The sequence below is a fragment of the Mycolicibacterium bacteremicum genome, assembly GCF_002086115.1.
GTDB lineage: Bacteria > Actinomycetota > Actinomycetes > Mycobacteriales > Mycobacteriaceae > Mycobacterium > Mycobacterium bacteremicum.
The window spans coordinates 56,064-171,406 of the sequence record NZ_MVHJ01000006.1; the positions used below are offsets into that span (position 1 = coordinate 56,064).

The following is a 115,343-nucleotide window of genomic DNA, read 5'->3' on the forward strand; positions in this document are numbered from 1 at the left end:
GGCCGAATTACCCGAACCCACTACCAGGACATCGTGTCCGACGAACGGGCCGGTTCGGTGATAGTCCACCGAGTGCAGCAGTTCACCGGTGTAGTCCTGCGTCCCGGGCCATGACGGCGTGCGCGGCGTGTGGTAGTTCCCGGTTGCCACCACAACCGTTGCCGCAGTGATACTTTCGCCATCGACGGTCAGGCGCCAGCCCGCCGCGTCGCGGTCGATGCGCTCGACCGCCGCGCCCAATCGAAGGCGCAGCCCCTGCCGTCGCGCGTAATCATCGAAGTAGTCGACCATGGCGTCGCGCGATGGCCACCGCCCGTGGCGGCTGGGGATGTGTTGACCGGGTAGGTGCGACCAGTAGGCGCAGGTGTTCAGCCGGAAGTCATCATGAAAGCGCCGCCACGATGACACCGGTTCGGGTGCGCGGTCGAACACCAGTGCGTCGATCCCGTGTAGGTGGCGCAGCTGTCGGGCCACGGCCATGCCGCACGGGCCCGCGCCGATCACGACGGTTTGCTCCTCGGCCCCTTTCGTCGCCCGCGCTCGGTCCATTCCTTGCGTCTCTCCCGGCACGGGACATCCATTCCCGTCGACTCCCGATCTCCAAACCATCCTTGGCGGCTCGGCCGACAAGAGGCCATCTCGGTGCCGGCCGGCGATCAACCTGTAGCGATGGAATAAGTTCTGCCCCTTTGGTTTCACCAGTCACATGGCAGCCGAAATTGTCGGTAGTAGCACGTATGTTCGAATTATGACATCGGATCTGGCAGCTGCGGTCGCCGCCTACACCAAGAGTGTGGACGCGCTGCTGGCTGCCGATGTCGACGCCTGTTCGCACCGCGACCTGATTGCCGCGTTCGCCGATGTCGAGGCGACGACCCACCGAGTACCGATGGTCGAGTACGCGATCCTGGCTCGCCTGCAACGCGAGGCCGGTCCGGTCGAGTTGGGTGCGACCTCCTGGACGAAACTGCTGAGCCTGCGCACCCGAATGAGCAAGGGCCGCGCCCTGAAACTCCTCACCCGCGCCACACAACTGGCGCCGCGGCGAACACTACAGGGGCAGGACATGGCACCCGAATGGGAGCACGTCGCCGCAGCACTGACCCGCGGCACCTTCGGCGACGAGCACGTCGAGGTGATCCGCAAGTTCTTCAACGCCTTGCCGGCCACGGTGGATCCGATCACCCGCTCCCAGGCCGAACACTCCCTTGTCGAAGCCGCCGCCGACCTCGACCCACACTCGTTGACCGTCCTGGCGATCCGCCTACTGGCACTGCTGCATCCAGACGGAGACGAACCCGCCGACGCCGCCGCCCGCAAAGCCGGCTTACACCTGGGCGCCCAACAACCCGACGGCCTGAGTTACCTCTCCGGCTGGATCACCCCAAAACTGCGAGCCATGATCGAACCCATCCTCGCCAAATTCGCCGAACGGGGCCGCCACCCCGCACGCGAGCCCGAATCCGAGCCCGTGGAACTCCCGCTGCACGACGAACCCGAACCTGGGACCGTGCCGGCGACCGAGTCCGAGCCTGATGACGCTACCGGTCAGGGTGATTCACGCACTCCACTTGCCGAGAGCACGCCTGCACCAGCGCCCACCCCGCTGCTGGATCCGCAGTGGCGCACCAAGTCTCAGTACCTCCACGACGCCGTCGAAGCCGCCTTCGACCTGCTGCTGCGATCCCAGACCCTGGGCCGGCTCAACGGATTACCGACCACCGTGGTGGTCACCACGACCTTGCAGGAACTGCAAGCCGGCGCCGGCTACGCGGTCACCGGCGGCGGCTCTCTGCTCCCGATGCGCGATCTGATCGCGATGGCCGCCGCCGGGGCGTACCACTACCTGGCCGTGTTCGACGGCCACACGTCCATGGCCCTGCACCTCGGGCGGGCTCAGCGTTGTGCCACCGGGGCGCAGAAATTGATGTTGTTCGGCCGCGAGCGCGGCTGCACCTGTCCCGGCTGCGACGCGGCCTTCTACGACACCCAGGCCCACCACGGCGTGGCGGACTGGAAGCACGACGGTAAGACCAACGTCGACGACCTGACCCTGGCCTGCAGCCCCGCCAACCAGATGATCGAGGACACCGGCTGGACCACCCGGCGCCGCGCAGACGGCCGATTCGAATGGATCGACCCCACCACCGGCCGAGCGCACCTCAATGACCTGCACCACCCCGAACGTCTCCTCGGACCCCCGGAAGACGATCTTCCTCCATAGCGACGGCGCGTCGCGACGAAATCTTGTCCCCGGGGCCTGTCAGCATGTCGGTCGGGACATGCCGCTGCGCCGAAGTGGCACACTGAACACGTGCGATCCGAGGCTCAGTGTTGGCTCACCGACATGGACGGCGTTCTGGTGCACGAAGAGCGTGCGCTGCCAGGGGCGGCCGAGTTCCTGCAGCGACTCACCGCCAAGGAACGGCCGTTTCTCGTCCTGACGAACAACTCGATCTACACCCCGCGTGATCTCGCCGCGCGCCTCGCCAGAACAGGTCTCGACGTCCCCGAACACGTAATCTGGACCTCCGCCATGGCCACCGCTGCCTTCCTGACCGATCAGTTGGCCAACGGTTCGGCCTACGTGATCGGCGAAGCCGGCTTGACCACCGCGCTGCACGAGGCCGGCTACACCATGACCGACGTGGAGCCGGACTTTGTCGTGTTGGGCGAGACGCGCACATACTCCTTCGAGGCCATCACGAAAGCGATCCGCCTCATCCTCGGGGGCGCTCGGTTCATCGCCACCAACCCGGACGTCACCGGCCCGTCAGCCGAGGGCCCGCTGCCCGCCACCGGTTCGGTCGCGGCGATGATCACCAAGGCGACAAACCGGCAGCCCTACTTCGTCGGCAAACCCAACCCGATGATGTTCCGTAGTGCGCTCAACCGGATCGAAGCACATTCAGAGAGCACCGTGATGGTCGGTGATCGGATGGACACCGATGTGGTCGCAGGCATCGAAGCAGGCTTGGAAACAATCCTCGTGCTCACCGGGTCGACCTCGGTGGAGGACATCGACAAATACCCATTCCGGCCCAGCCGGGTTCTCCCGTCGATCGCCGACGCGATAGACCTCGTCTGAGTCGCGGCACATCGCCCGCCGGCACGCGGCGCGGACAGGTCGACGCGGCCGGATCCTCTAACGGGTTGCCCGCCAACGCTTCCGGGTTGCGGCGATGGCCCGCCCGGCGATCCGATGGGGCTGACCGTTCGCCAGGTCGATGATCGAGTCCGCGACCGACCAGGACATCTTGCCGTCGCTCATCACGACCATCTGCGCAACGCTCTGATAGGCGGCCATGCCGACGAACATCGCCACCTCACGGTCATTGGTGGCCGTCTTCCTGGCCTGCCTGGCCACGACGCGGTTGAGCAACCGCCCCACCCGTGAGGCGGCGAGATCCTGCAGCGTGGACTCGCGCGTGAAGTGCGCGCGCGAGGGCGGGGGCACCTCGGCAGCCGGCACGGGCGGCGGAGCCGGCACCAGCCGGGTCGCGACCGCGGGAAGGTCGGAATAGCCGATGATGCCCGGCCGCGCGGCGACGACCGCCGGGATCGCGTTGACGACCGGCATGGCCGTGATCACCGAACCGATGCCGACCATCTCGTCCATGGTCATCGAACCGAACTCCGGAAGCACCCCGGCCTTCAGGGTGACGTTGGGGTGGCCGCGAACCTCGATTTCGTAAGCCATCGCAATATCCCATGCGGGCGTCAGGTCAGGGGTGATCGTCCACTTCACCGCGGTCTCGAGCACGTCCAACCCGCCGACCGATCCGATCCAGCGGGCGTAGATACCAGCGACGGTGCCGGCGCGAACATCACGCCCCGGAATGTCGAGATCCTTAGCCGCATAGGCGAAATCGACATCGCAGCGAATACCGTCCAGCGACAGACCCAGCAGCTCGGCCAGCGCCTCGCAGGTGTCCCCGAACGGGATGGTGGCATGCGCGATATCCGCTGCGTGGTTCGCATCCCCGGCCGGACGCCCCCACCCGAGCTCGTCCTGGTTCGCATCCCCGGCCCACGGCCCGATATCAAAAGACTCGAGAATGCTCACGTAGTTGGCAGTACGGCACACGTTGGTCGCGATCGACGCCAGATACTGCACGTATCCGGGGTTCACGCCGCTGCCGAACATGCTGGCGCCACCCTCGATGGCCGCGGCCTCGATCCGCGCGCGACTCTCCTCGCCATATGCGCGCCCGGTCATGAAGTGTGCCGTCGTCGCCACATTGATGCCGGCGCGAAGCAGCGTCACCAGATGGTCGATGTCGGGGTGCAACGGCATGTAGACAACGCAGTCCGGCTTCAGCGCGAGGATCTCCTCGATGCTATCGGTGGCCGAGACACCGAGTCTGCGGTCGAGTCCGCACAACTCTCCGAGGTCCCTGCCCACCTTGTCGGCGCTGTAGGCGTATACGCCGACGAGCTCCAGGCCGGGGCGCTCCAGAATGCCCTTCACCGCCTCACGCGAGATGTTGCCGGTGGTCCATTGCACCAGGCGGATCGGGGTATCGGTCACTGAGCACTCCAGGGGTCGAGGTGTCCGGGGTGGCAACCACGCCGCTGGTTGCACACAACGCGGAGCCTACCCCTAGACCTTTACAAGACTGGCATACTCTGTAAACATGACACTCCATACGTTCACTGGACACACCGTCCAGCGAGTTGGGAGCGCCAGCGATGTCACCGGGCCCGCAGCCACCGGAGTACGACGCCGCCTGGGTACGCGCCAAGTACGACGCCGAGCGCGTGAAACGGCTCAGAGCCGCCGGCGTCGATCAATACATCGAGGTCACCGCCGACTTCTCGCACTACGCCGATGACCCCTACACCGAACGCGTCGAGCGGGAGCCACAAACAGACCACACCACGGTCCTCATCATCGGCGGCGGCCTCGGCAGCCTGATCGCCGCGGCCCGCCTTCGCGAGAGCGGGATCGACGACATCCGCATGGTCGACACCGCCGGTGACTTCGGCGGCACCTGGTACTGGAACCGCTACCCCGGCGCCCAGTGCGATATCGAGTCATACATCTACCTGCCACTGCTCGAAGAAATGAACTACATCCCCAGCGAGCGCTACGCCCACGCCCCGGAGATCCGACATCACCTGCAGGCCATCGCCCGCCATTACGACCTGTACCGCAACGCACTGCTGCAGACCACCGTCACCGGCATGACGTGGAACGACGACGCCAAACACTGGCACGTCACGACCGATCGGCACGACCAGCTGACCGCCAACCTGGTCGCCGTCTCCCCCGGCTCGCTGACCCGCCCGAAGCTACCCGGCATTCCCGGCATCGACGAGTTCGCCGGCCACACCTTCCACACCAGCCGCTGGGACTACACCTACACCGGCGGTGATGAATCCGGCGGCCTGACCAGACTGCGCGACAAACGGGTCGGCATCATCGGCACCGGCGCCACCGGACTGCAGTGCATCCCGCACCTGGGGCGAAACGCACAGCATCTCTACGTCTTTCAACGCACCCCCAGCACCGTCGCCGAACGCGACAACCGCCCCACCGATCCCGATTGGGCGCAGAACCTGTCCCCGGGCTGGCAGCGCGAGCGGATGGAGAACTTCACCCGCGTCACCTGCGGTGTCGAGATGGACCTCGACCTCACCGACGACGGCTGGACCCGCAACGCGCTCGAACTCACCGACCCCGCGGTGGCCCGGGAAACCCGACGCCTCGGCCAGGATATGACACCCGGGGAGATCGCCGAGTTCCTCTACCGCGCCGACTTCGAGGTGATGGAACGCCTGCGCCACCGCATCAGCACCATCGTCACCGATCCGGCCACCGCCGAGGCGCTCAAGCCCTGGTTCAAACTGATGTGCAAACGACCCGGCTATCACGACGACTACCTGCCGACATTCAACCGGGCCAACGTCACTCTGGTCGACACCGACGGCCGCGGCGTCGAACGCTTCACCACCACCGGCGCGGTCGTCGACGACACCGAGTACGAACTCGACGCGCTGATCTTCGCGACCGGATTCGAGGTCGGCACCGAATTCACCCGTCGCATCGGCTTCGAGATCACCGGCCGTGACAACCTGAGACTGAGCGACAAGTGGGCCAAAGGCATGCGCACCCTGCACGGACTGCAGACCCACGGCTTCCCCAACTGTTTCTTCCTCGGCTACACCCAGTCCGGGGTCTCGCCCAACTACACCCACACCGCCGAGGAACGGGCCCACCACTTCGCCTACCTGGCCCGCCAATGGGCACAACGAGGCGCCGCGACCATCGAGGCCACCGCCGAGGCCGAGTCGCAGTGGTTGGCCGCCATGGACGAATCGACGGTCATCCCGAAGGCGTTCTTCCAGGACTGCACCCCCAGCTATCTCAGCTCTGAAGGCGCGCAGGACAATCCGCACGGCATGCTGTCCTCGAACTTCGGCGGCAAACCGACGGAGTTCTTCGACATGTTGGCCGAATGGCGCGCCGCGGGACGGCTCGACGGGGTCGAACTGGCATGACCGCCAAGCTCACCATGCGCGACCGGCACCGCCTGCTGACCCGCGAGCACATCCAGGCCGCCGCACTGGAGGCCTTCGCCGAGCGCGGCTACGTCGCGGTCACCATCGACGACATCGTCAGCCGCGCCGGCATCGGCCGAGCCACCTTCTATCTGCACTACGACAGCAAGGCCGCCGTGTTGCGCGAGCTGCGCGACACCCGGATGGCGTTCTGGCAGTGGCAGGACGCACCGAAAGGCGGGCCGCGCGGCCGCCCGTCGATCCGCGCGTTCTTCGAGAAGGTCGTCGACTTCTACACCTCCGCGCCCGAGCTCTACACCGCCCTGCACCAGGCCCGCGCGGCCGACCCGGAGTTCGCGGCGGCCCACCGGGCCACGATGGAGGACACCATCGGCGAGTGGATTCGCACCGGTGCGATGCCCGGCGCCACCGAGGATCAGCTGCGCCTGGCCATCGCGATGATGTACACGATGGTCGACTCCTTCATGCACCTGTGGTTGGTCGACGGCTGGTCTTTGGACCGCGACGCCGCCATCACCGCCATGACCGACGCCCTGCACGCCACCATGCGCTGAGGCGCACCTAGCTACGGAGACGCCATGCCGGACAAGCGATATCTGCACCTGAACCTGGTTGCCAACGACATCAACCTGCACCAGGGCGCGTACAAATACGAGCAGGCACAAGCCATCCCGGAGCGCAGCACCTTCGAACGCCTCATCGAGTACGGCACGTTCGGCGACGAAGGGTTGTTCACCGCGCTGTTCGTCGGCGACATCCCCGGCCTCAACGGCTCCCCCGCCTTCGACGGCGGTCCCGCCGAACCGATCACCGCGCTGACCGCGATCGCCCAACACACCCGACACGTCGGCCTGATCGCCACCGCGTCGACCACGTTCTACGACCCGTACAACCTGGCCCGCCTGCTGGCCTCACTGGATCAGGCGAGCGACGGCAGGGCCGGTTACAACGCCGTCACCTCGGTGATCGACCAGTTCGCGCTGAACTACAGCCTGACCGGGCATCTGGACCGGGAGGCCCGCTACGATCGCGCCGACGAGTTCCTCCAGGTGCTGCGCGCCCTGTGGAACAACCGATCGCTGCGCCGCGACGCCGACGGCCTCACCCGGTTCTATGCCGATCCGATCAACCACCGGGGCAACCTCTTTCAGGTCGAAGGCGCGCTGAACATCGCGCCCAGCCGGCAGGGCAGGCCGCTGATCGCCCAGGCCGGCGGATCCGGAGCAGGTGTGCGGGTGGCGGCCAAGCACGCCGAAATGGTGTTCACCAACTCATCCACCCGTGACAGTGCGGCCGAGTACCGGGCCAACCTGGACAAGGCCCTCATGGAGCAAGGCCGCACCCCCGGTTCGGTGCCGGCCATCCCGGGCCTCATCCCGTACGTCGCCCGCACCGCCACCGAAGCCGACGAGCGGCTGCGCGAACTCGACAGCTACGTGAACTGGGAGCCGATCGCCCCGTTCGCGTTGGGGCAGTTCGGGATCGAGGTGGCCTTCGATGACATCAACGAAGCATTCCCGACCGCACAGCTTCCGGTCCCGGCCGATGTCGAGAAAACCATCAAGAGCACCTTCGGCAATTACGTCGGGCTGTACAACTGGATCCACGAGCGCCCCGGCGTCACGGTGCGCGAGGTCGTCGCCCAGGCGGTCGGTCGCGGCGGTGCCACCCACCGCAAGTTCGTCGGCAGCTATGACGACCTTGTCGATGACTTCGCCGCCTGGCACGGCGACGGCAACGTCGGCGGATTCAACCTGATGTTCGCGGCCGGGGCGCAGTCCATCCGAGAATTCATCGACGAAGTGGTGCCACGCCTGATCGACCGCGGCATCTACCGCAGCACGCCGCACGAGAAACCGCTGCGCGAACGGTTCGGACGCTAGGGCGCCGCGACAAGTTTGCGGGCAACGTCGACGAGCTTGACGTTGGAATCCTGGGACAACTTGACCAGGAGACCGAAGGCGGCGTCCGCGTCGACTCCGAGGCGTTCCATGAGGATCCCCTTCGCCTGTCCGATGCCATCCCTACTGGCCAGCGCCGCCTCGAATTGTTCCTCTGCCTGCGCGTTGTGCAACGCCACCGCAGCGTGCTGGGCCAGGAGGCCGCCGACGAACATCGAGTCCTCGGCGAACAGCCCGGGCTCGCCGCCACACAGGTTGAGCGCGCCGAGATTCTGTCGTTGTATCGACAGCTGAAGGCTCACCATGCTCTGAGCTCCGTGCGCGGCGGCCGCCGGGCAGTACCGCGGCCACCGACGGTCGGAAGCCATATCGTCGACCCGCACTGTGCGGTGCCCGCGCAGCGCCGTCAGACACGGCCCCTCGTCCAGTTCGGCCTGCAGAGAGTCGAGTTTTTCCACGATGGGGTCGCTGGGGACGCGCGCCTGCACAGTTCGTCCGTCCACCAGCGACACACCTGCCCAACGAACACCCGGCACCAGATTGACGGCACCTTCCACGACAGCGTGCAGAGTTGTCTCCGTATCGGCCTGGTCCTGCATCTTGACAGCCAGATCCGCCAATTGCTGGGCCAGATCACGCAATTGATCGGCCATAGCCAGACGGTAGCCCCGCCGGGCACCGACTCGCTACCCCACTCATGCGCCACCCGCACCTTTTCCCTGTTCAAGCACTGAGTGCAACGGCGTTCAGCGAACTGTCTTGTTGCCCTACACAGTCCGATGAAAGGGGCTTTCAGCGCCGTCACTGCGGACCGGCAATGGCAAGATCCGGCCCGCAGACCCGCCGCACGATATTGACCGTGGCGTAAGACTTTCGACCCGATCGGGTTATTTGTTTCGGGATGAGTGATACCGAGGACCGGCGTTCGACCGTGCAGAGGGGCAGCCCGCACCTCCTCACACCCGCAAGCAGGAGAAACACATGAGCGTGGACGACATGACCCATCTGGGTGGCACCGGCATCGACGAACTGGTGCCGTCCCGGTATGCACTACGGGTCGGGGATATCGACGTCCTGGTGATCAGCGACGGCGTCCTGCCGATCACCGCCTCCACCATGGCGACCAACGCCGAACCCGCCGAATACTCGGCGTGGCTCAAGGACATGTTCCTGCCGCCGGAGGTCCTGGACTGGCCTTTGAACGTCGCCGTGGTGCGCAGCGGCGGCAAGACCATCCTGATCGACTCCGGCCTGGGCACCGAGTTTCCCGACTTTCCGCGTGCCGGTCAGCTCGGAATGCGGCTCACCGCAGCCGGTATCGATCCGTCCTCGGTGACCGACGTGGTGCTGACCCACCTGCACATGGACCACATCGGCGGACTGCTGGTCGCGGGTCTGCGCGACAAACTGCGCTCCGACCTGCGGGTACATGTCGCCAGCGCCGAGGCCGAGTTCTGGCAGGCACCCGACTTCACCCGCACCGTCATGCCCGAATCCATTCCCCCGGTGCTGCGCCGCACCGCCGCCCAGTTCCTCGACCTGTACCGCGGCCAACTGCGGACCTTCGAGAACGAATACGAGGTGGCACCCGGCGTCCTGCTGCGCCGCACCGGCGGGCACACCCCGGGCCACAGCATCGTGCGTATCGAATCACGCGGCCAGGCACTGACATTCGCCGGCGACGCGGTATTCCAACCCGGTTTCGAGCAGCCGGGGTGGCAGAACGGATTCGAGCACGATCCCGAGGAATCCACCCGGGTACGCATCAGGCTGCTCACCGAGCTGGCCGCCAGCGGCGAACAGCTGGTGGCCACCCATCTGCCGTTCCCGTCGGTCTGCCACGTTGCGGCCGTCGGCGGCGCTTTTCGATTCGTCCCTACCGTGTGGGACTACTGAGCCGGCGCGCCCGTCCGGTTTCGGCTGCGAGGCCGGCGCCGGGCGGGTCCGCATCCGTTTTACGAACACTGGTTTCAGCGCATCCACCGGCGGGGTACAGGCGTGACAACGGGCGCGATGGCAGCGCCACCATCCTTGACCTGGAGGTGCCCAACGTGATCCCCTTTATCTGCACCACGTGCGGACAGTTCGACATCGACTCGGCCGAATGCTCGTCATGCGCACAAACGACGCGTGAGCACTCCCCGAGCGACGCAGCCGTCGCATAATTGCACTGACCCTTCGGCCGTCGCGCCGCGGTAGCCGAAGGGACAAGGCGAGAAACTCGAGGTTCGTCTTTCTGCCCCGCGGGGTACTCACACTTTGGTTCAGCTCCGAGCCATCCCTCAGCACTAGCTCTGAACAGGGGAAACTCGGATGCCTAGAACTGACCACCAGTATGCCGAAATCGCGGAGATGATCCGTGTGCTGCGCGCCCACGAGCCCGACTCCAAGGTGCACCGGCGACTCTATGACGACATCATCTCCCAAATCATGCCGCTGGCCGAGCACGTGGCTCAGCGCTACAGCGGCCGAGGACAGCCGTACGACGACCTACACCAAGTCGCCTGTATCGGACTGATCAAGGCGGTCAACCGGTTCGATCCCGAACGCGGTGCCGACTTCCTGTCCTTCGCCGTCCCGACCGTGATGGGCGAGGTCCGCCGGCACTTTCGGGATACGGGATGGGCGGTCAACGTGCCGCGCCGGCTCAAGGACCTCAGCCTGCAGCTGACGAAGGCCCGCGAGGAACTGACCCGCACGCTGGGTCACGCGCCGACGGCCAGCGAGATCGCCACGCACCTGGGTATCGAGCGCGAAGAGGTCGTGCAGGCCACCGTCGCCGCCAGCCACTACTCGACGGTGTCCACCGATCGACCCACCGGAGACGACGGCGACGATTTCTCGCTGAGCGACACCCTCGGCGGCGTGGACACCCGATTGGACAAGATCGTCGACGTCGAGACCGTGCGGCCGCTGATCGCGAAGCTGACCGCGCGCGAACGCACCGTGCTGAATCTGCGTTTCTTCGACGATATGACCCAGACCCAGATCGCCGCGCAGATGGGTTGCTCGCAGATGCAGGTGTCCCGGATCCTGGCCAAGGCGCTGGATTCGCTGCGCAAGCAGGCCGAGGCGCAGATGGTCGAGCGGCCGCGGTCCAGCGCCGCGGCCTAGATCAGATTTCGTCGGGGTCGGCACGCTCGGCGATCACCGCGAGCCGCCACGTGCACTCGCGGTTACGCGGGGCCACCCCCAGCAATTGCACCGGGTCGGGCACCCAGCGCAATGGCGCGCTGACGGCCACCTCGGTCATCGCAATACGGCATCCGCCGGACTCGGTATCACTCAACTGCATGGTGATCCGCGCTTGCGCCGCGGGCCGCACCTTGGCCAACAACACCAATTCGCGGCCCGGGTCGCATTTCTCGACCACCGTCTCGTCGTCGATGACCGCGGGCCAGGTGCCGATGGAGTGCAGGATGCGCGATCCCGGCGCGGGCCAGTGGGAGCTGACGGCCCGGATGCGGCTGTTGCCGACTACCCATCCGGAGTAGGTCCACCCGTCGGCCAGGACATCCCACACCTGCTGTCGGGTGGCGGTGGTGTCGCGGGTGACGGTCATGCGCGCACCTGCCCGGCCCGATCCCAGACCCGATGCAGGCCGACCGCGGCGACCAACTGCGCGGTGAACGCCTTGTCGGCGTCGTCGGCGATCAGCAGACCGGCACCCTTGACCGGAATCAGCGCTGCCTTCAGCAGTGCCGCACCGTCGCCCCAGGCCCCGATCGCCTTGCAGTGCCGGTAGGCCTCCTGCAGCAGCACGGTCAGTTTGACGTCGGTGGCCGTCGTCCCGGCGGCGACGAGCACGGCATCGAATTCGATGGACCGGGCAGTCAGGAAGGTGCGTTCGACGATGACGCTGCGCCGTCCGGACCTGAGGACGCCACCGACCGGCGCGGTTACCAGCGGTACCGCCCCCTTGGCCAGAATTGCCTTGACCAGCTTGGCAACCGATGCCAGGTCGGAGCCGGCATCGGCGATGATGCCGATCTTGCGGCCGGCAATCGGACCAGGTTCGGCGTAGACCTGCGAGAGCGCCGGGGACGGCGTGACGTCGGTGGGCGGGTTGCCTTTCGGCGCCGGAAGTCCCAGCCCCGCCGCCACCTTCTCGCACAGCGCGGTGTCCACGTTGGCGAGCACCTGCAGTTCTCGCTCCTTGATGGCCTGCTCGTAGCATTTGCCGAGCTCGAAGGTGAAGGCTTCGGCGAGGTGGTCCTGCTCCACCGGGCTGAGGCTGCGGTAGAACATCGCGGGCTGGGTGAAGTGGTCGTCGAACGACAGCGGCTGGGCCCGTACCACCTGGCCTTCCTCCCGGCGCGGCGTCTGCACATAGCCGCCCTCGCCGGCCGTCGCGGGACGGGGTTCATCATTGTCGATGCTGTTGGGCCGGTACGGCGCAACCCCGGTGTGAATGGCCGTCTGGTGCATGCCGTCGCGGAGCATGTCGTTGACCGGGCAGTGCGGCCGGTTGATAGGCAACTGGGTGAAGTTCGGCCCGCCGAGTCTGGTCAACTGGGTGTCGAGGTAGGAGAACAGACGCGCCTGCATCAGCGGGTCGTTCGTCGGTTCGATACCGGGCACCAGATTCCCGGTGTGGAATGCCACCTGTTCGGTCTCGGCAAAATAGTTGGTCGGGTTGCGATCGAGGGTCAACTTGCCGATCAGGGTGACCGGGACCAGTTCCTCCGGCACGATCTTGGTCGGGTCGAGCAGGTCGATGCCTTCGAAGGTGTGTGTGCCGTCATCCGGCATCACCTGAATGCCGAGTTCGTACTCCAGGTAGGCGCCGGCCTCGATGCCGTCGGCCATGTCGCGGCGGTGGTAGTCGGGATCGCATCCGGCGGCGATCTGGGCTTCCTCCCACACCAACGAGTGCACGCCGGCGGCGGGCTTCCAGTGGAACTTGACCAGAGAGGTCTCACCCTTGGCATTGGCCAGCCGGAACGTGTGCACCCCGAACCCCTCCATGGTCCGATAGGAGCGCGGGATGCCGCGGTCGCTCATGTTCCAGAAGACGTGATGGGTGGCCTGGGGATGCAGGGACACGAAATCCCAGAAGGTGTCGTGTGCCGACTGTGCCTGCGGGATTTCACGATCCGGGTGTGGCTTGGCCGCGTGCACGATGTCGGGGAACTTGATGCCGTCCTGGATGAAGAACACCGGCATGTTGTTGCCGACCAGGTCGAAATTGCCTTCCTCGGTGTAGAACTTGACGGCAAAGCCGCGGGTGTCGCGCACGGTGTCGGCCGAACCACGGGAGCCGAGAACCGTCGAAAAGCGGGTGAAGACCTCGGTTCTGCGCCCCTTCGACGCCAGGAAGCCGGCTCGTGTGTACCTGGCGGCGTTGCCATAGGCCTCGAAGTGGCCGTGTGCCGCAGCTCCACGGGCGTGCACCACCCGCTCCGGAATTCGCTCGTGGTCGAAGTGGGTGATCTTCTCCCGCAGGTGAAAATCCTCAAGCAGGGTCGGCCCGCGGTCGCCCACCTTGAGCGAGTGATCGGTGTCGGGTAGCCGGAGCCCCTGCGCGGTGGTCAGCATCGCGCCCGACTGCGCCCGCGCATCGGCGACACCGTCGTGATCCTCCGTCACCCCGGTGGGGCCGGCCGGCTTGGGCGCGGCCTGATCGGGCTTGCGTGCGGGCATCGGAACTCCTGTCCTCGGCTGTAACCAAGTACGCGCACGTCGAATCTCGCCGTGCCGCAGCGGAGGTACCCCGGTGGCGGCGATCGAATCGGGCGAGTGCTGTCCAGATCCCGCACGGTTGTCTGGCCAGATTGCGCGGCAAGCCGCCGACGGGAGGGGCCACCGCTAGGGAACGACAATGCAGGATTTGAATTTCGAGAGCAACGACCACGGGGAGACCGAAGAATCCTTCGTGAAGGTCGCCGCCAGGCACGGACCCTCACCGGTGTCGCGCTGGGCGGTGTCCAGCAGCGCCGCGTAGCGGTGCGTCTTGCCGAGCAAGACGACCTCGCCGTCCTGCTCCGGCAAAATGGTCCCGGAGTACTGGGCACCGGGCACCATGGCGACCGCGCCGGTGTTGATGGCCAGCATGGTCGTCCCGAAATCGGCGGTCGCGTCCCGTTGCAACGAATCCGCCAACTCGACCAACCGCAGGATCATGGCCGCATCGGCCAACAGGGGTCGCGCCGCGGGCAGCTCCCCGTCGGTACCGGACAGCTGGTCGGGCAAGCGCCGCCTCTTTCCAGAAGCAGTGACAGCTACTTGTGCCGAATATCCTTACCGTACAACATTATTCGTGGCCATCGATGGTGAGAGCTTCGCTTCATCGGACGTCGCGGTGCCCGGAGATTTCGTTTCCCAACCCCGGTTTGATGGCCTTCGAGCCGGGTAGACCCTCGATTATCGCGACGTGGCGGCCGTCGGCGCTGCGCGCGTGGGTCTCACTAACAAGGGAGATCGCGATGCCACCTGTGATCCACCGGGGCACTTGATGGCCCGCAGAGCTTTTCGCCTCACACTACTGCCGCTGAGGGTGGTGGCGATGCTGTTGTTCGTCCTCACCAGCTGTCCGTCGAACCGGCGCATGCCGGGCCCGGCTGGCCCCGGCCAAGGAAGAGACCCGGTCGGCCGCCCTGGCCATCGATCTCTGGCAACGCGGCCGGTCCTCACGCCAGCTCGTCGATGTTCAGCTTTCGAATGCGCGTGACGAGGTGGCGAAGAGTTACGACAGCATTTCTGTGCTGCGGGCCGAAGACCCGACGGACCTGTACCGCCAGACACTGCTGGTCCAGGTGATGACCGACATCGTCGCCGCGCTCAACCGATCCCACGCCGCCGTACGCGGCCTGCCCGGCAGCGGTGCGCCAACCGATCTGCGCTCGCAACTGCTCGCCGCGGCCGACCGACTGGAACGCGACTACTGCTGATGAAGAAGCTGTTCGCGTCGCGCTCGGGGTGCTCAACGCCATCGGCGGGTTCCTGGACATCGGCGACCTGGTCACCAATGCCGTTGTCGGATCGCGGTTCGGCCTCGCGCTGGCCTGGGTGGTCCCGGTCGGCGTCATCGGAATCTGCCTATACGCGCAGATGGCCGGTCGGGTCGCCGCCGTCAGCGGGCACACCACCTTCGAGATCATCCGGAACGGCTCGGTCCACGGGCCCCGTGCTGCGCACCGAATGAGTCGGGCTAGCGGACGACGAACGACAGCTCACCGATCCCGTCGATGCCGCCGCGCACCTGCTGGCCGCGCGTGATCGGGCCGACGCCGGCCGGGGTGCCGGTCATGATGAGGTCACCGGGCGCCAGCGTGACCGACCGCGACAGGTGGGCGATGACATCGGCGACCGGCCAGATCTGGTCGCCCAGATCGCCGACCTGGCGCAACTCGTCGTCGACGGTGATCCAGATGCGTCCGCTGAGCGGGTCCACCGACGCGGCGGGCACCAGGGCCGACACCGGGCCGGAGGCGTCGAAACCCTTGGACAGGTCCCACGGCCGCCGGTTCTGCTTCGCGGCGTCCTGCAGGTCGCGTCGAGTCAGATCGACTCCGACGCCGTAGCCCCACACGTGGTCCAGAGCGGATCCGGCGTCGATATCGGATCCGCCCGAGGACAGCGCCACCACGAGTTCGATTTCGTGGTGCAGATTCTCGGTCTGCGGCGGATACGGCACCTCATGCGCCGGTCCGCCGGCATACCCGTCGGCGACGGTGAATACGGCGTCGGCCGGCTTGGTGAAATAGAACGGCGGCTCGCGATCGGGGTCGGTGCCCATCTCGCGCGCATGGTCGGCGTAATTACGGCCGACGCAGTAGACCCGACGAACCGGGAAGCGCTCGGCGCTACCCGCGACGTCCAGTGTGGTGCTGTCGATGGCAAACATCACCGGCCAGCCTATCGCCGCCTCGGTTACCGGGCCGCTTCTCCGGGTAGCCAGCCATCATGAGTCGCGGGTCCTCGTTCGAGGTGGTCATCATCGGCGGCGGGAACGCGGGCATCAGTGCTGCGGCTCGCCTGATCCGGCAGGGCGTGACCAGCGTCGCGGTCATCGAACCCCAATCCGTGCACACCTACCGTCCGCTGCTGTCCTACGTCGGAGGCGGGCAGGCCACCCGGCGTGCGGCCGAACGCATGCAGCGCTCGGTCACACCGAAGGGATGCACCTGGGTGCAGGATGCCGCCATCGCCGTCGACCCGGCCGGCCACACCGTCACCTGCGCCGAGCACGAGACCCTGCGCTATGAGCACCTGATCCTGGCCCCGGGCCTGGAGGTCGACGACGAGGAGCTGCCGGGTGTGTTCGCCGCGCTCGACACCGATTCGGTGGCAAGCAATTACGTGAACCGCGCCGAGCAGACCTGGCGGCTCGTCGAGTCGATGCCGGCCGATGGCCGGGCGGTGTTCACGGTGCCCCGGCCGCCGGTCAGCTGCACCGGGACCACACTCAAACCACTGTTCCTGGCCGCCGCACACTGGCAGCGCGTCGGGCGGCCCGTGCACATCACGCTGGTGATCGACCGCCCCGGCCTGCTGGGTATCGCCGGGCTGGACTACCGGTTGGGGCGGCGACTGGCCCAGCTCGGCGTCGATACGTTGCTGTCCACCACGGTGACCGAGCTGGATCCCGCGCAGTGCGAGATCGGCGTCGACAGCGGTGACGGTGTCGTGCGCCGGCTCGGCTACGACATGCTGCACCTCGTTCCGCCCTTCCGCGGACCGCGGTGGCTGGTCGATTCGGGACTGGCGGACAGCACATCTCACGGTCTGATCGATGTGGACCCACTCACGCTGCGCCACCGCATCCACGACAACGTGTGGGCTGCCGGGGATGCCGCCACCGTGGACACCGACCCCTCCGGCGGGGCGTTGCGCCGCCAGATCGCGGTACTGGTCGACAATCTGGTCGCCGTGCGCAACGGCACACCGACGACCTCGGTGTACGACGGGTACACCGTGGCACCGATCACCACCGATGCCCACAAGCTGATCGCCGGTGAGTTCGACCGCACCGGTGCCGCGGCGTCCTCGCTACCGTCGATACTCGATCCCTTCAAGCCACGGCGCAGCGCATGGGCGTTCGACCGGTACGGCCTACCGCAGATCTACTGGAATTTCATCCTGAAGGGCCGGCTGTGATCCGGCATCGTCAGGACGACCTCACACACACCCACTGACGCTGATCCGGCGACCGAAGTTGGCGCACACGTTCACATTCGGCGCGGGCGGCGGTGGCACGTAGGCCGGCGGCGGCAGTGCACTGTCGAGATAACCCAGCGGGTCGGTACAGCCGGACACATTCACATGGAATCCGCCGACCGATCCACACACGGTCGCGCCGGCAGTCGGCATCGGTGCGACGCCGAGCGCACCGGCGACGACGGCCACGCCCACCAGCAGTCGGGTAAGTGCCATGACGGGTCAGCCCAACACGTCGTGCTGCAGGGGTGCCGTCACGTTGCAGCGTGCCCGCAGGTCGGTCAGGGGTTGGCGGATGCCGCGAATTTCATTGGCCGTCTGGGGATTGGCAGCCAGATAGCCGCGCGCCTGCTCCTTGATCTGCTCGGGCGGCAGGCCCTCCAGTCCGGTGAGAAACGCGTTCACGTCGGGGTGGGTGAACAGGTATCCCGACATCGCAATGTTCACCCCGCCCGCCACGCCGGCCACGTCGGCTGCGGTGCAGTTGGGTGGCGGTTCGGCGGCGGCCGGCGCCGTCACCGCGAACCCGGCCGCCACGGTCATGGCGGCGATGGTGAAGCCTGTGCGCAACGTCGACATCGGGCACCTCTTTCGTCGATCGGGCAGATGACGCGATCATTGTGACCGACGTGGACGCCGTTGTCTGCGGGTCCAGCGGAGTCGGTGGTCCGGTCAGCCCCGCGGCGACAGCCGCACCGGCAGCCGGTCGATCCCGATCCCCACGTTGTGCACCGGGCCACCACCCGCCCACACCGGCTCGCCGGCCAGTTCGATGTCGTAACCCGCTGCCAGCGCTGCGAACACGACCTGTACCTCCTTGCGCGCCAGGTTGGCGCCGAGGCAGAAATGCACGCCACCCCCGCCGAAGGACAGGTGCGGGTTGGGTGATCGCCGGATGTCGAACCGGAACGGCTCGGCGAAGACCGTCTCGTCGCGATTGCCCGACGGATACCAGAACAACACCCGGTCACCGGCCGCGATATCCTGGCCACCGATCGTCACATCACTGTTGGCGGTGCGGCCGAAGAACAGCACCGGGCTGGCCCAGCGGATCGCCTCGTCGGCCGCGGTGACGGCGAGCTCCGGCTGCGCCCGCAGATCGGCCAACTGCCCGGGGCAGTCCAACAGCGCGATCAGCCCCTGGGTCAACGCATTTCGGGTCGTCTCGCTGCCGGCGATGGCGAGGATGAGAAAGAACATGTCCAGCTCGAACCCGTCGAGCCGGCCCGCGAGTTTGGTCCACACGTCGTCGGTGGGATGCTCGCGTTTGTGGGTGCTGAGCCGCTGCGCATAGTCGAACAGCTCGACCTGATAACCGAGCCGGTCCTGCTCGCTGTACCCGTTGTACGGGTTACCGGTCCGCAGCAGCAGATCGGTGCGCTCGAACACCCAGGGCCGGTCGGATTCCGGGATACCGACGATGTCGGCGATCAGGTGCATCGGCACCTGATATGCGATGTCGCCGACGAAGTCGCATGTTTCGCCGGTGGCCGCGTTCGCCAGGATGTCCCCGGTGCGCTCGGCGATGAGCTGCTCGAGGCGGCCGATCATCCGTGGGGTGAACTCCGAGGTGATGATGCGGCGCATCTCGGCTTGGTCGGGCGGGTCCATCGAGACCAGGGTGCGCCCCGCCGACAGCAGCGGGTCCGGCGCCATCATCGGCCCGCCGGCGGCGCCGAACGTCTTCCAGTCGCGGTTGGCCTGCTGGATCTCGGGGTGGGTGACGATGGACCAGAACGGGATGGGCGGGATGGCGGGGCGGTCCTGGACCGCGTGGTGCCGGTGCACCGGCCCGCGACCACGCAGTTCGGTGAACAGGTCGTGCGGAAAACCGTTGGCGTACAGCGCCGGATCGGTCAGGTCGATGTCCAGGACATAGTTCATGTCGGCTCCCCTACGGCTTGGCGGATAAGTGCGCGGACGGTGTCGGCATCCGGTGCCGCACCCAGCAGCAGGCGTCGGTAGACCAATCCGCCGGCCAGCATGTCGACCAGCGCGTCGGCGTCGGTGTCGCGCGCGACATCGCCGCGGTCCCGGGCCCGTTCCACCGCGTCGATGGCCTGTTGCCGGCAGCGCCCGGCGAAGGTGTGCAGAGTGTCGCGGATGGTGGCGTCGTTGGTGGCCTCGGCCAGCAGTGCCGGCAGGATGGCGGCGAGTTCGGGCTCGGCAAGCATGTCGGCGATCGGCAGCAGCGCGGCGAACAGGTCGTCGACGAAGCAGCCCGTGTCCACCCCGTCGGGCGGTTGGGTGATCGATACCGCAATGTGCTGGAACAGTACGTATTTGCTGCCCCACCGCCGATAGATGCTGGCCCGGCCGACCCCGGCGCGGGCCGCGATGCCTTCGATGGTCGCCCCGCCCCACCCCTTTGCCGCCACCTCGGCGATGGTCGCATCCACGATGGCGGCGTCCAGCCGGCTGTCGCGGGGGCGACCCCGCCGCGTCATCGATGTGGTGACGGTCACACTCGAATACTGAACCCATTAGTTCCGGAATTCAAGCGTCTCGTAAAACTGGCATGCGGATCACCGGGCGGCGGGTAGGGTTCCGGCGTTCACGCGCAACTGGTCCGACCGGCGGGGTGATCTCGCTGGCCGCCTATTCGTGCGGCTGTGGGCGCAGACCGGTGGCGCACTGGCACCGATCGCCGCGCTGCGCGAGACCAGCATCATCTTCGGCGCACTGATCGGCTCGGTGTTCCTGGGTGAGCGGCTCGGCGCCCGACGGGCCATCGCCGCGGCCGCGGTGCTGGCCGGTGTGGTGTTGATCAGTATCGGCTGACCTGCCCGGTTCCCGGCTTGGCTAGGCTCGCCAGATGACTGTGGCCCGGGCCCGAGGCTGATCGCCTGCATGTTCATCATCATCTTGAGCTCGGTTCTCGGGCTGGCACATCTGTACGTGTGGAAGCGATTGATCAAGGACACCACCGGACCGGGCCGCACCCGCAGGCTGCTGACGGCCGCGTTCCTGGTGTTGGCGGCGCTGTTGGTGATGACCCTGATGGTCCCGCGGTTCACCGGACTGGAGGAGTCGGCATGGTTCGCCTGGCCCGGCTACATCTGGTTCGCCCTCGTCGGGTACCTGCTGCTGGCACTGCTGGTGCTGGAGCCGGTGCGGCTGGTGCTGCGCGGCTGGGCCAAACGCGGGAACGACTCCGGCTCCGCCGCTCCCGCCGCACCGATCGATGCCGGGCCGCCGACACCCGGGCCGCCCACCACCTCGGCCGTCAACCGGCGAGTGTTCCTGGCGCGTACGTCCGCGGTCGCCGCCGGCGTCGCGGCGTCGGGCCTGGTCGGCTACGGCGCCGCCACGGCGCTGGGACCGCCGAACATCCTGCAGGTGCCGATCCGGTTGCCGCGACTCGACCCGGCGTTCAACGGGTTTCGCATCGCGGTGGTCTCCGACATCCACCTCGGCCCACTCCTGGGCCGTAAACACACCGAACGAATTGTCCGGATGATCAACGAGACCGACGCCGATCTGGTGGCCATCGTCGGCGATCTGGTGGACGGGACCGTCGAGACGCTGGGGCATGCCGCGGAGCCGCTGCAGGATCTGGTGTCGCGCGAGGGATCGTTCTTCGTCACCGGCAACCACGAGTACTTCGTCGAGGACACCGTGCCGTGGCTGCGGGAGTTGGACCGGCTGGGGGTGTCCCCGTTGCGCAACGAGAGCACGCCCATCCGGCGCGGGGCTGCGTCGTTCACGCTGGCCGGGGTGAACGACCTGGCCGGCGAAGAACGCGGCGACCCACCGGATTACGACCGCGCGCTGGGCGGTATCGACCCCTCGAAGGCCACGGTGCTGCTGGCGCACCAGCCGGTGATGGTCGAGGAGGCGGCGGCGCGCGGAGTCGACCTGCAGTTGTCCGGGCACACGCACGGCGGGCAGACCTGGCCGTTCCAGTACATCGTCGAGGCGGTGCAGCCGTCGCTGGCAGGGCTGTCGACCCACCAGGACACCCAGCTCTACGTCTCGCGTGGCGCCGGCTTCTGGGGGCCGCCGGTGCGGGTCGGGGCGCCGCCGGACATCTCGGTGCTGACGCTGAACTCCGAGCAGTGAGTCAGGAAGGATTGGTAGCGGACACCCCGCTGACCGCCGCATGCTTGGCCGCCAAGAGATGGGTGCGCATCACCGATTCCGCCCACGGCGCGTCACGAGCGCGAGCGGCGTCCACCAGCTCGAGGTGATGGGCCATGCTGCGCTGCAACTGTTCCGCCGAGTAGCGGTGAAAAGTGCGGTAGACGACGGCGGGGCGCACCACCGCCGACACCGCGGATGCCAACGCCCTGTTCCCGCTGCCGTCCAGGAAGCGGTCGTGGAAATCGCGGTTGAGCTCGCCGATCAGGCGCATGTCCGGCGTCCCGGCGACCAACGCCGCCATCCGTTCGGCGAGCTCTTCGAGCTCGTCGATGTCCCCGTCGCTGAATCGTGGCACCGCCAGCGCTGTGGCCTGAGGCTCCAGCATCACCCGCACGGAGAAGAACGCATCGATCTCGTCGGCGGTGTAGGACACCACCTGCGCCCCACGGTTGGGCGAGACGACCACCAGTCCCTCGGCGCCGAGTCGGCGCAACGCCTCGCGCACCGGGGTGCGGCTGAAACCCAGTGACTCGGCGAGGGCGGACTCTTTCAACCGCATGCCGGGCGTGATCTCGCCGGCGGCAATCCGTTCGGACAGCAGTTGATAGGCCTGCCCCGCAGCATCGAGTCGTTTGGTCGGCAACGTCACTCCGGCCACGCGGCGGCCGCCAGCTCGTCCCGGCTGCCGCCGCGCGATACGAACGACACCGGGCGTCGTCCGGTCTGCTCGGCGACGAAGTGCACGATGTCGCGGTAGCAATCCAGATCGATACCGGTGTCCACACCCAGCATGTCGCAGACGTGCAGGAGATCCTCGGTGGGCGCATTGCCGAGTACCTCGGGGTCGCCCGGGAACCACATGTCACCGCCGAGACCTCCGAACGCAGTCTCCAGCCAGTCCGCCCCGGCACCCATCGCAGCGATCGCATTGGTCATTGCCAGACCGTTGCGGTTGTGCAGGTGAACTCCTATATCGAGGTGCGGGTGGCGTTCTCGCACGCGCTGGATGCCGGCAACCATCTCATAAGGATGCTCCATGCCAGAGGTCGCCGCGAGGTACACCCCGTGCGCACCCGCATCCACGGCGGCATCGACGACGGCCATGGTGCGGTCCCAGACGACCGGACCCGAGGCCGGCGCGAAGAACGCGCAGGCGACACCGACCGCGAGGTCGGCGCCCGATTCACGCACCAGCGGCCCGATCTCGGCGAGCTCGGTCAACAGCTGGTCGGTGGTGCGGTTCTGGTTGCGCCGGCTGACCTCTTCGTCCGCGGAGATGACGACGGTGATCTCGTCCAGTCCGGTCTGCACCGCCCGTTGCGCACCCCGCAGGTTCGGCACCAGACCTCGGTACCGCACACTTTGTGGCCGTGGCACTTTGGCCATGATCTCGGCCGCGTCGGCGAGCTGCGGCAGCACCGACGGATGCGCGAATGACACCGCCTCGATCTCCCGGACACCGGCATCGATCAACCGCTGCACCACCTCGACCTTGACCTCGGTGGGGAGCACCGGGTCGAAGACCGCTTGCAGCCCGTCGCGCAACCCGACCTCAACAACGCGGATCTGCCCGGGCAACGCCGGTAGGACGCTCATGCCACGCCCGCCTCCCGCAGGCGCGCGACCTCGTCTGCGGTCAGGCCCAATTCACCGGTCAGCACCTCATCGGTGTGTGAGCCCAGACTGGGTCCCACCCAGCGGACCTTGCCCGGTGAGCGCGTCAACCGGGGAAAGACGTTCTGCATCGCCACCGGTCCAAGCCGGTCGTGGGACACCTCGATGATCGACTGACGGGCACGATAATGTTCGTCGGCCAACATCTCGGGGGCACGGTAGATCTGACCACACGGGACCCCGTGCTCTTCGAGGAGCTTCTCGACCTCGGACACCGCCAATCCACGGGTCCACTGCGCGATGAGATCGTCGAGTTCGGCCTGCCGTTCGCCGCGCGCACCGTGGGTGGCAAACCGCGGATCCTGGGCCAACCCGGGCTGGCCCATGGCCTGCGCCAACCGGCCGAACACGGTGTTCTGATTCGCCGCGATCAGCACCCAGGAGTCGTCAGAGGTCGGATACACGTTGCTGGGGGCCACATTCGGCAGGACGGCACCGGTACGCTCGCGCACGTAGCCGGTCTGCTGATATTCGGGCACCAGCGACTCCATCATCGCGAGCACTGCTTCGTAGATCGCCGAGTCGACCACCTGACCGAGGCCGGTCCGGCTGCGGTCATGCAGGGCGGCAAGCGCGCCCAGGGTGCCGTAGGTGGCGGCCAGCGAATCGCCGATCGAGATGCCGTTGCGACTCGGCGGGTTGCTCGGATCGCCGACGACATAGCGCAATCCGCCCATGGCTTCGCCGATGGCACCGAAACCCGCCCTGCCCGAGTAGGGTCCGGACTGGCCGAATCCCGAGACCCGGACCATGATCAGACCCGGGTTCTCCGCGGCCAGCTCGTCATATCCCAGCCCCCACTTCTCCATGGTGCCGGGTCGGAAGTTCTCGACGACGATGTCGGCGCGGCGGATCAGCCGCCGGGCCAGGTCCTGTCCCTCGGGAGACCGCAAATTGCAGGTGACCGAGCGCTTGTTCCGCGCCACCACCGACCACCACAGCGACTCCCCCGACGGACGCTGATGTCCCCATTCCCGCATGGGATCACCGCGGCTGGGATCTTCGAGTTTGATGACGTCGGCGCCAAGATCGCCGAGGAGTTGCCCGCAGAAGGGACCCGCGATGAGCTGCCCCATCTCGACGACCCGGATACCGACCAACGGGCCTGACGCCGTGACATTTTCGTTCTGGTTTTCCACCAGATTCTCCTCTTCGTTCATCGAATGCCCACCCTTGCCTTGACTCGCCGCTCGATGGCCAGCATCGCCAGCACCGGCCCGAGTGCGAGCAGCCCGATGAACAACACCTGGCCGGCGATCTGCTCGACCCGGACATTGGCGACATTGTTGACCAGTTCACGACCCAGACCGATGTCGGCACTGAACATCTCGGCCAGCACCAGCCCCAGGAACGTCAGGCCGAAGCTGATCCGCAGCGCGACCATCACCGTGGGCAGCAGCGCCGGGACCACGATCTTGGTGACACGCTGCCACCAGGACAGCTCCAGTGCGTCGCCGAGGCGTACCAACTTCCGGTCCAACGTCGTGGTGGCACCCATGACCAGCAGCGCCACCGGAAAGACCCCGTGCAGGAACGCGAAGACGATCCGGCTGGGTTCGCCGAGGCCGAGCAGCAGCAGGAAGATCGGGTAGAGCGTGACCTTGGGAATGCTGTAGAGGGCGAACAGCGGGGTCTGGAAAACTTTGGACCAGAATTGGGACTGCCCCAGAACGAATCCGACGGCTGCACCGACCACCGCGGCGAGCACCCATGAGACGACCAACAACCGTACCGAGGTGAGCACACTTTCCTGGTACACGGGACGTTGCAGGTCGTCGAAGAGTCCGGATACGGCCTGCAACGGGCCGGGGAACACCAGGCTGTCCACGACGGCCGCGACTATCGCCCACAAGATCACCAGAATCACCGGTACCACCAGCAATCCGAGGAGCCCCCGGGCGGCGCCGATGGCGTGCATGCGTGGGGTCTTGACTGCGTCGAGCGTGGCGGTCATCGGGCCACCCCCGGCTGCCGTTTGGCCAGGAGGGCGAATATCGAGTTCACCACACCGGCCAGGATGAACACCAGCAGCACCCCGGCATACATGTCGGCGAAGGAGAAGTCGTTGTAGGCGCGCGAGATGAAGTGCCCGAGACCGGAGGTGGACAGCACGAACTCACTGGCCAGCACGCCGATCAGCGCGTAGGACAACGCTAATCGGGACCCGGTGACGATGTGCGGCAGCGCGGCCGGAACGAGGATCTTCGTCGCGCGGGAGAATCGGCTCATCTGCAGGGACTGCGCCAGTCTGATGGTCGTGGTGGGTGTTGCGTCCAGACCGGACAGCGTCGACGTGATCACCACGACGATGGCGAACATGGTGCCGAGCAGCACGATCGGCAGAACGCCGACCCCCAGCACCGCCACGATCAACGGGTACAGGGCGAAAGTGGGGATGGCGTAGTAGATGGTCAGCCACGGCTCCACGACCCGGCGTGCCGGCCTGATCTCCCAGAGCAGCACGCCGGCCATCACACCGAGCACGATCGCCAGGACGAAGGCCAGACCGATCGCCGACAGTGACGGCACCAGGGCTTCCGACCAGAACTCGCCGGAACCCAGCAGCTTGGTAAGCCGGACCACCATCTCGCTCAGCGGGAGTACAGAAAACCGGTCCACCAGACCTGTTCTGGGCGCCAGTTCCAGAAACGCAGCGGTGCCCGCGGTGATCACCAGTACCCAGCCGCGTACTGACAGGCCGAGTCGACGCTCCACCGCCGCCTTCCCGGTGGCCTTCTCGATGCCGATGGGCGCCACCGTCGTCGTCATGTTCTGACCGCCTGTTCGGCCATGGCCCGCTCGGCCTCGCCGCGAATTTTCTGCCACACCAGCTCGATCAGGCGTGCCGCCTCCGGCGACCCCAGCAGATCGGGGCTGCGTTCGGCTGGGAGGTCGACCTGGAAGTCATCGAGGATGGTGCCCGGCCGTGCGCTCATCACGAGCACCCGATCGGAGAGCAGCACGGCCTCGGAGATGCTGTGCGTGACGAACAGGACGGTGGTCTTGCTGTCGCGTGCCACCTTCAACAGTTCCAACCCGAGTACGGTCCGGGTCTGCTCGTCGAGGGCACCGAACGGTTCGTCGGCGAGGATCAGATCCGGCTGGGTGGACAGGACCCGCGCAATCGCGGTGCGTTGGCGCATACCACCGGAAAGTTGATGCGGATACGCATCGGCGAAGTGCGACAACCCAACCCGGCGCAGCGTGTCCTCGGCGATGCGCTGGCGCTCACGTTTGGGTACACCCTGGGTCTCCAGCGCGAACGCTGCGTTGTCGAGCACGGTGCGCCAGGGCAGGACCGCGGCCTCCTGGAAGACGATGCCGGTCTGGCGTCGCGGACCGGACTGTTTGGCCCCGTTGAACGTGACATGCCCCGAGGACGGTGTCTGCAGCCCGCCGATGATGTCGAGCAGCGTGGACTTTCCGCAACCCGACGGCCCGACCAGCGCAGTGAACGAGCTTGCGGTCAGCGTGAGATTGGTTGTCGCCAGGGCCCGCACCTCCCCGAAATGGCGGTCGACGCCGTGGACCTCGACTTCGGTGCCGGTGTTGGTGTCTGTCATGGCAGTTCACCCTTGTTGTTTTCGGGCAGGTAGTCGGTGGTGGCCAGCGATTTCCAGTCGACGGATTCGATGCCGTCGGTGAGCGCGAGGCCCTGGGCGGCGGCATTGAGGGCGTCGGCGCTGAAGCTGACGCTCCAGTGGCCGGCATTCACGGCGTTGGTCACCAGTTCGGCGGCTACCTGCGGGTCGATATTGGTCGACTCGACCCAGACGGTCGCTGCTTCGGCCGGGTTGGCCGTGATCCACTCGACGGACTTGCTGTATCCCTCGAGCAACGCCTTGGCCTGCTCAGGGTTCTGCCGGGCGTAGTCGCGACCGCTTACGATGACGGTCTGCTGGTAAACCGGAACAAACTCGGAACTGTCCACCACGACCTTGAGGGCACCCTTCTGTTCGGCGACCAGTCGCGGCGACGCGTAGGCCACGTCCACCTCGTCTGCCTCCAACAACGCGACGCCTGCGCCGGTGCCGCCGGTCGACTTGCGTTCGACGCCCTGCAGGCCGGCGGCCTCGGGAACCAGGAACGACATCGCCTCGGTGACCGAACCCGGGTTGGTGAATCCCCAACGCTTTCCGGCTGTTTGGTCGACTGCTGTCAACGGGGAGTTCTCCAGCGCCACCCACAGCACGTCGGACACCGACTGCACACCGCCGCCGATGGCCTGTACGGGTGCTCCCTCCTGGAAGCCCTTGACGACTGCGCCGGTGGCTACCTCGCCGAAGGGCAAGCGTCCGGCCACGACGTTCTGCAGCGTGGTGCCGCCGCCCTCGGCCGGCACGATCTTGTCGATGACCACGCCGGCTTCCTCGAAGAAGCCCTGGGCCTGTCCGACCTTCCACGGCAGTCCGTACAGGTCATCGGGGTGGGTCACGGAAATTTCGATGCCGGTCGCACCATCGGCGGACTGCGAGCCGGATCCCGATCCAGAACCGCAACCGCTGAGTACAAGCGCTGTTGCGCCCGCTGTCGCGACCAGGCCGATCCATCGACGCATGACTTCCTCCAACTGTGATGTGGACCATAAGCTGCTCCCATAGTGCATACAATCACGGCCAGAGTCAACCGTCCGCGCAGGTAATTAGCTGCGCAAACCTAGCTTTTGTACACAACTTATCGTCATCCGGACAGCGCGCCGCCGACGAACAGTTCGGCGACCGCCGTCGCGGTCAGCTCGACGAATCCGAATGAACGACGAGTCCGGCGATCACGGTGGTCAGCGCCGCGTGGGCCTGCTCTGCGCCGATGTCACCGGCGATGACGGCGCGCGCCACCGCGTCGGCGGCACCCAGGATCGCATGGATGGCCGCGTCCGGAATCTCACCGCTGCCGGCAAAAGGTTGCAGTGCGGCCCGGCACTTGCTGCCGAAGGTCTGGTCGGCGTCGCGCCGGATGCGGTCCAACTCGGGTGAACCGGCAAGGGCGGCAACGAGTCCGGGGAGCTCGGTGCCCTCGCTGACGGCGCACCCGATATAGGCGTCGGCGATGGTCTGCGCGATCATGCCCAGATCGCCGGGCGCGGCCGACAAGGCGGCGTCCAGCGCCGCATGCTGACGTTCGTCGAAGGCGCGGTACAGCTCGGCGAGGACTCCCGCGCGTGTGCCGAAGTGGTTGTACACCAAGGGTTTGGCGACGCCGGCGCGCTCGGCGATACGGGCCAGGGTCAGCGCGTCACTGCCCTCGACGCGGATGAGTTCGCCGGCGACGTCGAGCAGCTGGGCGTGGCGTTGCGCCTTCGACATGCGTTTTTTGATCAGCTCGGTCACTGGTGGCCACACCCCTTCCGCCCATGCAAAGTTACGAATAGTAAGTTACCAATCGTAAGTTAATCAGACTCTACCGGGAGACATGATGCACTCGCTCGTTCTCTTCGCCCATCCACAGCCCGACTCGCTGACCGCCGCCACCGCACACCTGGTGGCGACCGAACTTGCCGCCCGGGCCGGTGACACCAGCGAGGTCGCCGACCTGGCCGCCGAGGGCTTCGACCCGCGCTTCACCGCCGCCGATCTCGCGGTGATGCGCGGACAGCGGCCGGTACCCGACGATGTACGCCGCGAACAGGAACGGGTCGAGCGTGCCGATGCGGTGGTGTTGGTCTATCCCGTGTACTGGTGGGGTATGCCCGGTCTGCTCAAGGGGTGGATCGACCGGGTCGTCACCTACGGCTGGGCCTACGGGGACGGTGCGGCGCCGGCAGATGCGCTCGGCCGCCGGGACATCCACCTGGTCGCACTCGCGGGCACCAACGTCGGTACCTACCAGCGGCATGGGTACACCGAGTCGATGCGAACCGGCATCGAGCACGGCATCTTCGAATACTGCGGCACCACGGTGGCGTCATCACACTTCCTCTACGACACCGAGCAGGGACCGATCCCGGTGGCGGACACGGTCGCGGCCGTGGTCGCCGATGTGCGGATGTCCTATGCCGAACGGGTGTCGGGGACAACCGTCGCGTCCTGCTGACGCCGGGCGTTTCGGGCGAACGCCGCTAATTGCGCCGCGGATCATCCGGGGTGGTCGTGGAGATGAAATCGTCGATCAGGTCGATCACCTCGGCGGGGGCCTCCACCTGAGCGAAATGCCCTATGCCGGGCAAGATTTCGAGTCGGCAGTCGGGCCGGGCCTCCAGCGCCGAGTACGCATGGTCGACCGGGATGATGTTGTCGTCCTCGCCCCAGATCGCCAGTACCGGTAGGCCTTCGCGCAGATTGAGCCTGTTCAGCGCACTGACCGACTGGCCGCGGTAGTCGACCACCGACCGCAGCGTCCGCAGGAACGCCTCCCGCGTCTCCCCGTCGGCGAAGGACGAATAGGCATTCCAGATCTCCGCGCCGCGCGGGGAACGCAGGCCCGCCGCCGTCAACCAGGACCGCACCGCGTTACCGGCCCGCAGCACCGGCGGCGGCGCGATCACCGGCATCACGAATTCGGCACCGGGCGCGGCGAGCAGTCGCAGGATCCACCCCACGTCCGGGCCCAGTCCCCCGCTGCCGATCAACACCAACCGGCGGCAGTAGTCGGGATGCTGGTACAGGAACTGCATCGCCACCCCACCGCCCAGCGAGTGCCCCACGACGGTGGCCGACTGCACGCCGAGTTCATCGAGCAGATCCCGCAGGCCGACGGCGAACGCGCCCAGCGAATAGTCGGTGCGCGGCTTGGAGGACTGCCCGTGGCCGAGCAGGTCGGGGGCGATCACCCGGTACCTCTTGGCCAGCTGGGGCAATACCGCCCGCCAGGTCTCCGCGCTGCCCGCCATCCCGTGGATGAGCAGCAGGACCTCGTCCCCACTGCCCTCGTCCACGACGGCCTGGCGCACCCCGTGAATCTCGACGAATTTCGTTTCGGCCACGTCAGCTCCCGTCCCCTCCGGCCCGAGCCTACTGGCCGGTAACCGACTTCGACAGGGATCGTCCCGCGCGGGCGGCGAACACCCCGTGCAGGACCACCGTCACGCGGAATCCGCAGAGCACGAGAATGTGCACCAGGTAGAGCCAGAGCGCCAACGCCGACACCGCACCGATCACGGGCATACCGCCGAACGGGGCCGACCATTCGATCGGGATGGCCAGGAACAGCAGAAAGCCCTGTAGGAAGCCGGCCAGGATGGCGCCGGTGCCGAACGCGCCCGCCACCAACGATTTGATGCCGAACCGACCGGGCGCGATGAGCCCGTACACCCCCACCAGTGCCGTCGAGACCGCGATCCAGACGACGTGGAATCCGACGAACACGCCCCACGCCAGCGACCACCCGGTGCCGGTGTACAGCGGGGCCACATACGGCGCGGAGGCCAGCACCGCGAGGACCAGGAACGGGGCCACCGCGGCCACCCCGAGTAGACCGGCCCGCCCGCGCCAGCCGGTGAGTTTGTCTGTCTCAGGGGTCAACTGGACGAATGCCCGGCGCAGACCCTCGCCGTACAGGCTGGCCGGGAACAGCACCACCAACGCCTGCCACCACGGCATCGCCAACGCGACCGCGGTCAGGGTGCGCAACGCCTCCGGGGTGCCGTGCCCGGACGGCAACCCGGTGATCGCGGCCTCCATCGACGAGCGCACCGCGTCATGCCCCACCAACGCGCCGGCCGCCCACAACGCCACCATCGCCAGCGGCACCAGCCCGATCACCCCGAAGTAGGTGGCCCCGGCCGCCCACAGCGCGAGATCCGCACCGGGAAACGTTCTGCTGACCTGTGCCGCCAGCCTGCGGGCCCGGTTCACCGCGATGCCCACCGGTGCGACGCAGCGGGCTGGCAAGCTGGCACCATGACCGCGCAGCCACCCGCCGACGACGGCGACACGGGCTGGTCGGCGCTGCACGGTGGCGTGCAGCCCTCCCGCGTCGTGCGGGGCTGGCTGTCGCTCGTGCGAATGTTGGCCTCCGGTCCGGTCGTTCGCATTCCGCCCGACGTGCTGTCGGTACTGGGTGTGCTGGCGCTGGTGGGTGCCTGGGCGGCCGTAACGGGACCCGGCTGGCCGGCATTGAGCGTGGCGCTGGTGATCGCGGCCGGTGTGCTCGACGGTCTGGACGGCGCGGTGGCGCTGCGCACCGGCAAGGCCCGTCCGCTGGGCGCGGTGGTCGATTCGGTGGCCGACCGTCTCGGTGATCTGTTGCTGGGTGCGATCCTGCTGGCACTGGGCGCCGCCCCGGGCTGGGTGATCGCGGCGCTGACGCTGGTGTGGCTGCTGGAGTATGTGCGCGCCCGCGCCCAGGCAGTCGGGATGCCGGGCGTGGGGACGGTCACCGTCGCCGAACGCCCGACCCGGCTGATCGTGGTCGGCTTGGCGGCGGCCGGGGCCGCGGTGTCGTGGTCCGGGGTACCGCTCACCGGGTGGACCTGGGGCACCATGCTCGCCATCACCTGGACCGCCGTCGGACTGGTCGGTCTGGCGCAGCTGCTACCCGCGATCCGTCGCTCGATGCCTTCGTCGTTCCCGCCGGACCGATGAGGCCGGTGACGATCTCGGCGGACATCAGCACCAGCGGGATGCCGCCGCCCGGATGCGCCGAACCGCCCACCAGGTAGAGCCCGGGTAGCGGACTGCGGTTGGCGGGCCGGCGCAGCGCCGCACGCGGTCCGTGCGAGGCCGTGCCGTAGATGGCTCCGCCCGGCGCGCCGGCACGGCGCTCCAGGTCCGCGGGCGTGATGGTCTCGACGAAGCGGATCCGGTCGCGCACATCGGCGCCCCGGGCGGCCAGCACATCCAGGACGTGCCCGGTGTAGCGCTCGCGCAGACCCGGTTCGTCCCAGTCGACACCGCGCGCCGGGTCGTGGGCCGGGGCGTTGACCAGGACGAACCAGCCCTCCGAATCGTCATCGGGCCGCAGCGCCGGGTCATCGGGCGCATGCACGTAGATGGTGGGATCGGCGACGGGCACCGGGCGTCGCCCGAAGATGGCGTCGAACTCGGCGTCGTAGTCGGCAGGGAAATAGACCCGGTGCGCGGCGCCCGGCCGGCGCCCGGTCAATCCGAGTAACAGGGCGAACCCCGCCATGGAACGCGGGGCGCGGCGCGCCCGGCGCCGGGCGCTGCGGATCGCGCCCGACGGCAGCAGCCGCTCGTAGAGCACCGCGGCATCGGCATTGCTGACGACGATGTCGGCGGCCACCTCGCGGCCGTCGACCCGCACCCCGGTCGCGCGGCCCTCGCGCACGCACACCGCCTCGACCGGCATCGCGGTGTGCACCTCGACGCCGAGCGCACGGCACCGCTGCGCGAGTGCCTCCGCGATGCGTCGCAGACCGCCCGGCACGTACCAGGCGCCGAACTCCTGCTCGACGAATGCGGTCACCGACAGCACCGCAGGGGTGCGGCGCGGGTCGGATCCGGAGTAGGTCGCATAGCGGTTCAGCCAGGTGCGCAACCGGGGGTCGGGCAGCAGCCGCCGGCCCAGCCCGTCGATGGTCAGCCACGGCGCCACCAGGCGCAGATCCGCTGGCCGGGTGCTCATGCGCGCCATGGCCGGAAGGGAGATCGGGCGGCGCAGCACCGGTTCGCCGACGAGCTCCCACAGCCGCCGCGACCGGTCATGCAGATGCCGCCAGGCCGTGCCGGCGCCGGGACCGAGTGCGGCGTCCAGTGCCGCGGGCACCGCGGCGGCATCGTGCGGCAAGGTCAGCGACGTGCCGTCACCGAAGATGTACGAGCACGCCGGATCGACCGGGCTGAGCGCTAAGTCGAGCGGCGCCCCGGTGTCGGTGAACACCTGCTGCAGCACGGCGGGCAACGTGAGCAACGACGGACCGGTGTCGAAGGTGAAACCGTCACGCTGAAGCAGGCCGAGCTTTCCGCCCACCGTGTCGGCGGCCTCGAACAGCGTCACCGCGTGCCCGGCCGCAGCCAGCCGCGCCGCGGCCGCCAGCCCACCCAGGCCGGCACCGATCACCACCACCCGGCTCACAGCGCCCGACCCTTCCACCGCAGCGAACCCCGGACCCGGCCGACCCAGGAGGAGGCCAGCAACTCCAACAGCATCAGCACCGAAAAAGGGTGTGCCACAGCATCGATGAGGGCGCCGCGGGCAGACGGAGCGCACCACCGCGCGGACGGGAGGCGCCCGGCCACTGCGGCGAGATAACCGACGGCCCCGATGCGGGAGCCGGTCGTCGCGGCGACCGGGGGCAGCACGTATACGACGGCGAAGGCGACCGCGACCGCGACCGCGCCCAGCGGGGAGCCGAACGCCGCCCACAGCGATTTGCGGTAGCCCTCGCGCAGTTCGCGACCGTTGTCGTACATCCGGCAGGTCGCGATGGCGGACCCGTCGGCGACGCCCGTCCGGCCACCGGCCGCGCGGATCGCGCGGGCCAGCGCGATGTCGTCGAGCACCGCCCCCGACACCGACTGCCAGCCACCGGCGCGGGCCAGGGCGTCGGCCTCGACCACGAGGAACTGGCCGTTGGCCACCGCCATCGAGGCGCGGCGTGACCGCTCCGCCAGGCGCAGCGGCAGCGTCGTCAACCACGACCAGGCAAGTAGCGGCTGGATGAGCCGTCCGGACAGACCCGTGCTCAGTTGGCGGGGCCAGGGGCTCAGCAGATCCAGCGGCTCGGCGCCCCGCAGCACCGCGACCGCGGCGGCCACCGCGTCCGGGGACAGCACCACGTCGGCGTCGACGAACACCAGGATGGCGCCGCGCGCTGCGGCGGCCAGCTGCGCGCACGCATGGGGTTTGCCCAGTGTTCCGGGCGGAGGTGCGGTACCGGCCAGCACGCGCAGGCGGGTGTCGGAGCCCGCCACGGCGTGGACGACATCGGCCGTGCCGTCGGTGGAGTCGTCGTCCAGGATCAGGATCTCGACATCGGCGAGGCCGCGTTGGCCCAGCAGTGAGCGAATGGTCGGCGCGATGCGGTGGGCCTCGTCGCGCGCCGGCACGAGGATGGACACCGGCACGGTCACCGGCTGTGGCGTCGACGGCGGACGTCGCAGGTACCGTAGGTTGAGTAGCTGGTGCGCCGTACCGAGACACGCCAACGACGAACCCGTGACGATGAGCGTCCGGAACAGTCGGTCACGTCGCGCTTCGGGCACCTGCAAACTCTACGGAGGCCTCACCCCGTCCGCCACCACGCGGTGGCGGACACGCGACAGGTGACCGGTCCTGTCGAACGGAGGTAGCACGTGGCGTTGGCCGTACCGTCCCCCTCGCTGCGCGGGGTCCACCCGGCGTGGTTGTTCGTGGCGGCGGCGATCGCCAGCCAGATCGTCTACCCGCTGCTGCCCGCCGGCCCGCGCACGCAGATCACCGTCGCCAGCGTGGTGTTGTTCTTCCTGGCCGCCGTGGCCGACGTGACCCGGGTGCACGGCGCCCGGGGCGCGGCCCTGCTCATCACGATCGCCGGTGGCGGCGGTCTGCTCGCCGAGTCCGTCGGTGTGCAGACCGGATTCCCGTTCGGCGACTACGCCTACACCGGAACGCTGGGCCCGCAATTGCTCGGTGTGCCGGTGGTGATCCCGCTGGCGTGGGTGATGATGGCGTGGCCGGCGTTGGTGGTCGCCCGGACCCTGGCCGCGCGCCCGGCCGCGGTGATCGCACTCGGCGCGCTCGCGCTGACCGCCTGGGACGTGTTCCTCGATCCGCAGATGGTCGACGCCGGCCACTGGACATGGACGCACCCCGACCCCGGGCTGCCGCTGATCCCGGGGATCCCGCTGACCAACTACCTGGGCTGGCTGCTGGTGACCACCCTGATCATGGCGGCGCTGCACGCCGCGCTGCGCCCGCAGGACACCACGTCCGGACCCGCGGCCGCGCTGTATCTCTGGGTCTACTTCTCCTCGGTGATGGCGCATTTCGTGTTCTTCGGCCTGCCCGGCTCCGCGGTGATGGGTGGAATCCTGATGGGCGCCATCGCGATTCCGTTCACGTTCGCGCTGCTGCGCCGGCGCCGCGAGCAGCGCCCGAGGGTCCTGTGACCGACGCCCTGACCAGTCGCGCGGCGCCGTTTCGCATGCGGCCCCGGCGCCTGGTGACACCGGATCCGCTGCTGCCGTCCCAGGTCGGGCCCGGCGCTGCCGCCGTCGTGGTCGGCGGCGGTATCGCGGGAATGTCGGCGGCGATCGTGCTGGCCGAACGCGGCGTCGCGGTCACGGTGCTGGAGGCGAAGGATCATCTCGGCGGACGACTGGACGCCTGGCCCGAACGGTTGCCCGACGGCACCGAGCAGATGATCGAGCACGGCTTCCATGCGTTCTTCCGGCACTACTACACGTGGCGATCCATCCTGCGCCGCGCCGACCCGCAGTTGTCGTTCCTCGCGCCGGTGCGCAGTTACCCGGTGATCTCGGCGACCTGGCCGGCCGAGGACCTGTCCGGCCTGCCCGCCGCGCCGCCGCTGAACCTGCTCGCGCTGGCCCTGCGTTCGAAGAGCCTCACCCGCCGCGAGTTGACCCGGGCCGATCCGGACACGGGTCGTGCCCTGCTGGCCTACGACCGGGCGACCACCACCGCCGAACTCGATTCCGTGGACGCCGCAACATTTCTCGACGGGCTCGGCATGACCGAGCGCACCCGAAGCATGCTGTTCGAGGCGTTCGCCCGGTCCTTTTTCTGCAACCAGGGCCAGCTGTCGGCGGCCGAACTGGTGGCGATGTTCCACTACTACTTCCTGGGCAACCCCGAAGGCATCGGCTTCGACGTGCCGAACACCGACCATGCCACCGCAATCTGGCAACCGCTGCAGCGCCATCTCGAGCAACGCGGGGGCCGGGTGCTCACCGGTTCCGCCGCCACGCAGATCACACCGGATGGCCCGGACTGGCACGTGAACACCGCGGCCGGGCCGATCTCGGCCCGGCACGTGATCCTCGCCCTGGATCCCGGTGCGTTACGGTCACTGATCGGTAGCTCACCGGTGGCCGCAGCGACGGCTCCCCTGCTCGCCGACAAGTGCCGAAACCTGAGCGTGGCACCGCCGTTCGCGGTCAGCCGGATCTGGCTGGACCGCGATGTGGCGTCCGAGCGGGCACCGTTCAGCGCCGTCAGCGGCCAGCCCAACCTGGACTCGATCGCCGTGTACTCGCGGTTGGAGGAGCCCAGCATCCGGTGGGCCGCTGCGACCGGCGGATCGGTGGTCGAACTGCATTCCTACTCGTGCCGCCTGGCCGACGCCGACGAGGCCGCCGCGGCCATGCGCACCGAGCTGGCGGCGATGTGGCCGGAAACCGCCGACGCGGTCGTGCTGCACGCGCACGATCGGCTGGAGGCGACGGCGCCGGCGTTCCCACCGGGTTCGGCCGGCAGCCGTCCCGGTGTGCGCACCGATGCCCGCGGACTACGCCTGGCCGGCGATTACATCGAACTTCCCTACCTGGCCGGCCTGATGGAACGCTCGGCCATGTCGGGGGTGTTGGCGGCCAACGACATCCTGGCCGAACTCGGCGCGGCCGCCGAACCGATCACCGGCGTACCCCAGCGTGGGCTGCTGGCCGGGGTACCGCAGCTGCCGCGACGCGGCCGACGCGCTTAGATCCGGCCGCAACCGGGCACCCGGACCCATGACATCAGCACCGCTCACCGACGACGCCCGCCGGATGCTGGCAAAGCCCAACCCCGCCGTCATCGCCACCACCCGCCGCGACGGCCAGCCGGTCTCGGCCGCCACCTGGTATCTGCTGCGCGACGACCAGCTGCTGGTCAACATGGACGTCGCGCGGAAACGGTTGGCACACATGCGCAGAGACCCGCGAGTCGCACTGACCGTGATCGACGGCGACGACTGGTACACCCATGTCACCGCGATCGGCCGGGTGGTGCGGGTGTATGACGACGAGGGCCTGGCCGATATCGACGCCCTCTCGCAGCACTATCAGGGCAAGCCCTACCCGGACCGGGACCGACCCCGGGTCAGCGCGATCATCGAGATCGACCGGATCCACGGCTGGGGTGCACAGAAGAACAACGATCAGCCCGATGGCCGCGGGTGATCAGCACAGCGATCTCCACCGACATCCTGCGCGGCGCGGTCGAACTGGAGCGCACGTCGCTCGGCATCCTGCCGCACCGCCTACCCGGCTGGGCCCGGATGCAGAGCCCCGACCCGCAGCTGGCGATGGCAGAGTCCCAGCCCGCGGGTTGCCGACTGGTGTTCACGACCCGGTCCACGGCCATCGAACTCGAGGCGTTACGGACCAGACCGGCCTATCGCGGCATGCCGATGCGTCCCGATGGCATCTACGACCTGGTGATCGACGGGCGGCTGGCCGCGCAGGCCAGCCTCACCGGCGGCAATGTGCTGATGAAGGACGCCGCGGCCGGCACCGAGGAACTGATCGCGGGTGCTCCCGGCGTCGTTCGCTTCACCGGACTGCCCGACCGGCCCAAGACGGTCGAGATCTGGCTGCCGCACAACGAGATCACCGAACTGATCGCGCTGCGCAGTGACCATCCGGTGGAACCGGCACCGACGACGCGACCGGTCTGGTTGCATCACGGCAGCTCGATCAGTCACGGCTCCAACGCGCTACACCCGACCGGCACCTGGCCTGCCGTGGCGGCCGCAGGCGCCGGTGTCGACTTGGTCAACCTCGGGATGGGCGGATCGGCGCTGCTGGACCCCTTCACCGCCCGCACCATGCGCGGCATCCCCGCCGACGTGATCAGCGTCAAGATCGGCATCAACATCGTCAACACCGACCTGATGCGGTTGCGCGCATTCGGTCCTGCCGTGCACGGCTTCCTCGACACCGTGCGCGACGGGCACCCCACCACGCCACTCATCGTGATCTCCGCGGTGCACTGCCCCATCCACGAAGACACCCCGGGACCGCTCGCCCCGGACTTCAGCGACGGCACAATGGCTTTCGTCGCGACGGGAGACCCTGCCGAGGTCCGCGCCGGAAAACTCACCCTGACCGTCATCCGAGACGAACTCGCCCGCATCGTCGACCAGCGCGCCGCCGCGGATCCGAATCTGCGGTATGTGCACGGCCCGGACCTCTACGGTCCCGACGACTTCACCGAGTTCCCGCTGCCCGACCGGCTGCACCCCGGCCCGGAGGCCCACCTGCGCATGGGCCAGCGGTTTGCCGACGTGCTGACCAATCTCCATGCGCGCCGCTAGGTCCGGTGCTCAGGTGACGATCGAGCGGCTCGGCGCCTGGGTGATCAAGTGCAACCCGCGTATGACGCCGATCGCGCCGATGCTGGCGGCCGGTGAGGCGAGGCCGCACTGGTGCGTCGCGGACAACTACCGGACGCGGCTCATGCGCCCCGGACAGCGGGCACTGTTCTGGGTGTCCGGACAGCCCGACCGCGGCATCTGGGGTGCCGGCCATATCGATGGCGAGGTGTGGTCCGACGGCGGGCGACTGCACGTCCCGGTACGCATCCCGATACTCGCCCAGCCGATCACCGCCGCCGACCTGGCGGCCGTTCCCGGCCTGGCCGCCATGGAGGCGTTCCGCGCACCACAGCAGTCGAATCCGTCCTGGGTCAGCGATACCGAACTCGCGCTGATCGACCGGTTGCTCCGCTCGCACCCGACATAGCCCGGAACAGGCGCTGACACCGCAGCCGTTCGGATCGCCTGCCGCCGGAGGTTTGGCCGCCCGGGATACGGGTAGGCCCGGCCATCGGTGTTCCAGCGGCCCGAGACCGGTCCGCTGGGAGTTGGGGAACAACGGGCAGGAGCGGCAGCGGCATGGAGTACAACCGGGAGTCTGGCGGGACCGCCGTCACCGCACCCTCGGTGAGCGGCTCGATTACCAGCGAACTGGCTGCCCTCTCCGGGTTGTCATTCGACGTGGCCGACGTCTCAGTGATTCTCCACGACGCTGCGGCCGCGGTGCCCCGCGTCGGGCCGTGTCAGGTCGAGGCCGCCTACGAGCTCGTGGACAGCTCATGGGATCGAGTGCCGCCCGGCCCGGCCGGCGGCACCGGCCTCGACCAACTGGTCGCCGATTGCCACGGTGACGGTGAGGTTCGGATCGCCGGCCGCATGTGGGGCCGGGCTCTTCCGCTCAAGCACCACAATGTCGTCGAGGGCGCGCTCGTGGTCAGCGCCGGCAGTCGTCCATCGAGCGAGCAGATCCAGATGTTGGCGGTGTTGGCCAACCAGGCAGGCGCCGCGCTCTCCAGCCTTGCGCTGCACCGCCGTGTCGAACAGCTGGACCAGGCAGCCGCGCGGCTGGCCGATGTCAACCGGCAGTTGCACAGACGTGCGCTTGTTCATCAGACCATCGAAACAGCGGCGCTGAGCAAGGGCAGCGGCGATGCCGAACAGTCCATCATCGATGCGCTCCATGAGCTGACAGCACTTCCGATTGCTCTGGAAGACCGATTCGGCAATCTGCGCTGCTGGTCCGGCCCGGGACGGCCGAGGACCTATCCGCCACCGGATCCGCAACGACATCAGCGCCAACTCGCCGTCCTGGCAGGCCAACACGGACCCGTGCGGTTGCGGGATCGCCTTGCGGAGCTGGTGTCACCGCGCGGTGAACAACTCGGCGTTCTGGCCATGATCGATCCGCGGAATCTGGTGACCGACGACGACATGTATGCGATGCACTTCGCCTGCGCCCTGCTCGGATACCAACTCTCACACGAACGTAGCCTCGTCGAACTGGAAGCGAGTGTGCGCCGGGGGCTCGTGGACGACCTGCTCTCCGGCACCGACGACGCCGGCGCCGTGGCGAGGGCAGACGCCCTGGGATACGACCTACGGCATCCCCACCAGGTGATCGTCGTACACAGCGAGGCGGGCGTCGACATACTCACGCCCGCCGTCACACGCGCCGCAGCCACATTACAGCTGCGCATGCTCAGCGGCCGTAAGGGCGATGTCGTGGTCCTCGTGACCGCCGGTGGATGCGACCCCGCAGAACTGCACCGTGTGCTGAGTCAGATGCTGAGCCCGGCGACATGTGCCATCGGAGTCGGATCACAGTGCGATGTACCTGCTCATGGCCCCCGATCATTCACCGAGGCCCAACGGGCCTTGAACGTGCGGATGCACTCCGCGGCGCCGGACGGCGCATCCGCCTACGCCGAACTCGGTTTCTACCGACTCATCGACGCGTTCCATGTCAGTTGGGTCTGCGTGGCCGACGTCTGCACAGCCAGATCGCCGAGCGCCGCGTTGAGCGCGACCATCGACGCCATGACCAGCAGGACGTTGGTGCTGGCGACGGTCAGCAGCCACTGTCTGCGGCGGACCGAAAGGCGGCCTGCCGCAGCGTCGACCGGTTCGTCCGACAGCGAAGGCCTCGTCGCAGCGTCGGCCATGGGAGTACCTCTCGATGGGAGGACTTCAGAGACCCTGGGTCTCGAAACTTCGGTGCCGCCGACCCTACCAGCCGCTTCCGCCACTGACGAGTCATACTTTTCAGATCTGTCTCGTCAGAACGCAGCCGTGTCCCGATCGGCATCGACGGCGCTCTTCCGAATCCAGCCTTAAATGTGCGATAGAAATCTACTTTTCGGCTCCCAGCGGCTGTATACCTTGATGTCACCACTCCTGATAGGTTCAGGGAGAGACAATACGTTCATGCCATACATGTCCACAGGGGTGGACGATGATCGGAGGGATGGGACATGCGCAGGCATGGGTGGGCGGGGAACACTCCGACATCCGATGAAGAGGCGATGAACCGGATCCTCGATGCCGTCGATTCGCTTGCGACACAACATGAGCCGGCGGTCAGCGTCACCGACGTGGCACGTCGCCTCGGGGTGAGCCGCCAGACGGTGTACCGGTACTTCCCCGGCTCGGAGGCCATGATGGCCGCCAGCCGCATGCGATCGGCCGACGGGTTCCTGGAACGACTGCGCCAGCACATGCGTGGACTGCACGACCCGGTCGCCGCGCTGGTGGAGGGCATGGCGTTCACGCTCGAGGCGCTCGTCGGCGATCCACAGCTCGAGCAGGTCTTCCAGGTGCGTGACGACGGCGCTCAGACCCAGCCCTTCACCTCCGCGGTGGCAACGTCTTTCGGGCGGGTCCTGCTGGGCCGGTACGACGTCGATTGGGCGGGGCACGGATTCGATGACGCGGGCTTCGACGATACCGTCGAGCTGTGCGCCCGCACCTTCCACTCGCTGTTCATCGACCCCGGGCGGCTGCTCGATGACGGCGTCGCGTTGCGCCGCTTCATCGCCGAATGGTTGGGCCCGGCGATCCACTATCGCCTGATGACCAGAACGGTCGCGGGATTGGGGCGCGGCGTCGCGACCGGCGGAGCGCGCGGGAGTCGCACGACGTCTTGACGTCCCGACCGAAAGCCTGGGCGAGCCGGACATCACGGGGTGGGTGTCACTGCGTCCCGCCGGCCGCTACCGGTGGCGTTGCGGCGCGCATAGCGGCGACGACATCGTCAGTCCAGACAACTCCGTGGGCCAGGAAGGCGTAGTTCACAAGCGCTGCCTGATAGCCGTCGCCCCATTCGGGGTGGCGCGGACCCGCGATGGCGTCACGGACGACGTATACCTCGAAGCCCTGCTCGAGAAGATCGCGCAGGTGCGACTCGACGCACATGTTGGCCAGCATCCCGCCCAGCAGAATCCTGTTGATGCGACGTTTCCGGAGTTGCAGGACGAGATCGTTGGTCTGCGGTCCGAAAACCTTGTGCGGGCTGACGACGACGGTGCGCGGGTCCTCGATGTACGGCTTGAAGTCATCGAGCCAGTCGGCTCCGGAGCCGAGGAACCCGTCCAGGTCCAGTGGGCCGCGCCGGCCGAAGGTGCCGGTGCGCAGCTCGTCGGCTTCCAGTGCGCCGTTGAAAAGCCAGCGGTGGTCGGTGGGATAGAAGTAGTGCGGCGAGATGAACATTCCGAACGATGAGGCTTGCGCGGCTTCGAAGATGGCGAGCATGTGGGCCACGGTGTTGTTCTCGGTGACGCTCGCTCCGGTTACCGCCCAGTTGATTCCTGTCGGACTCAAGACATCGTTCTGCGGGTCGATGAATACGACGGCGGTGTCGCTCCGGTTCCAGTTCATCGGAATGCCCTTCTTCGTGCGTCGGGACGAATGACCCAGCGCTGTGATCGATGATTCCGCCGCGGGCGGCGGATGTCGTCATGGCCACCTGCCATCAAATAGTCCGGATGACCTGCGGGCTCGATACCTGCTAGCCGGTACGCAACGTACGCGTGTAGTGCTCTTCAGAGGTTCGGCAACACGATGACCTTCCCGGTCGAGGTTCCGGTCTCGACGAGCGTGTAGGCGTCGTTGACCTCGCCGAGGGGGAAGGCGGCTGAATGCAGCCTCGGCATCAGCTGTCCACTGTCGGCCAGAGCGCTGGCCTGCGCGAGGATATGGCCGTGGTGGTCGCGGCCACCGCCCGTCAGCAACGGCAGCAGCGTGAACACGCCAGAGTAGGTGGCACCCCGGAAAGACAAGGGAGCCAGGCTGTGTGCGCCCCAGCCCAGAGCGCTGACGACGTGACCGGTGTAGCGCTTGACGGCGGTGAACGAGGCGTCCAGGGTGGCGCCCCCGACGTTGTCGACAACGATGTCGAAGCCTTCACCACCGGTGTATTCCCCGACATACTGATCAACGGTGTGATCGGTGTAGTCGATGGCCGTTGCTCCGGCCTTTCGGATTGCTTCCAGGCTGGCGGGGTTGCCGCCAGTGGCGAAGACACGCGCGCCGCGGGCGAGGGCCAGTTGTACGGCGAGGAAACCGACCCCGCCGGCGCCACCGTGGATGAGCACTTGCTGGCCGGGGTTGACGCCGGCGCGGTCGATGAGCCCTTCCCAGGAGGTGATGAAGCCCAGCGGCAGGGCCGCGGCCTCCTCCATGCTCAATGCCGCGGGCTTGTGTGCGATCAACTGTGGGTCGACGGCGACCAGCTCGGCCAGTGACCCCGGCACGCCTCCGATTCCGCCGGTCATGCCGAACACCTCATCGCCGGCGCGGAACTGGTGGACGTCGGCCCCGACGGCCTCCACGACACCGGCCATGTCGATACCGAGCACTGCCGGTGGTGCCATCTTGGCGTGAGCGCCCTCGCCGCGGCGGATCTTGGTGTCAAGCGGGTTGACCGCGCTTGCTTCGACCCGGATCAAAACTTCGCCGGAACCGTATGAGGGGTCACGAAGTTCGTGAATTCGTAAGGGACTGTTGTATGCAGTCAGAACTGCAGCGCGCATGGTGTCTCCTCGAAGTCAGTTGTCATCTTCACTCAGCGGTGGATACGCCGCGGGCTATCCGCTCGACCAGCCGGTGCAGTCGGACCGCGTCCGCGAACGACGGCGCGATGTTGGTGCCGTCCGCACGATCGCCGTGCGAAGGCGATGTAGTGCGCGCGCCGATGATGCCGACTCCTATGGGATTCATCGGGGCATCGCTTCGTCCTCGTGGAAAGCCAGGACGATGCGGCCACGGACGCCGCCCCGTTCGAAGATGCGGTGCGCCTCGGCGGCCTCGGCAGCGGGAAGGATTCGGGCGACCCGCAGGGTTAGCCTGTTCTGCTCGGCCAATGCCCGCAGGCCGTCGAGCTTGTCGGTCGCATGGGTGTAGTCGGGCACCCACACATCTCTGATGGTGATACCCCGCTCGGGATGCACAGCAGACGTGCCACGCTCACCGGGACGACGGACGATGGCGATCTGGCCATCATCGCGCAGGGCGGGGAGAACTTCGTCGCCCTGCAGCGCGGCATCCACCACCGCGGCCACACCTTCGGGATGCCGCTGTCGGATTCGTTGTCCGACAGCGGGGCCGCGAGGCACGATCTCGTCGGCCCCGAGGGTGGTGATGAGTTGCTCGTCGGCCGGCGCGGCATCGGCGATCACGTGTAGCCCGTCGGCCTTGGCCAGCTGGATGACGTAGCCGCCGACGGCGCCCGCGGCGCCGGTGACAGCCAGGCTCTGACCGGGTTCCAGGCCCAGCACATCGAGCGCACGCCGGGCGGTCAACCCATTCATCGGTAGCGTCGCGGCCTCGGCATGGCTCGATCCGGCGGGCGCCAGGGCAGCCTGATCCGCGTCGACGACGACGAACCCGTCGTACGCCCCGCCGGACGGGTCGATCGGCATCATGATCGCCATGACCCGGTCACCGATGCCGAGTCGCGTCAGGGTCTCCGGCCCGATCTCGTCCACGACGCCGGCCACCTCCATGCCCGGCCGGTACGGTGGAGCCAACGTGCTCTCCCGCAGCGCACCGTCGATGTCGCCGAGCCTGAGCAGCACGTCGGCAGGATTCACCGTCGCCGCATGCACGCGGATGCGGATCTGCCCGCGGCCGGCGTGCGGCGCATCCATATCAATCTCTCGAAGCACCTCTGGGCCGCCGTACTCGGAGACCACCACTGCCTTCATCGCGCCTTCCCTCTATCTGGGGACACATCCCCACTTATTCGTCGTATCATCAAACGGGGATGCATCCCCGCTTATTCCCGCTGGTGTTCAGGAGGCTCTCGTGCGTGCCGATGCCGAACGCAACCGCGCTGCTGTCTTGGCAGCCGCCGAACTCGCGTATGCCGAGCAGGGGCTCGACGTCTCCCTGAACGAGGTGGCCCGGCGAGCAAACATCGGGAATGCCACGCTCTACCGGCATTTCGCGACGCGAGAAGCACTACTGGCAGAGGTGTACAGCGTCCACCTCGAGCGCTACTGCGCACTCGCCGAGGAAGCTGCCGCGGCAAAGGATCCCGTGATCGCCCTCCGGGACTGCGTCCTCGCCACGTGTGCGCTGCAGGCCGGCAACCGGGGTCTGGCCGATCTGCTCGCCTCGCTCAGGCCCCTGACCCCCCACGTGGAGGAGCTTCGAACCCGGCACCACCGGGCGATCGCCGCGCTGTTCGAACGCGCGGTCGGGGGCGGGAGGATCCGCGCCGATGCGGGGCCACCCGATCTGGCGGTACTGCTGATCGCCAACGCCGGCCTGGTCCACCGCACTGCCGAGCACGCTCCGCGATCCAGCGCCCGCCTGGTGGCGCTCTGGCTGGCCGGAATCCTCGGTGACGGAGTTGCCGTGCCGACGCCGGAGCCCCCGTCGGACCCCGAGATTCGTCTGGCGCTACATGACTGAGCGAGGCTACGTCTCTGCGGCACCCGGCGCGGAGGCCAACGCCCCAATGGCGATCGGGGCATCCCATTCTTGAAAGCGGACGTTCCACAGTGCGATTCGTCGACCACTGCGTGGTGGGTTGGGATGCAGTCGGCACATTGAATGGTGTCTTGGAGGCAATCCGCAACCCTTGCCACGTAATGCGATTGATTGCCGCCGTCCGTCGACCCGGTCACGTCTCGGGAAACTGAATCCCACGCTGAGATCGCCGGCTCGGCAACCTGTGCGCCACCGGAAACATAGCCAAACGAAAACGGTCCCCGGAGTTTCCTCCGGGGACCATTTCCCACTAGTAGCGGGGACAGGATTCGAACCTGCGACCTCTGGGTTATGAGCCCAGCGAGCTACCGAGCTGCTCCACCCCGCGTCGGTAAACACAAGATTACCCAAGGGGGTTCGGCACACCAAATCGTCTGGTCAGCCCCGGTTTTTAGGCACCGAAGCGGACCACCTGGCCGGTGTTGAGGACCCCGTCCGGGTCATACCGATCGGCCAGGGCAGCCAGCCAGTGCCGGGTGTCCTCGTCATAGACCCGCGCCATCCGCGCCGCGTCCGCGGCGGGCGCGAAGTTCGGCAGCAGGCCACCGGTCGACCACGGCTGCAGCGCCCTGGTCAGGGCGCCGGCCTGCGCGGGCACCAGCTCCGCGTTGGGCCCCATCGGCACCCCGATGACCGTCACCGCGTACCTGGCGTTGCGGTGGCAGAAGGCGCTGCGGTGCGGGGCCTGCCGGGCCATCGCCCCGCCCAGCAGCCGCACCTCGACAATGGTCTGCACCGAACCCGACCCGGGGCCGGCCGCGGCCAGCAGGATGTCGGTGGCCTCAGAACCGAAGTCACCCAACAACGCCTGATCCTCATGGATCGGCATCGGGTCGACCGGGTCGGCGTGCACGGCACCGATCGCCGCGTACGGCAGCACTGCGACGGTGTCCAGGATGGGGGTGGCCGCCTCCCGCATCGGCGCGAGAAGCGCTGCGGCCTCGGCGAAATCGTCCAGGGCGGTGTAGCGCACCGCGACCGTCAACCGGCCGGCCAGCGGCTCGGGCACCCCGGGTAGCGGCGGCAACTGCTGCAATGCGATGGAGGTGTTGATGTTCTCCGGCAGCGCGGCGCTCCACTGCACCCATTCCCGCAACACGGTCGGCGTGTCGTCACCGTCGAAATAGAGTGCACCGCCGTAGAACTCGGTGATGGGCAGCAGGTCGATCTCGACGGCGGCCACGATCCCCAGGGTGGCCTTGCCGCCGCGCAGACCCCAGAACAGGTCGGCGTGCTCCTCCGGGGTCACCCGCAGGTACTCCCCCGACCCGGTCACCAGGTCGAAGGACCGCACGTGATCCGACGACACCCCGACGCTGCGCACCAGCGGCCCCACTCCGCACCCGGTGAGGAAGCCCACGACGCCGACATTCGGTGAGGAACCACACAACGGGGCCAGCCCGTGCGGCGCAGCGGCGTCGAGGACCTGCTGCCAGCGCGCCCCGGCCGACACCCGGGCGGTGCGGTGGACCGGGTCGATCTCGCAGTCGGTCATGGCGCCGGTGTGGATCAGCAGGGTGTCGGCACCGATCGGGATGGCACCGTGGCCGGTCGCCTGCACGGTCACGCGCAGCCCGTGGGCGGCGGCGAATCGGACGGCCTCGGCGATGTGATGCGGCGAGGTGGCGAACACCACGGCGGCCGGTTGTACCGGCACGGCGACATTCCAGGGTGTGCAGCGCTCATAGCCGGGCTCGCCGGGCAGCGCCACCAGCGCGCTGACGTGGCTGGGCAATGTCGACAGCCGATCGCTGTCGACCGAGTCGGCCAGGGTCATTCGGGGTCCTTTCAGGCAGTGCGTCGGGCAACTGCGAAAAGACTGGCGCGCCGCACTTGGCGTCTTCTTGGAGCCGACGCCAAGTTGGTGTCAGCCCAGCTCACGGGCGGTTGCGGCGACACCGGTCATGCCAAGCCGGGTCGCTTCGGCGACGACGCGAGCGATCAGTTCGGCGCGTCGGGGCGGGTCGGCGAGCTCGGCGTCCAGCAGATCGCAGCGCACCAGGGACGGCTTCCCGCCGGTGCGGCCGGCGATAACACGGGCCCGCGCCAGGTGCTCGCGGGCGCGGTCGCGATCCCCGGCCAGCGCGTGCAGCCGGGCGGTGCCGAGCGCGACCGGTCCGGCCAACCCGACCTGCCCGATCACCGCGATGCGATTTAGAAACGGCTCCAGCTCGGCGAGTAGCGGCGCGGCGAACTCCGGCAGCCGGTGCTCGGCGGCCAAGTGAGCCAGAAAGGTGTTGTGACCCAGCGTCGTCCAGATCTCTCCGCGATTGCCTGCGAATCTGTCGGTCAGCATCGCACGGGCGGACTCGCGCGCCGCCGGCCCGTGTTGCATGGCCAGAACCACCGCACGTGCCAGGGTGACCATGCTCTGCCCACCCGACGCCGCCGACTCCTCGGGCAGCTGCGGCGCCGGACCGCCGGTCTCCCACAACAGGCTGACCTCGGCGAGCATCCCACTGCCAGCGACGTAGAGCTCGGTCTGCTCGTGCACGTGTGCGGCAATGGTGTGGTGGCGGCGCGCCTCGTCGAAATCGCCGCGCCAGATCGCCTGCACCGCTTCCATCCAGCGCAACTGGGCGCGCAGCACCGGCAATTGCAGTTCCTCGCTGCCGGCGATACCCACGGTCAGCTGGTGCCCGGCACCGTCCACGTCTCCGAGGGACATCGCGGCCATGGTCGCCACCGACGCGGCGATCACGGTGTCCTCACGGGATCGCTTGTGACGCAACTCGTTCAGCTCCGTGATACAGCTCAACGTCCGGGCCGCCGCGCTGGCCACCCCGGAGTAGGTGATCAGCCGACCCATCAGCACGTCCGCGGTGACCTCGGTGTCCCCGGCGTCGGCAGCCAGTTCCCCAGCCCGGTCAAGAGTCCGGGCGGCCACCGCGATATCGGGGTCATAGCAGTGCCCGACGGCCAACGCCGCGCACACCCGCGCACCCGCGGCGGGGTGCGCGTCGCACAGCGCGGCCGCGCGGTCCAGCAGCGCCAGTACCGCGCCGGGGTCCTCCCCCGGCGCCAGCCACGGCCATCCGCCGCTGGCCCGCAGCAGGGCGCTGGCGACCCGGCCCGCTGTCACCGCACGGCCGGCCCGCAGCGCGTCGATCAGATTGCGTTCGACGGCGTCGAGCACCAGCCGGCCCCGGCCGGCCCGCGAGTGCGCCTCCAGCATGGCGACGGTCAGCGCGTCCCGGTCGGCATCGGTGCGCTGCGCCGCAGGCAACCGGTCATAGGCATCCAACGCCGCCTGCCACCACCGCGCCGCGATATCCGAACTCCAACTGGCCGTGGCCCGTTCGGCGGCGACCCGGCACGCGGCCACCACCTCGTGCGGTTCGACCAGCGGTAGCGCGGCCACCAGGTGACCGGCGCGGCGGGTCAGCGCGCCGTCGGAGGTCGCATCGGCCAGTACCTCGGCGACCTTGGCATGTACCCGCTGTCGCCGCAGCGCCGGCATCCCGGCGATCAACTGATCGCGCAACAATCCGTGGGCGAACACGTAGCCGTCACCGGTCGGCGCGGCCACCACGATGCGCTCGTCGGCGGCTTCGTCGAGATAATCGGCCAGGGTGTCCAGATCCAGCCGGGTGGCGCCGGCCAGCACCGGCAGCGCATCCCGGTCGATGGCGTCGCCGATGATCGCTGCCGTCCGAAGCATCTGCAGCACAGCGGGATCCAGCCCACCGAGGCGCAGGTCCAGGACCGACTTCACTGCGATCGGGATCTCCCCACCGAGCCGTTCGGCGCGCGGCAGCCGGGCGTACTCGGAGACGAAGAACGGATTGCCGCCGGTCCGGTCGGCCAACGCACTCGCCTCGGCCTCCTCGACCGTCTCATCGGCCACCTGATTGGCCAGGGTGGCGACGTCGGCCGCGCTGAGGGCGGGCACCTCGATGTGCCGGTTCGCGCCCCGCGTCGCAGTGCCCAACAGCCGCAACACCTCTGACGAGTGGTCCCCGTCACGCACGGTCAGGACGATCGCCAGCGGCCGGTCCCGCAGGGTGCCTGCGATATAGGCCAGACACGCCGCCGATGCCGAATCCGCCCACTGCACATCGTCGATCACCACGGCCAGCAGCCCGGAGCCGGATTCCAGCAGCCGCTGCACCCGTTCGTAGACGGCGAAGCGGGCGGTGTCCGGGTCGGCGTGCGCCGGCACGGCCAGCACCTCGTCGGCGTCGGCGCCGAGTGCGCGGACCAGCTGCCGCATCGGCCACCACGGCGGGATCCCCCGTTCGTCGGGACAGCTCACCCATACCGCGTCGCCGCCGGCGGCGCGGACCCGGGCCGCGGCCTCCTCGGCCAGCCGGGTCTTGCCGATCCCGGGTGGGCCCGAGAGCACCAGCCAGCGGGTGGCCCCGGCTCTCGCTTCGACGAGAAGCCGTGTGAGCGCCTCCATTTCGCGGGTGCGGCCGACGAGCCCGCCGGACGCGACGGCCGGTTCGACTTCGGCAACCGGCGCGGGCGCGGGTGTGGAGACCGATTCGGCTCCGGTCCAGCCGGGTGAACGCGGCCAGGCCGCCAGTTCGGGAGCTTGGCGCAGCACAGCGGTCTGCACCTGCTGCAGTTCGGCACCGGGCTGCAGACCGAGCTCGTCATCGAGACGCCGGGCGTGTGCGGCGTAGGCGTCGAGTGCCTCCGCGGTGCGTCCGGACCGGTACAACGCCACCATCTGCAGCCAGCAGCCGCGATCACGGAAGGGGTCCGCTCTGCGCAACTGCTCGATATCGGCCAGCGCCGACGACACCCGACCGACCGCCAGGAACGCGGTGATCCGGGCGTCCAGACATTCGGTGCGCAGCTCGTCGATGCGGGCGGATTCGGCTGCCAACCACGCCTCGTCGCGCAGATCCGCCAGCAGCGGGCCGCGCCAGAGCGCCAGTGCCGCATCGGCGGCCACGATGGCGTCGTCCCACCGGCCATCGGCGACGGCCGTGGCGGCCCGCCCGGTACCCGCGGCCAGTTCTGCGGTATCGACCGTCGCCGAGCCGAGTTCGAGGTGATAGCCGGGTGGTCGGCGGACGATCGGCGAGACCCCGGCATCGTCGCGCAGCACCCGCCGCAGGTTGGAGACGTAGGCCTGCAGGCTAGCGGTGGCGCTACCGGGCACGTCGTCACCCCAGACGGCGTCGATCAGCCGGTCGACGGAGACGACCCCGCCCTGGGCCAGCAACAGCACCGCCAGCACGGCGCGCTGCTTGGGCGGCCCGATATCGACCCGGGCGCCGTCACGCACCACCTCGAGTGGTCCGAGCAGCCGATAGTGCACGGCGGCAGTGTAGTGGCGGCCGCCCCCGCGAGCGTGCGTGAACTCCTGCTATTGCGCGGAGTGTCCGGTGCAGACACGCACGCTCGCCGGGAAGGTGATACAGGTCTGGACGGTCAGCGCGCCTCGCGGTAGCGGTTCATCGCGTCGTCGAGCCGCTGCAACGCGGCACCGAACTCGGCGAAGTCACCACTGGTCTGCGCCTCGGCCATGTTGTCCAGCGCCGCGTTGACCTCCTGCAGCGCAGCGGCCTTGGGCCCCGACAGCGTCACCGGACCACCCGGCGGCACCGCCGCGGCCGGCGGCTCGGCCGCCGGGGCGGGCGCGCGACCCTGCTGGGCGGCGGGCGGATTCGCGGCCGGCTGACCGTTGGTCGGTGCGGCCTGCGGGCGTCCCGCCGGACCGTCGGCCGGGGCCGGACCGGTAGCCGTCGCACCCGCACCGGCGCCGAAGATCTCGTCCAGCGCGTCACGAACCGTCGGGCCGTAGCCGACCTTGTCGTTGTACATCATCGCCACGCGGATCAGGCGCGGGTAGGACGATGCGGCATCGCTGGCGCCCGGCGAGGCATAGATCGGCGCGACGTAGAGCAGGCCACCGTTGCCGATGGGCAGCGTCAGCAGGTTGCCCCACCGGATGCGGTTCTGGCCGTCCCGGCCGATCTGCCCCAGCTCCGTGGAGACCGCGGTATCGGTGCTGATCGCGTTGAAGGCCAGCTTCGGACCGTTGACCTGGCCTGGCACGGTGAGCACCGTGAGCTTGCCGTAGGTGTCGGGATCGGAGCTCGCGCTGATATAGGCCGCCAGGAAGTCACGACGGATCCAGTTCATCGCACTGGTCAACTGGAACGACGGTGAGCCGTCCTGCTTGGCCTGGTCCTTGGCCACGATGTAGTACGGCGGCTGGAAGCTGCTGGCCGTCGGGTTGGGATCCAGTGGCACATCCCAGAAGTCGGCGTTGGTGAAGAACTTCACCGGGTCGTCGACGTGGTACTTGGCCAGCAGCGCGCGCTGCACCTTGAACAGGTCCTCGGGGTAGCGCAGGTGCTGCTTGAGCTCCTCGGAGATGTCGGCCTTGGGCTTGACGGTCCCGGGGAACACCGACATCCAGGCCTTGAGCACCGGGTCGGCCTCGTCCTGCGCGTACAGCGTCACGGTGCCGTCATAGGCATCGACGGTGGCCTTGACCGAGTTGCGGATGTAGGACACCTGCTTGTCGGGCAGCAACCGGTTGACCGCCACCTCGTTGGAGTCGATGGTGGCGTTCGACAGCGTCGTCAGCTCCGAGTACGGGTAGTTGTCCAACGTCGTGTACCCGTCGACGATCCACACCATCCGCTTGTTCACGATCGCCGGGTAGACACCGTTGTCGGTGGTCAGCCACGGCGCGACCGCCTCGACGCGCTGCGCCGGGTCACGGTTGAACAGGATCTTGCTGTCGTCACCGATCACGCTGGACAGCAGAAAGTTCCGCTCGGCGAACTTGGCGGCGAAGACGGCACGGGCCAGCCAGTTGCCGACCGGGACGCCACCGCTGCCCTGATAGGTGTAGTTCTTGGTCTCGGTGTTGGTCTCGTAGTCGTACTCGCGGTCGACATCACCAACCTTGCCGACGATGGCGTAGTCGTCGGGGGCGCTGGCGATCACGGGCCCGAAGTAGACGCGCGGCTGATCCAGCGGCGCGGGTCCGGGCGAGACCACGCTGCCGTTGGCGCCGACGACGCTGGCCAGGAACTCCGGGTAGCCGCCGTTCTGGTTGGGGTCGTTGGCGATACCGCGCACGGTGTTGGCCGGCGAGGCGACGAACCCGTTGCCGTGCGTGTAGACGGTGTGCCGGTTGATCCAGTCGCGCTGGTTGTCGATCAGCCGGTCCGGGTTGAGCTCACGCGCGGCCACCACGTAGTCGCGGATCTGCCCGTCCGGGCCGACGTAGCGGTCCATCGACAGCTGATCGGGGAAGTTGTAGAAGTTCTTGCCCTGCTGGAACTGGGTGAACGCGGGGCTGACGATCGTCGGGTCGAGCAGGCGGATGTTCGACGTCGTCGCGGTGTCCGAGGACACCTGCTGGGCGGTGGCGTTGGCGTCGCCGCCGTAATTGCGGTACTCCACCGTCTGATCGGTCAGCCCGTAGGCATCCCTGGTCGCGGTGATACTTCGATTGATGTACTCGCTTTCCTTCTGCGCCGCATTCGGTTTGACGCTGAACTGCTCGACGATCAGCGGCCAGCCCGCGCCCACCACCAGCGAGGACAGCAGCAGCAGCACCAGACCGATGGCCGGGATGCGCAGGTCGCGCAGCACCAGGGCGGAGAACACCGCGACCGCGCAGATGACGGCGATGGCCAGCAGGATCAGCTTGGCGGGCAGCACCGCGTTGATGTCGGTGTAGCCGGCGCCGGTGAAGGGCTTACCGGCCCGGGTGTTGCTGAGCAGCTCATAGCGGTCCAGCCAGTAGGCGGCGGCCTTGAGCAACACCAGGGTGCCGGCCAGCGCCACCAGCTGGATACGGGCGGCGCGGCTCAGCGCCCCGGAGCGCCCGGACAGCCGGATGCCACCGAACAGGTAGTGCCCCAGCAGGTTTGCCGCGAACGCCAGGAACACCGCCACGAACAGGTAGGTCAGCACCAGCCGGTAGAACGGCAGATCGAAGGCGTAGAACCCGAGATCGATGCCGAACTGCGGGTCGGTGATACCGAATTCGCTGCCGTTGAGGAACAGCTGCACCGGAGCCCAGTAGCTCTGCGCGACGATGCCGGCCAGCAACCCGATGAAGACCGGGATGCCGATACCGAACAGCCGCAGCCGGCTCATCACAGTGGTGCGGTAGCGGGCCACCGGATCGTTGGGTCCGGCGGTCGGCACGAACACCGGGCGGGTGCGGTAGGCCAGCGCCAGCCCCGCGAAGACGACGGCGCCGATGAAGAGCGCCACCACGAAGAACAGTGCGATGCGGGTCAGCAGCACGGTCGTGAAGACCGACCGGTAGCCGAGCTCGCCGAAGAACAACCAGTCGACGTAGCCGTCGATGAACCGCGGCCCCACCAACAACAACAGGACAACTGCTACCGCGACACCGATCAGAATCCGGCTCCGCCGAGTCAGCTGCGGCATTCGCGCCGCGGGCCGCATACCCAAGTCGTCAACTCCACTCTGGTTCCGTGGCGTGAGGGGGGACCCGCCACAACATCAACGCCTGCGGCCTGCCGGTCGCAGCTGACCCCCAATGCTACGCACCGACCGCCAAGGAGATTCTCAGCACGTCGGGGGTTCGCCACCGGCGGAAATCGTGTTCAGCGCGTCGACCGCCGTGGCGAGCGTGTCGACCTTCACCAGCTGCAGTCCGTCCTCGCGCGCGGTCAGCGCCTCGGCGCAGTTGTCGGCGGGCACCAGGAAGATCGTCGCGCCGGCGTCGTCGGCCGCCGCGATCTTGTGCGTGATACCGCCGATCGAGCCGACCTCGCCGTCGGCGTTGATGGTGCCGGTGCCCGCGACGAACTTGCCGTCGTTGAGGTTGCCGGTGGTCAGCTTGTCCACGACGGCCAGGCTGAACATCAGGCCGGCCGACGGGCCGCCGATGTTGGCCAGGTTGAACTCGATGTCGAACAACGCCCACGGCGCGTCGACCACACCGATGCCGAGGTAACCCTGCGGGCCCTCGGGGTGCTCGCCGAGGGTGATGGTGGTGGTACCGGCGGGCGCGTTCTTGCGGCGGAAGTCGATGACGACCTGATCGCCGGGCTTGGTGTTCTTCACCTCCGCCTGGAACGCCGCGAGATCGGCGACGGCCACATTGTTGACCATGTCGATGGCGTCACCGGGCTGCAGCTTGCCCGCCGAGGGCCCCTTGTCCTCCACCGTCGACACCGTCACGGCCTTCGGATACTTCAGGTAGGACAGCGCGGCGTACTCGGCATCGTCCTCGGACTGCCGGAACTCGGTCGTGTTGGCCTGGTCGATATCGTCCTTGGACTTGTCCGGCGGATACACCAGGTCGCGCGGCACCAGCTGGTCGCGGCCCGACATCCACAGGATCAGGGCCTCGCCCAGGTTCAGGCCGTCGCGCTGGGACACCGTGGTCATGTTCAGGTGCCCGCTGGTGGGATGCACGACGTCGCCGGCGACCCCGTCGGAACTCTTGATGTCGACGACCTGCTTGCCGTCCACCTCGCCGAGGGTGTTGAAGGTCGGTCCCGGACCCAGCGCCACGTAGGGCACCGTCACGACCGACAGCAGCAAACCGAAGGCCAGGATCGGCACCAACGCCACCACCAGGGTCAGAATCCGCCTGTTCACGCCGCCCACAGTAGAGCGCGTTCACCCACAGCGTGACCCGCGGCCCTACCGCCCGTGTCTGCGGTGGGTACCGTTGACGGTATGTCTGACCTGCCCTTCGGCTTCTCCTCCGGTGAAGACCCCGATCGCGACAAGCGCAAGAAAGATCCCGCCGGGGATCCCTTCGGGATGGGCGGTGCCGGTTTCGACATGTCCGATCTGGGCCAGATCTTCACCAAGCTCGGCGAGATGTTCAGCGGCACAGGCGCTATGGGCGCAGGCGCGCAGGGCGGCCCGGTCAACTACGACCTCGCCCGCCAGCTGGCATCGAACTCGATCGGGTTCGTGGCCCCGGTGCCCGAGGCGACCGCCACGGCGATCGCCGACGCGGTCCGCCTGGCCGAGACCTGGCTGGACGGCGCCACCCCACTGCCGGCGGGCACCACCCGCACCGTGGCCTGGTCGCCGTCGGAGTGGATCGACAACACGATGGACACCTGGAAGCGGTTGTGCGACCCGGTGGCTCAGCAGATCTCCTCGGTGTGGGCGCAGGCTCTGCCCGAGGAGGCCAAGGCGATGGCCGGCCCGCTGCTGGCGATGATGTCGCAGATGGGCGGGATGGCGTTCGGCAGCCAGCTCGGCCAGGCGCTGGGCAAGCTGTCGACCGAGGTGCTGACCTCCACCGATATCGGCCTGCCGTTGGGCCCGAAGGGTGTTGCCGCGCTGATGCCGGCCGCCGTCGACACCCTCTCGGAAGGTCTGGAGCAGCCGCGCAGCGAGGTGTTGACCTTCCTGGCCGCCCGGGAGGCGGCGCATCACCGGCTGTTCAGCCACGTGCCGTGGCTGTCGAGCCAGCTGCTCAACAATGTCGAGGCCTTCGCCAAGGGCATGAAGATCGACATGAGCGGCATCGAGGACATGGCCCAGGGCTTCAACCCGGCCTCACTGGCCGACCCGGCCGCCATGGAGCAGCTGCTCAGCCAGGGCATGTTCGAACCCAAGGCAACCCCCGAGCAGACCGCCGCCCTGGAACGGCTGGAGACGCTGCTGGCCCTGATCGAGGGTTGGGTGCAGACCGTGGTCACCGCCGCGCTGGGCGAGCGGTTGCCCGGTACCACCGCCCTCAGCGAGATGCTGCGTCGGCGCCGGGCCACCGGCGGCCCGGCCGAGCAGACCTTCGCGACGCTGGTCGGGCTGGAGCTGCGGCCGCGCAAGATGCGTGAGGCCGCCGCGCTGTGGGAGAAGTTGACCGAGGCGGTGGGCGCCGACGCCCGCGACGCGGTGTGGCAGCACCCCGACCTGCTGCCCGGCTCGGACGATCTGGACGAGCCGGCCGGATTCATCGATCGCGTCCTCGGCGGGGACACCAGCGGTATCGATGAGGCGCTGGCCGACCTGGAGCGCAACGAGGGCCCGGACGGGCCTGTGGATAACTGAGGCGGCCGACGCGTCGACCGTGACACAGTCATGGGATGCGGCGCTACGCACTCAACCCGACGATGCCCGTGCTGTGGCGTCCCGACGGCACCGTGCAGATCGGGTGGGATCCGCGGCGTGCGGTGCTGGTGCATCCGCCCGCCGGACTGACCACCTCGGCTCTGGCCCAGCTGCTGCGCGGCCTGCAGGATGCCGCCACCGCTGACGAATTGGTTTCGCGGGCAACGGATCTCGGGGCTCACTCGGCGGCCGTCGCGGTCGCCGATCTGCTCGCCGCCCTGGTGCGCGCCGGTGTGGTGATCAGCCCGCCCGCCGCGCACCGGCCGGTCGCGGTCCGCATCCACGGCAGGGGCCCACTCTCGGATCTGCTGGCGAGTTCGCTGCGCTGCTCGGGGGCCCGGGTGACCCGGACACATCTGCCGCACGCCATGGTCAGCAGCGATCGCACCGACCTGGTGGTGCTGTCCGACGCCCTGGTCGCCGATCCGCGGGTGCTGCGCGAGCTGCACGCCGCCCGCCTGCCGCATCTGCCGGTCCTGGTGCGCGACGGCACCGGAGTGGTGGGTCCGCTGGTGCTGCCCGGGGTCACCTCGTGTCTGGCGTGCGCCGATCTGCATCGGCGCGACCGCGACGACGCCTGGCCGGCGATCGCCGCCCAACTGCGCGATGCCGTGGGGACCGCGGACCGGGCCACGGTGCTGGGCACCGCGGCGCTGGCGCTGGCGCAGGTCGACCGGGTGGTACGCGCGGTACGGGCCGGCCCCGACGACAGCACGGCCGCGGTGCCGCCGATGACACTGGACCGCACCGTCGAATTCGACGTCGCACGCGGCGCCGTGGTCACCAAGCGCTGGTCACGGCACCCGGCCTGCGCGTGCTGACATCGGTTGTCGCCAGTTCGTTGCGGCGTATTCAGCCACGTCGTGGATGATGGACGGGTGTCAGAAATCAAACGACGCAGCGTCGCCCGAAACGCGAAGCTCGCCACCTTGCCCGTCGGCTTCGCCGGCCGGGCCGCGCTCGGGTTCGGCAAGCGGCTGACCGGCAAATCCCGGGATGAGGTCACCGCGGAACTGATGGACAAGGCAGCTCAGCAGCTGTTCACGGTGCTCGGTGAGCTCAAGGGCGGGGCCATGAAGGTGGGCCAGGCCCTGTCGGTGATGGAGGCCGCCATCCCCGAGCAGTACGGCAAGCCCTACCGCGAGGCGCTGACCAAGCTGCAGCGTGAGGCACCACCGCTGCCGGCGGCCAAGGTGCACCGAGTGCTCGACCAGCAGCTCGGCACCAAGTGGCGGGAGCGCTTCCAGAGCTTCGACGACACCCCGGTGGCCTCGGCCAGCATCGGCCAGGTGCACAAGGCGGTGTGGGCGGACGGCCGCACCGTCGCGGTCAAGATCCAGTACCCGGGTGCCGACGAGGCATTGCGCGCCGACCTCAAGACGATTCAGCGTCTCACCGGGGTGTTCAAGCAGCTCGCGCCGGGCGCGGACATCGAGAGTGTGGTCGCCGAGCTGATCGAGCGCACCGAGATGGAACTGGACTACCGGCTCGAGGCCGACAACCAGCGCGCGTTCGCCAAGGCCTACGACAACGACCCGCATTTCGCGGTCCCGCGCATCGTGGCCAGCGCGCCCAAGGTCGTCATCGCCGAATGGATGGACGGCATCCCGATGTCGGTCATCATCCGGGAGGGCACCCCCGAGCAGCGGGACACCATGGGCACCCGGCTCACCGAGTTGACCTTCGGCGCGCCGCACCGGTTGGAGATGATGCACGGCGACGCGCATCCCGGGAATTTCATGCTGTTGGCCGACGGCCGGATGGGTGTCATCGACTTCGGCGCGGTGGCACCGCTGCCCGGCGGTTTCCCGGCATCACTGGGCAATTGCATCCGGCTGGCCCGGGACAAGAACTACGACGAGTTGCTGCCCGCGATGGAGGCGGCCGGGTTCATCCAGAAGGGTGAGCAGGTATCGGTCGAGGAGATCGACGACATGCTGCGCCAGTACGTGGAGCCGGTTCAGACCGAGGTGTTCCACTACACGCGGCGCTGGATCCAGCGGATGGCCGCCGGCCAGATGGACAATTCGGTCGCGCAGATCAAGATGGCCCGGCAGCTGGATCTGCCTGCGAACCTGGCGATTCCGCTGCGGGTGATCGCATCGACCATTGCGATCTGCTGTCAGCTGGATGCGCATGTGCCGGTGCGCGCCATCGCCAACGAGTACGTGCCGGGATTCGCCTAGCCGGTGCGCCGAGACTGCGGGTGCCGGCGGGAATTCGGGAGGATTCCGCCGGCACCCGCAGTCTCGTGTGCGGGCATCAGGCCGCCCGGTCGGCGCCGGCGTCCTTGCGGGGACGTCCGCGTGGGCGTTTGCGGGCCACGATGGCGCCGCGTTCGATGATCTCGCCACCCCAGACGCCCCATGGCTCCTGACGCTCCAGCGCTTCGCTGAGGCACAGGCTGCGGATCGGGCAATCCGCACAGAGGGCCTTGGCCTGTTCCAGCTGTGACGGGCTCTCGGCGAACCACAGATCCGGATCGGCCTCGTGGCACGGCACCGCGGGCAGTGTGCGTTCTAGGCATGCCTGGACGGACATGTCTTTTCCCTACTCTTCCTGGTCGTGTATTCGGTGTCGGTCTTGTTCTCGGACCGGTGACCAGGTTTCGGGGGTTTCCCTGCGGGGTGTCCCAAGAACCAGAATGGCCACGGATCCGGTGAGCTCGGGTCCGTGGCCTTTTCGGCGGTGCTGGGGCTTACCTAGGTGGTACCCCGATTCACGGACGCGACGATCTCGTGGGCGGTGCGGCGCTTATGCTGCGGCGCGGCGGCGGCGGCAGCGGGCGCCCAACCAGCTCGCTCGGCAGCAGACATGCCGGCGACAGCAACAAAGGTCAGCGGCATACCGCTGACACTTACATTGCTGCACATGGTGATAATCGACATCGGGCCGCCTCCTTTCCGCGAGAACTGGTCGTACAACGTGGTGATCTTGAGGCTAGAGCCTAACAGCCCGGGACCACAAGCGATTTTCTGACCAGCGCTTTTGGCGGAATCTGTGCGGAACTTGGCAGGTTCTCACGACCGCGCCTGGACCAGGGCCAGCACATCGGGTCCGTACTGCTCGAGCTTGCGCGCCCCGACCCCCGGGATGGCCACCAATGCGGCGGCATCGGTGGGCAGGGTCTCGGCGATCGCGATCAGGGTGTTGTCGGTGAACACCACATAGGCCGGCACCTTGAGTTCCTGCGAGGTGCGCAGCCGCCATTCCTTGAGCTCGGCCAGCAGCTGCTCGTCGATGTCGGAGGGGCAGTTCTCGCAGCGCCGCAACATGATCGCCGTCGGGGTGGTCAACGGGCCGTTGCAGACCCGGCAGCGCGGGGTGGCGCCACGGGCGCGTTTGGGGCGGGCCGGCGCGGCGTCGGCCGGGGTCTGCGGGGCGACGCCGTTGAGGAAACGCGAGGCTCGCCTGCCCTGCCTGCCGCCGGGGGTGCGCGCCAGCGCCCAGCTGAGCGACAGGTGCACCCGGGCGCGGGTGACACCGACATAGAGCAGGCGGCGCTCCTCCTCGACGGCCTCGCTGTCGGGGCCGTGCGCCAGGGCGTGCGAGATCGGCAGGGTGCCGTCGGCCAGCCCGACCAGGAATACCGCATCCCATTCGAGGCCCTTGGCGGCGTGCAGCGAGGCCAGCGTCACCCCCTGGACCACCGGCGGGTGCCGCGAGTCGGCCCGCTGGCGCAGCTCGGCGACCAGCGCAGCCAGATCCAGCGAAGGGCGTTGAGCCACTTCGTCATCCACCAGTTCGGCCAGCGCGGTCAGCGCCTCCCAGCGTTCGCGCGCCTTGGTCCCCGACGGCGGTTCCTCGGTGAGCCCCAACGGTTCCAGGATGCCGCGCACGAACCCGGGCAGGTCGCCCGGAGTCTCCCTATCGACGTTGCGCTGCAACGCGATCAGCGCCTGGCGGATCTCCTGTCGGCTGAAGAAGCCCTCACCGCCGCGCACCTGGAAGGCGATACCAGCCTCGGTGAGCGCCTCCTCGTACACCTCGGACTGGGCGTTGATGCGGTACAGCACCGCGATTTCGGCGGGCGCAGTGCCGGATTCGATGAGTGCGGCGACCTTCTTGGCGACGGCAGCCGCCTCGGCGACCTCGTCGGGATGCTCGGCGAAAGTCGGTTTCGGGCCGGGGTCGCGCTGGCCGACCAGATGCAGCTTGCTGCCGGCCATCCGACCGCGCGCGGCGGCGATGACGCGGTTGGCCAGCGACACCACCTCCGGGGTGGACCGGTAGTCGCGTTCCAGGCGGACCACGGTGGCCTCCGGGAAGCGCCGGGAGAAGTCGAGCAGGAAGCGCGGGGTGGCGCCGGTGAACGAGTAGATGGTCTGGTTGGCGTCGCCGACGACGGTGAGGTCGTCCCGGTCGCCCAGCCAGGCATCGAGGACGCGCTGTTGCAGCGGGGTGACGTCCTGGTATTCGTCGACGACGAAGCAGCGGTAGCGGTCCCGGAACTCGCTCGCGACGGCGGCGTCGTTCTCGATGGCCGCCGCGGTGTGCAACAGCAGATCGTCGAAGTCGAGCAGGGCGGTGCCGTCGCGGTGGGTCTTGAGCTTCTCGTAGCCGGCGTAGACCTTGGCGACGGTGTTGGCATCCATCGGCACATCGCGCCGGGCCCTGGCCACTGCCGTCGCATACTGCTCGGGGGTGATCAACGAGGCCTTGGCCCACTCGATCTCGCCGGCCAGGTCGCGCACATCGTCGGTGCTGGCCTGTACCGCCGAGCGGTTGGCGGCCTGCGCGACGACGGCGAATTTGCTGTCGAGCAGCTGCCAGCCGGTGTCGCCGACCACCCGCGGCCAGAAGTACTGAAGCTGACGGCGCGCCGCGGCGTGGAAGGTGACGGCCTGCACCGCGCCGGTCGGCACCCCGGCCTCGTCACCGAGGGCGCGGAGCCGGCTGCGCATCTCCCCCGCCGCGCGGGCGGTGAAGGTGACGGCCAGCACCTGGCCGGGCGCCACGTGGCCGCCGACCACGAGGCTGGCGATGCGGCGGGTGATGGTCCGCGTCTTGCCGGTGCCCGCACCGGCGAGCACGCACACCGGGCCACGCGGGGCGAGGACGGCCTCGCGCTGTTCGTCGTCGAGGTCGCCGAGGAGACTGTCGACGGACGGCATGGCCTCCATCATGGCAGGGGTGTCCGACATGTTCGCGGGGCGCATAGGGTGGCGGGAAATACGCACCGACGTCGATGGGTTAGAGACACCATGTCCGCAAACACTGCCGCCGAGCTGACCATGTACACCACCTCGTGGTGCGGGTACTGCGCGCGACTGAAGACCGCACTCAAGGCCGAGGGCATCTCCTGGACCGAGGTCGACATCGAGGGCGACCCGGCGGCCGCGGAGTTCGTCGGCTCGGTCAACAACGGCAACCACGTGGTGCCGACGGTCAAGTTCGCCGACGGGTCGACGTTGACCAACCCGAGCGCCAAGCAGGTCAAGGCCAAGCTGGGCTGAGCGCGGCCACCTGTCGGTGCTTCGAACTATTGTTCGAAGCATGACTCAGAGCCTTACTCGGATCGACGCTCTCCACGCGGAATACTCGGCATTGGTCGCCGAGGCCGAAGCCCTGCTGGCGCTGTCGCGATCGCGCTCGGCCATGGAACAGGCCATCACGCTCTACGGCAGGGCCGCGGATCTCGCGCGTGAGTATCAACTGCGGCTGTTGGCCGCCCTGCAGGCACGGACCACACCGACCGCGCTCGGCGCCCGGTCCTGGGTGGACTATGTGTCCGACAAGCTGAACATCAGTCCCGATGAGGCGCGGCTGTGTCTACGCGATGTCGCCGCGCTGGGGCCGTGATGATTCAGACCGCGTAGGCCCAGGATTCGATGATCTCGCGGGCGATCGAGATCGATCCGGGCAGCAGCACGCGCGACGGCGACGTGCTGGTCCAGTCCCCGTTCTCCAGTGCGTCTCGGATCTCGGCCCGGGTGAACCACTCGGCCTCGGCGATCTCGCCGTCGTTGAAGGCGAACGGCTGCTCCGGATCGCCGAGGGCGTGGAACCCGACCATCAGGGAGCGCGGGAACGGCCACGGCTGGCTGCCCAGGTACTGCACGTCGGTGACGGTGAGGCCGATCTCCTCGGCGATCTCGCGCACCACGCAGGTTTCGAAGGATTCGCCGGCCTCGACGAACCCGGCGAGGATCGAGAACATCCGCTCGGGCCAGACGCCTTGGCGCGCCAGCACGGCACGGTCGTGACCGTCGTGCACCAGGCAGATCACCGCCGGGTCGATGCGGGGAAACTCCTCGCGCCCGTTGTCGGGGTTCAGCCGCGCCCAGCCGGCCTTGATGCTCTTGGTCGGGGCACCGTCGACCGGGCTGAACCGGGCGTGGTCATGCCAGTGCAGCAGTGCGGTGGCAGTCGACACCAGCTGCGCGCTGGCATCGTCGAAAACCGGTCCGGCGCGGCGCAGATCGAGCACTTCGGCCTGCAGCGACGGATCCTCGGGGGCTTCCAGCGCGGCACGGATCGCCCAGACGTGCCGGCCGTCGGCGAGCCTGCCGAGGAACACCGCCTGCTCGGGCGGGGCGTCCCCAAGCGTCGTCGCGCTGCCCAACACCACGCTGCCGCCGGCGATCAGCACCTGATTGCGATGGTCGACCCGAAGTATCCGGGCATCCGGCCAGCCCGCGATGGCGGCGTCGATGTCGGTGCGCAGCGCGTCGGCGCGGTCGGCACCGACACGGGACAGCAGGGGGACGTTGCGCAGGCGGAAATTCACTACCGTTCCTCGTTCGAGCGGACGTAGAGCAGTCGGTCGCTCAATTCCAGCGCGTCGACGCGCTCGTCGTCGACGCGAAGCAGGTCACCGCCGCGCACCACCCCGAGCACGATGTCGGTGAGGTGCCGCGGCGAGCCACCGGCCTCCTTGGGTTCGACCTGACGCTCGGCGATCGCGAAGCCGGCATCGGGGGTCAGCAGGTCCTCGATCATCTCCACCACGCTGGGGGTCTGAGTGGCCAGGCCCAGCAGCCGGCCCGCCGTCTCGGAGGTGACGACGGTGCTGTTTGCGCCGGATTGCTTGAGCAGGTGCTGGTTTTCGGCCTCGCGCACCGCGGCGATGATGGTGGCGGTCGGGTTCAGTTCGCGCGCGGTGAGCGTCACCAGTACGGCGGTGTCGTCACGGTTGGCGGCGACGATGATCGATTTGGCGTGCTGAACGCTGGCCAGCCGCAGCACCTCGGAGTCCTGGGCATTGCCGCGGACGGTGACCAGGCCGGCGTTCTTGGCCTTCTCCAAGGCGACCGGGTCGCTCTCGACCACCACGATGTCGGCGGGTGCGACGTCATCGCCGATCATGGCGGCCACCGCGGTGCGGCCCTTGGTGCCGTAGCCGACGACGACGGTGTGGTTACGCACGCTTTTCCTCCATCGCTGGATCTTCAACGCCTGGCGCGACTGATTGGTCAGGGTCTCGACCGTGGTTCCGATCAGCACGATCAGGAATGCCACCCGCAGCGGGGTGATCACCAGGACGTTGACCAGCCGGGCGGACGGGGTGACCGGCGTGATGTCGCCGTAGCCGGTGGTCGACAGGGACACCGTCGCGTAGTACAGGCAGTCCAGGAAGGACAGCGGGTCGTTCGCGTTGGGTGCGGAGTCGATGTCGCGGTAGCCGTGCCGGTCGATGTAGACGATCAGGACCGCGGCGAACAGCGCGCCGAGCGCCAGCAGCACGCGGGTGAAGATGCGTCGCCACGGGCTGACGAACCTCTCCGGGATGCTGAGGACATCGACGAGGTCGGCGTCGTGACGCGAGGTCAGGTCCTGGTTGACCGCCGCCAACCGCCGGCGCAATCTACCTTTGGCCACGATTTATCGATCGGCGCAGGGTGGGCACGCCACAATGTAACCATGACGACCCCCGCAACCGGAGTTGAGCAACAGGCAATCGCGTCACGCGCCACCAAGATGGGCGTGTGGCTCGTCGGGATGGGCGTGCTGCATTTCGCGGCGCCGAAGCCCTTCGACACCGTGGTGCCCGAGGAACTCCCGGGCTCTGCGCGCTTCTACACGCTGGCCTCCGGTGTCGCCGAGGCCGCGGTCGGCGGCATGTTGATCGCGCCGAAGACCCGCCGACTCGGGGCGTTGTCCGCGATCGCGTTGTTCCTCGGGGTGTTCCCGGCGAACGTGAACATGGTGCGGTTGTGGAGAGACAAATCGCTGCCGATGCGGATCGGTGCATGGGCACGGCTGCCGCTGCAGATTCCGATGATCACCCAGGCGTACAAGATCTATCGCCACTCCTGAGACGGCGCACCGCACCCGGGTTCGGGTGCGGTGCGGTCAGCTCTGCTGAGCCGCGTCGTCCAACAACGCCGCGAGATCGTCGGCGTCGGGCAGCTCATCGGGTATCACCGTGACACCGCTGCGCACATAGTGGAAGGCGGCCCGCACCGAGTCGAGCGGGCAGTCGTGCAGGCCGGCCCACGCCAGCCGGTACACCGCCAGCTGCACCGCGGCGTGGCGTTCGGCCTCCGGGCTCGACGGCGGGTCGCCGGTCTTCCAGTCCACCACGACCACACCGCCGTCGGGTTCGGCGAACACCGCGTCGATGCGCCCGCGCACCACGGTCGGCTCGGTGGTCCCGTCGCTGCCGCTGCCACCGAGCACCATGTCGAACGGGACCTCCACGTCGAGCGGGGTACGCGCCGCCCATGGTGACGAGGCGAAGGCTGTCTGCAGTTCGGCGAGGTTCTCGGCGTGTGCGCGCCCGGCGTCGCTGTCGACCGCTCCCGGCAGGTCGTCGAGGTCGAACAGCCGCTCCGCATGGAAGTAGCGCTGCACCCATTCGTGGAATGCGGTACCCAACAACGCATGTGGGTCCGGTCGCGACGGAAGTCGGCGCCGCAGCCGGCCCAGCGCGGCGGCGCGGTCCTTGCCGAGGTCGACCAGCGTGCTGACCGACACCTGGCCAGGCAGCGTCACCGGCGTCACCGCGGCGGCGCGTTCGCGCTCGGCGAGCAGGGCGTCCACATCGGCCGTCCAGTCCTCCCGATCGATCCCGCTCTGCGGTTGCTCGGCGGCGTGCTCGACCAGGGCGGCGCCCCGTTCGGTGGCCGCGCGCCGGTCACCGGATGCCTCGGCGGGCCAGACCGCCTCCACGGTGTTGCCGCGCAGCGGGTTCGGCTCACCGTCCGCCGGATCCGGGGCGCACTGCTCGATGACACCGCAGCCCGACTGCTCGATGATCGCCTTGAGCTCGAGCAGGAACTCCGACGGGCCGCGCGGTTTGGACTCGGTGGGGCCCCAGTGATGCCCGGACAGCAGCAGGGTGTCCTCGGACCGGGTCAGCGCCACGTAGAGCAGCCGGCGTTCCTCGTCGCCGCGGCGCAGGGCCAGTACGTCCTTGTGCGCAGCGATCTTGTCCGACAGCGCTTTCCGATCGTTGACGTCGCTGGTGTCCAGCACCGGCACGCCATGCTCGGACAGCGTGGCCCGGTCGCCGCGCAGCAGCGGCGGTAGCTCACCGGCATCGGAGAGCCAGGTCCGCGCCATCGCGGTGGACGGGAACACCCGGCCGCTCAGATGCGGAACCGCGACGATCTGCCATTCCAGCCCCTTGGCGGCGTGCACCGTGAGGATCTGCACCCGATCCGCGGCGACGATCACCTCGGCCGGGGCCAGTCCGTTCTCGATATCGGCGGCCACGTCCAGATAGGCCAGCAGACCGGCCGGCGATCCGTCGGAGCGCGCGGCGAACTCGGCCACCACGTCACCGAAGGCGTCCAGATGTTCGGTGCCGCCCCAGCCCGCGGGCACCGGCCGGGCGGCCCGGGCCTCGGCGTCGACACCGAGCACGCGCCGGATCTCGGCGACCAGATCCGGCAGCGGATAGCCCAGATGCGACCGCAGGCCGGTCAGTTCGCGTCCGAGCGCGATGATGCGCGCATGCCCGACCGGTGAATACCGTTCGGGCGGGCCGGGATCGCAGATGGCATCGGCCAGGCAGGCGGTGTCGGCGTCGGGCGCGGCCTGCGCGGCGATGCGGGCCGTCGTGCCGTGCTCGCCCGGTGCCGGATCGTCGAGTTCGGTTGCGCGCTGCCACAGTGCGGTGATGTCACGCGCCCCGAGCCGCCAGCGCGGGCCGGTGAGCACGCGCATCGCGGCCGGCCCGCCGGTGGGGTCGACCACCAGGCGCAGCATCGCCACCACGTCGGCGACCTCCGGGATGGACAGCAGGCCGGCCAGGCCGACTACTTCCACGGGCACGCCGCGGGCGGTCAGCGCCTCGGCCATCGGCGCGGCGTCGGCGTTGCGGCGCACCAGCACCGCCGCCGTCGGCGGGGTCTCGGCGGCCAGATATCGCCCGGCGATCTCATCGGCGACCCAGTTCCGTTCGGCCACCACGTCATCGAGCAGTGCGGCGCGGACCGTCCCAGGAGTGGCATCGGGGCGCGGCAGCAGTTCACGGACGCTGACCGACCGCCGGCGGGCCGGTTCGGAGACCGCGTTGGCCAGGTGCAGTGCCTCGGCGGGGTTACGCCAGCTGGTGCGCAGTTCCAGCGTCGGCGCCGGCGTGCCGTCGGCGTACGGGAAGTCGGTGGTGAACCGGGGCAGGTTTGTCGCTGAGGCACCGCGCCAGCCGTAGATCGACTGGATCGGGTCGCCGACCGCGGTGAGCGCGAGGTCGTCATCCACACCGCCACCGAACAACGCCGACAACGCGATGCGCTGGGCATGCCCAGTGTCCTGGTATTCATCGAGCAGCACCACCCGATAGCGTTGCCGCAGTTGCTCTCCCACCTGCGGGGCGCCGGCCGCCAGGCGGGCCGCGGCGGACATCTGGGCGCCGAAGTCCATCACCCGTTCGGCACGCATCCGCCGGTGCAGCTCGTCGATGAGATCCACCAGATCGGTGCGTTCGGTCTGGGTGGCCAGCAGCTTGAGCAGCCACTGAGCCGGGCCGCCGCGCTGGTTGGGCCCGGCAGGCAGGTGGTGGATCAACCGTTCGAGCTCGGTGTGGGTGTCACGCAACGCGGCGGTGTCCACCAGGTGCTCGGACAGCGCACCGGACAAGCGCAGCACCAGGCCGGTGATCGCGGCCGGCGTCTTCTCGGTGTCCAACACCGTCGGGTGCTCGCACACCACCCGAAAGGCCAACTGCCACAGCTCGGTTTCCCCGATCAGCCGGGTGTCGGGCTCGACCGGCAGCAGCAATCCGTGCTCGCGCAGCAGATTGCCCGCAAAGGCGTGGTAGGTGCTGATGGTGGGCGGCTCGTCGGTGCGCACCTCGCGGCCCGGCGCGGTGCCGGCCAACCGCGCCAGCCGGGTGCGGACCCGCCGCAGCAGCTGCCCGGCGGCCTTGCGCGTGAAGGTCAGGCCGAGCACCTGGTCCGGCCGGGCGTACCCGTTGGCGACCAACCAGACCACCCGCGCCGCCATCGTCTCGGTCTTGCCGGCGCCGGCCCCGGCGATGACGACCAGCGGGCCCGGCGGGGCAGCGATGACGGCGGCCTGTTCCGGGGTCGGGGTGAACAGTCCGAGCACCTCGGCCAGTTCGGCGGGGCTGTACCGGGCCGTCGGGGTGGGGGTCTTAGTCGTAGTAGTAGTCGTAGTCGAGGTCGGGGTCGGGGTCGGGGTCGGGGTCATGGTCGGTTCTCCTGTGCCGGGCACATGGACCGTACCGGGCAGTGCCCGCAGCCATCGTTGACCCGGGCCACGAAGTTGGGCCCCTGTGTGGCGTCGGCCGCTTCGGTGACGGTGTCGCGCCACTGCTGCGCCGCGGCCGGGGTGAGGGCGTCCTGGTGGCGTTCGGTGGCACCGCCTGCGCCGGCCTTGCCCGGGTAGACGAGCAGGCCGCCACCGGGTTCCTCCCCGTCACCGAGAACGCCCTCGGCGACGGCCAGCTGATACATCGCCAGCTGGGCATGCCGCTGCGCGTCATCCTTGGTGACCGGACTCTTACCGGTCTTGACGTCCACGATCACCAGCCGATCGGCGTTGTCACGTTCCAGCCGGTCGATCCGGCCGCGCACCCGCACCCCGGGCGCCACCATGCCCTCCACCTCGACCTCGGTGCCCACCTCGGTGTACTGGCGGCGGGTCAGCTCGCGCCACTGCACGAACGTCGACAGCATCGCGCCGTGCCGGGCCAGCTCGTTGTCGGCGTACCACTGCGACTCGTAGGGCAACGCCGACCAGATGCTCTCCAGTTCGGCCAACAGCTGGCTCTCGGTTTTGGCCGGATCGGCCACCAGGGCGTGCACCAGGCTGCCGACCGCGGAGCGGACATCGCGGCTGTCGGAGCCACCGTGCCGCTCCAGCAGCCAGCGCAACGGGCAGTCGACCAGGGTCTGCAGCGTCGACGGGGACAGCGTGCTCACATGATCCTCGTCCGACCACAGCGCCTCGGTCGTCGACGGTGCGGTGCGGCTGTGCCATTGCGCCGGGTCGGCCCCGGCCACCCCGGCTGCGGCCAGCCGCGCCAATTGCGTTGCCGCGCAGGCCCGGGTGTCCTCGTCGACCTCACCATCGGGTGCGCACACCACCGCCCGCAACCGACCGACCAGCGCCGCGGGCGTGAGCACCCGCGGAGCCGGGATCGGCACAGCGGCGGTGTCGACGTCCTGCTCCCCCGCCGCCAGCGCGGCCAGTTCGGTGCAGAACGGCGACGGCAGCATCGCGGCATCACCGGTCTCGCTGTCGACCGCGGTCACCAGCAACCGATCCCGGGTGCGGCCCATCGCCGCGATCAGCAGGCGGCGCTCCTCGGCCAGCAGCGGGGCACGAGCGGACAGGTGCGTGGCCGGCCCGCCATCGGTGTCGGCGACGCCGTCGAGCACATCGACCAGGCGGCCGGTGCCGAGGACGCCACCGCGCGGAACGGTGTTGGGCCACAAACCTTCCTGCACCCCGGCCAGTACCACCACATCCCATTCCCGGTCCAGGGCGGCATGCGGGGTGCACACCGTCACCGCCTCGGTCTGGGCGGTCGGTGCGGTCGCTATCGGCAGTGCCAGCGTGCCGACGTGGGAGACCAGGCCCGCCAGGGTGGCCCCGGTGGTGGTCGACACGTACTGATCGGCCACGTCGAACAGTGCTGTCACCGCGGACAGATCGCGTTCGGCCACGGCGGCGCCGGGCCCGCCACGGTCGGCGATGGTGACCCAGCGCCGCTGCAGACCACTGCGACTCCATGCCTGCCACAACGTGTTCCGTGGATCCATGCCAGCGTGGTGACTGCCGCGCGCGGCGCGCAGCACGGCCTGCACCCGCTGCAGGCTGCGGCTCAGCTCGGCGGGCAGACCAGGCGGAATCCGGTGCAGGGCGCTGACCAGCAGCTCGCCGAACTCGTCCTGGTGACCCAGGATGCGGCGCAACGCGCGGCGCAGCTGACGCAGTGACACCGGGTCGACCCGGCCGATGGGTCCGGTCACCAGCTCCTGTGCCGCGGCACCGGTCAGGCTGGTCGCGGTGGCCTCCAGCACGGTCAGCAGGGCCCGTACCGCGGGCTGCTGGGCCAGTCCGGTCTCGGCGGCCGGCAGGTCCACCGGGACACCGGCGGCGACGAGCGCCCGGCCGATGCCGGCACCCACCCGCGGGACCGATCGCACGATGACGGCCATCTGCGACCACGGCACGCCGTCGACCAGGTGGGCCCGACGCAGTGTGTCGGCGATGAGGGTGGATTCGGCATGCGCGGACGCGGCGATCCGGACGGCCACCGACCCGGTGCGCTCCGGGGTGCCGGTGAACGCGCGCGGGCGGTCGGCGCCGGGCAACCGGGATGCGACGGCGGTGATCGCATCGGCCACCGCGGACGGGCAGCGCTGTGACGCGGTGAGCTCGACGGCGGGGGTGTCCAGGCGCAGCAGCGCCGGGTCGGCACCGCGGTACCCGAACACGGCCTGGTTCGGATCGCCGGCGAGCACGGCGAGCTCGGCTCCGGCGGCCAGCACCCGCACCAGCAGGGCGGCCTGCGGATCGAGCTGTTGGGCGTCGTCGACCAGCAGCACCCGCACCCGGGCACGTTCGGCGGCCAGCAGGTCGGCATCGAGGGCGAAGGCGTCGAGTGCGGCACCGACGAGTTCGGCGGCGCCGAGGGCGGGCACGGTGGCCTGCGGGGCGGCCATGCCGACCGCCGAGCGCAGCAGCATCACCTGCTCGTAGGTGGCGGCGAAGCGGCCGGCCGCGACCCATTCGGGACGCCCGGAGAGCCGGCCCAGCCGTTGTAGTGCCACCGGGTCCACCCCGCGTTCGGCGCAGCGCGCCAACAGGTCCCGCAATTCGGTGGCGAACCCGGCGGTACCCAGCGCGGGGTGCAGTTCCAGCGGCCAGTTCGCCGCGCCGTCTTCGAGGTCACCGGCGAGCAGTTCGCGGATGATGCCGTCCTGCTCGGCGCTGGTGATCAGACGCGGCGGCGGGCCACCGGTGCGCTGGGCGGCCAGGCGCAGCACCGCGAAGGCGTAGGAGTGCACGGTGCGCACCAGCGGTTCGCGGACCACACCGCGCACCCCCGCGGTGAGCAGAGCCGTGGTGACCGCGGCCCGCGCCTGGGCCCCCAATTTGGCCGAACCCGTCAGCAGCAGAATCGATTCCGGATCGGTACCGGCGGCGATGTGGGCGGCCGCGGTGTCGACGAGCAGGCGGCTCTTGCCGGTGCCGGCGCCGCCGAGGACGCGTACCGTGCCGCGCAGACCCGGGCGGGCCAGTGCCTCCGGGGTGAGCTCGGTATGCGGTGCGGACATGGGAGCATCAGACCACGGGGGTCCGACAAGCGGCCGTGACGTGCGCCTACGATCGAACGGTGACTGCGACCCTGCACAGCTATCGCTTCGGTCCGGCCGGCCCGGCGCAGATCCTGGCCATCCACGGTCTGACCGGCCACGGCCGCCGGTACGAGGACATCGCCGACGAGCACCTCGCCGAGTTCACCGTGCTGGCACCGGATCTGATCGGGCACGGCCGCTCGGACTACGCGGCGCCGTGGACCATCGAGGCCAACGTCGCGGCGCTGGCGGCGCTGCTGGACGCCGAGCAGGGCGGGCCGGTGTCGGTGGTCGGGCATTCGTTCGGCGGGGCGGTGGCGCTGGCGCTGGCTGCGGCGCGCCCCGACCTGGTGAGCGGGCTGGTGCTGCTGGATCCGGCGGTCGCGCTCGACGGTGCCTGGATGGCCGAGATCGCCGATGCCATGCTGTCCTCGCCCGACTATCCGGACCGCGACGAGGCCCGCGCGGACAAGCTGTCGGGCTCCTGGGGTGAGGTCGCCGGCCGGGATCCCGCGGTGTTGGAACGCGAACTCGACGAGCACCTGATCACGCTGCCCGGCGGCCGGCTGGGCTGGCGGATCAGCGTGCCGGCGGCGATGTCGTACTGGAGTGAGCTGACCCGGCCGGTGCCGTTGCCCCGCAGCGGAACTCCGACGACGCTGGTGCGCGCCACGCGCACCAACCCGCCGTACGCGACCGACGAACTGATCGACACCCTGCGGGCCGCGCTCGGCGACGATTTCACCCTGACCGAGCTGGACTGCGATCACATGGTCGCCCAGGCGCTGCCCGTCGAGACCGCGGCCATCATCCGCAGTCACCTGGGCTGAACATGGCCGCGGTCACCGAGGAGCAGGTCGAGACGGTGCGCGCACTGGTCGACCGGATCCCGGTGGGGCGTGTCAGCACCTACGGTGACGTCGCGGCCGAGGCCGGGTTGTCCAGCCCGCGGATCGTCGGCTGGATCATGCGCACCGATTCCTCGGATCTGCCGTGGCACCGGGTGATTGCGGCCTCCGGGCGGCCGGCGCCACATCTGGCGACCCGACAGTTGGAGCGACTGCGCGCCGAGGGTGTCCTGGCCAAGGACGGCAAGGTATCGCTGCGCGAGTACCGCCATGAGTTCTAGCGATGTGTGGGGGGGGCAACCCGTGATGGTTACGGCTGCGCCTCCGCACATCGCCGGGAACTAGAGGGCGAGGCGGACCAGCGCGGCGGTACGGGACAGCCCCGGGAACGCCGCGGCCGTCGAGCGCGGGTGCAGGGCGTGCACGGCGAGCCGGAACATCAACGCCCGCAACAGCATCTGCGGCCATTCCGGTAACGGGCTCCAGCGTTCGACCAGACCGTCGTCGGCCTCGCCCCAGGCCAGCGCGTCCACGACGACCACCCCGGCCGCCCAGGACGCCGGCCGCCAGTAGGGCGTGATGTCGGTGATACCCGGTGCCGCGGTGCCGGCGAAAAGCACTGTGCCATAGAGGTCTCCGTGCACCAGCTGACTGGGGCTGCGGGTCGGGGTACGCAGCGTCGCCAACTGGTTGAGCAGCTCCACCGATTTCTGGCCGTCCGGCGTGCCCGGCGACACCCGGGCGCCCGCCGGCAGGGTGTGCAACGGCCGGTCCTCCCACGCCGCCCGGTCGGCGGCGATGAACACGTCGACATCCGACCACGGCGCCACCGGCGGCTGGGTCAGAAAACGCGGGCGTTCCAGCTTCGCGGTCGCCTCGTGCAGCCGCACCGCCGCCGAGACGACCTCGTCGTGTCGCGGCTCGGGGGACCCGGCGACGAAGGTGTCGGCACGCCAGCCGGCCACCACGTAGCGACCGTCGGTGGAGCGCACCGGCCGCGCCAGCCGGATGCCGTCGGCGAACAGCGTCTCGCGGACCTTGGCCGACCAGGCCGCCCGCGCGTGGTCGGCGACCATCGACAGCACGACCTCGCCGCAGCGCCAGCCACCCTCCCAGCTGGACCCCAGCGGCACCGGTCGCAGACCGGCCAGACCAAACGCCGCCATCACGTGGTCGGGTGGCAGATCGTCAGTCACGCACGTCAGCCTAAGCGGTGCCAGGCTCGACACGCGGTCAGTACATGACCATGTCGGGTTCGAGTTGCTTCGCCCATGCCACGATGCCGCCCTGCAGGTGCAGTGCGTCGGAGAAGCCGGCCTTCTTGAGCACCGCCAGCATCTCGGCCGACCGGATACCGGTCTTGCAGTAGAGCACCGCGGTCTTGTCCTGCGGGACGGTCGCCAGCCCCTCGCCCAGTTCGATGACCGACTTGGGGATCAGCGTCGCGCCGTCGATGTGGTTGATCTCCCACTCGACGGGTTCGCGGACGTCGATGAGCGCCACCGGCTTGCCGGAATCGAGCAGCTCGCGCAGTTCCTTGGGCGTCACCGTCGAACCCGCCGACGCAGCGGCGGCCTCGTCGGAGACCACACCGCAGAACGCCTCGTAGTCGATGAGTTCGGTGATCTTCGGTGTCGCCGGATCCTTGCGGATCTTGATGGTGCGGTAGGTCATGTCCAGCGCGTCGTAAACCATCAGCCGGCCCAGCAGCGGGTCGCCGATGCCGGTGAGCAGCTTGATGGCCTCGGTGCCCATCACCGATGCGATCGAGGCGCACAGGATGCCCAAAACCCCGCCTTCGGCGCAGGAGGGCACCATTCCCGGTGGTGGCGGCTCCGGGTAGAGGTCGCGGTAGTTCAGGCCCAGACCGTCGGGGGCGTCCTCCCAGAACACCGACACCTGGCCCTCGAACCGGTAGATCGAACCCCACACGTAGGGCTTGCCGGCCAGCACGGCGGCATCGTTGACCAGGTAGCGGGTGGCGAAGTTGTCGGTGCCGTCCAGGATCAGGTCGTACTGGGCGAACAGGTCGACGGCGTTGTCGGGCTCCAGACGCAGCTCATGCAGGACCACGTTGACCAGCGGGTTGACCTCGAGCACCGAGTCGCGCGCGCTCTGCGCCTTGGACCGGCCGATATCGGACTGGCCGTGGATGATCTGGCGCTGCAGGTTGGACTCGTCGACGACGTCGAACTCGACGATGCCGATGGTGCCCACGCCGGCGGCGGCCAGGTACAGCAGGGTCGGTGAGCCGAGGCCGCCGGCGCCGATGACCAGCACCTTGGCGTTCTTCAGCCGCTTCTGACCGTCGACACCCATGTCGGGGATGATCAGATGCCTGCTGTAGCGAGCGACTTCCTCGCGGGTCAGTTCAGCAGCCGGCTCCACCAGCGGCGGCAGTGACGTCACCGTGCACTCCTCGAATCGACGAACGAATTCCCGATCTCAATCAGACCAGGCACAGGTATCCAACAGCAAAACCGGGTGATCCGTTCCCGGGGCGGGCCGGGTCAGGCGATCGGATACGGCCAGGGGTTGAACCGGCAGGTCAACCCGTTCGCCGGGACGGACCCCGCGTCGAATCGGGCGCCGTCGTTGTTGGCGGTCGAGAAGGTCTGCTGCATCATGATCGGCGCCAGCGCCCCGTTCTCCGGGCACGGCTCGTGCTGGCGGTAGCCGATGGCGTGGCCGACCTCGTGGTTGATCACGTACTGGCGGTAAGAGCCGATATCGCCCTGGAACGATGTCGCGCCGCGCACCCAGCGGGCTTCGTTGATGAACACCCGGGCCTGATCACCCAGATAGGCCGGGTTGTAGCAGGACGCCTCGAGCGGGATGTCGTACCCGCACCCCTCGCGGATGGTCAGCGGTGAGGTCAGCGACACTCGGAAGTCCGGCGGGCCCTCGCTGTCGTTGTCGACGCGCAGGAAGGCGAACTGCGGGTTGTGTGTCCAGCTCTTCGGGTTGGCCAGGGTCTCGCTGACCATCCGGGCGAACCCCTCGTCGCCGCCGAACGTGGCGGTGTCCAGTCCGTCCTCCACCTCGACGGTGTAGGTGAAGGTGCGTTCGGCGCCCTGGCCCACCTTGGGTGTGGTGCCCGGCACGATATGCCAGGTCTTGGCGCCGGCCTCGGTGAACGGGCCGCCGCCGGGCAGGATGCCGGTGGGCAGGTTCGCGTCGTATTCGGTCAGGCCCTTGGGCGGTGCGCCGACGATCTCGGTGCTCGGCGATTCGACGGGCGCCTGCACCGGGCCCTCGGCGTTGACCGGGCTGGGCGCCGGCGGGCCGGTGATCGTCTGATAGATCACCACGACCGTCACGATCGCCAGGATCGGTAGCGCATAGGCCCGCCAGCCGTAGGTCGAGATGAACCGGCCCAGCCAGCTCTGCTTACGGAACTGGGCGTGTTCGTCGCGGTTGGACCGGGCGCGGCCGAGATCCTCGGCGAGCGGGTCACGCTGGGCGCGCAGCGGTTCACGCCACTGGTCGCGCGGGGCGGGCACATTGCCGGGGTCGGTGCGCTGCGCGGCGTTCTCGGGGGGCTCGCGGCGCGGCTGGCCCTGGTTCACATGGGTGGGCCGGCGACGCTGGGTGCGGTCCCCGCGCGGTGCGCCGGTGCGCAGATTCCCGACGTCGTTTCGTTCTCCCCCGCCGGGCGGTGCCCCCAGCCCGCTCGAGCCACGGTTGCCCCCGCGGCGCCCCGGGTCATAGGTCACCGCACCAGAATGGCACAACCGGGGGCATCATCCCGTCCCGGCGCGCCACCGACACGAGCACCACGGCAACGCCTCGACCTACGTGCGGTAGTAATGTCGTGGCGATCAGCGCGTGAAGCCTGTCACGAAAACGCCGGCACGACCCACGCAGCACAGGCAGTACAGATTGAAATTGAGGACGTCATGAGCGATCTCGCCAACGCCGCCGGAGCGCGGGGCGCCAAGGCGGGCCCCGGCAATCGGCGCGGCAACCGGCTGCCCCGCGACGAGCGCCGCGGCCAATTGCTCATCGCCGCCAGTGAGGTCTTCGTCGACCGCGGCTATCACGCGGCCGGCATGGACGAGATCGCCGACCGGGCCGGTGTCAGCAAACCGGTTCTGTACCAGCACTTCTCGTCGAAGCTTGAGCTGTATCTGGCCGTTCTGCAGCGGCACGTGGACAACCTGGTCTCCGGTGTGCGGCAGGCCCTGCGGACCACCACCGACAACCGGCAGCGACTGCGCGCCGCGGTGCAGGCGTTCTTCGAGTTCGTCGAGCACGACAGCCAGGGTTACCGGCTGATCTTCGAAAACGACTACGTCACCGAGCCGCAGGTCGCCGCGCAGGTGAAGGTCGCCACCGAATCGTGTACCGACGCGGTGTTCGACCTCATCAGCCGGGACTCCGGCCTGGAGGCCCACCGCGCCCGGATGATCGCCGTGGGCCTGGTGTCCACCAGCGTCGACTGCGCGCGCTACTGGCTGGACAACGACCGCCCCATCTCGAAGGACGCGGCGGTCGAGGGCACGGTGCAGTTCGCCTGGGGCGGACTGTCACACGTGCCGCTCACCCGTTCCTGACGTTCTCAGCTCTTGAGGGCCTCGGCGCCGACGGTGCCGAAGCCGACCTTGCGTCCGTCGGTGGGGCCGATCTCGACATAGGTGATCTTGGCGGCCTGCACCAGGTAGCGGCGGCCCTTCTCATCGGTCAGCGACAGCACGGACGAGGTGTCCGACAACGCGTCGACGATCGCCTTCTCCGCCTCTTCGGGCGTCTGCGCGCTGCTGATGATCAGCTCTCGCGGGCTGTCGGCGACCCCGATCTTGATGTCCACGCTGGCGACCCCTTCGGTTGTTGGCGATGCGTGCGTTCAGGCTAGTGGACACCGCCGCGGGGGTGGCACCGAGGCGGCCCGTGATCGTTGCGCCGTCAGCGAATCCGCGGCGATCAGACCGAGGCCGGACCGTTATCGGACCGAGAGCGCGCCAACATCATCTGTAACTTTTGCACCACTAACATCGGCTCGGTAAGCACCGAAACGATCTGGGAATTACGTGATGAGCAGGCAATATTCACCATATTCGACCACCCGTGACGGCTTCCGGTCGGACTACGACGCCACCTACGGCACCGACTACGGCAGTGACTACGCGACCGATTACGGGTCACGGTTCGGCTCGGACCTCCCCACCGATCGCCAGCGCCGCTACGACGATCACGACCCGGCCTACGACACCGATGCCGACTACGCCGCCGACTACGAATACCCGGCCGACTATCACGAGACCCTGGACCGCCGGTGGATCTGGGTGGCCGGCGTCGCCGGGGCCATCCTGATGATCGCGGTGGTCTGCACCGGTGTGATCCTCGGCGGCGGCGACTCCGGCACCGTGACCGCGGCCACCACATCGGCCGCACCCACCGACGACGCCGTCACGACCACCCCCGCGGCACCACCCGCGCCGGCCGCCGACCTGCCCGGCGCCGACATGGCACCGGAGCGGGTCACCACCGTGACCCCCACCCCGTCGGCCACCATCGCCCCGGAGCCCGCGCCCACCGTGGCCGCACCCGCTCCGGTCGCCCCGCCGGCCCCGCCGGCCGCCGTCGACCCGGCCGCCGCCGCGCGCACCGTGACCTATCAGGTGACCGGCAACCGGCAGCTGATCGACCTGGTGACCATCATCTACACCGATGCCCAGGGCGCGCTGCAGACCGACGTGAACGTCGCGCTGCCGTGGGTGAAGTCGGTGACGCTCAATCCCGGCGTGACGCTGTCCTCGGTGACCGCGACCAGTGTGGCCGGCCAGCTCAACTGCGCCATCCTGGACGGCAACGGCGCCGCACTCGCGGTGCAGGCCAACGATTCGATGATCGCGACCTGCACGCGGTAGCCCTCAGGCCAGGCCCAGCTCCTGCATCCGGCTGGAATGGGTCTGCTGGAGCTTGTCGAAGAACTCCGAGAGTTGGCCCAGCCCCTCGCTGCTGCTGATCACCAGATCGACGAGTTCGTCGCGGTCGGCGAGCACGAACTGGGCCTGGGTGATGGCCTCACCGAGCAGGCGCCGCGACCACAGCGCCAACCGGTGGCGCTGCCGGTCGCTGGCCGTGACCGCGGCGCGGACCTCGGCCACCACGAACTGCGAGTGACCGGTCTCGGAAAGCACCGAGCGCACCACATCGGCGGCCTCCGGCGGCAGGGCATCGGAGATCTGCAGGTAGAAGTCGGCGGCCAGCGCATCCCCGATGTAGGTCTTGACCAGGGCTTCCAGCCACGTACTCGGGGTGGTCAGCCGGTGGTAGTTCTCCAGGGCCGGGGCGTACTTCGTCATCGCGGGCACGGTGTCCACACCGCGGGCCGACAAGGCCTCGTGCAGCAGTTCGTAGTGCCGCATCTCGGCGGCGGCCATGCTGGCCATGTTGATCCGGCCGGCCAGGTTCGGCGCCATCCGCGCCTCCTCGGTCAGCCGATAGAACGCCGCCACCTCGCCGTAGGCGAGCAGAGCGAACAACTCGGTGATGCCCGGATGGTCCGTCGGCACGCGAGAAATGCTGGCTGCGGCGGCATCGGGCGGCGTCGAGGTCATGGCCCAACCTTAATCGCGGGCGGCCCCGCCGACGCCAGGAGAGTTCACCGCCGCCGGGTAGTCCGGCAGCGGATCGGCACCGCCGGCGATACCGCTGACCCGGTCCCCCACGACCGCGCCCACCGCCCGGCCCACCGGCCCGGCCGACAGGGCAGCCAGGGCGTGCAGGGCCCGGATGCCCAGCGCGGAACTCGGATTGGCCAGCCGCAGCACCGGTTCGCGGACCTCCGGCGCGGTGGCGATGAAGGGCTGCATGGCGCGCCGATAGGCCGCCAGCGCACCGGGGATATCCGGTGTACCGGCCAGTTCACCGGCCAGCACGTAGCCGCCGATGAGCGCCAGGCTGGTGCCCGCGCCCCCGAAGGTGGCGTTGCAGAACGCGGTGTCGCCCAGCAAGGTGACCCGGCCCCGGCTCCATATCGGTGCCTGCACCTGGCCCACCGCCGAGAAGTACATCGGTGCGCCGGCATCGATCTCGGCGAGGATGCGCGCCGCGGCACCGCCGACATCGGCGAAGGTGCGCCGCAGGATGGTCAGCTGGCCGGCGCGGTCCAGGTCCTCGAAACCGCGCAGGTCGGACATGAAGGTCAGGATGGCGCGAGTGGTGCCGAGGTTGTCGGGCCGCAGATGCACCGACCGCCGCTTGGTGGCGTGCTGCCAGTTCCACCACCGGTCGTCGTCCTCACGGCGCGGGATGGTCACGTAGGCGAAGTACATGCCGAGATCGGAGACGGCGACCTCGGTGACGAATCGGCGCGAGCGCGAATGCAGTCCCTCGGCGATGACCAAGACATCGGATTCCAGCTCGGTGCCGTCCTCCAAGGTCGTTCGCACCCGCTCGCCGTCATCGGTGACATCGGCGATCTGGCTGTCGAAGCGATATTCCGTCTCGGCGGTGTGCTCGACCAGGATGCGGGACAGCTCCCCGCGCAGGATCTCCAGATCGGCGGTCGGGCCGTCGGTGCCGCCCGGCTCGCCGACCGGGAACGATGCGGCGGGGCGGCCCTGCGCCGTCACGAACCGGGTGCCGATCTCGCCGGTCCCGGCGGCGCGGACCTCGGCGTCGATGCCCATCCTGCGGACCACCTCGCGGGCGGCGCGGCGGATGTCGACGTTCTGCCCCTCCTCCCGGCGCCGCGGGAAACGCTCGATGACGGTCGTGCGCCAACCGCGCGCATTGAGTTGATGGGCCAGCGCGGGCCCGGCGATGCCGGCTCCCGAGATCACGGCATGGGGGCTCACGACCTGCCAAGATGCCCACCGCGCGACACCACGAAACCTGATCGATGCCCAGACCAGGGCCGTGACCGGCTACCATGGGTAACCGGTGGTGATTTCACCGGGGATTCCCGGTCACCGATCGTCACCGCAAGAAATGTGCGTGCACGTGGTTCGGCCCGCTGACAGACGCTGGGCCCGACGGAGCGGTATCGCCCGCCACCTGGGGATATCCGCCTTTTACTCGTCATCGTCGTGCGCGCGTGGACGCGACGAGGATTGACAAGCGAAAGGCTGACGGCGGCCAGAACCGCCGGACCACGAACATGACTGCACCCACCGATACCCCCAAGACCTCCTTCGCCGAGCTGGGCGTGCGCGACGAGATCGTCCGCGCGCTGGCCGAGACCGGCAAGGAACACGCTTTCGCGATCCAGGAACTGACCCTGCCGCTCGCGTTGGCCGGCGACGACCTGATCGGCCAGGCCCGCACCGGGATGGGAAAGACGCTGGCCTTCGGCGTACCCCTGCTGCACCGGATCGCCAGCGACGGCTCCCGCCCCCTCAACGGCACGCCGCGCGCCCTGGTCGTGGTGCCCACCCGCGAGCTCTGCCTGCAGGTGTACAACGACCTGGAGCTGGCCGCCAAGTACCTGCGCGCCGACGACGTGGAGGGCCGCGAGGACCGCAAGTTCACGGTCACGTCGATCTACGGCGGCCGACCGTACGAGCCACAGATCGAGGCCCTGCAGAAGGGTGTCGACGTGGTGGTCGGCACCCCGGGCCGGCTGCTCGACCTGGCCCAGCAGGGACACCTGCAGCTGGGCAGCCTCTCGGTGCTGGTGCTCGACGAGGCCGACGAGATGCTGGACCTGGGCTTCCTGCCCGATATCGAGCGGATCCTGCGGCTGACCCCCGACGACCGGCAGTCGATGCTGTTCTCGGCGACCATGCCGGGCCCGATCATCACGCTGGCACGCACGTTCATGAACCAGCCGACCCACATCCGGGCCGAGTCGGCACAGTCCTCACAGACCCACGACACCACCGAGCAGTTCGTCTACCGGGCGCACGCGCTGGACAAGGTGGAGATGGTCAGCCGCATCCTGCAGGCCGAGGGCCGCGGCGCGACGATGATCTTCACCCGCACCAAGCGCACCGCGCAGAAGGTCGCCGACGAACTCGCCGAGCGCGGGTTCAAGGTCGGCGCAGTGCACGGTGACCTCGGCCAGATCGCCCGGGAGAAGGCGCTCAAGGCATTCCGCACCGGTGACGTCGACGTGCTGGTCGCCACCGACGTCGCCGCCCGCGGTATCGACATCGACGACATCACCCACGTGATCAACTATCAGATCCCCGAGGACGAGCAGTCCTACGTGCACCGCATCGGGCGCACCGGCCGCGCAGGTAAGACCGGTATCGCGGTCACGCTGGTGGACTGGGACGAGCTGCCCCGCTGGTCGATGATCGACAAGGCGCTGGGGCTGGACACCCCCGAGCCGGCCGAAACCTATTCCAGCTCACCGCATCTGTACAGCGAGCTGAACATCCCGGCCGAGGCGACCGGCTCGATCGCGGCGCCACGCAAGCCGAGGACCCGCCCCGAGGGCGAGCGCGTCGAGCGCACGGAGCGCAGCGAGCGTCCGGCCCGCACCCGCAGCCGTCGTCGCACCCGTGGCGGTGAGCCGTCCACCGGCCATCCTGAAAAGAGCGACGCCGCAACGGCTCCCGAGAACGAATCCGCGAACGATTCCGAGAGCGCCGAGACCGCACCGGCCAAGCGCCGCCGCCGGCGTCGTCCGCGCAAGACCAGCGCCCCTGCCGCGGCTGAGTGATCAAGCCGGAGCGCCGCACCCGCGGTGATCTGATGGCGGCCGCGGCGATCGCCGCGGCAGTGGCCGTGGTTGCCGCGCTGATCTGGTGGACCAGCGACGCGCGGGCCACCATCAGCCGACCGGCCGCCGAACCGGTACCCACCCTGGCCCCGGCCACGCGGATACCGGACCGGTTGGCGCAACTGTGGACCGCGCCGAGCCCGAGAACCACGCAGCCGCTGGTGGTGTCGGGGGCGGTGGTGACCGCCGAGGGCAGCACCGTGACCGGACGTGCTCCGGGCAGCGGGGAGCAGTTGTGGAGCTACGCCCGTGACCTGCCGCTGTGCGGGGTCACCTCGGCCTACCAGTACGCCGTTGCGGTCTACCCGGATTCGCGCGGGTGCGGGCAGGTCAGCACCATCGACGCGAGCACGGGCAAACGCGGGCCCGCCCGTACCGCCTACGCCGACCCGGAGGTGAAGCTGTCCACCGACGGCAGCGCGGTGCTGTCCTACGGGGACAGCCGACTGGAGTTGTGGCGATCCGACATGGTCCGGATGCTGAGCTGGGGCGCCCTGGACGCACGGGTGAAACCCGATGTGCCGGTGTCCCCGCTGTGCCGGCTGGTGTCGGCACAAGCCAGTTCGGCGGCGGTGTCGATCATGGAGTCCTGCCCGCAGCAGACCGAGATGCGGCTGACGCTGCTGCGGGTCTCCGACGAGGAGGACGTCCCCGAGGTCAAATACGAACAGCAACCCGGGGTTTCGGTCGACGCCGACGCCCGGGTGATCGCGGTGTCCGACACCACCACCGCGGTGTACCTGCCGACGCCGAAGCCGGTGGTCAACATCGTCGACGACACCGGCACCGTGACGGCCGCCATCCCCCTGGACACCGCCCCGTCGCCGTACGCGGCGGCCTCGCGGGCCGGTGATCTGGTCACCTGGTGGACCGGCGATTCGCTGCTGGTGTTCGAGTCCGAGGGGCTGCGCTACAAGTTCACCGTCACCCCCGCCGCCGGCGGGGCGCCCGTCGGCCCGGCCACGGTGCTGGCCGGACAGCTACTGGTGCCCGTCACCGACGGATACGACGTCTTCAACATCGAGAACGGGACCGGGGTGCGCCATATCGATCTCGGCCGCGAGCCCGCCGACACGGCCGTGGTGCCCGCGGTGGCCGGGTCGACGATCGTCGAGCAGCGCGGCGACACCGTCGTGGCGCTGGGTTCGTCCTAGACCTCGGGGGTGAAGGTGGCCAGCTTCTTGCCGGACTTCCAGTGCTTCAGCAGGTTCTCGGCCAGCTCACGATAGGCATTGGCGCCCTTGTTCTTCCGGCCCGCCAGCACCGACGACCCGGAGGCGCTGGCCTCGGCGAAGCGGACCGTGCGCGGGATCGGTGGCGCCAGCACCGGCAGCTCGTAGCGGTCGGCGACGTCGAAGAGCACGTCGCGGCTGTGCGTGGTGCGCGAGTCGTACAGCGTGGGCAGCGCACCGAGCAGCGTCAGGTCCGGGTTCGTGATCTGCTGCACGTCGTTGACGGTGCGCAGGAACTGCCCGACCCCACGGTGGGCCAGCGTCTCGCACTGCAGCGGCACGATCGCCTCGTCGGCTGCGGTCAGCCCGTTGAGGGTGAGCACACCCAGCGACGGCGGACAGTCGATCACCACGACGTCATAGTCCGCGGAGACCTTGTCCAGGGCCCGCTTGAGCGCATACTCACGGCCGGCCCGCATGAGCAGCATGGCCTCCGCGCCGGCCAGGTCGATGTTGGCGGGCAGCAGCGTCATGCCCTCCGGGGTCTGCACCAGGGCCGCACTGGGCTCCACCTCGCCGAGCAGCACCTCGTGCACCGACACCGGCAGCGCATCCGGGTCGTGGCCCAGGGAGAACGTCAGGGAACCCTGCGGGTCGAGGTCGACCAGCAGTACCCGGCGACCCTTCTCCGTCAGGGCCGCACCCAGCGAGGCCACCGTCGTCGTCTTGGCAACCCCACCCTTTTGATTGGCGACCGCCAATACCCGCGTCACGCCTCCATCCAAGCACGCGGATGCAACAGATGAGGGTTGCGTGCGGCAGAATCGCGTCGGTGAGCGTCGACCAGCATCGGTTGTTACTGCTGAGGCACGGGGAAACCGAGTGGTCGCGCAGCGGTCGACACACCGGGCGCACCGACCTGGAACTCCTGGACATCGGCCGTGATCAGGCCAGGTTGGCCGCCGAGGCGCTCGCCGATCTGCAGTTGGCCGATCCGGTGGTGATCAGCAGCCCGCGCCGCCGGGCCCTGGAGACCGCCGAGTTGGCCGGCCTGACCGTCACCGAGGTGTCCCCCGACCTGGCCGAGTGGGACTACGGCGATTACGAGGGACTGACCACGCCGCAGATCCGCGAGTCCGTGCCGGGCTGGACGGTGTGGACCCACGATTGTCCCGGCGGCGAGTCGGCCGCCCAGGTCAGCGAGCGCGCCGACCGCGCCATCGCGGTGGCATTGGAGCACATGGAAACCCGCGATGTGGTGTTCGTCGGGCATGGGCACTTCTCCCGGTCGCTGCTGAGCCGGTGGGTGGAGTTGCCGGTGTCGGAGGGCGTGCGGTTCTCGATGGCGGCCGCGTCGATCGCGGTGTGCGGATTCGAGAAGGGTGTCCGTCAGATCAGCGCGCTCGGGCTGACCGGGCACATCAACCCGTGCCTGCCACCGGCGTGACGCCATCGTTCGTGCTGTCCGGACCGGTGGGCACGGTGCTGGCCGACGGTATCGACACCGGGTACTGCGAGGTGGCGGCCGCCCAGTACGCGCTGCGCTCCGGCAGCGCACCGATCATCGTGGGCGCGTTGCCTTTTGACCTGCGCTCTCCCGCCGCCCTGCACGCGCCGGCCGGCGTGCACCGGCTCGATGCGCTGCCCGCGTGGCCACAGCGCACCGCACCGACGGTGCGCTCCCGCGAGACGCTGCCGCCGGGTCCCGAGCACCGGGCCCGGGTCGCCGAGGCGGTGCGCCGGCTGCGCACCCCCGGGTCGCCGCTGCAGAAGGTGGTGCTGGCGCGCGCCCTGCGGCTGACCGCCGACACCACGTGGGATGCCCGCTCGGTGCTGGGCACGCTGGCCGCCGCCGACCCCGGCGCCACCGTGTACCTGGCCGACCTGTCCCCGGCCGGCACCGACGGGGTGCTGATGGGCGCCAGCCCGGAACTGCTGGTCGCCCGCAGCGGCGACGTCGTCGTCTGCCAGCCGTTCGCCGGTTCGGCTCCGCGCTCGACCGACGCCGAGGCCGACGCGGCCAGCGCGGCGGCACTGGCCGCCTCGGCGAAGAACCGGCACGAGCACGCGCTGGTGGTGGACATGATGCGGGCGGCGCTGGAACCGCTGTGCGTCGATCTGGAGATCGCCGCCGAACCGGAACTGCACGGCACCGACGCGCTGTGGCATCTGAGCACCCCGATTCGGGGCCGGCTGCGCTCGGCCGGGACGACCGCGCTGGACCTGGCGCTGGCGCTGCACCCGACCCCGGCGGTCGGCGGGGTGCCCACGGACCTGGCTGCCGAGCTGATCACCGAACTGGAGGGCGACCGCGGTTTCTATGCCGGCGCGGTCGGCTGGTGCGATGCCGCCGGCGACGGCCGGTGGGTGGTGTCCATCCGGTGCGCGGTGCTGACCGACGGCGGCCGCACGGCGCTGGCGCACGCGGGCGGCGGGATCGTCGCGGAATCCGATCCCGATGACGAGGTCGACGAGACCACGACGAAGTTCCGGACGATCCTGACAGGACTGGGAGTCACACCGTGAGCGAGAATTGCGAGCGAATCATCACCATGGCATGCGAACCCCGAGCCTGCGAGGCAGTCGCATGAGCGAAGTGATCCGGCGGGCACGACCCGGCGACGAGGCCGAGATCGTCGCGATGATCCGCGAGTTGGCCGAGTTCGAGAATGCCGCCGACGAATGTGTGGTCACCGAATCCTCGCTGCAGGCAGCGCTTTTCGGGGAGCATGCGACGGCGTACGCGCATATCGTCGAGGTCGACGGACAGGCCGCGGCGACCGCGGTGTGGTTCCTGAACTTCTCGACCTGGGACGGTGTGTCCGGCATCTATCTGGAGGACCTGTTCGTACGTCCGGCGTTCCGGCGCCGCGGACTGGCCCGCAAGTTGCTCGCCACGCTGGCCGCGGAGTGCCGCGCGCACGGCTACACCCGGCTGAGCTGGGCGGTGCTGAACTGGAACGTCAACGCCATCGCGCTGTATGACGCCGTCGGCGGCACACCGCAGACCGAGTGGACGACCTACCGGGTGTCCGGCCCGGAGCTCGCGGCGCTGGCCGGCGAGGCCTGATCGGCGGCCCGCCGCCATGGCCTGATCGGCGGCCCGCCGCCGTGGCCTGATCGGCGGCCCGCCGCCGTGGCCTAGTCCCGGCCCGCCATCCACTGCACCGAGGACGGGCTGAACAACATCCCCAGCGCCGAGAGCGCCAGCAACCCGACCAGGATCCCGTACACCGCATGGTGGCTGGTGATCACGTACCAGGCGATCGGCAGCAACAGCAGGTTGGTGGGCACCGCGATACCGCGGCCCCAGCGCCGGCCGGTGATCAGCGCCCATCCACCGGTCAGCACGCCGGCGCCGATCAGGATGAACCACACCGCGGTGCCGTAGCCGTTGACGATCTGCTGGTCGGCGCCACCGAACGCGCGCACCAGCAGCACCACGGCCATGATGAGCGCCGCGACGCCCTCAGCCGCCACCAGATAGCCCACATAGCGGATGATCGGCGGCTGCGTCACGACAACCGGCCCGCCAGGTGCGCCACCGCGAACAGATAACCGCGCGGGCCGGCACCGGCGATCACCACCTCGGCCACCGCCGAGACATAGGAGTGGTGCCGGAAGGCCTCCCGGCGGTGCACGTTGCTCAGATGCACCTCCACGACCGGCAGTTCGACGGCGGTCAGCGCGTCGGCGATCGCCACCGAGGTGTGGCTGTAGGCGCCCGGATTGATGATGATCGCTGCGCAGTCGGTGCGGGCGGCATGGATGGCGTCGATCAGCGCGCCCTCGTGATTGCTCTGCACCGCACGGACCTCGAAGCCATGCTCGGCGGCCGCCTGGGCCACCTGCTGCTCGATCTGCGCGAGCGTGGTGGAGCCGTAGATCTCCGGCTGACGGGTGCCCAGCAGGTTCAGGTTGGGCCCGTTCACGAGCAGCAGTTGGCGTGCGGTCACGTCAGTACGGTACCTGCGCCGACGCATTTCCCTATCGGAAACGTATCGGTGTCGGCATGCGTGATGTACACCGCCGCCGCGGCCGCGTTGCATGGGACCCGGCACCACGAAAGGGCGGTCGAACATGACGATCAGCGTCGCCGAGCGGGCCGAACTGCGATCCGCGGTTCGCGACCTGCTGCACGACCGATGCACCGAGGCCGATGTGCGGCGGATCATCGCCTCCGGCGACGGCTACGACCGCACGCTGTGGGCCGGCCTGGCCGCCCAGGGCGTCGTCGGCCTGCTGGTCGACCCGGAGTACGGCGGTGTCGGTCTGGGCGCGCCCGAACTGGTGGCGGTCGCCGAGGAGACCGGAGCTGCGCTGCTGCCTGCGCCGTTTCTGTCCAGCGCGGTACTGACCGTGGCCCTGATCCGGGCCGCCGGCACCGAATCCGACAGGCAGCGACTGCTGCCCGCGCTGGCCGACGGCACCGCGATCGGCACGGTCGCGCTCACCGGCCCGCGCGGCAGCTGGACCGCCGACGGTGTCGACGTCCGCGCCGACGACGACGGAAAGCTCACCGGGACGGCCCATTACGTGACCCACGGTCAGATCGCCGACACCATCCTGGTGACGGCGCACACCGGCGACGGACCGGCGGTGTTCCAGGTCGCCCCCGAGGCGCCGGGCTTCACCCGTACGCCGGCAACGGTGTTCGACCCGACCACCCCGCTGTCCACCTACACCTTCACCGGCACCCCCGCACGGCGCATCGGCACCGCCGGCTGGGACGCCGTCCAGCAGGCGCTCGATCTGGGCGTGATCGCGCTGGCCGGTGAACAGGCCGGCGGCGCGCGGCGCATCTTCGACATCACCGTCGACTACCTGAAGACCCGCATCCAGTTCGGCCGCCCGATCGGCAGCTTCCAGGCCCTCAAGCACATGGCTGCCGACCTGCTGCTGCAGGTGGAATCCGCGACCTCGGCGGCCCGGCACGCCGCGGATCGCTTCGACGACGACCAAGACCGTGCCGGCGCCACCGCACTGGCCGGATTCGCCTGCGCCGAAGCCTATGTCGACACCGCCATGCAGGCCATCCAGATGCACGGCGGAATCGGCTTCACCTGGGAGCACCCGGCGCACCTGTACCTGCGCCGGGCCCGCACCGGGCTGCACCTGTTCGGCGACTCCGGATCCCACCGCGAGCGCTACCTGCTGTCGAAGGGAGCCTGAGGTGACCCTGCCCACCGCCGACGAACTGCGCACCGAGGTCCGTGACTGGCTGGCCGCCCACTGGACCGGGTTGCCGAAATCCGATGACCCGTGGGCGAGTTCGCCCGAACGCATCGCCTGGTTGGAGAGGGTGCTCGACGCCGGCTACGCGGTCCCCACCTATCCCCGCCAGTGGTTCGGCCGCGAATACCCCAACAAGCTGGCCAACGTGATCGATTCCGAGTTCCGCGCCGTCCGCGCCCCGGGTGCGCGGCAGGACAAATACAGCATCCCGGCCAACACCGTGCTCACCTTCGGCACCGAGCAGCTCAAATCGGCTCTGCTGCGGGACTTCCTGACCGAGCGATCGCGAACCTGCCTGCTCTACAGCGAGCCCGGCGCCGGATCGGACCTGGCCGGCATCCGCACATCGGCGATCCGTGACGGTGACGAGTGGGTGATCAACGGCCAGAAGGTGTGGACATCGGGGGCCAAGACGTCCGACCACGCGCTGCTGATCGCACGCACCGACTGGGATGTGCCCAAACACCAGGGCATCACCTTCTTCATCATCGGCATGCGACAGCCCGGGATCGAGGTGCGCCCACTGCACCAGATCACCGGCGAATCGCATTTCAACGAGGTGTTCATCACCGACGCGCGGGTGCCCGACGCCCACGTCGTCGGTGGCGTCGGCAACGGGTGGCGGGTGCTGCAGACCGCGCTGGCCTACGAACGATCCATCATGGGCGCCGCGGGACGCGCCGGGCGCAACCGGTCCCGCGCCGACAGCCTGGTGGAGCTGGCCCGCGCGCACGGCCGCCTGGACGACGCGGCGGTCCGCACCGCCCTGGCCGATGTGCTCGCGTTGCGGGAACTCAACGGACTCAACAACGCCCGCGCCAAGGCCGAGGCCAAGCAGGGCACCTCCAGCCCGGTGATGTCACTGGGCAAGCTGGCCATGTCGGGAATCCTGCACGCCGAGGCCCGACTCAAGACCGACATCATCGGCGCGCAGGCGTTACTGGCCGGGCCCGAGCACGCCGAGGCCGATGACGTGAACTTCCTGACGCTCAATGCGTTCTTCACCTCGATCGGCGGTGGCACAGACCAGATCCAGCGCAACATCATCGGCGAACGGGTGCTCGGGCTGCCGAAGGAACCCGAGGTGGATCGCGACATCCCGTTCCGGCAGATCCGGAAGAGCTGATATCGGTGACCGGCCGCGAAGATCATGATCCGCCGCTGTCCGGGATGCGCGTCCTGGACCTGACCACCGGGCCGATGACCGCCGTCGGCCGGTTGCTGGCCGATCTGGGCGCGCAGATCACCGTGGTGACCGGACTGTCCGCGACCCGCGCAGTGCAGCCCGACGACCTGGATGTCGTCATCAACCGGCACGGATTGCCCAGCACGGCTGTCGACCCGGGCAGCGCGGCCGACCGCCACCGGTGGGCGGGGTTGCTGGCCGGGCATGACATCCTCATCGAGGACACCGCGCCGGGATCCCCCGACGAGGCGGCGCTGGCCGTGCACGACATCCAGCGTGCGCATCCCGAACTCGTCATCCTGTCGATCAGTGATTTCGGCCGGGACAACGACTTTCGCGGCTGGCAGGCCACCACACCGGTGCTGCACGCGTTGAGCAGCGCGCTGTCCCGGTCGGGCGTCCCGGGCCGGGTGCCGCTGGTGCCGCCGGGCCGGCAGCTGCCCTACCAGGTGGCCGCCGCCCAGGCCGCCGCCCTGGTCACCGCGGTGTATCTGGACCGGTTACGCACCGGCCGTGGCGATCTCATCGACTTCTCGGTGCTCGACGGGGCGATGCAGACGCTGGACCCGCCGTTCGGCACCGCGGGCACCGCGGCCGCCGGGGTGGCCGTCAGCGCGCAGGAACGCAACTGGGCCGCCGAGCGGCAGCGCTACCCCATCGTCGGCTGCGCGGACGGCTACGTGCGGATCTGCCTGTTGTCGAAGCGACAGTGGCGCGGCATGTTCGAGTGGATGGGCCGGCCCGCCGAGTTCGCCGACCCGAAGTTCGACCGCCTCCGGGAGCGCTTCGGTTCGCCGACGCTGCTGCCGAGCATCGAACGCTTCGCCCGGGACAAGACCAGGGCCGAACTGGAAGCCCAGGGCAGAAGGCACGGCGTGCCGACCGCGGCGGTGCTGACGGTGGCCGAGGCGCTGCAGACCGACCAGGTGCGCGAACGCGGTTTCGTGCGCGAGGTCGACACCGCCACCGGGGTGCGCATCCCGGTCCCGGTGGGCGTCGTCGAGATCGACGGGCACCGGGCCAGCACCCTGACCGCACCGCCGACGGAAACGGCACCGATGACCGCCGCCCCGCGGCTGGCCGCCCGGGCCCGCCGCGACGAGGGACTGCCCCTGGAGGGCATCCGGGTGCTCGACCTCGGCGTCATCGTGGTCGGCAGCGACACCGGGCGGATCTTCGGTGACCTCGGCGCCGATGTCGTCAAGATCGAGAACTCGGCGTTCCCCGACGGGCTGCGCGGCAACCTCGCCTCGATATCGCAGACCTACGCCGCCGGGCACCGCAACAAGCGCTCCATCGGCATCGACCTGCGCAGCGCCGACGGCCGCGCGCTGGCGCACCGGCTGGTCGCCGACGCCGATGTGGTGTTGACCAACTTCAAGCCCGGCGTCGCCGAGACCCTGGGCATGGATCACCGCACCCTGCACGCCATCAACCCCGGCATCGTGGTGGTGGACAGCTCCGCGTTCGGTCCGACCGGACCGTGGGCCGAGCGGCTCGGCTACGGCCCGCTGGTGCGGTCGGCGGCGGGCTTCACCGATCAGTGGGTGTACCCGGGTGAAGGGCACCTGCACTGTGACACGGTGACGGTCTACCCCGACCACGTCTGTGCCAGGGTCGGGGCGCTGGCGGCCCTGGCGCTGCTGCTGCGCCGCGAACGCACCGGCACCGGCGGCGCGGCCAGCATCGCGCAGTCCGAGGTGATGCTGAGTCACCTGGCCGGTCAGATCGCCGAGACCGCCCTGGGCCGGGCACCGGTGCCCGACGCGGCGTGGGGAGTGTTCCCGTCCGCCGGCACGGACGCCTGGGTGGCCGTGACCGTGCGGGACGACACCGACTGGCAGGCACTGTGCGCGGTGCTCGCGCGACCCGACCTCGCCGGTGACGCCGCCCTTGCCACCCGGGCCGGCCGCAGCGCCGCCCGCAGCCGGATCGACCGGATCGTCGCCGACTGGACCGCGCAGCGCTCCCCGGCCGAGGCGATGACCGTGCTGCAGGCCGCCGGCGTACCGGCCGGCGCCGTGCTGCGCGCCGCGCAGCTGCCCGATTGGGACTACTACCGGCAGCGCCGCGCGTTCCGCGAGGAGCTGCACCCGCTGTGGACGACACCGTTCGTGATGGAGAACGTGCAGGTGCACTCGGACCGGATCGCCGACCCGCCGCTGCGGCAGGCACCGCTGCTCGGCGAGCAGACCCGGGAGCTGGCGGCCGAGCTGCTGGGGCTCGACGACGCGCAGATCAGCGACCTGTTGGCACGCGGGGTACTGGAGTCGGTGCAACCCGCCGAGAGCGGACGCGTGGGCGTCTAGGATCGGGCAACCCCGCCAGCCGTCCCGGAGTGCCGCATGCAAGTCGACTTCACCAGACTCCGGTACTTCGTCGCGGTCGCCGAGGAGCTGCACTTCAAACGCGCCGCCGACCGGTTGATGATCACGCCGCCCCCGCTGAGCAAGCAGATCAAGCTGCTGGAGCGCGAACTGGGCGGGCCGCTGTTCGAGCGCGACTACCACCGGGTGCAGCTGACACCGCTGGGCGCCGAACTGCTGGGCCCGGCCCGCGACATCCTGCGCCGGGTGGAGGACCTGAAGGCGACCGCGGCCCGGATCACCAAGACGGCCAAGCCCGTTCGGATCGGTGCCACCGCGTACGCGCCGTCGGACTTTCTGGCCCGGCTGGAGACGGCGGTCGCCGGGCTGCCCGCCGCCGCCGAGTTCAGCCTGCCCGGGTCGGCGGCCGAGGTGACCGCCAAACTGGTCTCCGGGCACCTCGACATCGGCCTGATCCACCTGCCCTCCTCGGACAAGCGGTTGCGGCACCGAGTGGTGGCGACCTATCCCGGTGCGATCGCGGTCCGCTTCGACGATCCGTTGGCCACTGCGGACTGCATCACCATCGAGGCGTTGCGCGACCGCGACGTGGTGATCGACTTCGCCCGGCCCAACCCGGTGGTGCTGGCCGGACTGGCGCGTGGCCTGGCCGCCCGCGGGGTCACCCGAATTGTCCGTGCCACAAAGGATCTCGGCGGTGAGCTGGAGATGGCCACCCAGGTGTTCAACCGCCACCTGGTGGCCCTGGTGACCTACGCACCCGCCTCGGCGATCGGCCGGATATTCTCGCCGCCGGAGTTCAAATTGATACCCATCGACGAAAGCACCTGGGCGCCAGCACGAATCGCGCTGGCCTGGGTGCCGGACCGGGCGGAGGAACCCGATGTGATCGAGGCGCTGGTGGAGCGGATCGCCGACCATGTCCGATGACTGCCGGTGCGGTTCGGGAGCCGTCTACGCCGCGTGCTGCGGGCCGGTGCACGACGGCACCGCGCCCGCGGTGACCGCACTGGCCCTGATGCGTTCACGGTTCAGCGCCTTCGCGCTGGGACGTGCCGACCACCTGCTGCGCACCTGGCATCCCGATACCCGGCCGCGCCGGCTGGATCTCGACGACACCGTGACGTGGCGTCGGTTGCAGATCGTGGACACCGAGGCGGGCGGCGCCGAGGACGATGAGGGCATCGTCGAATTCCGGGCCCAGTACGAGCAGCACGGTCGGCGCCACATCCTGCACGAACGCAGTCGATTCACCCGCACCCGCGAGGGCGCCTGGCGCTACCTGGACGGTGAGGTCTCCTAGACTGGGCCGATGCGGGTTGTGCTGATGGCCGGGGTGCTGGCCGCCCTCGTCGCCGCGGCGCCGGTCGCCGGCGCCGAGCCGGCAGGTCCCGCCGAGCAGCCGGTCCGGCCGTTGACCGCCTTCGACCTCGCCGATCCGGCGGTCGGCAATCTCGATCCGGCGCTGCGCACGGCGGTGCAGCAGGCCACCACCGCGGCCGCCGCCCAGGGCATCACGGTGACCATCAACTCCGGCTGGCGCAGCCCGGAGTTCCAGCGTCAGCTGCTCGAGGACGCGATAGTGACCTACGGCACCTTCGACGCGGCGCGCCAGTTCGTCCAGCTGCCCGAGCAATCCCGTCACGTCGTCGGTACTGCGGTCGACATCGGCGGGCCCGATGCCGCGCAGTGGATGATCGCCAACGGCCCGCGGTTCGGGCTGTGCCAGATCTACGCCAACGAGACGTGGCATTTCGAGCTGGCCACCGATGCGCACGGTGTCTGCCCGCCGCTGCTGCCGAATGCGGCCGGCTGAACGGTACTGCGCGCCAACGACATCAGCGCCGGGCCGTTCACCGACCGATCACCGCCACGCACGCCGGTGATCACCGACCGTTCGACCGCCGGGCTCCCAGCTCGGTGCGGCGCACCACGATTCACAGCTAGGGTGGTACCCCGTGCGTGCCGTGCTGATCGTCAACCCGAACGCGACATCGACGACCCCGGCCGGTCGTGACCTGCTGGCCCACGCGCTGGAGAGCCGGGTCGATCTGACCGTCGTACACACCGATCACCGCGGGCACGCGATCGAGATCGGAGCCCAGGCCGCGCGGGACGGCACCGATGTGCTGATCGTGCACGGCGGCGACGGCACGGTGAACGAGGTGGTCAACGGTGTGCTGGCCGAGGGCGGGCACACCCCGGCCGTCGGTGTGGTGCCGGGCGGTTCGGCCAACGTGTTCGCCCGGTCGCTGGGCATCAGCCCGGACCCGGTCGCGGCCACCAACCAACTCGTCGACCTGCTCGGGGAGCACCGCCGCGGCCGGCCGTGGCGGCGCATCGGGTTGATGAACTGCGGCGAGCGGTGGGGGGTGTTCACCGCGGGGATGGGCGTCGACGGTGACGTGGTCGCGGCGGTGGAGGCGCAGCGCGCCAAGGGCCGCAAGGTGACCGCCTCACGCTACATCCGGGTGGCCATCCGGGAGATGCTGGCCAGCGCCCGCCGGGAGCCGCTGCTGACGCTGGAACTGCCGGGCCGGGACCCCGAAATCGGTGTCCATTTCGCGTTCGTGTCGAACTCCAGTCCGTGGACCTACGCCAACACCCGTCCGGTGTGGACGAATCCGGGCACCACCTTCGACACCGGCCTCGGGGTATTCGCCATCAACAGCATGAGCGTATGGCGCAATCTGGGGCTGGTGCGCCGGATGTTGTCGGCCGCGCCGGATATCAAGGGCGCACATCTGATCCGTGAAGACGACCTGCCGTGGCTGCGGGTGAGCAGTGACACACCCGTCGCATGCCAGATCGACGGGGATTACATCGGTTTACGTCAGACGATGACCTTTGCCTCCGTTCCCGACGCCATCGGCGTGGTCGCACCCACACAGTGACGAGGCCAACACGGCCCTGACCTGCTAGTTTGCTGTGAGCGCGGGAAAATTAGAGCGCAAGTGGTTTCGAGTGTAGTACAAACGGGTGAGTGGACCGGTAACCCGGTAGCGCAGTGACATTGCCCACGTGTTAACGCAGTTCTATTGACATCTGTTCAGCCTGTGAAAGCATCGGATGCAACAGTGCAGAAACATTTCATGTGCACGCGTTAACAGCCGAAGAAAAAGCTAGTGCGTCTTTGTGGCGCACAGGCAAAGACCTGACTAGGAGTTGGAAGCTATGGATTGGCGTCACAAGGCGGTCTGTCGCGACGAGGATCCGGAACTGTTCTTCCCCGTGGGGAACAGCGGCCCGGCCCTCGCGCAGATCGCTGATGCGAAGCTCGTCTGCAACCGTTGCCCGGTGACCACCGAGTGCCTGAGCTGGGCGCTGGAGTCCGGCCAGGATGCCGGCGTGTGGGGCGGCATGAGCGAGGACGAGCGTCGCGCGCTCAAGCGCCGCAACGCGCGGACGAAGGCCCGCAGCAGCGTCTGATCGACACCGATACCGACTGCGGCCCCGGCACATCGTGTCGGGGCCGCAGTCGTTTCGGCGTCAAAGGATGTGCGGCTCATCACATTTCGATCACGGCAGCCGGTCTAGATCGGCATCCGGCGGTGCCGTCCGATCGGCACCCGCAGCACCACATCGGTACCGCCGGTGGCCACGTCATGCATACCCAGTGAGCCGTCGAGTTCCGCCGACACCAGCGTCCGCACGATCTGCAGACCCAGCCGGTCGGACTTCTCCAAACTGAACCCGTCCGGGAGTCCGCGGCCGTCGTCGTGCACCACGACATCGAGCCAGCGTGCCGACCGCTCGGCGCGGATGGTGACCGACCCCTTGGACACGTCACCGTCGAAGGCGTGTTCCAGCGCGTTCTGCACCAGCTCGGTGATGACCATGATCAACGCGGTGGCCCGGTCGGCGTCGAGCACGCCCAGGTCCCCCTCCCGGGTGATCCGGATGGGGGTGTCCACCGAGGCGACGTCGTTCATGATCGGGACGATCCGGTCGACGACCTCGTCGAGGTTCACCTCCTCGTCCACCGACATCGACAGCGCGTCGTGCACCAGCGCGATCGAGGACACCCGGCGCACCGACTCGATGAGCGCCTCACGGCCCTCGGCATTGTTGGTGCGGCGGGCCTGCAGGCGCAGCAGGGCGGCGACGGTCTGCAGATTGTTCTTCACCCGGTGGTGGATCTCACGGATGGTGGCGTCCTTGGACAGCAGGGCGCGGTCGCGGCGCTTGATCTCGGTGACATCGCGGATCAGCACCGCAGCCCCCGCCGGCTCGCCGCTGCGCAGCAGCGGGATGGTGCGCAACAGCACCGCCGCCCCACCGGCATCGAGCTCCATCCGGGTGCTGGCGCCGCCGGCCACCGAGATGCGCAGGTGGTTGGCCAGCTCCTGGGCCTCGAACGGGTCGGACATCAGCGGGCGGGTGATGCCGATGAGGTTCTGGCCCTCCAATTCCGCGGTCAGCCCCATCCGGTGATACGCCGACAGCGCGTTGGGGCTGGCGAACGTGACCTGACCGGTCACGTCGAGGCGGATGAACCCGTCACCGACGCGGGGGCTGGACCGGGACATGGCGGCATCGCCGACATTGGGGAAGGTGCCCTCACTGAGCATCCGCAGCAGATCACGCGCGCAGTCGATGTACGCCCGCTCCAGCGGGCTGCTCTTGCGCCGGTCGGCCAGCGCGGTCTGATGTGTCAGCACCGCGACCACCTTGTCGGCGTGCCGCACCGGCACCGCCTCGACGTTCAGCCACAACCCGTCGACGGATTCCGGGCCGCCCGCGTCGCTCTCCCGGCCGATCGCCCCGGAGGCGAACGCGGAGCCCACGACCGGCATCTCGGCGGCGTTGGACAACGTGCCCACCGCGTCGGTGAGCAGCACCGTCGGCGCGGTGTTCGGACGGACCTGGGCCACGCAGACCAGGATCTCGTCGTCGCGGCGCACCCACATCAGGTAGTCGGCGAAGGACAGATCGGCCAGCAGCTGCCACTCCCCCACCACGGCGTGCAGGTGGTCGACGGCGTTGCCGGGAAGGACGGTGTGCTCGGCAAGCAGATCACCGAGGGTGGACATGAGCCGCGCAGCCCGCGGGGCTAGTCGATCACGGCGATGAGGTCACCGGCCTGGATCACATCGCCGACCGCGACGCTCACCTCGGTGACGGTGCCGGCCACCTCGGCCAGCACCGGGATCTCCATCTTCATGGACTCCAGCAGCACGAGGGTGTCGCCCTCACCGATCTGGTCGCCCTTCTTGACCACGACCTCCAGCACACTGGCCACGATCTCGGCGCGCACATCCTCGGCCATCTTCACCCCACTCGTTCGCATTCTGGCTGGCTGCTGTCGGCCCACCGGCCTATATCGAACCACAACCCCAGCGGCCCCATCGCACACCAGGTGGACAAAAGCACTCTCCCGGGCATGAGACACTGGTAGCCAGTATTCGTCCGACCCGGAGGTTCAATCATGGCCAAGCGTGGCCGTAAGAAGCGCGACCGCAAGCACTCGAAGGCCAACCACGGCCGTCGTCCCAACGCCTGACGCGCGCGCTACGAAACAAACCGCCCGAGCTCTCACGGAGAGCCCGGGCGGTTGACGTTATGCGGTCAGCGAGGCCGTCAGCCCCGCACGATGGTGGTGCGGCTGATCTCCAGACGCAGCCGGGCGCGTAGCCCCTCGGGCGCCTTCTCGCCGCTGCACTTGGTGGCGATCAGCGTCTTGACCCGCTCCTCGATGCCGTAATGCTGCAGGCAGGTCGGGCACTCGTCGAGATGCTGCTGCAGCTTGTCCCGCGTCTCCGGCGTGCACTCGCTGTCGAGCAGCGTCCACACCTCGGCGATGACCGCGGCGCACTCGGGATGCGCGGGGTCGACGGGCCCGACCGGCGGGGACCAGCGATCGTTGTTGTCGGCGGCGCTGTCACGGGTGTCACTCACGAGGAGACCTCCTCCGGCTCGTCCTGCTGTTGACCTCGGAGAAAGCCGCGGTCGCGGGCCACGTCGGCCAGCAGTTCACGCAATTGTTTCCTGCCGCGGTGCAACCGCGACATCACCGTGCCGATCGGCGTGTCCATGATCTCGGCGATCTCCTTGTACGGGAAGCCTTCGACATCGGCGTAGTAGACAGCCATCCGGAACTCCTCGGGCAGCGCCTGCAGCGCCGCCTTGATCTCGGTGTCCGGGAGCGATTCCAGCGCCTCCACCTCGGCCGACCGCAGGCCGGTCGAGGAATGCTCGGCATTGGCGGCCAGCTGCCAGTCGGTGATCTCGTCGGTCGGGTACTCCGACGGCTGCCGCTGCTTCTTGCGGTAGCTGTTGATGTAGGTGTTGGTCAGGATGCGGTACAGCCAGGCCTTGAGGTTGGTGCCGGCACGGAACGACCGGAAGCCGGCGTAGGCCTTCACCATGGTCTCCTGCAACAGGTCCTCGGCATCGGCCGGATTGCGCGTCATCCGCAGGGCACCGCCGTAGAGCTGGTCCAGCAGCGGAATGGCGTCGCGTTCGAAGCGCGCGGTCAGTTCGGCGTCGGTTTCCTCGGCCGGCGCCGCGGCCATCTCGTCGATATCGGTCATTGCGGGAGACACCGTCCCTTCTGTTGCGGCGCCACCGAACCACTCCAGTGTGAGCACCGGACGTTCAAGGCAGGCCGTTGGCACCAAAAGCTCCTATCTGACGATCCTAAAGGCAATGACCGACACAACCCCGGCTGGGCTGCGTCGCCTCGAACAACGACGCGTCGCGGCCGTGAAATTCCCGGCTCGCGCGCGGCGCTAGGCTGACCCGGTGGCACGCGCAGCAACCCCGGCCATCGGGGTCCTCGTCGCCGACGGCGCGGGCCACGAGATCCTGCGCTACCACCACGATCCGCGCACCGAATCCTTCGGTGACGAGGCCGTCGCCGCACTGGCCGACGCCCACGGACTGGCCGCCGGGCAGATCCTCAAGACCCTGGTCCTGGCGGTGCCGGGCGGGCTGGCGGTCGCGGTGTTGCCGGTGCCATCGAAGCTCTCGCTCAAGGCCGCCGCGGCGGCGTTGGGGGTGCCGAAGGCGACGATGGCCGAGCGGGCCGCCGCCGAGCGGTCCACCGGTTACGTGCTGGGCGGTATCTCACCGCTGGGCCAGCGCAAGGCATTGCCGACCGTGGTCGACTCCTCGGCGCTGCGCTTCCCGCGGGTGTTGTGCAGCGCGGGCAAGCGCGGTTGGGATGTGGCCCTTGCCCCGGCCGATCTGGTCCGGCTGACCGGTGCGGTCACCGCCGACATCCTGGCGACCTGACACCGGTTCGCGATCCGGGGCCATGATGGAGACATGTCGGACACCGTCACCCATGCCCCCGCACTGAACCGTTTCGAGATCCACGAGGACTCGCAGCTCGCCGGCTTCGCCGAATACCGCGACCACGGTGGGCAACGGATCTTCCACCACACCGAGATCGGCGAGCAGTTCGGCGGTAAGGGCCTGGCCACCAAGCTGATTCGCGGCGCGCTGACCGAGACCGCGGCCGCCGGTCTGCGGATCGTGCCGGTGTGCCCGTTCGTGGCCAAATTCGTCGACAAGCACGACGACTTCGCCGCCGAGGTCGACGAGGTGACCCCCGCCGTCCTGGATCTGCTCGGCTGATACGGCCGGCCGGCGTGCCGCCACGGATGCGCCGGCCGAAAGCTAAGGTGGCGGTGTGTCCCTCTGGTCTGCCGGACGGTATGAGGCCGTCGCGCAACAAATCTCCCCCATCGCCGCCCGCGTCGTCGACACGGCGGGCCGGCTACGGCCGCTGCCCGGTGCCGATGTCGTCGACCTGGCCTGCGGCACCGGCAGCGCCGCCCTGACCGCCGCGGCGGCGGGCGCCACCGTGACCGGTGTGGATCTGACCCCGGAACTGCTGGCCATCGCGGCCGACAAGCCCGGTGGCGACGCGGTGCGCTGGGTGGCCGCCGACGCCGCCGCGACCGGCCTGCCCGATGCCGCCTTCGACATCGTGGTGTCGAACATGGGCACCATCTTCGTCGAGCCGGTCTCGCTGGTCGCCGAGGTGACCCGGCTGCTGCGGCCGGGCGGAGTGTTCGGGTTCTCCACCTGGGTGCGCGATGCCGACAACCCGTTCTACAACCCGATCATCGACGTCCTCGGCCCGCGCCCGGCCGCCGATCACAGCCCCGATCAGTGGGGTGAGGCCGATGTCATCACCACCCGGCTGTCCGAGAACTTCGGGGAGATCTTCATCGAGAACGATTCGCACACCTGGACTTTCGAGTCCCTCGAACAGGCGGTGCGCTTCATCACCGACGAATCACCCATGCACGTCGACGTCCTGGGCCGCCTCGACGAACCGACCCGGACCCGGCTGATCGAGGCCTTCCGCGCGGCACTGGGCTCCTACGCCAGGGTCGACGGGACGATCGGTTTCCAGGCGTCCTACGCCGTGGTCGCCGCCGTGCGTCAGCCGGCCTGATAGAGGATGCCGCGGCCGATCGCCGCCCGGACCTCAGGCAGCGCGGCCACCGCCAGGGCATCGGGGTCCGCCCCGTGGTGGGCCGCTAGCAGTTCGATCAGCGTGCCCAGCGCAACCTCGCCACGGCAGCCGGCCAGCAGCGCGGTGAAGACCTCGTCGACGCCGAGTACCGCGCCCGGCCCACCGGGGCGGCGCACGGCGGCGCCGATCTGCTGCCAGCCGTCCGGACCGGGCAGTGAATGCCGTTCCAGCAGAACCGGTGCCGTGGACAACCGGGCCGCCAGCAAGGCATCGTCGGTGATGTCGCGCAGGTAGGCGCGGCGGGCGAAGAACGCCTCGACCTCGATACCGGTGAGGGCCTCGTCGGCGCCGGTGATCTCCTCCAGGATCTGCTCGGGTGCCTCGCCCGCGCGCGGGCGGCGCAGCGCGATCAGACCCATCCCTACACCGTCGATCCCCTCGTCGGCGAACCAGTCCAGCCACTGACCGCCGCGGCGGGCGGCAGCCTCCGGCGCCTCCCCGGCATCGGCCAGCCACAGCGACACGTAGCTGATCGGGTCGGCCAGTTCCCGCTGGACCACCCAGGCGTGCAGTCCGGTTCCGGCCAGCCAACCGGCCACCCGTTGCCGCCAATCCCCCTCGCGGACAATCCAGTTGGCCATGATCTGGGCGGTGCCGCCGGGTTCCAGGTGATCCGGGATCTGCTCGATCAGATTGCGGCACAACTGGTCTCCGGCCAGCCCGGAATCGCGGTAGGTGTAATCGCTGGTACCGGCCCCGACCACGAACGGCGGATTGGATACGATCAAGTCGAAGCGTTCGCCGGCCACCGGTTCGAACAGGCTGCCGTGGCGCAGATCCCAGCTCATCCGACTGAGCCGGGCGGTGGCTGCGGCCAGCGTCAGCGCCCGCTCGTTGGTGTCGGTGGCCACAATGTCCGCGCAATGCGCGTTCAGGTGCAGCGCCTGGATGCCACAGCCGGTGCCCAGGTCCAGCGCGCGGCGCACCGGGGTGCGGATGACGGCGCGGGCCAGCGACATCGACGCCCCACCGATGCCGAGCACATGGTCGCGCTGCAGCGGGCCACCGCGCAGGGCGGCGTCCTGATCGGAGACCACCAGGTGGTCACGCTCGCCGTCACTGTGCGGGCGGATGTCCAGAGCGGCCACGAAGCGCCCCGGCCCGACGAGTTCGAGCACACCGCCGGCGACCAGCGCGTCGACCGGCACCGACGGGAAGGCCCGGCCCAACCGCTCGCGGGACTCGGGCGCGCCGAGCAGGAACAGCCGGACCAGGATCGACAGCGGGTCCTCGCCGGTGGCGCGCAGCGCCGGCCACCAGACCCCGCGCCCCATGGCCGCCGACACGTCGGGCCCGAGCAGTTCGGCGACACCGTCGACGGTGTAGCCCGCCGCGCGCAGGTCGGCGCCGAGAGCGTCCAGGGCGTGCGGCCCGATCGTCAAAACAGGCCCTCGTCGTGCCGGGCGGGCTCGATGAGCTCGGGCCCGTTGTTGCGCACGCTGTTGACCAGCCGGGACACCTCCCGGATCTCGATGCGGTCCAGGTCGCCGTGCCCGCGCAGCAGCCCCTCGTCGATCGGCGCGTCCGGGTCCAGCCAGCGGTCCCAGTCGGCCGCGCTGATGGTCAGCGGCATCCGGTCGTGGATGTCGGCCAGCTGCGCCGCCGAGTCGGTCGTGATGATCGTGCAGCTGACCAACGGCGGCGCGTCCTTCGGGCCGTCCTTCGGTCGCCAGGTCGACCACAGGCCCGCCATGAACAGCGGCTCCCCGTCACCGGCGTACATGTAGAACGGTGTCTTGGCGGCCTTCTTGGCGCCCTCGGCGGTGCCCGGCTTCCACTCGTACCAGCCGTCCATCGGGACCAGGCAGCGCTTGGTCTTGGCCGAGCCGCGGAAGGCCGGCGAGGTGGTCACCGTCTCGGCGCGCGCGTTGATCAGCAGCGGGCCCTTCTTCAGGTCGGGGCCGCCGTCCTCGGCGGTCTTGGCCCACGGCGGGATCAGTCCCCAGCGCATCGAGCGGATCCGCCGGGTCGACTCGTCGTCGGGCTCGTCCTGGGTCGACGGCACGTGATCGTGGCGTTTGACCACGGTGGTGATGGTCGTGGTGGGTGCCACGTTGTAGTTGGGACCGCCCTGGTCGGCGGCCGAGTTCGTCTCGTCGAGTGCCTTGATCTTCTCGGCCAGCAGCGCCGGGTCGGTGGTCACCGCAAATCGCCCACACATACCAGGCAGGATAGAGGCCGTGAGCAACTGGCCGGCACCCACGACGACCACGCCCGTGACCGCCACCGTCGAGGTACCCGGGTCGAAATCGCTGACCAACCGCGCACTGGTGCTAGCCGCGCTGGCGGGCGCACGCCGGGACGACGCGGCACAGCCCGCGCCGTCGAGGATCGCCGGCGCCCTGCGCAGCCGCGACACCGACCTGATGATCGACGCGATCCGCGCGCTTGGCGTGCGCGTCACCGGCGCGGGTACCGATCTGACCGTCGAGGGCCCCGTCACCCCGGCCGCGGATACCCGCATCGACTGCGGGCTGGCGGGCACGGTGCTGCGGTTCCTGCCCGCGGTGGCCGCCCAGGGCACCGCGACGGTCATCTTCGACGGCGACGAGCAGGCCCGGGCCCGCCCGATCGCACCACTGCTGGACGCGCTGCGCGGTCTCGGCGTCGACATCGACGGCGACGGGCTACCGTTCCGCGTGCACGGCCGCGGCGGCGTCACCGGTGGCCAGGTGCGCATCGACGCGTCGGCGTCCTCACAGTTCGTCTCCGGCCTGCTGCTGTCCGGCGCCGGCTTCGCCGACGGGCTCACCGTGGTGCACACCGGCGATTCGGTGCCCTCGGCACCGCACATCTCGATGACGGTGTCGATGTTGCGCAGCGCCGGTGTGCGCGTCGACGACAGTGAGCCGAACCGGTGGCGGGTGGAACCCGGCACCGTCGCGGCCAGGGATTGGGTCATCGAGCCCGACCTGTCGAACTCGGTGCCGTTCCTGGCCGCGGCGGCGGTGACCGCCGGCACGGTGCGCATCAGCCGGTGGCCGGCGGCCAGCATCCAGCCCGCCGGTGACATCCTGGATCTGCTGGCCCGGCTGAATGTCACTGCCGTGCATCATGATTCATACCTGGAGGTGCGCGGCGCGGAGCGCTTCGGCGGTATCGACATCGACCTGCACGATATCGGCGAACTGGCCCCGGCGGTGGCCGCACTGGCGACGCTGGCCGCGCCCGGTTCGGTGTCCACGCTGCGCGGGATCGCGCATCTGCGCGGGCACGAGACCGACCGATTGGCCGCCCTGCGCACCGAGATCACCAACCTGGGCGGTGACTGCGCGGAGACCGACGACGGCCTGGGGATCACCGCGACGCCGTTGCACGGCGGGGTGTGGCAGTCCTACGCCGACCACCGGATGGCGACGGCGGGGGCCATCATCGGGTTGCGGGTGCCCGGCGTGGAGGTCGAGGACATCGCCACGACGGCCAAGACCCTGCCCGACTTCCCGGGTATGTGGGCCGAGATGCTGGGTCGCAGTTGAAATCTCGCGAGTACGACGAATCCGATGTCCGGGTCCGCCCGGGCAAGGGTTCGCGACCGCGCACCAAGACCCGCCCCGAGCACGCCGATGCCGAGGACGCGATGGTCGTCACCGTCGACCGCGGCCGCTGGGGGTGCGCAGTGGGCGGCGACCCGGACCGTAACGTCACCGCGATGCGGGCGCGCGAGCTCGGCCGGACTCCGATTGTCGTCGGTGACGAGGTCGGCATCGTCGGCGACGTGTCCGGGCGGCCCGACACGCTGGCGCGCATCGTGCGACGCGCCGACCGGCGAACGGTGTTGCGGCGCACCGCCGATGACACCGATCCCACCGAGCGGGTGGTGGTGGCCAATGCCGATCAGCTGCTGATCGTGGTGGCGCTGGCCGACCCGCCGCCACGCACCGGGTTCGTCGAGCGTGCCCTGATCGCGGCCTACACCGGCGGGCTGTCGCCGATCCTCTGCCTGACCAAGTCCGACCTGGCCGATGCCGCCCCGTTCGCCGCGCAGTTCGCCGAGCTGGACCTCACTGTGCTGACCGCCGGCCGCGACGACGCCCTCGACGAGGTGGCCGACACACTGGCCGGCAAGGTCACGGTGTTGCTCGGGCATTCCGGGGTGGGCAAGTCGACGCTGGTGAATCGGCTGGTGCCCGATGCGGATCGGGCCACCGGTTCGGTCACCGGGGTGGGCAAGGGCAGGCACACGTCGACCCAGTCGGTGGCGCTGCCCCTGCACGGGTCGGGCTGGGTGATCGACACCCCCGGCGTGCGCTCCTTCGGATTGGCCCATGTGCAACCCGACGACGTCGTACAGGCCTTCTCGGATCTGGCCGCCGCCGTCGACGAATGTCCGCGCGGCTGTGGGCATCTGGGGCCCCCGGCCGATCCCGAGTGCGCCCTGGACGCGCTGACCGGTCCGGCCGCCGCGCGGGTCGCCGCGGCCCGTCGCCTGCTGGTCACTCTCGGCGAAGCGGGCTACTGACCCCGGCGAGCGTGCGTAAAAGCAGAACCGCGAGCGGCGTGTCTGGGTGCAGACACGCACGCTCGCGGTGAAGGGGGTGGAGCTTTTTAGGCGGCGGCCTTCTGCTTGCGCCAACCACCACCGCGCACCGTGGCGATCGCGGACTTCAGGCCGCGGCGCTTGCCGGTGGCGGGATCGGTGACACCGAACCCTTCGAGCTCGTCGAACATCCGCTCGCTGCGGGTCTCCGGCGCGTTGTCCCGGGTGTCGGTGAGGTACTTGTCCGGCAGCGACAGCTTGGCGATGGTGCGCCAGGCCTTGCCGTACTGCACCAGGAACGGCCCGGTGGTGTAGGGCAGGTCGTACTTCTCGCACAGCGCCCGCACCTTGATCGAGATGTCGTAGTAGCGGTTGCTGGGCAGATCGGGGAACAGGTGATGTTCGATCTGGTGGCACAGGTTGCCGCTCATGAACCGCAGCACCGGCCCGTTCTCGAAGTTCGCACTGCCCAGCATCTGGCGCAGGTACCACTGACCGCGGGTCTCACCGACCATGTCGGTCTTGGTGAACTTCTCCGCACCGTCGGGGAAGTGGCCGCAGAAGATCACGGCATTGGCCCAGACGTTGCGGATGATGTTGGCCATGAAGTTGGCCCGCATCGTCGACCGGTAGGTCGCCTTCGGCGACAGCGAGGTCAGCGCGGGCCACAGGACGTAGTCCTTGGCGATCTGATGCCCGGCCTTCACGCCGAATTCCTTCATCCGGACGACGGTGGCCTTGCGGTCGTCGCGACCCTTGAAGATCTTGCCGATCTCCAGGTGCTGCAAGCCGACGCCCCATTCGAACAGCGACATCAGGGCCGTGTTGAACAGGAGGTTGAACACGTTCATCGGCTTCCACTTCGCATCACGGGTGACGCGGATCAGGCCGTAGCCCACATCGTCGTCCATGCCCAGGATGTTGGTGTACTTGTGATGCATGAAGTTGTGGGTGAACCGCCAGTGCTTGGACGCGCCGCCCATGTCCCACTCCCACGTCGAGGAGTGGATCTCGGGATCGTTCATCCAGTCCCACTGGCCGTGCATGACGTTGTGGCCGATCTCCATGTTCTCGATGATCTTGGCCACGCCCAGCGTGGAGGCTCCGGCCCACCAGTAGGCGCGCTTGGAGCTACCGGCGAGCAGTGCCCGGCCGGTGAGTTCGAGTACCCGCTGGAAGGCAATGGTCCTGCGGATATAGCGCGCGTCATCGGCGCCGCGCGAATCTTCGATGTCCTGACGGATCGCGTCCAGTTCTGCACCCAGCGCTTCGATGTCCGCCTCGCTGAGATGCGCAAATTCCGGTACGTCGGTTACTGCCATGGTCGTTCGGCCCTCCTTCCGGTTACTACGCTAGCGTAACCTACGCAACCGTAGGTTACTAGTCAGTAAAAGCTATGCGTCCAGCGTGCAGTCGCCCGACGCCGCGGAGACGCAGGTCTGCACCCGGGACCCCGGCTCGTGCTCCACGCCGGTGCGCAGGTCACGCACATGACCCTGGACCAGGCCGACGACACAGGACTGGCAGATGCCCATCCGGCAACCGAACGGCATCTGGATACCCGCGCCCTCGCCGGCCTCCATCAACGATGTTGCGGCATCGGCGGTCACACTCTTGCCGCTGCGCTCGAAGGTGACGGTGCCACCGGTGCCGTGCGGCGCCGCCCGGGTGACGGCGAACCGCTCCAGGTGCAGCTGCCCGCTGATCCCGGCCTCGGTCCACAGCCGTTCGGCATCGCCCAACATGGCCTCCGGACCACACGCCCAGGCCTGGCGGTCCTGCCAGTCCGGCACCACCTCGGCGAGGCGGTGCAGATCCAGCCGGCCCTGGGTGCGCGTGGTGCGCAACTCCATCCGGTAGCCCGGATGCGCGTCGTGCAGTGCCTTGAGCTCACCGGCGAACATGACGTCGGCCTCGGTCGGCGCGGAGTGCACGTGCACGATGTCGGTGATCTGATCGTGGCGCACCAGCGTGCGCAGCATCGACATCACCGGGGTGATCCCCGATCCCGCGGTCAGGAACAGCACCTTGGCCGGCGCCGGGTCCGGCATCACGAAATTGCCCTGCGGCGCGGCCAACCGCACGATCGTGCCCGGGGCCACACCGCCGACCAGATGGGTCGACAGGAAACCCTCCGGCATCGCCTTGACCGTGATGGTGATGAGTCGACTGTCGCGGCCACCACGCACCGGCGCGGAGGTCAACGAGTACGAACGCCACCGCCAGCGGCCGTCCACCAGCAGGCCGATGCCGATGTACTGGCCCGGCTCGTAGTCGAAGGAGAAACCCCAGCCGGGCTTGATCACCAACGTTGCGGAGTCGACGGTCTCGCGTCGCACCTCCACCACGCGGCCGCGCAGTTCGCGGGCCGACCACAGCGGGTTGGCCAGCTTCAGATAGTCATCCGGCAGCAAGGGGGTGGTGATGCGGCCGACGACGGTTCGCAGCGCATGCCACCCGCGGTGACGGTCGGCCCCCGCGATGGTCGGGCGCACGGTGTCGGCCACTTTGGCCGAGACCTTGATTTCATTCTTGGCCACGCAACCTACGGTACCGTAAGTTACGGGTCCGTACACAGCCTTCCCGTGTGATCGGCCGGCCCGCTCGACGCGATCTGCGTCACAACAGTTCCAGTAGGAACGGCAACTCCGAGGGCGCGTACCACGCCAGGTCGTGATCCTGCGCGTCGCCCACCGCGAGCTCGGCATCCTCATCGCCCAGATCGGCCTCGTCGATCACCTCGACGGCGGTGAGCACGGCGGGCTCGGCATCGGCATTGTCCACATACGCTGCGATGACGTCGTCGATCGCGACGGGTCCGGCCAACCGGACCACCGCGTCGTCGAGGTCGGGCCGCACCGTCGCACCGTCGACCTCGGCGACCAGCACGGCCCGCCGCGGCGGCAACGCGTCCACGTCCGGCGTCGCCTGTTCGCCCGACAGCAACCGCAACGAGGCCAGTGCGGCGTCGCGCAGCGCGACCTCGGACAGCTCGTCCTCGTCACCCTCGGAGTAGGCCTCGCGCAGCGCCGGGGTGACCGCGAAGGCCGTCCCGCTGCGGGCATGGATCAGCCGGTCGGCGACGAACTGCTGCAACATCGCCAGGGTCGCCGGAATGTAGACACGCACCGTGGCAGGTTAGCGCCCCGGCTTGTCCGCGTGCTGACCGTTGGACCCGGCCTCGGGATCCTTCTCCACCGACAGCACGAAATCGTCACCGTGCTGGGTGACACCGGCGATCACCGCCGAGTGCACCGCCTCGACCGCATACTGGCGGCGCACCATCAGCGGGTCCTGGCGCAGGTCCTTCACCAGCGCCACCGCCAGGCCGATCATCACCACCACGAACGGCAGCGCCGCGATGATCGTGATCGACTGCAGACCGGTCAGCGCATCCGAGCCACCCGCCAGCAGCATCACCGCGGCGACCGCACCGGTGGCCACACCCCAGAAGATGACGGTCTTGCGACTCGGTTCGATGGTGCCGCGTTCGGACAGCGAGCCCATCACGATCGACGCGGCGTCGGCGCCGGAGACGAAGAAGATGGCGACCAGCACCATCACCACCACACTGGCGATACCGGCGATCGGATAGTCGGCGAGCAGGCCGAACAGCTGGGCCTCCTGACTGCCCTCCCCGGCCAGGTCGGTGCCGCCGCGCTGGGCGTCGATGGCCGCGCCGCCGAAGATGCAGAACCAGACCAGCGAGACCAGGCTGGGAACCAGCAGCACGCCGGTGACGAACTGGCGGATGGTCCGACCGCGGGAGATGCGCGCGATGAACATCCCGACGAACGGGGTCCAGGAGATCCACCAGGCCCAGTAGAAGATGGTCCACGAGCCCAGCCAGGCCTCGGTCTCGGCGCCTTCGGCGCCGGTGCGCGCGGCCATCATGGCCAGGTCCTGGAAGTAGCTGCCGATCGAGGTCGGGATCAGGTTCAGGATGAAGATGGTCGGCCCGACGATGAACACGAACAGGGCGAGCAGCAGCGCCAGCACCATGTTGATGTTGGACAGCCACTGGATGCCGCGGGCCACGCCGGACACCGCCGACAGCACGAACGCACACGTCAGCACCGCGATGATGCCGATCAGGATGGCGTTGCCGGTTTCCCCGATGCCGGCCACGATCTGCAGGCCGCTGCGGATCTGCAGCGCCCCCAGGCCCAGCGAGGCGGCCGATCCGAACAGCGTCGCGAAGATGGCCAGCATGTCGATGACCCGGCCGAGCCCGCCCTTGGCACGATCCCCGATCAGCGGTTCGAAGGCGGCGCTGATCAGTTGGAAGCGACCCTTGCGGTACACGCCGTAGGCGATGGCCAGGCCGACGACGGCGTAGATGGCCCACGGGTGCAGGGTCCAGTGGAACAGCGTGGTGGCCATGGCGTGCTGCACGGCTTCGGCACTGCCCTCGGGTCCGGTGCCCGGCGGCGGGGTCACCATGTGCGACAAGGGTTCGGCGACACCGAAGAACATCAGGCCGATGCCCATGCCGGCGCTGAACATCATCGCCACCCAGGACACCGTGCGGAACTCGGGCTCCTCGTCATCGCGGCCCAGCGGGATATTGCCGAAGCGGCCCATGGCGATCCAGAGCACGAAGATGACGAACCCCGACGCGGTCAGGGTGAACAGCCAGCCCGCGTTGGTCAGCACCCAGCCGAGCGCATCCCCGGAGGCCGATGCCAGACCCGCGGTGTCGATGAAGCCCCACACCAGGAATGCCACGGCGATCACCGCGGTGACGCCGAAGACCAGCCAGTCCAGGCTGCGTCTGTCGGTCAGTTTGACCTCGTCGATCGGTACGTCGAGGACGGGGTGCGGTATCACGTCGAGCTTGTCGAGTTTCGTATCTTCACTATCGGTATCTGGCATGGTTGATCCATCAGATACCGCCCGGGGCTATCTCGTCAACTTCGCTAACGAGTTGCCTCGAGCAGTTCGTCGAGCGATTCGCGCAACAACGACGGCAGCACCTCGACATCGCTCATGGCGTCCCGATCGGCGTTGATACCGAAGTAGAGCATGCCGTTGTACGAGGTCACGGCGATGGCCAGCACCTGGTTGGTCAGCAGCGGCGCGACAGCGTAGGTCTCCAGCAATTTCGCCCCGGCGATGTACATCTGCTTCTGGGCGCCCGGCACATTGGTGATCAGCAAATTGAACTGGCGAGCCGAGAAACTGGTTGCCACCCGAATACCCATGGCGTGCAGGGTGGGCGGCGCGAAACCGGACAGGGTCACGATGGTGCGCGCGTCGACCAGGCTGGCCGCGGTGGAATGGGATTCGGTGGCATGCGCGATCTGCGAGAGCCGCACCACCGCATTGCCCTCCCCGACCGGCAGGTCGACCAGGAACGGCGAGACCTCACTGATGGCCTGACCGGGTCCGGCGGAGTCGATCTCGGCGTCGGGGTAGACCGAGTTCGGCGCCATCGCGCGCACCGTCGAGGTCGAGGTCACCGGTTCCCCGCGCGACAGCAGCCAGTTGCGCAGCGCGCCGGCCACCACCGCCAGCACCACATCGTTGACATCGCATTCGTAGCGGGCCCGCAGGTCGCGGTAGTCGGCGAGCTTGTGCGCGGCGACGGTGAGGCGGCGGTTGCGCGACACCGTGGTGTTCAGCGGGCTGCTCGGCGCGGTGCCGCGGGCCACCGTGCGGGCCACTTCGGCCACCCGGCGCCCGGCGTCGACGAGCGCCCCGGCATTGGTGATCATCTCCTGCACCGACGACCGGAGCGCCGCGGCCTGGGCGGTGGGCCGGGTGATCCACTCGCCGATCGCCCCGGCCAGCAGCCGCTCGGCACTGGGCTGGCGGGCCGGGATCCAGATGTCCTCGCCGAATTCCGGGGCCTTGGCCGTCCGGTCGGCGATGACGTGACCGATCTCCAGTGCCGACATCCCGTTGACCAGCGCCTGATGCGATTTGGTGTAGATGGCGATCCGGTTCCCGGTCAGCCCCTCGATGATGTACATCTCCCACAGCGGGCGCGACTTGTCCATCGGCCGCGAGCCGATCCGGGCGATCAGGTCGTGCAGCTGGGCGTCGCTGCCCGGCGAGGGCAACGCCGAGCGCCGCACGTGGTAGGTGATGTCGAAATCGTCGTCGTCGACCCAGACCGGGCGGGCCAGTCCGAACGGCACCTCGCGCACCTTCTGCCGGTAGCGCGGGATCTGGGGCAGCCGCTGCTCGACGGTGGCCAGCACGGTTTCATAACTGAGCCCGCCGCGGGGCTTGCGCACGATGGACAACGAGCCGACGTACATCGGCGTCGAACTGTTCTCCAGGTGATAGAACGCCGCGTCGGATGCCGACAACCTGGTCACCATCGCGACGCCGACCCCCCTTGCTTGTTGTCAACGCCACCGTAGCGGCACAGGTGTGAGTCCCGCATCACGGGAGGTCGAACCCCTCGCAGAACGGGCGGGCGACCGCAAATTCGGTGCGCAGCACCGGCTGCCGCCCGTGCGAACATGAATATGCCTGTGCCTCTCCAGCAGCCGCCGTATCCGACCCTGCCCGCTGGAGTGCCCGTGACGTCCACCCCGCAGCACCGACCGCTGTGCACCACCACGCCGATCATCGACTGCGAGCCGCCGCCGCTCGGCATGCCGCATCACCTGCCGGCGGCGATCTCCGCGCCGCGCAGGCGCACACCTCGCCGGACCGGTCCGCCGGCGATCGCCGGTGAGGTCCCGGCACCGACCGCCGCCGCGGTGTTCACCGATGCCGCACTGCGCCGGGTGCTCGAGGTGGTGGACCGTCGGCGTCCGGCCGCCCAGTTGCGCGGTCTGCTGACGCCGACGCTGATCGACACCATCCGGTCGCTGGCGCGGCTGCCGCAGGCCGGCGGGACCGCGGTGCTGCGCCGGATCCGGTTGCGCAGCATCACATCCGACGCCGGTACCGCGGTCACCGCGGCCGAGGTGTTCGCCACCTACACCCGCGGCCCGCGGGTGCGCGCCATCGCCGGCCGGGTCGAGATCATCGGCGGGCGCTGGCAGCTGGTGGCGCTGCAGATCGGTTGAGCGTCAGCGCTTCTTGCCGCGGCGGGCCGCCTCGCGGCGTTCCTTGCGGGTGCCGCCGCCGGCCGGTTGCGCGGCGCCGCCGCCCCGCTTGACCTCGGCCGAGCCATCCTCGGCGGGACCGGTATAGGTCAACGGCGGCGCCGTGCCGTCGTTGATCCCCTTCGCCTGCACGCCCGCCGGGCGTTCCTTGGTGGCGACCTGTCCCTGCCGGTCGGCACCCTGCTGACCCTGTTGGCCGCCGGCCTGCTGCGCCGCGGCGGCGAACTGGGCCAGCCCGGTCGACATCGGCTGCACCACCGGTGCGGTCTGCGGGGCGGCCTCGACCGCAACGTTGAACAGGAAGCCGACGGACTCCTCCTTGAGACCCTCCAGCATCGCGACGAACATGTCGTAACCCTCGCGCTGGTATTCGACCAGCGGGTCGCGCTGGGCCATCGCGCGCAGGCCGATGCCCTCCTTGAGGTAGTCCATCTCATAGAGGTGCTCACGCCACTTGCGGTCGATCACGTTGAGCAGCACGTTGCGTTCCAGCTGCCGCATGGCGCCCTCGCCGCCGATGGCGTCGATCTGGGCCTCCCGCTCCGCGTACGCGCGTTCGGCATCCTTGATCAGCGCGTCGAGCAGCTCCTCGCGGGTCAGCTCACCGGGCTCGCCGATGGCGTCGGAATCCAGCAGATCGTGGTGGTCGATGCTGACCGGGTACAGCGTCTTGAGCGCCTCCCAGAGCTTCTCCAGATCCCAGTCCTCGGAGTAGCCCTCCGCCGTCGCCCCGTCCACGTAGGCGGTGATGACGTCGACCATCATGTCGTGCGCCTGCTGCTGCAGGTTCTCGCCCTCCAGGATCATCCGGCGCTCGTCGTAGATGACCGTGCGCTGCCGGTTCATCACCTCGTCGTACTTCAGGACGTTCTTGCGGACCTCGAAGTTCTGCTGCTCGACCTGGGTCTGCGCGCTCTTGATCGCGCGGGTGACCATCTTGGCCTCGATCGGCACGTCCTCGGGCAGGTTCAGCCGGGTCAGCAGCGTCTCCAGCGTCGCACCGTTGAAGCGGCGCATCAGCTCGTCACCGAGGGACAGATAGAAGCGGGATTCGCCCGGGTCGCCCTGGCGGCCCGAGCGGCCGCGAAGCTGGTTGTCGATGCGGCGCGACTCGTGCCGCTCGGTGCCCAGTACGTACAGACCACCGGCGGCGCGCACCTCGTCGGCCTCGCCCTTGGCCTCTTCCTTGATCTTGCTGACGGTCGATTCCCAGGCCGCCTCGTACTCCTCGGGCGTCGTCACCGGGTCCAGGCCCTGTTCCTTGAGCCGCTTGTCGGCCAGGAACTCGACGTTGCCGCCCAGCACGATGTCGGTACCGCGGCCGGCCATGTTGGTGGCCACGGTGATGGCCCCGCGCCGGCCGGCCTCGGCGATGATGTTGGCCTCTTGCTCGTGGTACTTGGCGTTGAGGACGTTGTGCGGCACCTTGCGCTTCTGGAACTGGCGCGACAGGTACTCCGAACGCTCCACCGAGGTGGTGCCGATCAGGACCGGCTGGCCCTTCTCATAGCGTTCCACCACATCATCGACGACCGCGATGTACTTGGCTTCCTCGGTCTTGTAGATCAGGTCGGACTGGTCCTCGCGGATCATCGGCCGGTTGGTCGGGATGGAGACCACGCCCAGCTTGTAGATCTCGTGCAGCTCGGAGGCCTCGGTCTGGGCCGTACCGGTCATCCCGGACAGCTTCTTGTAGAGGCGGAAGTAGTTCTGCAGCGTGATGGTGGCCAGCGTCTGGTTCTCGGCCTTGATCTCGACGCGTTCCTTGGCCTCGATGGCCTGGTGCATGCCCTCGTTGTAGCGGCGGCCCACCAGCACACGGCCGGTGAACTCGTCGACGATGATGACCTCACCGTTGCGCACGATGTAGTCCTTGTCGCGCAGGAACAGCTCCTTGGCCTTCAGCGCGTTGTTCAGGTAGCTGACCAGCGGCGAGTTGGCGGCCTCGTACAGGTTCTCGATGCCGAGCTGGTCCTCGACGAACTCGACACCGAGTTCGTGCACGCCGATGGTGCGCTTGCGCAGGTCCACCTCGTAGTGGGTGTCCTTCTCCATCAACGGGGCCAGCCGGGCGAACTCGGCGTACCAGTTGGACGCGCCGTCGGCGGGGCCGGAGATGATCAGCGGGGTGCGGGCCTCGTCGATGAGGATCGAGTCGACCTCGTCGACGATCGCGAAGTGGTGTCCGCGCTGCACCATCTCCTGCACGGAATGGGCCATGTTGTCGCGCAGGTAGTCGAAGCCGAACTCGTTGTTGGTGCCGTAGGTGATGTCGGCGGCGTAGGCCGCGCGGCGCTGGTCGGGGGTCAGCCCGGACAGGATGACGCCGACCTCCAGACCGAGGAAGCGGTGGATGCGGCCCATCTGCTCGCTGTCGCGCTTGGCCAGGTAGTCGTTGACCGTGACGATGTGAGCGCCCTTGCCGGTCAGCGCATTCAGATAGGCGGGCAGCACGCCGGTCAGGGTCTTGCCCTCACCGGTCTTCATCTCCGCGACGTTGCCGAAGTGCAGCGCCGCGCCACCCATCAGCTGCACCGGGAACGGCTTCTGGCCGAGCACCCGCCAGGCCGCCTCGCGGGCCACCGCGAAGGCCTCGGGCAGCAGGTCATCGACGTCCTCGCCGCCGGACAGCCGCTCGCGGAACTCGTCGGTCTTGGCACGCAGCTCGGCGTCGGAGAGCTTCTCGACGTCGTCGGACAGGGTGTCCACATAGTCGGCCACCTTCTTGAGGCGTTTGACCATGCGGCCTTCACCGAGCCGGAGCAACTTATCGAGCACGCTATTTCCCCTGTGGGTCGACGAATCTGGACAGCCGATGGGCCTGTTCCATCGTAGGCGACAGGCTGAGAGGGCCTCCCAGAAAGCCTCCGACGAGTGTCGATGCAGGCAACGAGCCCCCGGCCGGGTGGCCGGGGGCTCGTGCTTCGGGCGGCGGGATCAGGCCAGCCGGATCAATCCGTAGTCGTAGGCGTGCCTGCGGTAGACCACCGTCGGCCGGTCCGACTCCTTGTCGTGGAAGAGGAAGAAATCATGGCCGACCAGTTCCATCTCGTAGAGCGCGTCGTCGACGCTCATCGGGGTGGCCTCGTGGGTCTTGGTGCGCACGATGCGACCCGGCTCGTGGAATTCGCTCGGGTCGAGTGAGAAGGGGTCCGGCGTGGCGGGCGCCTCCTCGGGCGGCAGCACCGCGGTGGCCTCGTGCAGCGAGACCGGCGTCTTGTCGCCGTAGTGGATCTTGCGGCGGTCCTTGGTGCGGCGCAGCCGGGCTTCGAGTTTGCTTGCCGCAGATTCGAGCGCGGCGTAGAAGCTGTCGGCGCAGGCCTCGCCCCGGACGACCGGTCCACGGCCGCGGGCGGTGATCTCGACATGCTGACAGTTCTTGCGCTGGCGTCGGTTGCGTTCGTGGTCGAGTTCCACATCGAACAGATAGATGGTCTTGTCGAAACGCTCGAGCCGGGCCAGCTTCTCCGCGACATAGATGCGGAAGTGCTCCGGTACCTCGACGTTGCGACCCTTGACGACGACATCGGCGTTCATCGCCGGCGCGTCAGGGAGTTCGGACCGGTCATCCATGACCATGGTCGAGCGTTCAGATTCCACGGAATTCGTTGACATGCTTGACAACTCATTTCTGTCGGCAGT

The 115,343-nt window shown here is 68.9% G+C and carries 108 protein-coding genes, 1 tRNA gene and 2 pseudogenes (1 of these 111 only partly in view); 51 read left to right on the forward strand and 60 right to left on the reverse strand.

The features are described 5' to 3' along the window. On the reverse strand, positions 1–504 hold the start of the coding sequence (locus BST17_RS08905) for a flavin-containing monooxygenase (protein WP_234807597.1). It extends 612 nt beyond the left edge of the window; the window shows 504 of its 1,116 coding nt (coding positions 1–504); the start codon lies at positions 502–504; the stop codon falls past the left edge of the window. A 244-nt stretch (positions 505–748) separates the two neighbouring features. Between BST17_RS08905 and BST17_RS08910 the strand changes: the two genes are divergently transcribed. Both BST17_RS08910 and BST17_RS08915 read left to right on the forward strand, forming a co-directional pair. After that, the gene (locus BST17_RS08910) at positions 749–2,224 is read left to right on the forward strand and encodes an HNH endonuclease signature motif containing protein (protein ID WP_165762249.1); all 1,476 of its coding nucleotides are present in this window, start codon (positions 749–751) and stop codon (positions 2,222–2,224) included. Positions 2,225–2,314: 90 nt separating this feature from the next. Beyond that, positions 2,315–3,088, forward strand: a complete 774-nt coding sequence (locus BST17_RS08915; RefSeq protein ID WP_083057231.1) for an HAD-IIA family hydrolase — start codon at positions 2,315–2,317, stop codon at positions 3,086–3,088. Between the two features lie 57 nt (positions 3,089–3,145). Here BST17_RS08915 and BST17_RS08920 read toward each other — a convergent pair whose 3' ends face one another. Next, complete coding sequence (locus BST17_RS08920) at positions 3,146–4,531, reverse strand: NAD(P)H-dependent amine dehydrogenase family protein (RefSeq protein WP_234807598.1); 1,386 nt, start codon at positions 4,529–4,531, stop codon at positions 3,146–3,148. Between the two features lie 161 nt (positions 4,532–4,692). On the opposite strand from BST17_RS08920, the gene BST17_RS08925 reads away from it, so the two are divergent. Genes BST17_RS08925 through BST17_RS08935 form a run of 3 tightly spaced genes read left to right on the forward strand, consistent with a single transcriptional unit; the run spans position 4,693 to position 8,408 of the window. Further along, the gene (locus BST17_RS08925; RefSeq protein WP_083057232.1) at positions 4,693–6,504 is read left to right on the forward strand and encodes a flavin-containing monooxygenase; all 1,812 of its coding nucleotides are present in this window, start codon (positions 4,693–4,695) and stop codon (positions 6,502–6,504) included. Then, the gene (locus tag BST17_RS08930) at positions 6,501–7,079 is read left to right on the forward strand and encodes a TetR/AcrR family transcriptional regulator (RefSeq protein ID WP_165762250.1); all 579 of its coding nucleotides are present in this window, start codon (positions 6,501–6,503) and stop codon (positions 7,077–7,079) included. The genes BST17_RS08925 and BST17_RS08930 overlap by 4 nt, the downstream gene beginning before the upstream one ends. A gap of 24 nt (positions 7,080–7,103) precedes the next feature. Next, complete coding sequence (locus tag BST17_RS08935) at positions 7,104–8,408, forward strand: NtaA/DmoA family FMN-dependent monooxygenase (RefSeq protein ID WP_083057235.1); 1,305 nt, start codon at positions 7,104–7,106, stop codon at positions 8,406–8,408. Here the strand turns inward: BST17_RS08935 and BST17_RS08940 are convergent. Beyond that, positions 8,405–9,079 (reverse strand): GAF and ANTAR domain-containing protein, encoded by a 675-nt coding sequence (locus BST17_RS08940; RefSeq protein WP_083057237.1) that lies wholly within the window; start codon positions 9,077–9,079, stop codon positions 8,405–8,407. The genes BST17_RS08935 and BST17_RS08940 overlap by 4 nt on opposite strands. A gap of 328 nt (positions 9,080–9,407) precedes the next feature. Here BST17_RS08940 and BST17_RS08945 point away from each other — a divergent pair, with 328 nt between their 5' ends. Further along, entirely contained in the window at positions 9,408–10,322 is a 915-nt protein-coding gene (locus BST17_RS08945) for an MBL fold metallo-hydrolase (RefSeq protein WP_083057239.1), read from the forward strand. Positions 10,323–10,739: 417 nt separating this feature from the next. Further along, positions 10,740–11,540 carry a SigB/SigF/SigG family RNA polymerase sigma factor gene (locus tag BST17_RS08950; RefSeq protein WP_083057240.1) on the forward strand — a complete coding sequence of 267 codons (801 nt, stop codon included), beginning with the start codon at positions 10,740–10,742 and terminating at the stop codon, positions 11,538–11,540. A gap of 1 nt (position 11,541) precedes the next feature. Here the strand turns inward: BST17_RS08950 and BST17_RS08955 are convergent, their stop codons facing one another. The 3 genes from BST17_RS08955 to BST17_RS08965 form a co-directional block, all read right to left on the reverse strand. Beyond that, the gene (locus BST17_RS08955; RefSeq protein WP_083057242.1) at positions 11,542–11,988 is read right to left on the reverse strand and encodes an SRPBCC family protein; all 447 of its coding nucleotides are present in this window, start codon (positions 11,986–11,988) and stop codon (positions 11,542–11,544) included. Continuing rightward, on the reverse strand, positions 11,985–14,069 hold the full coding sequence (locus BST17_RS08960; protein ID WP_083057243.1) for a catalase: 2,085 nt from the start codon (positions 14,067–14,069) through the stop codon (positions 11,985–11,987). The genes BST17_RS08955 and BST17_RS08960 overlap by 4 nt, the downstream gene beginning before the upstream one ends. Before the next feature lie 165 nt (positions 14,070–14,234). Continuing rightward, positions 14,235–14,618: a hypothetical protein gene (locus BST17_RS08965; protein ID WP_083057245.1), complete on the reverse strand. Its 384-nt coding sequence runs from the start codon at positions 14,616–14,618 to the stop codon at positions 14,235–14,237. A gap of 482 nt (positions 14,619–15,100) precedes the next feature. Between BST17_RS08965 and BST17_RS28675 the strand changes: the two genes are divergently transcribed. Next, on the forward strand, positions 15,101–15,316 hold the full coding sequence (locus BST17_RS28675; protein WP_109750058.1) for a hypothetical protein: 216 nt from the start codon (positions 15,101–15,103) through the stop codon (positions 15,314–15,316). A 260-nt stretch (positions 15,317–15,576) separates the two neighbouring features. Here BST17_RS28675 and BST17_RS08980 read toward each other — a convergent pair whose 3' ends face one another. Further along, positions 15,577–16,272, reverse strand: a complete 696-nt coding sequence (locus tag BST17_RS08980; protein ID WP_083057247.1) for a fumarylacetoacetate hydrolase family protein — start codon at positions 16,270–16,272, stop codon at positions 15,577–15,579. Positions 16,273–16,331: 59 nt separating this feature from the next. Here BST17_RS08980 and BST17_RS08985 point away from each other — a divergent pair, with 59 nt between their 5' ends. Then, the gene (locus BST17_RS08985) at positions 16,332–17,525 is read left to right on the forward strand and encodes an NAD(P)/FAD-dependent oxidoreductase (protein ID WP_083057248.1); all 1,194 of its coding nucleotides are present in this window, start codon (positions 16,332–16,334) and stop codon (positions 17,523–17,525) included. A gap of 21 nt (positions 17,526–17,546) precedes the next feature. On the opposite strand, the gene BST17_RS08990 is transcribed toward BST17_RS08985, so the two are convergent. From BST17_RS08990 to BST17_RS09005, 4 genes are all read right to left on the reverse strand, one after another. Beyond that, entirely contained in the window at positions 17,547–17,801 is a 255-nt protein-coding gene (locus BST17_RS08990; protein ID WP_083057250.1) for an RNA-binding protein, read from the reverse strand. 6 nt (positions 17,802–17,807) lie between these two features. Then, a complete protein-coding gene (locus BST17_RS08995; RefSeq protein WP_083057252.1) occupies positions 17,808–18,164 on the reverse strand; it encodes a heme-binding protein in 357 nt (118 codons plus the stop codon). A 93-nt stretch (positions 18,165–18,257) separates the two neighbouring features. Next, positions 18,258–19,469 (reverse strand): cytochrome P450, encoded by a 1,212-nt coding sequence (locus BST17_RS09000; protein WP_083057253.1) that lies wholly within the window; start codon positions 19,467–19,469, stop codon positions 18,258–18,260. Then, a complete protein-coding gene (locus BST17_RS09005; protein WP_083057255.1) occupies positions 19,466–20,050 on the reverse strand; it encodes a TetR/AcrR family transcriptional regulator in 585 nt (194 codons plus the stop codon). Before BST17_RS09005 ends, BST17_RS09000 begins: the two co-directional genes overlap by 4 nt. Before the next feature lie 139 nt (positions 20,051–20,189). Here BST17_RS09005 and BST17_RS28680 point away from each other — a divergent pair, with 139 nt between their 5' ends. Both BST17_RS28680 and BST17_RS09010 read left to right on the forward strand, forming a co-directional pair. Beyond that, positions 20,190–20,366, forward strand: coding sequence for a hypothetical protein (locus BST17_RS28680; RefSeq protein WP_234807599.1), 177 nt, complete (start codon positions 20,190–20,192; stop codon positions 20,364–20,366). Between the two features lie 69 nt (positions 20,367–20,435). Further along, positions 20,436–21,647 (forward strand): metallophosphoesterase, encoded by a 1,212-nt coding sequence (locus tag BST17_RS09010; protein ID WP_083057256.1) that lies wholly within the window; start codon positions 20,436–20,438, stop codon positions 21,645–21,647. A gap of 1 nt (position 21,648) precedes the next feature. On the opposite strand, the gene BST17_RS09015 is transcribed toward BST17_RS09010, so the two are convergent. The 8 genes from BST17_RS09015 to BST17_RS09050 form a co-directional block, all read right to left on the reverse strand. Continuing rightward, a complete protein-coding gene (locus BST17_RS09015) occupies positions 21,649–22,326 on the reverse strand; it encodes a GntR family transcriptional regulator (RefSeq protein ID WP_207573597.1) in 678 nt (225 codons plus the stop codon). Further along, complete coding sequence (locus tag BST17_RS09020; RefSeq protein ID WP_083057258.1) at positions 22,314–23,264, reverse strand: hydroxymethylglutaryl-CoA lyase; 951 nt, start codon at positions 23,262–23,264, stop codon at positions 22,314–22,316. Before BST17_RS09020 ends, BST17_RS09015 begins: the two co-directional genes overlap by 13 nt. Continuing rightward, complete coding sequence (locus BST17_RS09025) at positions 23,261–24,502, reverse strand: CaiB/BaiF CoA transferase family protein (RefSeq protein WP_083057259.1); 1,242 nt, start codon at positions 24,500–24,502, stop codon at positions 23,261–23,263. Before BST17_RS09025 ends, BST17_RS09020 begins: the two co-directional genes overlap by 4 nt. Next, entirely contained in the window at positions 24,499–25,296 is a 798-nt protein-coding gene (locus BST17_RS09030) for an ABC transporter permease (RefSeq protein WP_083057261.1), read from the reverse strand. The genes BST17_RS09025 and BST17_RS09030 overlap by 4 nt, the downstream gene beginning before the upstream one ends. Further along, a complete protein-coding gene (locus BST17_RS09035) occupies positions 25,293–26,111 on the reverse strand; it encodes an ABC transporter permease (protein WP_083057263.1) in 819 nt (272 codons plus the stop codon). The genes BST17_RS09030 and BST17_RS09035 overlap by 4 nt, the downstream gene beginning before the upstream one ends. Further along, the gene (locus tag BST17_RS09040; protein WP_083057264.1) at positions 26,108–26,905 is read right to left on the reverse strand and encodes an ABC transporter ATP-binding protein; all 798 of its coding nucleotides are present in this window, start codon (positions 26,903–26,905) and stop codon (positions 26,108–26,110) included. Before BST17_RS09040 ends, BST17_RS09035 begins: the two co-directional genes overlap by 4 nt. Next, a complete protein-coding gene (locus BST17_RS09045) occupies positions 26,902–27,777 on the reverse strand; it encodes an ABC transporter substrate-binding protein (protein ID WP_165762251.1) in 876 nt (291 codons plus the stop codon). Before BST17_RS09045 ends, BST17_RS09040 begins: the two co-directional genes overlap by 4 nt. Before the next feature lie 295 nt (positions 27,778–28,072). Then, a complete protein-coding gene (locus BST17_RS09050; protein WP_207573598.1) occupies positions 28,073–28,669 on the reverse strand; it encodes a TetR/AcrR family transcriptional regulator in 597 nt (198 codons plus the stop codon). Between the two features lie 85 nt (positions 28,670–28,754). On the opposite strand from BST17_RS09050, the gene BST17_RS09055 reads away from it, so the two are divergent. Further along, positions 28,755–29,372 (forward strand): NAD(P)H-dependent oxidoreductase, encoded by a 618-nt coding sequence (locus BST17_RS09055; protein ID WP_083057531.1) that lies wholly within the window; start codon positions 28,755–28,757, stop codon positions 29,370–29,372. A 25-nt stretch (positions 29,373–29,397) separates the two neighbouring features. Here BST17_RS09055 and BST17_RS09060 read toward each other — a convergent pair whose 3' ends face one another. Together BST17_RS09060 and BST17_RS09065 are read right to left on the reverse strand one after the other, a co-directional pair. Then, positions 29,398–30,261, reverse strand: a complete 864-nt coding sequence (locus tag BST17_RS09060; RefSeq protein WP_083057268.1) for an alpha/beta fold hydrolase — start codon at positions 30,259–30,261, stop codon at positions 29,398–29,400. A 28-nt stretch (positions 30,262–30,289) separates the two neighbouring features. Then, positions 30,290–31,168, reverse strand: a complete 879-nt coding sequence (locus BST17_RS09065; RefSeq protein ID WP_165762252.1) for a YhjD/YihY/BrkB family envelope integrity protein — start codon at positions 31,166–31,168, stop codon at positions 30,290–30,292. Between the two features lie 9 nt (positions 31,169–31,177). Between BST17_RS09065 and BST17_RS09070 the strand changes: the two genes are divergently transcribed. Beyond that, the gene (locus tag BST17_RS09070) at positions 31,178–31,861 is read left to right on the forward strand and encodes a CDP-alcohol phosphatidyltransferase family protein (protein WP_083057269.1); all 684 of its coding nucleotides are present in this window, start codon (positions 31,178–31,180) and stop codon (positions 31,859–31,861) included. Here the strand turns inward: BST17_RS09070 and BST17_RS09075 are convergent. Next, positions 31,770–33,314 carry a phytoene desaturase family protein gene (locus BST17_RS09075; RefSeq protein WP_083057271.1) on the reverse strand — a complete coding sequence of 515 codons (1,545 nt, stop codon included), beginning with the start codon at positions 33,312–33,314 and terminating at the stop codon, positions 31,770–31,772. The genes BST17_RS09070 and BST17_RS09075 overlap by 92 nt on opposite strands. Then, entirely contained in the window at positions 33,311–34,444 is a 1,134-nt protein-coding gene (locus BST17_RS09080) for a glycosyltransferase family 2 protein (protein ID WP_234807600.1), read from the reverse strand. The genes BST17_RS09075 and BST17_RS09080 overlap by 4 nt, the downstream gene beginning before the upstream one ends. Positions 34,445–34,534: 90 nt before the next feature. Here BST17_RS09080 and BST17_RS09085 point away from each other — a divergent pair, with 90 nt between their 5' ends. From BST17_RS09085 to BST17_RS29620, 6 genes and pseudogenes are all read left to right on the forward strand, one after another. Next, positions 34,535–35,329 carry a carotenoid biosynthesis protein gene (locus tag BST17_RS09085; protein ID WP_083057273.1) on the forward strand — a complete coding sequence of 265 codons (795 nt, stop codon included), beginning with the start codon at positions 34,535–34,537 and terminating at the stop codon, positions 35,327–35,329. Further along, positions 35,326–36,882 carry an FAD-dependent oxidoreductase gene (locus BST17_RS09090; RefSeq protein WP_269149840.1) on the forward strand — a complete coding sequence of 519 codons (1,557 nt, stop codon included), beginning with the start codon at positions 35,326–35,328 and terminating at the stop codon, positions 36,880–36,882. Before BST17_RS09085 ends, BST17_RS09090 begins: the two co-directional genes overlap by 4 nt. Before the next feature lie 28 nt (positions 36,883–36,910). Next, positions 36,911–37,339 carry a PPOX class F420-dependent oxidoreductase gene (locus BST17_RS09095; RefSeq protein WP_083057275.1) on the forward strand — a complete coding sequence of 143 codons (429 nt, stop codon included), beginning with the start codon at positions 36,911–36,913 and terminating at the stop codon, positions 37,337–37,339. Continuing rightward, positions 37,336–38,475, forward strand: a complete 1,140-nt coding sequence (locus BST17_RS09100; RefSeq protein ID WP_083057276.1) for an SGNH/GDSL hydrolase family protein — start codon at positions 37,336–37,338, stop codon at positions 38,473–38,475. The genes BST17_RS09095 and BST17_RS09100 overlap by 4 nt, the downstream gene beginning before the upstream one ends. 13 nt (positions 38,476–38,488) lie before the next feature. Next, positions 38,489–38,902 (forward strand): EVE domain-containing protein, encoded by a 414-nt coding sequence (locus BST17_RS09105; RefSeq protein ID WP_234807601.1) that lies wholly within the window; start codon positions 38,489–38,491, stop codon positions 38,900–38,902. Between the two features lie 1,013 nt (positions 38,903–39,915). Beyond that, positions 39,916–40,347, forward strand: a pseudogene (locus tag BST17_RS29620) (PucR family transcriptional regulator); the annotation flags it as partial. Between the two features lie 86 nt (positions 40,348–40,433). Here the strand turns inward: BST17_RS29620 and BST17_RS29625 are convergent. Beyond that, positions 40,434–40,637: pseudogene (locus BST17_RS29625) on the reverse strand (MFS transporter); the annotation flags it as partial. Between the two features lie 309 nt (positions 40,638–40,946). Here BST17_RS29625 and BST17_RS09115 point away from each other — a divergent pair. Next, complete coding sequence (locus BST17_RS09115) at positions 40,947–41,618, forward strand: TetR/AcrR family transcriptional regulator (RefSeq protein WP_083057281.1); 672 nt, start codon at positions 40,947–40,949, stop codon at positions 41,616–41,618. Between the two features lie 46 nt (positions 41,619–41,664). Here the strand turns inward: BST17_RS09115 and BST17_RS09120 are convergent, their stop codons facing one another. The 3 genes from BST17_RS09120 to BST17_RS09130 form a co-directional block, all read right to left on the reverse strand. Beyond that, on the reverse strand, positions 41,665–42,348 hold the full coding sequence (locus BST17_RS09120) for an isochorismatase family protein (RefSeq protein ID WP_083057283.1): 684 nt from the start codon (positions 42,346–42,348) through the stop codon (positions 41,665–41,667). A gap of 164 nt (positions 42,349–42,512) precedes the next feature. Beyond that, entirely contained in the window at positions 42,513–43,502 is a 990-nt protein-coding gene (locus tag BST17_RS09125) for a zinc-dependent alcohol dehydrogenase family protein (protein ID WP_083057285.1), read from the reverse strand. Between the two features lie 183 nt (positions 43,503–43,685). Continuing rightward, positions 43,686–44,675 (reverse strand): NADP-dependent oxidoreductase, encoded by a 990-nt coding sequence (locus BST17_RS09130; protein WP_083057286.1) that lies wholly within the window; start codon positions 44,673–44,675, stop codon positions 43,686–43,688. Positions 44,676–44,775: 100 nt separating this feature from the next. Here BST17_RS09130 and BST17_RS09135 point away from each other — a divergent pair, with 100 nt between their 5' ends. Next, entirely contained in the window at positions 44,776–45,387 is a 612-nt protein-coding gene (locus tag BST17_RS09135; RefSeq protein WP_165762253.1) for a TetR/AcrR family transcriptional regulator, read from the forward strand. 332 nt (positions 45,388–45,719) lie between these two features. On the opposite strand, the gene BST17_RS09140 is transcribed toward BST17_RS09135, so the two are convergent. From BST17_RS09140 to BST17_RS09160, 5 genes are all read right to left on the reverse strand, one after another. After that, a tRNA-Met gene (locus BST17_RS09140) sits at positions 45,720–45,793 on the reverse strand. A gap of 63 nt (positions 45,794–45,856) precedes the next feature. Continuing rightward, the gene (locus BST17_RS09145) at positions 45,857–47,242 is read right to left on the reverse strand and encodes an FAD-binding oxidoreductase (RefSeq protein ID WP_083057289.1); all 1,386 of its coding nucleotides are present in this window, start codon (positions 47,240–47,242) and stop codon (positions 45,857–45,859) included. A 90-nt stretch (positions 47,243–47,332) separates the two neighbouring features. Continuing rightward, the gene (locus BST17_RS09150) at positions 47,333–50,737 is read right to left on the reverse strand and encodes an ATP-binding protein (protein ID WP_234807602.1); all 3,405 of its coding nucleotides are present in this window, start codon (positions 50,735–50,737) and stop codon (positions 47,333–47,335) included. Between the two features lie 113 nt (positions 50,738–50,850). After that, positions 50,851–53,868: a UPF0182 family protein gene (locus BST17_RS09155; RefSeq protein WP_083057290.1), complete on the reverse strand. Its 3,018-nt coding sequence runs from the start codon at positions 53,866–53,868 to the stop codon at positions 50,851–50,853. Between the two features lie 117 nt (positions 53,869–53,985). After that, the gene (locus tag BST17_RS09160) at positions 53,986–55,026 is read right to left on the reverse strand and encodes a YlbL family protein (RefSeq protein ID WP_083057538.1); all 1,041 of its coding nucleotides are present in this window, start codon (positions 55,024–55,026) and stop codon (positions 53,986–53,988) included. 81 nt (positions 55,027–55,107) lie between these two features. Between BST17_RS09160 and BST17_RS09165 the strand changes: the two genes are divergently transcribed. From BST17_RS09165 to BST17_RS09175, 3 genes are read left to right on the forward strand one after another with little or no spacing between them, the layout of a single operon-like run. Continuing rightward, positions 55,108–56,442 (forward strand): zinc-dependent metalloprotease, encoded by a 1,335-nt coding sequence (locus tag BST17_RS09165; RefSeq protein WP_083057292.1) that lies wholly within the window; start codon positions 55,108–55,110, stop codon positions 56,440–56,442. Positions 56,443–56,477: 35 nt separating this feature from the next. Further along, entirely contained in the window at positions 56,478–57,323 is an 846-nt protein-coding gene (locus tag BST17_RS09170) for a bacteriocin biosynthesis cyclodehydratase domain-containing protein (protein ID WP_083057293.1), read from the forward strand. Between the two features lie 42 nt (positions 57,324–57,365). Beyond that, entirely contained in the window at positions 57,366–58,688 is a 1,323-nt protein-coding gene (locus tag BST17_RS09175; protein WP_083057295.1) for a macrolide-binding ATPase MABP-1, read from the forward strand. Positions 58,689–58,764: 76 nt separating this feature from the next. On the opposite strand, the gene BST17_RS09180 is transcribed toward BST17_RS09175, so the two are convergent. Together BST17_RS09180 and BST17_RS09185 are read right to left on the reverse strand one after the other, a co-directional pair. After that, entirely contained in the window at positions 58,765–59,043 is a 279-nt protein-coding gene (locus tag BST17_RS09180) for a WhiB family transcriptional regulator (protein WP_083057296.1), read from the reverse strand. A gap of 479 nt (positions 59,044–59,522) precedes the next feature. Continuing rightward, a complete protein-coding gene (locus tag BST17_RS09185) occupies positions 59,523–61,646 on the reverse strand; it encodes an ATP-dependent DNA helicase UvrD2 (protein WP_083057540.1) in 2,124 nt (707 codons plus the stop codon). A 60-nt stretch (positions 61,647–61,706) separates the two neighbouring features. On the opposite strand from BST17_RS09185, the gene mrx1 reads away from it, so the two are divergent. Beyond that, the gene (mrx1, locus tag BST17_RS09190; RefSeq protein WP_207573600.1) at positions 61,707–61,958 is read left to right on the forward strand and encodes a mycoredoxin Mrx1; all 252 of its coding nucleotides are present in this window, start codon (positions 61,707–61,709) and stop codon (positions 61,956–61,958) included. 40 nt (positions 61,959–61,998) lie between these two features. Continuing rightward, positions 61,999–62,304 carry a hypothetical protein gene (locus BST17_RS09195; protein ID WP_133053523.1) on the forward strand — a complete coding sequence of 102 codons (306 nt, stop codon included), beginning with the start codon at positions 61,999–62,001 and terminating at the stop codon, positions 62,302–62,304. Between the two features lie 4 nt (positions 62,305–62,308). On the opposite strand, the gene nudC is transcribed toward BST17_RS09195, so the two are convergent. Both nudC and BST17_RS09205 read right to left on the reverse strand, forming a co-directional pair. Next, positions 62,309–63,232 (reverse strand): NAD(+) diphosphatase, encoded by a 924-nt coding sequence (nudC, locus tag BST17_RS09200; protein ID WP_083057300.1) that lies wholly within the window; start codon positions 63,230–63,232, stop codon positions 62,309–62,311. Beyond that, a complete protein-coding gene (locus tag BST17_RS09205; protein ID WP_083057301.1) occupies positions 63,232–64,323 on the reverse strand; it encodes a potassium channel family protein in 1,092 nt (363 codons plus the stop codon). Before BST17_RS09205 ends, nudC begins: the two co-directional genes overlap by 1 nt. Positions 64,324–64,365: 42 nt before the next feature. Between BST17_RS09205 and BST17_RS09210 the strand changes: the two genes are divergently transcribed. After that, on the forward strand, positions 64,366–64,761 hold the full coding sequence (locus BST17_RS09210; protein ID WP_083057303.1) for a DoxX family protein: 396 nt from the start codon (positions 64,366–64,368) through the stop codon (positions 64,759–64,761). Positions 64,762–64,797: 36 nt separating this feature from the next. Here BST17_RS09210 and BST17_RS09215 read toward each other — a convergent pair whose 3' ends face one another. Both BST17_RS09215 and BST17_RS09220 read right to left on the reverse strand, forming a co-directional pair. Continuing rightward, complete coding sequence (locus BST17_RS09215; protein WP_234807603.1) at positions 64,798–68,103, reverse strand: ATP-dependent helicase; 3,306 nt, start codon at positions 68,101–68,103, stop codon at positions 64,798–64,800. Next, positions 68,100–71,201 carry an ATP-dependent DNA helicase gene (locus BST17_RS09220; protein ID WP_083057305.1) on the reverse strand — a complete coding sequence of 1,034 codons (3,102 nt, stop codon included), beginning with the start codon at positions 71,199–71,201 and terminating at the stop codon, positions 68,100–68,102. The genes BST17_RS09215 and BST17_RS09220 overlap by 4 nt, the downstream gene beginning before the upstream one ends. A 59-nt stretch (positions 71,202–71,260) precedes the next feature. On the opposite strand from BST17_RS09220, the gene BST17_RS09225 reads away from it, so the two are divergent. Further along, positions 71,261–72,052, forward strand: a complete 792-nt coding sequence (locus BST17_RS09225; RefSeq protein WP_083057307.1) for an alpha/beta fold hydrolase — start codon at positions 71,261–71,263, stop codon at positions 72,050–72,052. Positions 72,053–72,054: 2 nt separating this feature from the next. Continuing rightward, on the forward strand, positions 72,055–72,351 hold the full coding sequence (locus BST17_RS09230) for an MGMT family protein (RefSeq protein WP_083057309.1): 297 nt from the start codon (positions 72,055–72,057) through the stop codon (positions 72,349–72,351). Between the two features lie 60 nt (positions 72,352–72,411). Here BST17_RS09230 and BST17_RS09235 read toward each other — a convergent pair whose 3' ends face one another. The 3 genes from BST17_RS09235 to BST17_RS09245 form a co-directional block, all read right to left on the reverse strand. Next, positions 72,412–73,266, reverse strand: coding sequence for a TIGR02569 family protein (locus tag BST17_RS09235; protein WP_083057310.1), 855 nt, complete (start codon positions 73,264–73,266; stop codon positions 72,412–72,414). 37 nt (positions 73,267–73,303) lie between these two features. Then, positions 73,304–74,470, reverse strand: coding sequence for an adenylyltransferase/sulfurtransferase MoeZ (gene moeZ / locus BST17_RS09240; protein WP_207573607.1), 1,167 nt, complete (start codon positions 74,468–74,470; stop codon positions 73,304–73,306). Between the two features lie 110 nt (positions 74,471–74,580). After that, the gene (locus BST17_RS09245; RefSeq protein WP_407937740.1) at positions 74,581–75,639 is read right to left on the reverse strand and encodes a DUF3152 domain-containing protein; all 1,059 of its coding nucleotides are present in this window, start codon (positions 75,637–75,639) and stop codon (positions 74,581–74,583) included. Between the two features lie 330 nt (positions 75,640–75,969). Between BST17_RS09245 and BST17_RS09250 the strand changes: the two genes are divergently transcribed. Beyond that, positions 75,970–76,626 carry an HTH-type transcriptional activator FasR gene (locus tag BST17_RS09250; RefSeq protein ID WP_083057314.1) on the forward strand — a complete coding sequence of 219 codons (657 nt, stop codon included), beginning with the start codon at positions 75,970–75,972 and terminating at the stop codon, positions 76,624–76,626. 5 nt (positions 76,627–76,631) lie between these two features. Here BST17_RS09250 and BST17_RS09255 read toward each other — a convergent pair whose 3' ends face one another. Next, positions 76,632–76,880: a DUF3107 domain-containing protein gene (locus BST17_RS09255; RefSeq protein WP_083057315.1), complete on the reverse strand. Its 249-nt coding sequence runs from the start codon at positions 76,878–76,880 to the stop codon at positions 76,632–76,634. Positions 76,881–77,103: 223 nt separating this feature from the next. On the opposite strand from BST17_RS09255, the gene BST17_RS09260 reads away from it, so the two are divergent. Continuing rightward, a complete protein-coding gene (locus tag BST17_RS09260) occupies positions 77,104–77,940 on the forward strand; it encodes a hypothetical protein (protein WP_083057317.1) in 837 nt (278 codons plus the stop codon). A 3-nt stretch (positions 77,941–77,943) separates the two neighbouring features. On the opposite strand, the gene BST17_RS09265 is transcribed toward BST17_RS09260, so the two are convergent. Next, entirely contained in the window at positions 77,944–78,633 is a 690-nt protein-coding gene (locus BST17_RS09265; protein ID WP_083057318.1) for a ferritin-like fold-containing protein, read from the reverse strand. A 9-nt stretch (positions 78,634–78,642) separates the two neighbouring features. Then, positions 78,643–79,875 (reverse strand): FAD-dependent monooxygenase, encoded by a 1,233-nt coding sequence (locus BST17_RS09270; protein WP_264002196.1) that lies wholly within the window; start codon positions 79,873–79,875, stop codon positions 78,643–78,645. 302 nt (positions 79,876–80,177) lie between these two features. Between BST17_RS09270 and BST17_RS09275 the strand changes: the two genes are divergently transcribed. Both BST17_RS09275 and BST17_RS09280 read left to right on the forward strand, forming a co-directional pair. Further along, positions 80,178–81,686 carry a DEAD/DEAH box helicase gene (locus tag BST17_RS09275; protein WP_083057322.1) on the forward strand — a complete coding sequence of 503 codons (1,509 nt, stop codon included), beginning with the start codon at positions 80,178–80,180 and terminating at the stop codon, positions 81,684–81,686. Continuing rightward, positions 81,683–82,900 carry an Rv3212 family protein gene (locus tag BST17_RS09280; protein WP_083057323.1) on the forward strand — a complete coding sequence of 406 codons (1,218 nt, stop codon included), beginning with the start codon at positions 81,683–81,685 and terminating at the stop codon, positions 82,898–82,900. Before BST17_RS09275 ends, BST17_RS09280 begins: the two co-directional genes overlap by 4 nt. On the opposite strand, the gene BST17_RS09285 is transcribed toward BST17_RS09280, so the two are convergent. Then, positions 82,897–83,691, reverse strand: coding sequence for a ParA family protein (locus BST17_RS09285; protein WP_083057325.1), 795 nt, complete (start codon positions 83,689–83,691; stop codon positions 82,897–82,899). The two genes, BST17_RS09280 and BST17_RS09285, sit on opposite strands and share 4 nt — an antisense overlap. A gap of 59 nt (positions 83,692–83,750) precedes the next feature. Here BST17_RS09285 and BST17_RS09290 point away from each other — a divergent pair, with 59 nt between their 5' ends. The 3 genes from BST17_RS09290 to BST17_RS09300 all read left to right on the forward strand — a co-directional run bounded on the left by BST17_RS09290 (position 83,751) and on the right by BST17_RS09300 (position 85,988). Beyond that, the gene (locus tag BST17_RS09290; protein WP_083057327.1) at positions 83,751–84,365 is read left to right on the forward strand and encodes an acid phosphatase; all 615 of its coding nucleotides are present in this window, start codon (positions 83,751–83,753) and stop codon (positions 84,363–84,365) included. Continuing rightward, on the forward strand, positions 84,347–85,444 hold the full coding sequence (locus tag BST17_RS09295) for an isochorismate synthase (protein WP_083057328.1): 1,098 nt from the start codon (positions 84,347–84,349) through the stop codon (positions 85,442–85,444). The genes BST17_RS09290 and BST17_RS09295 overlap by 19 nt, the downstream gene beginning before the upstream one ends. A 61-nt stretch (positions 85,445–85,505) precedes the next feature. Beyond that, on the forward strand, positions 85,506–85,988 hold the full coding sequence (locus BST17_RS09300; protein WP_083057330.1) for a GNAT family N-acetyltransferase: 483 nt from the start codon (positions 85,506–85,508) through the stop codon (positions 85,986–85,988). Between the two features lie 71 nt (positions 85,989–86,059). Here BST17_RS09300 and BST17_RS09305 read toward each other — a convergent pair whose 3' ends face one another. Both BST17_RS09305 and aroQ read right to left on the reverse strand, forming a co-directional pair. Then, positions 86,060–86,437 (reverse strand): hypothetical protein, encoded by a 378-nt coding sequence (locus tag BST17_RS09305; protein WP_083057331.1) that lies wholly within the window; start codon positions 86,435–86,437, stop codon positions 86,060–86,062. Beyond that, positions 86,434–86,874, reverse strand: a complete 441-nt coding sequence (gene aroQ, locus BST17_RS09310; RefSeq protein ID WP_083057333.1) for a type II 3-dehydroquinate dehydratase — start codon at positions 86,872–86,874, stop codon at positions 86,434–86,436. Before aroQ ends, BST17_RS09305 begins: the two co-directional genes overlap by 4 nt. 124 nt (positions 86,875–86,998) lie before the next feature. Between aroQ and BST17_RS09315 the strand changes: the two genes are divergently transcribed. From BST17_RS09315 to whiB1, 8 genes are all read left to right on the forward strand, one after another. Further along, complete coding sequence (locus BST17_RS09315; RefSeq protein WP_083057334.1) at positions 86,999–88,090, forward strand: acyl-CoA dehydrogenase family protein; 1,092 nt, start codon at positions 86,999–87,001, stop codon at positions 88,088–88,090. 1 nt (position 88,091) lies between these two features. Continuing rightward, a complete protein-coding gene (locus BST17_RS09320) occupies positions 88,092–89,279 on the forward strand; it encodes an acyl-CoA dehydrogenase family protein (RefSeq protein WP_083057336.1) in 1,188 nt (395 codons plus the stop codon). A 44-nt stretch (positions 89,280–89,323) separates the two neighbouring features. Further along, entirely contained in the window at positions 89,324–91,648 is a 2,325-nt protein-coding gene (locus tag BST17_RS09325; protein ID WP_109750071.1) for a CaiB/BaiF CoA-transferase family protein, read from the forward strand. A gap of 36 nt (positions 91,649–91,684) precedes the next feature. Further along, positions 91,685–92,596 carry a LysR family transcriptional regulator gene (locus BST17_RS09330; RefSeq protein WP_083057339.1) on the forward strand — a complete coding sequence of 304 codons (912 nt, stop codon included), beginning with the start codon at positions 91,685–91,687 and terminating at the stop codon, positions 92,594–92,596. Then, positions 92,586–92,969, forward strand: coding sequence for a YchJ family protein (locus BST17_RS09335; protein ID WP_083057340.1), 384 nt, complete (start codon positions 92,586–92,588; stop codon positions 92,967–92,969). Before BST17_RS09330 ends, BST17_RS09335 begins: the two co-directional genes overlap by 11 nt. A 9-nt stretch (positions 92,970–92,978) precedes the next feature. Next, positions 92,979–93,482: a M15 family metallopeptidase gene (locus BST17_RS09340; RefSeq protein ID WP_083057342.1), complete on the forward strand. Its 504-nt coding sequence runs from the start codon at positions 92,979–92,981 to the stop codon at positions 93,480–93,482. A gap of 142 nt (positions 93,483–93,624) precedes the next feature. Continuing rightward, on the forward strand, positions 93,625–94,560 hold the full coding sequence (locus tag BST17_RS09345) for a diacylglycerol/lipid kinase family protein (RefSeq protein ID WP_083057344.1): 936 nt from the start codon (positions 93,625–93,627) through the stop codon (positions 94,558–94,560). A 280-nt stretch (positions 94,561–94,840) separates the two neighbouring features. Continuing rightward, entirely contained in the window at positions 94,841–95,095 is a 255-nt protein-coding gene (gene whiB1 / locus BST17_RS09350; RefSeq protein ID WP_019514677.1) for a transcriptional regulator WhiB1, read from the forward strand. Between the two features lie 104 nt (positions 95,096–95,199). Here whiB1 and BST17_RS09355 read toward each other — a convergent pair whose 3' ends face one another. Continuing rightward, complete coding sequence (locus BST17_RS09355; RefSeq protein ID WP_083057346.1) at positions 95,200–96,699, reverse strand: two-component system sensor histidine kinase PdtaS; 1,500 nt, start codon at positions 96,697–96,699, stop codon at positions 95,200–95,202. 20 nt (positions 96,700–96,719) lie between these two features. Then, positions 96,720–96,935: a biotin/lipoyl-binding carrier protein gene (locus BST17_RS09360; protein WP_083057543.1), complete on the reverse strand. Its 216-nt coding sequence runs from the start codon at positions 96,933–96,935 to the stop codon at positions 96,720–96,722. A 159-nt stretch (positions 96,936–97,094) separates the two neighbouring features. Here BST17_RS09360 and BST17_RS29965 point away from each other — a divergent pair, with 159 nt between their 5' ends. After that, entirely contained in the window at positions 97,095–97,169 is a 75-nt protein-coding gene (locus BST17_RS29965; RefSeq protein ID WP_085976028.1) for a 50S ribosomal protein bL37, read from the forward strand. A 77-nt stretch (positions 97,170–97,246) separates the two neighbouring features. Here BST17_RS29965 and rsrA read toward each other — a convergent pair whose 3' ends face one another. Both rsrA and BST17_RS09370 read right to left on the reverse strand, forming a co-directional pair. Further along, positions 97,247–97,564: a mycothiol system anti-sigma-R factor gene (rsrA, locus tag BST17_RS09365; protein ID WP_083057348.1), complete on the reverse strand. Its 318-nt coding sequence runs from the start codon at positions 97,562–97,564 to the stop codon at positions 97,247–97,249. Beyond that, the gene (locus BST17_RS09370) at positions 97,561–98,199 is read right to left on the reverse strand and encodes a sigma-70 family RNA polymerase sigma factor (protein WP_207573601.1); all 639 of its coding nucleotides are present in this window, start codon (positions 98,197–98,199) and stop codon (positions 97,561–97,563) included. Before BST17_RS09370 ends, rsrA begins: the two co-directional genes overlap by 4 nt. 211 nt (positions 98,200–98,410) lie before the next feature. On the opposite strand from BST17_RS09370, the gene BST17_RS09375 reads away from it, so the two are divergent. From BST17_RS09375 to BST17_RS09385, 3 genes are read left to right on the forward strand one after another with little or no spacing between them, the layout of a single operon-like run. Further along, positions 98,411–98,902, forward strand: a complete 492-nt coding sequence (locus BST17_RS09375) for an aminoacyl-tRNA deacylase (RefSeq protein WP_083057351.1) — start codon at positions 98,411–98,413, stop codon at positions 98,900–98,902. 33 nt (positions 98,903–98,935) lie between these two features. Then, positions 98,936–99,247, forward strand: coding sequence for a GNAT family N-acetyltransferase (locus BST17_RS09380; protein ID WP_083057353.1), 312 nt, complete (start codon positions 98,936–98,938; stop codon positions 99,245–99,247). Between the two features lie 55 nt (positions 99,248–99,302). Further along, on the forward strand, positions 99,303–100,076 hold the full coding sequence (locus BST17_RS09385; RefSeq protein WP_083057354.1) for a methyltransferase domain-containing protein: 774 nt from the start codon (positions 99,303–99,305) through the stop codon (positions 100,074–100,076). Here the strand turns inward: BST17_RS09385 and BST17_RS09390 are convergent. Together BST17_RS09390 and BST17_RS09395 are read right to left on the reverse strand one after the other, a co-directional pair. After that, a complete protein-coding gene (locus BST17_RS09390) occupies positions 100,064–101,539 on the reverse strand; it encodes a DUF7782 domain-containing protein (RefSeq protein WP_083057356.1) in 1,476 nt (491 codons plus the stop codon). The genes BST17_RS09385 and BST17_RS09390 overlap by 13 nt on opposite strands. Then, positions 101,536–102,318: an SOS response-associated peptidase gene (locus BST17_RS09395; RefSeq protein WP_083057357.1), complete on the reverse strand. Its 783-nt coding sequence runs from the start codon at positions 102,316–102,318 to the stop codon at positions 101,536–101,538. Before BST17_RS09395 ends, BST17_RS09390 begins: the two co-directional genes overlap by 4 nt. A 10-nt stretch (positions 102,319–102,328) precedes the next feature. On the opposite strand from BST17_RS09395, the gene aroA reads away from it, so the two are divergent. Together aroA and rsgA are read left to right on the forward strand one after the other, a co-directional pair. After that, on the forward strand, positions 102,329–103,633 hold the full coding sequence (aroA, locus tag BST17_RS09400) for a 3-phosphoshikimate 1-carboxyvinyltransferase (protein WP_109750072.1): 1,305 nt from the start codon (positions 102,329–102,331) through the stop codon (positions 103,631–103,633). After that, positions 103,630–104,616, forward strand: coding sequence for a ribosome small subunit-dependent GTPase A (gene rsgA, locus BST17_RS09405; protein WP_083057361.1), 987 nt, complete (start codon positions 103,630–103,632; stop codon positions 104,614–104,616). Before aroA ends, rsgA begins: the two co-directional genes overlap by 4 nt. Positions 104,617–104,702: 86 nt before the next feature. On the opposite strand, the gene BST17_RS09410 is transcribed toward rsgA, so the two are convergent. From BST17_RS09410 to BST17_RS09430, 5 genes are all read right to left on the reverse strand, one after another. Beyond that, positions 104,703–105,956 (reverse strand): fatty acid desaturase family protein, encoded by a 1,254-nt coding sequence (locus BST17_RS09410; protein WP_083057362.1) that lies wholly within the window; start codon positions 105,954–105,956, stop codon positions 104,703–104,705. Positions 105,957–106,028: 72 nt separating this feature from the next. Next, positions 106,029–107,174 carry a ferredoxin reductase gene (locus BST17_RS09415; RefSeq protein WP_083057364.1) on the reverse strand — a complete coding sequence of 382 codons (1,146 nt, stop codon included), beginning with the start codon at positions 107,172–107,174 and terminating at the stop codon, positions 106,029–106,031. Positions 107,175–107,253: 79 nt separating this feature from the next. Then, positions 107,254–107,763 (reverse strand): DUF6912 family protein, encoded by a 510-nt coding sequence (locus tag BST17_RS09420; protein ID WP_083057365.1) that lies wholly within the window; start codon positions 107,761–107,763, stop codon positions 107,254–107,256. 9 nt (positions 107,764–107,772) lie between these two features. After that, a complete protein-coding gene (locus tag BST17_RS09425; protein WP_083057367.1) occupies positions 107,773–109,509 on the reverse strand; it encodes a BCCT family transporter in 1,737 nt (578 codons plus the stop codon). 44 nt (positions 109,510–109,553) lie between these two features. Then, complete coding sequence (locus BST17_RS09430; protein WP_083057368.1) at positions 109,554–110,963, reverse strand: WS/DGAT/MGAT family O-acyltransferase; 1,410 nt, start codon at positions 110,961–110,963, stop codon at positions 109,554–109,556. Between the two features lie 198 nt (positions 110,964–111,161). Here BST17_RS09430 and BST17_RS09435 point away from each other — a divergent pair, with 198 nt between their 5' ends. Next, positions 111,162–111,662: an Rv3235 family protein gene (locus tag BST17_RS09435; protein ID WP_407937741.1), complete on the forward strand. Its 501-nt coding sequence runs from the start codon at positions 111,162–111,164 to the stop codon at positions 111,660–111,662. 3 nt (positions 111,663–111,665) lie between these two features. Here the strand turns inward: BST17_RS09435 and secA are convergent, their stop codons facing one another. Next, positions 111,666–114,479, reverse strand: a complete 2,814-nt coding sequence (gene secA, locus BST17_RS09440; RefSeq protein ID WP_083057371.1) for a preprotein translocase subunit SecA — start codon at positions 114,477–114,479, stop codon at positions 111,666–111,668. Between the two features lie 159 nt (positions 114,480–114,638). Beyond that, entirely contained in the window at positions 114,639–115,316 is a 678-nt protein-coding gene (gene hpf / locus BST17_RS09445) for a ribosome hibernation-promoting factor, HPF/YfiA family (RefSeq protein ID WP_083057373.1), read from the reverse strand. Between the last annotated feature and the right edge of the window lie 27 nt (positions 115,317–115,343).

Excerpts from the sequence above, each read along its gene's own strand:
- BST17_RS08910 (WP_165762249.1), top strand. The coding sequence starts at position 749 with ATGACATCGGATCTGGCAGCTGCGGTCGCCGCCTACACCAAGAGTGTG.
- BST17_RS08925 (WP_083057232.1), top strand. The coding sequence starts at position 4,693 with ATGTCACCGGGCCCGCAGCCACCGGAGTACGACGCCGCCTGGGTACGC.
- BST17_RS08930 (WP_165762250.1), top strand. The coding sequence starts at position 6,501 with ATGACCGCCAAGCTCACCATGCGCGACCGGCACCGCCTGCTGACCCGC.
- BST17_RS08935 (WP_083057235.1), top strand. The coding sequence starts at position 7,104 with ATGCCGGACAAGCGATATCTGCACCTGAACCTGGTTGCCAACGACATC.
- BST17_RS08940 (WP_083057237.1), bottom strand. The coding sequence starts at position 9,079 with ATGGCCGATCAATTGCGTGATCTGGCCCAGCAATTGGCGGATCTGGCT.
- BST17_RS08945 (WP_083057239.1), top strand. The coding sequence starts at position 9,408 with ATGAGCGTGGACGACATGACCCATCTGGGTGGCACCGGCATCGACGAA.
- BST17_RS08950 (WP_083057240.1), top strand. The coding sequence starts at position 10,740 with ATGCCTAGAACTGACCACCAGTATGCCGAAATCGCGGAGATGATCCGT.
- BST17_RS08955 (WP_083057242.1), bottom strand. The coding sequence starts at position 11,988 with ATGACCGTCACCCGCGACACCACCGCCACCCGACAGCAGGTGTGGGAT.
- BST17_RS08960 (WP_083057243.1), bottom strand. The coding sequence starts at position 14,069 with ATGCCCGCACGCAAGCCCGATCAGGCCGCGCCCAAGCCGGCCGGCCCC.
- BST17_RS08980 (WP_083057247.1), bottom strand. The coding sequence starts at position 16,272 with ATGTTTGCCATCGACAGCACCACACTGGACGTCGCGGGTAGCGCCGAG.
- BST17_RS08985 (WP_083057248.1), top strand. The coding sequence starts at position 16,332 with ATGAGTCGCGGGTCCTCGTTCGAGGTGGTCATCATCGGCGGCGGGAAC.
- BST17_RS08990 (WP_083057250.1), bottom strand. The coding sequence starts at position 17,801 with ATGGCACTTACCCGACTGCTGGTGGGCGTGGCCGTCGTCGCCGGTGCG.
- BST17_RS08995 (WP_083057252.1), bottom strand. The coding sequence starts at position 18,164 with ATGTCGACGTTGCGCACAGGCTTCACCATCGCCGCCATGACCGTGGCG.
- BST17_RS09000 (WP_083057253.1), bottom strand. The coding sequence starts at position 19,469 with ATGAACTATGTCCTGGACATCGACCTGACCGATCCGGCGCTGTACGCC.
- BST17_RS09010 (WP_083057256.1), top strand. The coding sequence starts at position 20,436 with ATGTTCATCATCATCTTGAGCTCGGTTCTCGGGCTGGCACATCTGTAC.
- BST17_RS09020 (WP_083057258.1), bottom strand. The coding sequence starts at position 23,264 with ATGAGCGTCCTACCGGCGTTGCCCGGGCAGATCCGCGTTGTTGAGGTC.
- BST17_RS09025 (WP_083057259.1), bottom strand. The coding sequence starts at position 24,502 with ATGAACGAAGAGGAGAATCTGGTGGAAAACCAGAACGAAAATGTCACG.
- BST17_RS09030 (WP_083057261.1), bottom strand. The coding sequence starts at position 25,296 with ATGACCGCCACGCTCGACGCAGTCAAGACCCCACGCATGCACGCCATC.
- BST17_RS09035 (WP_083057263.1), bottom strand. The coding sequence starts at position 26,111 with ATGACGACGACGGTGGCGCCCATCGGCATCGAGAAGGCCACCGGGAAG.
- BST17_RS09040 (WP_083057264.1), bottom strand. The coding sequence starts at position 26,905 with ATGACAGACACCAACACCGGCACCGAAGTCGAGGTCCACGGCGTCGAC.
- BST17_RS09055 (WP_083057531.1), top strand. The coding sequence starts at position 28,755 with ATGCACTCGCTCGTTCTCTTCGCCCATCCACAGCCCGACTCGCTGACC.
- BST17_RS09070 (WP_083057269.1), top strand. The coding sequence starts at position 31,178 with ATGACCGCGCAGCCACCCGCCGACGACGGCGACACGGGCTGGTCGGCG.
- BST17_RS09095 (WP_083057275.1), top strand. The coding sequence starts at position 36,911 with ATGACATCAGCACCGCTCACCGACGACGCCCGCCGGATGCTGGCAAAG.
- BST17_RS09115 (WP_083057281.1), top strand. The coding sequence starts at position 40,947 with ATGCGCAGGCATGGGTGGGCGGGGAACACTCCGACATCCGATGAAGAG.
- BST17_RS09120 (WP_083057283.1), bottom strand. The coding sequence starts at position 42,348 with ATGAACTGGAACCGGAGCGACACCGCCGTCGTATTCATCGACCCGCAG.
- BST17_RS09125 (WP_083057285.1), bottom strand. The coding sequence starts at position 43,502 with ATGCGCGCTGCAGTTCTGACTGCATACAACAGTCCCTTACGAATTCAC.
- BST17_RS09130 (WP_083057286.1), bottom strand. The coding sequence starts at position 44,675 with ATGAAGGCAGTGGTGGTCTCCGAGTACGGCGGCCCAGAGGTGCTTCGA.
- BST17_RS09145 (WP_083057289.1), bottom strand. The coding sequence starts at position 47,242 with ATGACCCTGGCCGACTCGGTCGACAGCGATCGGCTGTCGACATTGCCC.
- BST17_RS09165 (WP_083057292.1), top strand. The coding sequence starts at position 55,108 with ATGTCTGACCTGCCCTTCGGCTTCTCCTCCGGTGAAGACCCCGATCGC.
- BST17_RS09170 (WP_083057293.1), top strand. The coding sequence starts at position 56,478 with ATGCGGCGCTACGCACTCAACCCGACGATGCCCGTGCTGTGGCGTCCC.
- BST17_RS09180 (WP_083057296.1), bottom strand. The coding sequence starts at position 59,043 with ATGTCCGTCCAGGCATGCCTAGAACGCACACTGCCCGCGGTGCCGTGC.
- BST17_RS09185 (WP_083057540.1), bottom strand. The coding sequence starts at position 61,646 with ATGTCGGACACCCCTGCCATGATGGAGGCCATGCCGTCCGTCGACAGT.
- mrx1 (WP_207573600.1), top strand. The coding sequence starts at position 61,707 with ATGTCCGCAAACACTGCCGCCGAGCTGACCATGTACACCACCTCGTGG.
- BST17_RS09195 (WP_133053523.1), top strand. The coding sequence starts at position 61,999 with ATGACTCAGAGCCTTACTCGGATCGACGCTCTCCACGCGGAATACTCG.
- BST17_RS09210 (WP_083057303.1), top strand. The coding sequence starts at position 64,366 with ATGACGACCCCCGCAACCGGAGTTGAGCAACAGGCAATCGCGTCACGC.
- BST17_RS09215 (WP_234807603.1), bottom strand. The coding sequence starts at position 68,103 with ATGACCCCGACCCCGACCCCGACCCCGACCTCGACTACGACTACTACT.
- BST17_RS09220 (WP_083057305.1), bottom strand. The coding sequence starts at position 71,201 with ATGTCCGCACCGCATACCGAGCTCACCCCGGAGGCACTGGCCCGCCCG.
- BST17_RS09230 (WP_083057309.1), top strand. The coding sequence starts at position 72,055 with ATGGCCGCGGTCACCGAGGAGCAGGTCGAGACGGTGCGCGCACTGGTC.
- BST17_RS09250 (WP_083057314.1), top strand. The coding sequence starts at position 75,970 with ATGAGCGATCTCGCCAACGCCGCCGGAGCGCGGGGCGCCAAGGCGGGC.
- BST17_RS09260 (WP_083057317.1), top strand. The coding sequence starts at position 77,104 with ATGAGCAGGCAATATTCACCATATTCGACCACCCGTGACGGCTTCCGG.
- BST17_RS09265 (WP_083057318.1), bottom strand. The coding sequence starts at position 78,633 with ATGACCTCGACGCCGCCCGATGCCGCCGCAGCCAGCATTTCTCGCGTG.
- BST17_RS09275 (WP_083057322.1), top strand. The coding sequence starts at position 80,178 with ATGACTGCACCCACCGATACCCCCAAGACCTCCTTCGCCGAGCTGGGC.
- BST17_RS09300 (WP_083057330.1), top strand. The coding sequence starts at position 85,506 with ATGAGCGAAGTGATCCGGCGGGCACGACCCGGCGACGAGGCCGAGATC.
- BST17_RS09315 (WP_083057334.1), top strand. The coding sequence starts at position 86,999 with ATGACGATCAGCGTCGCCGAGCGGGCCGAACTGCGATCCGCGGTTCGC.
- BST17_RS09325 (WP_109750071.1), top strand. The coding sequence starts at position 89,324 with ATGCGCGTCCTGGACCTGACCACCGGGCCGATGACCGCCGTCGGCCGG.
- BST17_RS09330 (WP_083057339.1), top strand. The coding sequence starts at position 91,685 with ATGCAAGTCGACTTCACCAGACTCCGGTACTTCGTCGCGGTCGCCGAG.
- BST17_RS09335 (WP_083057340.1), top strand. The coding sequence starts at position 92,586 with ATGTCCGATGACTGCCGGTGCGGTTCGGGAGCCGTCTACGCCGCGTGC.
- BST17_RS09340 (WP_083057342.1), top strand. The coding sequence starts at position 92,979 with ATGCGGGTTGTGCTGATGGCCGGGGTGCTGGCCGCCCTCGTCGCCGCG.
- whiB1 (WP_019514677.1), top strand. The coding sequence starts at position 94,841 with ATGGATTGGCGTCACAAGGCGGTCTGTCGCGACGAGGATCCGGAACTG.
- BST17_RS09355 (WP_083057346.1), bottom strand. The coding sequence starts at position 96,699 with ATGTCCACCCTCGGTGATCTGCTTGCCGAGCACACCGTCCTTCCCGGC.
- BST17_RS09360 (WP_083057543.1), bottom strand. The coding sequence starts at position 96,935 with ATGGCCGAGGATGTGCGCGCCGAGATCGTGGCCAGTGTGCTGGAGGTC.
- BST17_RS09370 (WP_207573601.1), bottom strand. The coding sequence starts at position 98,199 with ATGACCGATATCGACGAGATGGCCGCGGCGCCGGCCGAGGAAACCGAC.
- BST17_RS09380 (WP_083057353.1), top strand. The coding sequence starts at position 98,936 with ATGTCGGACACCGTCACCCATGCCCCCGCACTGAACCGTTTCGAGATC.
- BST17_RS09395 (WP_083057357.1), bottom strand. The coding sequence starts at position 102,318 with ATGTGTGGGCGATTTGCGGTGACCACCGACCCGGCGCTGCTGGCCGAG.
- BST17_RS09410 (WP_083057362.1), bottom strand. The coding sequence starts at position 105,956 with ATGGCAGTAACCGACGTACCGGAATTTGCGCATCTCAGCGAGGCGGAC.
- BST17_RS09425 (WP_083057367.1), bottom strand. The coding sequence starts at position 109,509 with ATGCCAGATACCGATAGTGAAGATACGAAACTCGACAAGCTCGACGTG.
- BST17_RS09430 (WP_083057368.1), bottom strand. The coding sequence starts at position 110,963 with ATGGTGACCAGGTTGTCGGCATCCGACGCGGCGTTCTATCACCTGGAG.
- hpf (WP_083057373.1), bottom strand. The coding sequence starts at position 115,316 with ATGTCAACGAATTCCGTGGAATCTGAACGCTCGACCATGGTCATGGAT.